The sequence below is a fragment of the Catellatospora sp. NPDC049133 genome, from assembly GCF_040648455.1.
GTDB lineage: Bacteria > Actinomycetota > Actinomycetes > Mycobacteriales > Micromonosporaceae > Catellatospora > Catellatospora aurea.
On record NZ_JBEZDT010000009.1, the window covers coordinates 56,320 to 171,662 of the forward strand.

A 115,343-nucleotide genomic window follows, 5' to 3' on the forward strand; every position below is an offset into this window, starting at 1 on the left:
CGCCTATGCCGACGATGGCCTTGCGTGACCGCTCGTTGCGCGCATCGGTGCGCAGGCGGACGCGGTGCAGCCGCCACCTGTCGAAGGCGACCTCGAGCATCAGCAGCTTGGCCGCACGATTGATGCCGGTACGCTGTGCGTGCAGCGCGAGCCAGGACCCGCCTAGCTCGCACGCGTCCGGCATTCCGGCAGGTCGGCGGCGATACCCCTCCTGCCAGCGCCAGTGTTCGAAGTTGCAGAATCGGGTGGAGCCCACCACTCGGTCGTCCCGCAGATCGACGACGGCGAAAGCCACGATGCTGCCGTCCGCCTGGCCCTCGACAGCACGCTTGATGTAGTGGTGTGCCTCGTCTTCGTCGCCGGGCACGCCGGTGAGCGCGTACCGTTCCCGTCCGGCCTGCGCGGCGGCGACCAGCCCGGGGACGTGGTGATAGTTCAGCGGTTCGAGCCGGGCGATCTGCCCGGCCAACGGGCCGACGGCAAAGAAGTCGTCCATGTCACTCGTTTCCTTTCGGACTGCTGCCCGAGCGGAATCATATTCAATCGGGTACGACGGGTGCCCCGCGCGCCACAGGCTCGGCAAAGCCGTGATGCGACAGTCGCGAGTGCTCGGTGACCCCGCGGCGCTGGACGCGCCGCTCCTCAGGCACTGGCCGACGCCGGTCACACCGCGGCGAGCACCGCCGGGATCTCGTCGGCAATCTCCCGGGCGAGGAAGCCGATTCGGCCGAACCGGGGAGCCAGCCGCTGGGCGCTGCCGGCGTGGGCGTACGCCGCCCAGCACGCCGCCTGTGCGGGTTGCGCGCCGCGGCACAGCAGTCCCGTGACGACCCCTGCGCGGACGTCGCCGCTGCCGGAGGTGCCCAGTCCGCTGCCGCCGGTCTGCTCCCACCAGGTCCGCCCGTCCGGGTCGGCGATGCGCCCGAACAGCGACACCACGGCGCGGTAGCGCTCGGCGATGCGTACCGCGGCGTCCATGAGGTCTTCGCCGAGTTCGCCGCCGAGCAGGTACCGGGCTTCGTCGACGTTGGGGGTGAGCACGTAGGAGCCGGGCCGGTCGGCGGTGAGCGACGGGTCTTTGCTGAGCGCGCCGAGGGCGTAGGCGTCCAGTACCACGGTGGTCTCCGGTCGGGTGGCCGCGAGCACGTGGCGCAGCAGGGCTGCGGCGTGGTCGATGTCGCCGAGGCCGGGTCCGACGGCGACGGCCGACGCCTGCCCGGCCAGCTCGGCGAGCCGGTCGGGCAGGGTACGGTCGGCGTCGGGTTCGGGCAGGTCGAGTACGAGCGCTTCGGGCACCTGGATGCTGAGCGCGGTGGCGGTGGACTCCTCGACGGCGAGCTGGAGCACGCCCGCTCCGGCGCGCAGTGCGGCGACTCCGGCGAGCAGCACCGCGCCGGGCGTGTGCCGGGAGCCGCCGACGATCAGGGCGGTGCCGCGGCTGTCCTTGGCTCCGGCGACCTCGGGCAGCGGCCAGTCGCGCAGCAGTTGGACGGTGACGATGGCGGGTTCAGACGGGTTCGGCACGCAGGCCCTCCTCGCGGGTCGGGGTGGTGTCGCGGGCGCGCAGGTGGGCGACGTCGTTGAACAGCTGCGGGCTGAGGCGGCCGTCGCCGTCGCGGGCCCAGACGCTGACGGAGGTGTTGACGATGGCCTCGGCGCGGCTGAGGTCGAGCAGGCGCTGCTCGTCGAGGTCTTCGACGAGGTAGCGGATGATCTGCACGACGACGTCGTGGGTGACCAGCAGGACGCGGCGGCCGTCGTGGTCGCGGCGCAGGTCGGCCAGCAGCGCCCGGATGCGCAGTGCGACGTCGGCCCAGGATTCGCCGCCGGGCGGGCGGTAGTAGAACTTGCCGAGGCGCTGGCGGCGCTCGGCCTCGGTGGGGTGCAGTTCCTGTACGCCGCGGGCGGTGAGCAGGTCGAGGATGCCCAGTTCCCGGTCGCGCAGCCGCTCGTCGCAGGACAGGCTCAGGTCGAGGCCGTCGGTCATGGCCTTGGCCGTGTCGCGGGTGCGCAGGTAGGGCGAGACGAGCACCAGGTCGGGTTTCGGCTGGCCGGCCAGCCAGCCGCGGGTGGCGGCGGCCTGTTCGCGGCCCAGGTCCGACAGGGGCACGTCGGGGTCGCGCGGGGCGAGGTCCAGTCGCTGCGCCCCGGAGCCTTCGGCGAGCACGGCGGCGACGTTGCCGATGCTCTCGGCGTGGCGTACGGCGCCCAGCCACTGCAGCTCGCCCATGTCTCCCCTTGTCCGCGGATGAGGTCATTGAGGTACCCGCCCGGTCGCCGCCGACACCTCCTCCCAGGAAGTGATCATGAAGTTGTGCCGGGGACACGCCGTCGAGCCGTGCCATAGGTTCATGATCAGCGCGGAGGGGGGTCAGGGGAGGATGGCGTCGACGTAGCCGCCGTCTACGCGCAGGGCGCCGCCGGTGGTGGCGGAGGCCTGGTCGGAGCACAGATAGGTGACCATGTTGGCGATCTCTTCGGGTTCGATGAGGCGCTGGAGCAGCGATTGGGGGCGGTGCTCGCGCATGAACTGCCGCTGCGCCTGGTCCCAGGGCAGGTCTGAGCCGACGAGTTCGGCGACGAAGGTCTCCACGCCAGCGGTGTGGGTGGGTCCGGCGATGACGGAGTTGACGGTGACGCCGGTGCCGGCGGCCGCCTTGGCGTAGCCACGGGTGACGGCGAGCAGCGCGGTCTTGGTCATGCCGTAGTGGACCATCTCGATCGGGGTGACGACGGCGGAGTCGCTGGCGATGGACTGGACCCGGCCCCAGCCGCGTTCCATCATGCCCGGCAGGTACATCCGGATGAGGCGTACCGCCGAGAGCACGTTGACCTCGAAGAAGCGCCGCCAGTCGTCGTCGTCGATCTCCAGCACCGGTTTGGCTTCGAAGATGCCGAGGTTGTTGACGAGGATGTCGAGCTGCGGCATCGCGTCGAGCATGACCGCCGCCCCCTCGGCGGTGGCCAGGTCTGCGGCCACGGCGGTCACGGTCGCGTCGGGCACGGCTTCGCGCAGTCTGGCCGCCGCCTCGTCGGTGGACGCGCCGCGGCCGTTGACGACGACGTGCGCGCCGCAGCGGGCCAGCGCTTCGGCGATGGCGTAGCCGATGCCCTGGGTGGAGCCGGAGACGAGCGCGGTGCGCCCGGACAGGTCGATCATCACCGGTTCATCATCGCAGCGAAGCGGCCCGGTCCGGGCTCATCCGGGCACAGCGGCTCAGGCGTCGGCGGCGCCGCGCTGCTCGGCCGGTGACAGCCCGACGCCGGGGCAGGGGCGCTCCAGGCGCTGCTGCTCGCGCAGGTGTTCGGGGGCCAGCCAGCGGGCGAGGTGGTATCCGGCGATGGTGACGATGGTGCCCAGCGCGATGCCGCTGAGCTGGAACGTCGGGCTGAACACGAGCGAGGTGTCGCCGATCGCGATGATGATGCCCGCGGCCAGCGGGACGAGGTTGATCGGGTTGCCGAAGTCGACCCCGTTCTCCTTCCAGATCTTCGCGCCGAGCAGGCCGATCATGCCGTACAGGACGACGGTGATGCCGCCGAGCACGCCGCCCGGGGTGGCCGAGATGATCGCGCCGAACTTCGGCGAGAAGCCGAACAGGATCGCCACGATCGCCGCGATGAAGTACGCGGCCGTGGAGTAGATCCGCGTCGCCGCCATCACCCCGATGTTCTCCGCGTACGTGGTGGTCGGCGAGCCGCCGACGGAGCTGGCCAGCATCGTCGCGACGCCGTCGGCGCCGATGGCCTTGCCCATGACCGGGTTGAGGTCGCGGCCGGTCATCTCGGCGACCGCCTTGACGTGCCCGGCGTTCTCGGCGATCAGCGCGACGACCGCAGGCAGCACCAGCAGGATGAACGCGAACGAGAACGCGGGGGCGTGCCAGCCGGCGACCTCGTTGCCGTCGGCGCCGGTGGTGGTGTGCGGCGGGAAGCCGACCCAGGGCGCGGCGGCGACCCCCGACCAGTCGACCCGGTCGTGGGTGGTCGGGCCACTCGCGCCGGGCAGCACCGAGGTGATCGGACCGGCGACGCGGTCGAGCAGCCAGGACAGCAGGTAACCGAAGATCAGGCCGAGGAAGATGGCGATGCGCCCGACGAAGCCGCGGGCGGCGACCGCGACCACGATGACGAACACCATGGTCACCAGGGCCACCCACTGGTCCTGCGGCCAGTACACCGACGCCACGACCGGGGCGAGGTTGAAGCCGATCAGCATGACCACCGCGCCGGTGACCACGGGGGGCAGCACGGCGTGCAGCACCCGGAAGCCGAGCAGGTGGATGAGCAGGCCGCACAGCGCCAGCACCAGACCGGCGACCAGGATCGCGCCGGTGACCTGCGCGGAGTCGCCGCCCTGGGCTCGGATCGCCGCGACGGCGCTGACGAACGACGCCGAGGTGCCCAGGTAGCTGGGCACGATGCCCTTGACGATGAGCAGGAAGCAGATGGTCGCGACACCGCTCATCATGATCGCCAGTTGCGGATTGAGGCCCATGACGATCGGGAAGACGAACGTCGCCCCGAACATGGCCACCACGTGCTGCGCGCCGAGGCCGACCATGCGCGGCCAGGACAGCCGCTCGTCGGGCGCGACGACCCGGCCGGGCGGCGGGGTCCTGCCCCCGTAGACCTCACGCCAACCGAACACCGGCCACCTCACGCCCCGCTCGCGCCCACCGAACCACCCGCCGGCCGACTACCCCGCGCGATGGACTGCTCACAGAATGCACTGCGCGACGGCCGGCGCCGGCCGGGCCACGCCGTGGCGGTCGCTGAACGCCCAGGATCACGGTCCGTCCCCGGCGGAGGTGGCCGAGTCCGCCGGGCTACATCTTTTTTGATGTGGCCACATCAAAAAAGATGTAGCCGCACGCCGACACACCCCGCCGAACGGGCAGCTCTCAGGCGCGCCCGCGCGCCGTGTGCCGAAGTCCGGCGGTCTCCCCGGACAGCAGCTTGATCAGCGACGCCAGCGGCATCGGGTGGGCGAGATGGTAGCCCTGGGCGTTGACGACGCCGAGCCGGGCCAGTTCGGACAGCTGCGCGGCGTTCTCGACACCCTCGGCGGTCACCCGCAGCCCGAGGCCGTGGGCGAGGTCGGTGAGCAGCTTGACGACCGCGTGGTCGCGCGGGTTGTGCATCATCCCGGCGACGAACGCCCGATCGATCTTGATGCCGTGGATGGCCAGGGTCGACAGGTAGCGCAGGTTCGTCGAACCCGCGCCCATGTCGTCCAGGGTCAGCCAGACGCCGAGGGCGATCAGCCGCTCCAGGCGCGGACCGGCGTCGGCGAGGGTCTGCAGGTCCGCCTCCTCGGGCAGTTCCAGGCGCAGCCGGGAGGCGGGCAGGCCGGTCTCGGCCAGCGTCTGCACGACCATGTCGTCGAACGGGCCCGCCAGGGTCGGCGTGGACAGGTTCACGTTGACCCAGCTCGGCGACCGCTCCCCCAGCTCCGCGTCCATCTCGACCAGGTCCGCGCACGCGCGGCGCAGCACCCAGCGGTCGAGTGCGGGCAGGTGACCGGCGCGGCGCGCCCCGGGCAGGAAACGGCCCGGCGGTAGCAGACCCAAGGTGGGGTGCTGCCAGCGCACCAGCGCCTCCACCGAGGCCACCGAGCGGTCGCTGACCCGTACGATCGGCTGGTAGAACAACCGCAGCTCGCCGTGCTCGACGGCCTGCGCGACGGTCCGGTCGACGAGTTCGACGTCGCCGGACAGCCCGGCCTCCACGCCGATGGCCAGCTCGACCTGGTTGCCCCCGGCCTGCTTGGCCCGGTACATGGCCATGTCCGCCTCGCTGGCCAGGGTCTGCGGGTCGGAGCGGTTGCCGGACACGGCCACCCCGATGCTGGCGTACGGGTGCAGTGCCGGGTCGTGGCGGCCGTCGCGGGCAGCGATCGCCAGCAGGCAGCGCCGGCCGAGTTCCAGCGCCGCCTCCTCGGCCGAGACGTCCCGGCGCACCCGCGCCAGCACCGCGAACTCGTCGCCGCCGAGCCGGGCGGCGATCTCGCCGGGCCGCATGGTGTCGCGCAGCTGGTGGGCGACGAGGGTCAGCACGCCGTCGCCGGCCTGGTGGCCGTACGAGTCGTTGATGCGCTTCATGCCGTCGATGTCGACGAACGCCACGGCGACCCGGTCGCCGTCGCCGCCGGCGTCCGCGCACGCCGCGGCGAGCAGGTCGAGGAAGTGCGAGCGGTTGGCCAGCCCGGTGAGGTCGTCGCGGACGGCCCGGTCGGCGAACTGGGTGGCGAGCGCGTCGAACAGGTGCGCGGCGGACACGGTGCCGACCCGGTGCGCGTCGAGGTCGACGACCAGGTCGTCGTAGCGGTGCTCGGCGGGCCGGGTGCGCAGCAGGTGCGAGGCGGCGGCGACGGTCGTGGCGCCGGCCAGGCGCAGGGGCTTCCAGTCCGCGACGGCCGAAACCGGGCGTTGCCGCCACAACAGCCGTCCGTAGCCGAAAGGCCCCGACATGGCCTGGTCGAACCGTCCGCGCATGATCAGGCCGAGCCGGTCGCCGTCGGCGACGACGACGGCCATGAGGTCGCTGCGCGAGCGGAATGTCGCTTCCAGCGACTCGCAGGGCGTGTCCGGGTCCACGACCAGCGCAGGGCGTGCCAACGTCCCGATGTCCCCCGCGACCGTCACCCGTCACCTCCCTGTGTCCGGACAGCCCCTCCCGAAGGTAGTCACGACCTGGCCGAACATCCAGGTCCATCGGTGCTGTTCCCGCGCCGCCCCGGCCGGGGGGGTGCCGTGGGTCACGGCCGCGGCCCGGACGCCGGAAGGCCGACCCGGCACAGCGGCCGGGTCGGCCTTCGATCAGTCACCTAGCTGTCGACCACCCGGGTCACGGGAAGTTGGTGACGGTGCTCGGCACGGTGGCCGTGCCCTGCGCGGGTCCGCCGGTGGTGTTGATGACGTTGTCGATCACACCGTTGCCGCCGAGCGACACCGTGGACACACTGTGGAACTTGACGTTGGCGTTGACCGGCGTCTCGATGCCTCTCGCGGCGTGGATCGTCGGATCCACGTTGAAGTAGCAGTAGACGCCCAGACCCCACGCCTCATGGCTGGTCACCGTGTCGGCCACCTTGTACGCGGCGTAGCCTCTGGTGGACCCGTTCATGTAGGCCGCCTGGTTCGGCGGGTCGTAGGGCAGCTCGTTCTGGAAGAAGATGGTCCGGCCGCCCTGGCCGTTCCAGACCACGTTGTACTTCTGGTAGTGCTCGACGAACAGGCCTGTCGCCAGCACGTTGTTGCCGTTGACGATGACGCCGTAGTCGGCCGTGTTGACGGTCCAGCCGATGCCCGCGCCATGGTCGCCGCGCCACGCCCAGATGTGGTCGATGATGACGTTGTTGCTGTTGACCAGCAGGCTGGTGGTGGCCTTGCCGGCGTGCGCGCCGCCGATCCGGAAGAACACGTCCGAGATCGACGTCGGGTTGGCCGCGTGGCTGGCCGACGAGCCCGACGGGCCGAGCTGCAGCAGCACCGGCGAGTTGGTCGCGCCGGCGTCGAACAGCACACCGGCGATCTTGACGCCGTCGACGTCGGCGACCGACATCGGGATGACCCCGTTGTCCGGGATGATCGTCGCGTAGCCCAGGCCGAGCACGACGGTGTCGGCGCGGTTGACGTTGATCGTGCCGTTGACGTGGTAGATGCCCGGCGTGAACAGCAGGTGCAGGCCCTGGGCCAGCGCCTGGTTGATGCGCGCCGCGGTGTCGCCCGGCTTGGCCACGTAGAACGAGGTCAGCGGGAGCGAGGTGCCCGGGGTGGAGCCGCCGGCCCAGGTGGTGCCGCTGGCGTTGGTGCGCAGCGACGGGACGAAGACCCGGTAGTTGCCGCCGCTGTCGAGGTACAGGTACGGCTTCTCCCGGCTCTGCGGGGTGGTGGCCAGCGTCGTGTAGACGGGGTTCGGGAAGCCGGTCGGCGGCGCGCCGATGACGCCCGAGAACACCATGTTCCACACGCCGTTGACCCAGCTGCCGATCTGGCTGTCGCGGGTGTACCACTGCTGCTGCGAGTACGGCCCGACCGCGCCGGACACGCGGCTGTCGGCGATGTAGCCGCCGGAGGCCCAGCCGTAGCCGTTCGGGGCGAGGTTCAGGTCGCCGTGGATGTCCATCCGCCGGAACGGCGCGGCCTGCGAGACGGCCCACCGGGTGAACCCGGCCGACGGGTAGATGGACAGGTTCTCCGCCGAGCGCCAGAAGTTCTGCGTGGCGTTGCCCTGGAACCAGCCCGCGTCCACGGTCACGTCGCCGTTGATGCGCACGTCACCGGGGTTCTGGCCGAGACCCATGATCGAGGTGTAGAAGCCGATCTGGGCGTTGAATCCGCTGTAGGTGCCCGGCTTGAACGCCAGCGCGTAGCGCTGCAGGCCGAACTGGTTCGACTCCATCTCGTTGAAGACGGCGTCGACCTGCGACTGGATCGTCGCCCCGGACATGGACGGGTCGAAGACCTTCACGTTCGGGCCGAGCGAGCCGCCGCCCTGGATAGGGTCGCCGCTGGGGCTGGGCGACGGCGACGCGCTGGGGCTGGGCGACGTCGGGGTGCCGGAGCGCACGGCGACCTCCCACAGCGAGTAGCCCCAGCCGGTGGCGCGGGCGGTCATGTAGACGCGCACGTAACGCGCCGAGGCCGACGCGCTGATGGTGGCCGTGCCGCCGGTGCCGGTGGTGGTGCTCCAGACCGTGGTCCAGCTGGTCGCGTTGTTGGACACCTGGATCTGGTACGCCGTGGCGTAGGCGCCCTCCCAGGTCAGGATGATCTGGCAGATCGGGGTGGTCGCGCCGAGGTCGATCTGCAGCCACTGCGGGTCGGCGAACGCGCTGGACCAGCGGGTGGTGCCGCTGCCGTCGACGGCGTTGGAGGCCGGCGTGCCGGCGTTCTCGACCGAGGACGCGGTGGCGGTCTTGCCCTGGGCCACGTTCGCGGTGCCGCAGCCGGTGCTGCCGCCGATCTCGCCGTAGACCTGGAACTCCCACAGCGAGTAGCCGTAGCCGGTGGCGCGTGCGGTGCCGTAGACCCGCACGTAGCGGCCGGAGCCGGTCACGTTGATCGTCTGCACGCCGCCGGTGCCGGTGGTCGTGCTGTAGATCGTGGTCCAGCTCGTGCCGTTGGCCGAGGACTGGATCTGGAACGCGGTGGCGTACGCCGCCTCCCAGCGCAGGATGACCTGGCTGAGGGTGGCGGTGTCACCGAGGTCAACCTGGATCCACTGCGGGTCGCTGGCCGCGCTGGACCAGCGGGTGCCGTTGTTGCCGTCGACCGCGGCCGTCGCGGGCGTGCCCGCGTTCTCCACCGACGACGCCGTGACGGGCTTGCCCTGCGAGAGCAGGGTCACCGCGGCGTTCGCCGTGCTGCTGCCGATCACGACCAGGTAGGCCATGAGGAGTACGCCCACGGTTGCGAGCACGAGGGCGTACAGGGGTCTGCCGCGGGATACGGCCAGACGGGGGACGGATTGCATCTCTTCTCCCTGCTAGGGGCCTGGAGGACGGGTCCGGCCGGCCTGTGCGATCAGGACGGTCGGTGGACGGTAGAGAGCGCTCTCTGAAACAGAGAGTTGTCGTTTGTTCAATGACTGTCAAGGGCGTGTTTCCACGATGTGTCATGGAGATCCGCTCAGAAGGTGCCCTGGCAGCGCTTTTGTTGCCGGGTACAGCATTCCGGCCGACGAGTTGGCACGGCCCGCTTTCGTCGATCATGGGAGAGCGATTGCCCACGATCGTCCGCGGCGCGCCGGGCCGCCGCGACAGGTCGTCCGGCGGCCGCGGGCAGCCTCCACGGGCACCTGCCGTAACCTGCTCGGCTGGCGTACACAGCGGGAATGGCCGATCATGTTGCGGAAGATGTGGCGTCTGTGACAGAACGGGCACGCCGCCCTGGTTAGGCGCGGTTGCCGCTGGGTACTGGCGGCTTGCCAGCCGCGCCGAGGAAAGGATCCCCATGGCGGATGCGGTAACCGTTGACGAGATCAACCCGGGTGATCACGCGTGTCTGACGTTCACCGACCCGGATGAGCGGCTGGACCTCGTCGCCGAGTTCGTCGCGGACGGCCTGCACCGCGGACAGCGGGTGATCTGCTTCACCGACGCCCTGACCCCGGACGAGCTGGCCCAGGAGCTGGCCATGCGCGAGGTCGCCGCCGCGGCGGCCATCGGCCGCGGCCAGCTCACCCTGTACGCCAGCCAGGACGCCCCGGCCGTGGACGGCGGGGCGACCGCCGAGCGGATGGTCGCCCTGATCGCGCAGGAGCGCCACCAGGCAGCCCGGCGCGGCATCCCGGGCCTGCGGGTCAGCGCCGACATGTGCTGGGCGGGCAGCCCGATCGCCATCGACCAGCTGGTCGCCTTCGAGCAGCAGGCGGCGAGCCTGTTCACCGACGGGCGGCTCACCGCGATCTGCCAGTACGACCGCGAGACCTTCGACTCGGTGACGCTGGCCTTCGCCACCGACGCCCACCACAAGACGGTCGCGGCGCTGGCCTACCACGACACGCCGCTGCTGCGGATCTGCCGCCAGCACCGCCCGCCCGGCGTGCGCATCGCCGGCGAGATGGACTACACCCACCTGCAGCCCCTGCAGCAGGCGCTCACCGAGGCGCTGCGGCTGGACGACAACATCCACCTCAACCTGAGCAGGCTGCGGTTCATCGACGTCACGGCGGCCACCGCCATCGTCAAGGCCGCCGCGGCCCTGCCAGCCGGACGGCGCATGATCGTTTCCTGCCCGTCCGCGGTGGCCGTGGTGCTCGACGCCGTCGCGGCCGAACACGTTCCGCAGCTCGCGCTGCAGAGGCAGTCATGACGGGCGCCGACCAGTTCCAGGACCCTTCGCCCGCGGTGGCGGAGCCGACCGGGCTGGACACCGTCTTCGTCGCCGACGACCTGTACACGCTGCGCGCGGCCGTCGCCGCGCACGCCGGCGAACTCGGGCTGGCCGAACCGGGGCTGGGCAGGCTGCTGGTGGTGGCCACGGAACTGGCCACCAACGCCATCCGGCACGGCGGCGGCAAGGGCCGGTTGCGCCTGTGGCGCCACGACGGCTCGATCGTCTGCCAGGTCAGCGACGACGGTCCGGGCATCGCCGACACGGCCGGCGCGGGCATGAGCCAGGTGCCGCTGAGCACCGAGGGCGGACGCGGGCTGTGGGTGGTCCGCCAGTTCACCGACGAGATGACGATCGCGGTCCAGGACCCCGGCACCAGCATCACCGTCAAGATCCGGCTCTGATCCGGGTCACCGCTCCGGCCCCGTGTCGTGGGCCAGCAGCGCGACCTGCACCCGGTTGTTCAGCTCCAGCTTCGCCAGCAGGCGCGACACGTACGCCTTGACCGTGGCGACACTCATGTGCAGGCGTACGCCGATCTCCGCGTTCGACAGGCCCTGCCCGATCGCGACCGCGACCTCCCGCTCCCGCTCGGTCAACCGGCTCAGCAGCTGCTGCGCGTGCGCCGCGCGGGCGGCTCCGGGACCCGCGGTCACCTGGTCGATCAGCCGGCGGGTCACCGACGGCGACAGCATCGGCTCACCGGCGGCGACCCGGCGCAGGGCGCGTACCAGCTCTGCGGGCGGGGTGTCCTTGAGCAGAAAGCCGCTGGCCCCGGCCCGCAACGCCCGCAGCACCTGCTCGTCGGCGTCGAACGTGGTCAGCACGACCACTTCCGGCGCACCCGGCCGACGCCGCAGCAGCTCGGTCGCGGCCAGACCGTCCAGGCGCGGCATGCGGATGTCCATCAGCACGATGTCGGGCGAATACGCGGCCACCGCCGCGGACACCTCGGTGCCGTCCGCGGCCTCCCCGACGACCCGCAGGTCGTCCAGCCCGGCCAGCATCATCGACAGGCCCGCGCGCACCAGCGGATCGTCGTCGACGATCAGCAGCCGGATCACGCCGGCCACGGCTGCCACGTCCACAACCGGAAATCGCCCGCCGGGGTGCGCCCGTGCTCGATCCGCCCACCGGCCAGCGACACCCGCTCGGCGAGCCCGACCAGACCCGTGCCGGTCCCCGGGATCCCCCGCTCCGGCAGCACCCCGACCGGCGCGCGGCTGAGCACCTCGACCGTGACGCCCTGCTCCGGCCCGCCCTCGACGGCGACCTGCACCGCGGCACCGGGCGCGTGCTTGCGGGCGTTGGTCAGCCCCTCCTGGACCACCCGGTACGCGGTGCGCGCCACGTGCGCGGGCAGCTCCACCGGGTCCGGCAGCCGCTGGGTCAGCTGCACCCGCATCCCGGCCGACTCCGACTCGGCGACCAGCTCCGGCAGGTCCGACAGGGTGGGCTGGGGGCGTTCGGGCTCGCCGTCGGGCTCGCCGGGCGCGCGGAGCACCCCGATGACCGCACGCAGATCCTGCAGGGCCTGGTGGGCGCTGTCCCGGATCACCCCCGCCGCGCGGGCGACCTCCTCGGCGGGCGCGTCCGGCCGGAACTCCAGCGCGCCCGCGTGCAGGCTGAGCAGCGAGATCCGGTGCGCGAGCACATCGTGCATCTCCCGGGCGATGCGGGTGCGCTCCAGCTGGCGGGCCTGCGCGACGCGCAGCTCCTGCTCGGCCTCGGCGCGCACCGCCCGCTCCCGCAGCGTGTGCACCAGTTGCCGGCGTGCGCCGACCGCCAGCGCCCAGCCGGTGATCACGGCGAGGACCAGCCAGGTCCAGGCCACCGACGGCCAGTAGGACATTTCCGGGTCGGGGTACAGGCGCAGATACTGCAGCGACAGCAGCGCGTGGCCAGCGCCGACCGCCAGCACCGCGCCCAGCCTGCCCCGTGCGCCGAGCGTGAGCAGCGCGATGATCGCCGCCCCACCGGACAGCGGCGAGAACGCCCCCGCGACCGCCGTCGCCACGGCCAGCGCCAGCGGGAAGCGCCGCCGCCAGAACAGCGCCACGCACAGCACCACCCCGGCGACGAGGTCGGCGAGCTGGACCAGCTCCGGCACCGGCCGCCCGGCGGCTTCCAGGTCGTACACGCTCAGCCCGATGACCACCGCGGCGAAGAACAGGGCAACGTCGACCGCCCAGTCCCGGGCGGTGCGCCGCCACGCCCCGTCCGGCTGCAGGTCGCCGGGCAGCAGCTGGCGCAGCAGTCGCGGCTGGTGGGCGGGGGCGGCGGTGCTCGTCATGATGGCTCCCAGGGTACGGGCGGCCTGATCGGGCGGGTACCGACTTTGGTCTACGCCTGCCGCTGACCTTGGTCGGCGAACGTCGCCCTGTGGCCGCTGCGCGGCGGGGGCCGTGCCCGCGACGCTGGTACGCATGATCGAAGTCGCGCATCTCACCAAGCGCTACGGCGCGCAGACGGCCGTCGACGACGTGTCGTTCCACTGCACGCCCGGCACCGTCACCGGCTTCCTCGGCCCGAACGGGGCCGGCAAGTCCACCACCATGCGGATGATCTGCGGGCTCACCCCGCCGACCGGCGGCCACGCCACCGTCGCCGGCCGCCCCTACCGGCAGCTGCCGAACCCCGGCCGCGAAGTCGGCATCCTGCTCGACGCCTCCGCCCAGCACCCCGGCCGCACCGGCCGCGAGACGCTCGCCCTGGCCGCGCACCTGCTGCGGGTGCCCACCAGCCGGGTCGCCGAACTGCTGGCGCGGGTCGACCTTCCCGCCGCTGCGGCCCGCAAACGCGTCGGCGACTACTCCCTCGGCATGCGCCAGCGCCTCGGCCTGGCCCAGGCCCTGCTCGGCGAGCCGCGGGCGCTGATCCTCGACGAGCCCGCCAACGGCCTGGACCCCGAGGGCATCTACTGGATGCGCGGCCTGCTGCGCGACTTCGCCGACCGCGGCGGCACCGTGCTGCTCTCCTCGCACCTGCTGCGCGAGGTCGAAGCGGTCGCCGACCGGCTCGTCATGATCGGCAACGGGCGGGTAGTCGCCCAGGGCGCCAAGGACGAACTGCTGTCCGGCACCGGAATGCGGGTACGCGCCCTGGACCCCGCCGCGCTGCACAGCGCCCTCACGGCGGCCGGGCTGACCGGCTCCCCCGCCGACGGCGGCGCGCTGCTCGTCGACGCCACCGCCGAAGCCGTGGGCCGGGCCGCCGCGATCGCGGGCGTGGTGCTGCTGGAACTGCAGCCCGGCCGCGCCCGGGGCCTGGAGGAGATGTTCCTCAGCCTCACCAACGGCACCACGACCTCCGAAGGGACCGCCCGATGACCGTCCTCGCCGCCGCCCGCGACACCCCCGCCGTCGCCGCCCCGTCCCACTCCCCCGTGCCGCTGTGGCGGCTGACCGCCGTCGAACTGCGCAAGATGGCCGACACCCGGTCCGGCGCGTGGCTGCCGGCCGTCGTCGGCCTGCTCGCCGCCGCCGTCGTCACCGTGCTGTCGCTGACCCCCGGCGCCCCCGAGTTCGACTTCGGCGGCCTGCTCGGCCCGACCGTGCTGCCCGCGGCCGTGCTGCTGCCGGTGCTCGGCGTGCTGTCGGTCACCAGCGAATGGTCCCAGCGCACCACGCTCACCACATACGCGCTGGTGCCGCGGCGGATGCGGGTCGCCGCCGCGAAGGTGCTCGCGGCACTCGCGCTGGCCGTGCTCGCGTACGCGGCATGCCTGGCCGCGACCGCCGCGGCGCTGCCGTTCGCGGGCGGCCCCGACCCGTGGCACCTGTCCGCCGCCGCACTCGGCAAAGCGGGCCTGTACCTGGTCGTCAACGTGCTGCTCGGCGTCGCGTTCGGCATGCTGCTGCTCAACTCGGCCCTGGCGATCGTGCTGTACTTCGTGCTGCCGATCGCGTGGAGCATCCTCGGTGAGATGGTGGTCCCGTTGCACCGGCCCGCCGAGTGGCTGGACCTGTCGGTCACCTCGGGCCTGCTCCTGGAGCCGGTGATGACCGGCCGGGACTGGGCCCGGCTGGGTACCTCGGTCGCGGTCTGGATCGTGGTCCCGCTGGTGCTGGGCCTGATCCGGGTGCACCGGCGCGAGGTCAAGTAGTCCCGCGCACCCGCCGAGACGTGCCGCGCCGCGTCGCCGCGCGGCTCGTCTCGACGTCGCGGCGACGGGAGACGGCCCAAGGTCGACTGCCGCCAGCCTTTGGACACCAGGCGTCCGCCTGCCGTCCACTCTCGTGTGGACGGCGCTGGCTACCTTCGCCGCATGGCCCACTCCCCTACGGACCTGACCGCTGAACGCCCGGCCATGGCCGCCCTGCTGGTACAGCCGTCGCGCCGGGTCGCGGACGCCGGAGCGTACGCGACGATGCTCGACCTCGTCGCCCGGGGCGTCCTGGTGGTGGACGCGACGGCCGGGACGGTCCAGGCACCACAGCCCGGTCCCACCGGGCTGGCCCCGTTCGAGCACCACGTCTTCGACGCGGTCGTCGCCCGGGTTCCCGGCGGCGCCGGGCCGATCCCGCTCGGCGCGATCGACCTCGGCTCCCCCGAGCAGCACCAGCAGTGGCACCAGCGGTTCACCGACCTGCTCGCCGAAGCCGCGACCGCGCGCGGGCTGGCCCGCCCACGGGCTCCGCTGGGCGTGCGGGCCGTGCTCTGGATCGTGTTCACGGTCCTGTGGGTCGGCGCGGTCGCCGCGGTGTGGCAGGCGGGCCGCCCCCAGCTCGCCATCGGCGTGGTGCTCGCCGCGAGCCTGGTCTCGCTGGCACTGCGGACGCTGAAGCGGCTGGTCCCGCACGGCCGGGGAACCGAGCTCGCGGCCCGGTACGCGCGGCTGCGCACCGAACCCGGTATCGGACCCGGGGACCCGCGGCTCCCGTACGCCGTGGCCGCCGGGACGCGCCCGCCCTGGCTGGGCGCGTCGCCTTTCGCCTACGGCAAGCAGGCGTTCGCGTGGTCGCGGCGCGGCGGCACGTGGCGGCGGGTCGCGGTCGTCGACGGGCGTGGTCTCACGTTCGGCTGGTCGCCGTGGGCGGCCCTGCTGTCGCTGATCCCGTCCGCCGTGTTCTTCGGGATCTGGCTGTACCTGCTGGGCATGTTCTCAACCGACCTCGACATCGGCGAGGCGGCCGACCTCTGGCAGGTGCTGCTGCTCGCGGCAGGCTGGGTGCTGTGGATCCTCGCCGTCGCCGGACTCGCCCTGACCGGCTGCCGCGGCCTGTACGACGTCGTCCGCCCGGCCCGGGTCGTCGCCGGACCGGTGATCTGGCTGGAGTCGGACAAAGCCGAGGAGAACACGACCTACCGGGTGGCGGTCGACGACGGCGCCGATGTCGCCGTGCGCTACGAGATCGGCGCTCCGCTCTACCACCAGTTGCGCAAGGACCAGTGGCTGCGGCTGGAGGTCACCCCGAAGCTCAGCCACGTACGCCGGGCGGAGATCGTCGAGGGCCAGGACCGCTGACAAGGCTGTCGTCTGCTCCGGTGCTCCAGGCGGGAGTCGAACCCGCTACCGTCCGCTTTAGAGGCGGCCGCTCTGCCGTTGAGCTACTGGAGCGTGTGCGCACGGGGGCGGGCGTGCGCCCGTCCCCGTGGACCGCACGGGACGCTGACCCCCGTCGAATCCGTCAGCGTACCGAAATGATCTCCGTTCAGGCGACCGGGTCTTCGATCCGGTTCCGCAACTGCTCGTCCGCGATCGTCGCCCTGGCGGCCCGCAACTCTTCAGCCGTCAGCGATCGGCCGAGCCCGTCCAGCGTGCGCAGCACGAACCGCTGCGTCGCGACGCGACGGTTGAGCACGTCCAGAGCACGTGCCTGCCGCCACACCTTGCGCTGCAGCCACCGCGTGACCTGCGGCAGGCCCTGCCGTTCGAGCTGCGAGCGCAGCGCGTCGCGCTCCTCGGCCGCCTCGGCGTAGCGGGCGTAGAGGTCCTTACCCGTGGTTTCAGTCATCTCCATTCACCTCCTCTCGCGTGCGTAGAGCGAGAGGGAGGCGGGAGACGTGCCGCCAGGCGGCCGGCTCCAGCGCGACGGCGGTCAGGCCGCCGTCGAGATCGGGTTCGCGGAAGGCGACGGCACGCAGGCCGTCGGTGGCGACACGGTCGGCCAGTCGGTGCAGCGAAGGTTCGTCGGGCACGGCGAGCAGCACGAGCACGTTGGACGAATGGTGCCAGCCTGCGACGACGTCAGGATGGGCCAGCGCGAAGTCGAGCGCGGCATGGGTCGCCTGGCAGGCCTGGGTGCCGACGGGAAGGTCGGACCGGGTGACCACGTAGAGGCGGGAAACCTAGCGGTGCGGCATGGCACGAAAGATAGCCCATGCCGGCCACTGCCGCCACCCCGTGGCCGGACCCGACCGTTCGGACGGGATCCGACCACGACGGTCACGCCACCGGCCACCACGAGCGGGCTTCGCCGGCAGCGGAGGTTCCGGCACAGCCCGCTCTGCGCTGCGCAGATCTCCACGGGCCGTACACGCCGCAAGAACCAGGTTCATGCTCCGCGAGACAGGACCGAGGCCGCGACGGGAGTCACGCTGCCCTGCGGCGCAGCAGCCCTGCGAGGCGGTCGCGCAGTCCCGGGGTCGGGTCGGCGCCTTGCCGGTCGATCAGTTTGCGGATCGTGTCGAAGGTGACGACGGTCGGGTTGCGGTCGCCGTCGGCGATCAGGCCGATGCACAGCATCGCGAACTCGCGCCCGGCACGGTGCTGCGCGATGAATACCGGTGCGCCGGTGAACCCGTCCGGCAGCGCACCCGCCCAGCGTACGACCCGGTCCGGGTCACGGGTGACACCCGACGTCGCGATGGCCAGCGGCCGCGGCTCCCCCGGTGTCCCCGGCTCCGTGGTGACGTGACCCAGGGCGTACGCCGTGTGTGGCTCGCCGCCCAGGCCCCGCAGGTGCTCGGAGCGGGCGGCGACACCGTCGGTCACCTGCTGCGTGGACCAACTCCAGCCCTTGCGCTCGGCGTGCTCATGAAGGAGCGTCGAGCGCATCAACGCCACCTTCGCGGCCCGTGACCAGCCCTGCTCGAACTCGAGCACGGCCAGGTGGTCGGCGGCGGCCCCGGCGGGCTGGATCAGTTCGGGCCGCAGCCGGACCTCGCCGACCTCGCTGCGCGTCAGCACGTCCGCGGTCAGCAGCCATTCGCGGACCCGGTCCTCGTCCGGGGTCGACTCCACGAGTTCGTTGTAGAGGAATGCGGTTCCGCCGCGGCCGCCCAACGGCCCGACGGGCAGCGTGCAGCCACCCCACGTCTCCACGATCAGGTCAGCGATGGGATCTTCCTCGGTCACGGCGGCCATCATGCCGTCTCCGGCCCGGCTCGTGATCACCGGGATGCGGGCAGTCGCGCACGATCCCGACGCGGTACAGCCGACGGGCGTCCTGCGATCCAGCGGAGCAAGCCTTAAGCTGCCCGCTGTGTTCCCACGGGAGATGCCGGCACTGCTGGCCGCTGCGCTCAAGGCGCCCTTCGCCAATGACCATGAGGGCCATGACTTTCAGGCGCTCGACGAGTTCGCATCGTCGGAGGAGGTCGCGGACTGGTGGACGGCCTGGACCGGCAACGAGGACGCCGGCGTGCCGCCTTTCCGTTTCTTCGGCCAGGACGGCTCGGGCGGTCAGGCGGGCATCTGGCTGCGCGACCCGGAGGCGGCGATCGAGACCCAGCCGGTGGTGTTCCTCGGCTCCGAAGGCGAGCTGGCCGTGATCGCCAGGGACCTCCACGACTACCTGTGGCTGCTGGCCAACGGGGTCGGCCCCCTGGAGGCGGTCGACGACCTGGACCGTACGCCGGAGCCGATCCCCGAGCTCATCGCGCTCGCCCACGGCGAGCCGCGCTCGGTCGAGGCCATCCTCTCCGAAACCGGGCCCATACTGGCCGCCCTGGAAGAACTCGTCGAGGAAACCGTGAACGGCCCCTTCTTCGAGGACGGCGAACCGCTGGACTGACCAGCGGGCCGCCGGCTCGCGTGGCATGTCAGGGCAGGCTGTGCTTGACGAAGTAGTCGGCGATCAGGGTGCTGGCGTCCACGGGGTGCTCGCGGGCGTTCGGCCATTCGTGGGCCATGGTCGGCAGCGCGTACACCACGTGCTCGCCGCCGTTGGCGCAGGTGGACACACGGCGCTCGGCGCGCCCGCGAGCGTTGGCGATCGGGGTGACGACCGGCGCGGCGCAGCCCGCCGCTTCCCGCCAGGACTGGTTGGTGCTGCTCCAGGCGGGTGAGAGCATGTCCTGTCCACCTTGGAACGTCACCACCGACACCGGGTTGGCGGTGCCGAGCGGCGTGGTCCAGGCGGCGACGGTGTCCATCCGGCCGCTGACCGGCGCGATCGCGGCGAAGCGCCCCGGCAGTTCCCGAGCCAGCCGGTAGCTGAACGCCGCCCCGGCGGAGAACCCCGCGACGTAGGTGCGCTTGCGGTCCGCGCCCCAGGTGGACGCGAGATGGTCCACGAGGGCGGCGACGAATCCGACGTCACCGCTGGCCGGATCGCCCGCGGTGCCGGAGTCCCACCGGCCGCCCTGGCCCTGCGGGTAGGCGACCAGGAAGCCGCCCTTGTCCGCGAGCGGGTTCATGCCGCTCTGCCCGGCCGCGCCCGCGCTGTTGCCGGGCTGGCCGTGCAGCACCAGTACCAGCGGTGACGGCGTGCCCGGCCGGTAGCCGGGTGGCGCGTGCAGGGTGTAGTCGCGCTTCACGCCGCCGTGCACGATCGCGAGCGAGTGATCGCCGGGGCCGGGCTGGTCCGGCGGCAGGCTGATGACCGGGCTCGGGCTCGCCGCCGGTGGCGTCGGCGCGGGAGAGCTGCAGGCAGTGAGTACGGTGGCGATGCCGAGCAGGGCGAAGACGCGTTTCACGAGTACCCCCTATGTCAGAGTTGACATGTCAGAAGTTACATAGTGAGACCGCATGGCGGGCGCAGACGGTGACGATTCGGCATCGATGGCCGGCTCGACGCTGGGCTATGCGCTGCTGTCCCTGCTCACCCGCGGCCCGGCCACCGGCTACCAGCTGACGCAGCAGGTCAAAGCCCCGATCGGGCACTTCTGGACCGCCCGGCACAGCCAGATCTACCCCGAACTGGCCCGCCTGTCCGCGGCAGGCTGGGTCGCATCCGTCGAGCAGGCCGGACCGGGCCCCCGGGCCAAGAAGACCTACGCCATCACCCCGTCCGGGCTGGCCGCGCTGCGCGCCTGGCTCGTCATCCCGCCGACGGCCCAGCCGCGCAGCGAGACAACCCTGAAGGCGTACGCCGCCACCAGCGCCGACCCCGCCGCCATGGCCGCCCTCTACACCGACCTCGCCGAGCGCTCCACCCGCCTGCTCGCCGAGTACGAGCAGGACGCCGAACGTATGCGCGCCGCGGGCCAGGACGATCCGGCCCATCCCCGGTTCGGCAACTACGCCGTGCTGCTGATGGGCATCGAGTCGCAACGCGCCGTGCACCGCTGGGCCCGCTGGCTGGCCGCCTGTCTGCGTACCGGCCGCCCCGCCGCCTACGGCGAGCCCGAGGGTTGATCCGCACCGGTAGCCTGCGAGGCCGTGAGCGGACCTGAGCTTTTCGCGGCGTGCCTGCCGTTCGTGCTGGCCTTCGTCTACCTGGCGATGACCGCCGCGGCGTGGCGTGCCCTACGCCGCTGGGGCACGCTCTGGGCACTGCTGTTGTTGCTGCCCGCAGCGCTGGTGTGCTCGGTGATGGGGTCGGGCGTCGCCGATGAACTGATGGCTTCGCGGCGCGCCGAGCAAGGCGACGGCGGGATTGCGGGCACGTTCGTCGCCACGCAGGTGAAGGTGGACGGCAAGAAGCAGACCTGGACGGGGACGTTCAGCTCCGACGAGCAATTCCGCGAGGGCGTACGCCTGGACAACCCGCCGGCCGACATGCGGCCGGGCACCGACGTGCCGGCCCGTGACACCGGCGCCGCGTTCGTCGTCTACGGCTACGGCCCGGCCGGCGCCTACCAGAGCCGGCTGGTCGACGCGACCTTCTACGCGGTGGTGTGGCTCGCTCCGGGCGTCTGGCTCGCGATCACCCTGCTGCGCAGAGGACGGGCCGAGCCGGCGCCGCAGGGCGGCGACGACGATGACGACGAGGACTGGGCCGAGCCCGACCTGGATCTCCCCGATCTCGATGACGACGATGAATGACGGCTCCGGCTGCCCGTACGGCCTGCTTGTCGTGCCGGTAGCGGGCACCGGCCGACCCGCGCGACACTGATATTGAGTGGCCAGACGGCACGACGCTCGGCACACTCCTCAGTCGGCACCGACGACGGGGGAAGACCGAACATGCCATTCCAGACCATCAGTGACACCGCTGCGCCGCTGCGGCTGTGGGCCGATCCCGCGACCGTGGACGAGCGCGCCATGGACCAGCTCCGCAACGTCGCGGCCCTGCCGTGGACGCACGCCGTCGCGGTCATGCCCGACGTGCACGTCGGGATCGGCGCGACGGTCGGCTCGGTCATCGCCATGCGCGGCGCGGTGGCCCCGGCCGCCGTCGGCGTGGACATCGGCTGCGGCATGACCGCCCAGCTGACGTCGCTGCGCGGCCGTGACCTGCCCGACGACCTGGGCAAGCTGCGGTCGGCGATCGAGAAGGCCGTGCCGGTCGGCATGGGCCTGCACCAGCACTCGGTCGACGTGGACCACCTCAACACCGGCCTGCGCGGCTGGCACCGGTTCTGGACCGACTTCGACGACCTGTCGGCCCCGCACGTGCTGCGGCGCAAGGGCCGGGCGATGCAGCAACTGGGCACCCTCGGCGGCGGCAACCACTTCATCGAGGTGTGCCTCGACGGCGAGGACCGGGTCTGGCTGATGCTGCACTCGGGCTCGCGCGGCGTGGGCAACGAGCTGGCGCAGTACCACATCGCCAAGGCCAAGGACCTGCCGCACAACGCCGACCTGCCCGACCCCGACCTGGCGGTGTTCGTCACCGGCGAGCCGACGATGGAGGCCTACCGGCGGGACCTGTTCTGGGCGCAGGACTACGCCCGGCGCAACCGGGCGGTGATGATGGCGCTGCTGCGCGACGTGGTGCGCAAGCAGTTCAAGAAGGTCGCGTTCGAGCCGGAGATCTCCTGCCACCACAACTATGTCGCTGAGGAGTTCCACGACGGGCAGGAGCTGCTGGTCACCCGCAAGGGCGCGATCCGCGCCGGGGCGGGCGACTTCGGCATCATCCCCGGTTCGATGGGCGCTTCGTCGTTCATCGTGCAGGGCCTGGGTTCGGCCGCGGCGCTGCAGTCGGCGTCGCACGGCGCGGGGCGCAAGATGAGCCGCAACGAGGCGCGCCGCCGCTTCAACACCCGGGACCTGGCCGAGCAGACCAAGGGTGTCGAGTGCCGCAAGGACAACGGCGTGGTCGACGAGATCCCGGCCGCCTACAAGGACATCGACGAGGTCATGGCCCAGCAGTCCGACCTGGTCACCGTGGTGGCACGCCTCAAGCAGGTCGTCTGCGTGAAGGGCTGATCGAAGGAACGGCACCTTCACATCGCCATACGGGGTAGACCCGCGTTCGCGCGTTGTGCGGACGCGGGTCTACCGATGCGGTGTCCTTGTCGAAGGCACGGCCTGATCGCGCGGTTCATGTCGGCGCGGTCTGTGGGGCAGCGCCGGGCGAATGCCCGGTCAGGGAACGTGCGTGTGCAGCACCTGTCGGCCACGCCTTGCTGCCGTAGGAGGTTTAGGCCAGTTCAGTCTCCCGGCCGAGGTCGATGACGTAGAAGATGAGAGGTCCGCGGTCGTCGTGGTCGATTCGCTCGGCGCGCATCCCGAGCCGCTCAGCGATGCGGCGAGATGGCGCGTTGTGCGGGCGGATGCTGGCCCACGCCCGTCTGATGCCGGCCGCTCGACATTCGTCGATGACAGCTGTCGCTGCCTCAAACGCGTACCCGTGGCCCTGGTGAGTCTTGCCGATTAGGTAGCCGATCTCGGGCTCCGTGTAGGTCGTTCGTCCCTTCAGCATGCCGCAGTTGCCGATCAGCGCGTTGGTCTCTCGCTCACGCAATGCGTACATGCACAACCCGTGTTCCTGCATGGCCGTGACGCGGTTGAGGATCCACTGCTGCGTCTGGGATATCGAAGTGAATGGTCCCGATCCGATGGTGTGCGTCAGTGGGTCGGAGAACAGTCCGTGCAGCTCCTCGGTATCGGCGAGGCTGAAGGGGCTCAGTTGGAGTCGCGGCGTGGTCAAGGAGATTCGCATCGGCAGCTCCGCAGTCACTGGACGTGGGTCGTGATCGTCGGGCATATGTTGTGGAGCGTGAACAGCCTTCGGATAGGAACGGCCGGGAAAAGGGCATGTTCGCTGGGACGGAACAACAGTTCAGGCTCAGATAAGTTGATCGTTAAGCGGTTCAGAATCGGACCCGCTCAATGCGCGGCTTACCCGCTCGGCCCGCCTAGGTGACCGAGGCCGCCTGAAGCAGGGGAAAGACCTCGGACAGCGAGGCATTGATCGGCCCCGGCCAGCACGGATCAGTGTCGTTGTGCTCCGTCGTACGAAACACCGTCATTCCTAGCGCGGCCGCACCCGCGAGTTCGCCATCTGCGCCGTCGCCGATGTAGACGCACTGCTCGGCCGGCGCGCCCAGGCCCTGCGTGGCAGCCAGGTAGATTTCGCGGTCGGGTTTGGCCACACCGAGGTCGCAGGAGAACACCGCGACGTCGAAGCGGCGTGCCAGCGCCGACCCCGGCCATGCCTGCGCCGTCTCTGAGGTGGCATTGCTGACCAGGCCGAGGCGCCAGCCCTGTGAGCGCAATGTGTCGAGCACGTTCAGGGTCGTCGGCGACACCGCCGCCAATACTCGGCCGGCCAGCTCCAAACGCAACGCGACCGCCTGCTCGACCTGCGCCGGTGACGGAGAGCCGCCCAGCCGCCGCGACAGGATCCGAACCGTCCGCGCGGCGTCCCATCGCACCAGGCGGTCGCGCCACGTGTCGTGATAGGCCTGTACCAGGGCGGCCGGCTCGACGCCAACCAGTTCACCCATGCGCGCCACTACTCGGTCCCGTTCGTCGTCGGCGCCGTGCAGCAGCGTGTGGAAGAGGTCGAAAGTGATGCTCCCCGCCATCGACTTAGGCTACCAGCCAAGGGATCTTGACTTGGGTCCTCCCGGTGCCGGGAGAGCGATAGGCATCTTCCTTCGGCGCGGTTCGGCGGAACCGGGTGGTGGCACGGTGGCGTGTGGTCCGCGCCCCAGTGAACGCGGCTCGAACTCCACGTGCACATGATCGACAGGCCTTGCCATCGCATGCATGACAGTCCATTATGTACCGCATCCATTGAGAAACATGAGATCCTACGCCACGAGCGCGGGGTCTCGGATGCGAAGGAGACGTCATGCGCCTGTCGCGCCTGCGCCATCTCGGCCTACCCGCCTGCATCGCCCTGGCCGCCGTGCTCGCCGCGGCACCCGCCACCGCCCAGGTCCCGCAGCAGACCGCTCCCCTGACCGCCGCACCGGCCGGGGTAGCGACGGCTCTGGACACCCTCGCGAAGCAGGTCGCCGCCTCCCTGAGCGACCCGGCCGCGCGCCGCGCTCTGGTCTCCGCGCTGAAGGCCGGCTCTGTCGACCTGTCCACCCTGCGGACCGGCACCGTCCTGCCGAGCCGGGTGCGCACCGCCGACCACGCCGTACGCGCCGCCAAGGGTCTGCCCGAGTCCACCGGATCGCTCGTCCGGGCCCGCCTGGCCGACGACTCCATGGCCGCCGCCCTCGCCGCGGGCGCGGTCCCCCTGGTCGCCGCCGCCCCCGGAGACGACGAGACGGCCGTGATCGTCTCCTACGAGCCCGACGGCAGCCGCGTGCTGCTCGACCCCGTCCGCGTCCCCGCCCGCCCGGTGGTCGTCGTCGAGGTCGACGTCGCCAAGGCGCTGCCCGCCGGCCTGGACGTGGTGCGCCAGGTGCTCGCCCAGCGCGGTGTCACCGGCGCGGTCGCACCCGCGGCTCGGGCGAGCGGCGGCTACTGGGCCACCAAGCTGAACGCGGTCCGGCTGTCCAACGACCAGGAGCCCTGGATCAAGGGCGCGGCCGAGATCTACAGCATCGTCGGCGGGTTCGGCCTCGACGGCACGCCCAAGGTCGACATCGTGCAGCAGCCGTACCTGGACAACGACGGCACCACCTACTACCCGAACCAGTTGCTGGTCCACTTCTCCGCCTACAAGTACAACCTCGCCGACGTGGTCATGATGGAGGACGACGGCGACACCAACTACCAGCAGCTCGCCCAGGCGATCGCCGCGGTGCTGCTGACGATCGCCGACGCCGGGGCGTACATCCCGCTGGTGGACGCGATCCTGTCGGCCATCCCGTCCTCCTGGTGGACCGACGACCCCGACTACGTCGACTCCTGGTACACCCTGTCCACGGCGAGCAGCGGCCGGCTCAACGGCGCGGCCGCCAACGGGTGGATCGAGGTCAGCCCGTACTGGGTTTCCGAACTCTGAGCCCCGTGCGGCGCGGGTCCGACCCGCGCCGCACGCACCCGGCGATGAGCTGCGAGGACGCAATAGGATGGAGATGGCGCAGCCGCTGCGGATCGGCCACAGGTTCCGAAACCGCCGGAGGTGACCCATGAATGCCGCCCCGATCGTCGTCGGCGTCGACGGCTCCCCCTCAGCCGACCTGGCACTGCGCTGGGCGGCCGACGAGGCCCGCCTGCGCCACATTCCGCTCAAACTCGTCTACGTCGTCGACTCCCCCGGTCCGCGCGGCGCGTACGGGTACCTCACCGACGAGGTGACCTGCTTCGGCGAGGACCTGCTGAACCGGGCCAAGGAACTCATCGCCGACCGGCAGGTGCCGGCCACGGCGGCGATCGTGTGCGACGACGCCGCGCACGGGCTGATCCGCGAGGCCACCGGTGCCGCGATGCTGGTGGTGGGCAGCCGCGGGCACGGCGGCTTCCACGACCTGCTCCTGGGTTCGACGAGCCTGCAGACCGCGATGCACGCCCCCTGCCCGGTCACCGTGGTACGCCCGCGCGGCGACGGCGAACCCGGGCAGGTCGTGCTCGGCACCGACGGCTCGCCCCGTTCGGCCGCCGCGGCACGGGTCGCGTTCGAGGAGGCGCGGCTGCGCCGGACCGGGGTGACCGTCGTGCACGCCTGGCGCGGCTCGCTGTCCGAGGCCACCGCCGGGCTGCCCGAACAGGACGCGAGCGAGGTCAAGGCGTGGATGGTGCTCAACGACGCGCTCGCGCCGTGGCTGTCGCGCTACCCCGACGTGCCGGTGCGCAAGGTGCTGCGCAAGGACGCGGCGGCCCGCGCGCTGATCGAGGAGTCGGCCGGGGCCGAGCTGGTGGTCGTCGGCCGGCGCGGCCGTGGCGGCTTCGCCAGCCTGGTGCTGGGCTCGGCCGGGCACGCGCTGCTGCACCACGCGGCCTGTCCGGTGGCGGTCGTGTCCGGTTGACGTGCCCGGATCAGCGCAGGGTCGGCACCGAGCCGTTGTCGGCCACGGTGACGTCCACCCCGGGCAGGTCGGCGGCCCACCGCTCGACGGCGGCGGTCAGCGCCGGGTCGGCCACGGCCCGGCCGAGGCCGACGGCGTAACGCGTCACCGGTCCGGTCACGAACGGCCGCGGCCAGGCGTGCGCCTGCGGGGCTCCGGCCTCGTCGAGCGCGCTGAGCAGCGCACGCATCCGACCACGGACCCGGCCGAGCGTGTCGTCGGTGTCGCCGCGAACGGCGACCACGGCCCAGGACGCGTGGCGGCGGTGCAGTGGCGGCGGCCCGGCCAGCAGCGGCCACGGGTCGCCGCCGGTCTTTGACGCCTCCTCCATGACCTCCCACGCCTGGTAGAGCTCCTGGGCGAGTAGGTCCCACCCGCCGGGTGCGAGCTGGTCGGCGCAGCTGCGCACGGGCGCGGTCGGGGTGAGCACGACACCCTGGGGGTGTACGCCGTCGATCTCGCCGGTCAGCGACACCGGCTGCCGCCAGTCCCAGGCCGCCCAGTCCTCGAAGAAACGATGCAGCAGCGTCGCGGCGGTGGCGTCGGCGGGTGCGCCGAGCACGGTCCGCGCGGCGAGCACCGACCAGGCCAGGCCGGGCAGCCCGCCGAACGGGGCCGAGTCCAGGCCCTTCGCCCGCGCCCAGCCCTTGACCTGCCCGGCGAGCCGCGCGAACGCGCCGTGGCGGGAGCCGACCGCTTCGCGTACCGCGTCGGCGTCGCTGACCGCGCTCAGCGCGACGGCCGCCTCCTCGCCCAGCTCGGCGCGCCGGGCGACCGCCTCGTGCGGCGCGAGCCCGCCCGTGCCGACGACCACGAGGTCGACGGCGAGGTCCCGGACCGACAGTCCCAGCCGGGGCACCCGCGCACCGGGCACCTGCCGTAGGGACATCGCGTCGGGCAGGGCACGGGCCACCCGTGCCACCACCGCGGCGGGGTCGACCTGGCCGGGCAATGCCGCCACCAGGTCCAGATCGGCTTCCGGCAGCGCACAGCCCATCCGCCGCGACCCGGTGACGTGCACGGCGCCCTCCGCGAACTCCGTGGCCAGGCGTTCGACCACCGCCGATGCCGGGTCGGCCGACGCGGGCGAGACGTCCGGGGTCGGGTCGGGCAGCCAGCGCAATTCGCCGGTGCCGAGGGTCAGCACGGCTCGCGGGACCATCGGCTCGTCGCCGCGCCGGGACAGCAGCACCAGCTCGCCGACCTGCGCCCGGGACTCGCCGAGCCGGGCGGCGCAGAGGGCGGCGACGCGCTGCGGGTCGCGGCTGCGGCCCAGGGTCAGGTGCGGCGTGAAGCCCTCGGCCCGGCCCCGGCAGCGCGGAAAACGCTGCCGCAGTGCCTGCCACAGCCGGTTCCAGGGCGCGTCGCCGTCGGCGGCGGGGTCGAGCCAGATCGTCGCGTCGTCGCGGTGGCCGAACGTGTGCACCCCGTCCAGCCGTACAGCGAACGGCGCGATCTCGGCGGCCGCGGCGGCCAGCAGCGGCGCGGCCTGCTCGAAGTCTGACTCGGGCACGAACCCGAACAGCACGTTCACGTGCGGCGGCCAGCGGTGGACCTGCGGATCGTGGGCCTGTCGCAGCTCCTGGATCGCTGGCCACAGCCGCCCGGGCGGCAGCCATGCCAGCGCGGTCCGGGCGGTCGGCGCGACGTCGAGCACGTCGCGGTCCCCCGCACCGGCGAAGGTCAGGTCCACCGCGACGCCGTAGTGGTCCGACGGGAACAGCCCGTCGGGCTCCGGCCGGTCGCCGACCAGCGCCGCGGCGGTGACGGCGGCGCGGCCGCGCAGCAGGACCCGGTCCAGGCGGCGCGGCACACCGGACAGCGACGACACGGCCGCGAGCGGGTTGCCGACCGGGTCGAAGGTCGGGGTGCTGTCGGCGGGGCCGTGCGCCTGGGTCCACGCGTCGTCCATGCCGAGCATCGCGGTGGGCGCGGTGCCGTCGTCGTTGAAGTCGCCGAGCAGGACCAGGTTGGCGGCGATGTCGGCGAGGCCTTCGGCGAGCCGGGTCAGTTCGTCCTGCCGCCGCCCCGCGCCGTCGGTGGAGTGGTCGCTGCTCAGGTGGGTCGCCGCGATCGCGAGCGGCCCGGCGGCGGTGTCGACCACGATCGCGACGGCGGCCTTGTGCGGGGCGAGCCGGTGGCTGCCGGCCTCGCGTACCGGCAGGCGGCTCAGCAGGACAAGGCCGCCGTGGGCGGCGGTGTCCGGGGCGGCGTTGAGGGTGTAGGCGGCGCGGACCCACGGCGCGTCGCGCAGCAGCGCGAGCAGTTCAGGCTCGACCTCCTGCAGCGCGATGACGTCGGCGTCGGCGGCCTGGAGCGCGGCCAGCAGCAGGGGCCGGCGGCGGGCGGTGTCGATGCGGTCGGCGTCGTACCGGTCCCACAGCGTGTTCCAGGTGAGCAGCCGCAGGCGGCCGGGTGCGGCCGGCACGGCGGCCGGCGTGGCACGCCAGCCGTGGCCGGGTTGCCAGGAGTGCGGGGTGCTCGGGGTGAAGAACGGTGCGGGCAGCAGCCCATGGTGGCGGACCAGGCCGGCGCCGGAGGTGTCGACGCGGTCGACGCCGGTGGCGCGGTCCCAGACGAGTTCGCCGTCGGCCTCGATGAACAGCACCCGGTGCCAGGGGATGTCGCCGCCGGGTTTGAACGCGGGCAGCGGCACACGTTTGGGCGCGGCGTCGCGCTGGCGTACGCCGAACACGAAACGCTCGGGGTCGAATCGCGGATCCCAGCGCACCCGGTGGTAGATCTGCTCGCTGGTACGCATTTCCCCCGCCTGTCCCGATGATCGATCCCAGTATCGCGGCCCGGCCCGCCGCGGCCCACCAGATTTCGTCTCCGCGAACGCGTTAATGGGCGCTGAGCTGGGAAAATGGAGGTGAAGTGCGGATACCTCACTGGGGGTGACCACGATGTCGGGCAACAAGACCGTCGTCTATCAGGGCCCCGGGCATGTCAGCGTCGAAGACCTCGACTACCCGAAGCTGGAACTGGCGGAACAACACCGCAAGATCAACCATGGCGTGATCCTCAAGGTCGTCGCCACCAACATCTGCGGCAGCGACCAGCACATGGTCCGCGGCCGCACCACCGCCCCGGAGGGGCAGACGCTAGGCCACGAGATCACCGGTGAGGTGGTCGAAGCCGGGCCGGACGTCGAGTTCATCAAGGTCGGCGACCTGTGCTCGGTCCCGTTCAACATCGCCTGCGGCCGGTGCCGCATGTGCATGGAGGGCCACACGGGCGTATGCCTCAACGTCAACCCGGCGCGGGCGGGCGCGGCGTACGGCTACGTGGACATGGGCGGCTGGCTCGGCGGCCAGGCACAGTACGTGCTGGTGCCGTACGCCGACTGGAACCTGCTGAAGTTCCCCGACAAGGACCGGGCCATGGACAAGATCCTGGACCTGGCCATGCTGAGCGACATCTTCCCGACCGGCTACCACGGCTGCTACACAGCGGGCGTGACCACCGGCTCCACGGTCTACATCGCCGGGGCCGGGCCCGTCGGGCTGGCGGCGGCCACGTCGGCGCTGCTGCTGGGCGCGGCGGTCGTCATCGTCGGCGACCTCAACGAGCAGCGGCTCGCGCAGGCCCGCAGCTTCGGCTGCGAGACCGTCGACCTGACCTCGGACGCGCCCCTGGCCGACATGATCGAGCAGATCATCGGGGAGCCGGAGGTCGACGCCGCCGTCGACGCGGTCGGCTTCGAGGCGCGCGGGCACGGCGCGGACGCCGGGGAGGAGCCCGCCACGGTGCTCAACGACATCATGTCGATCGCCCGGCCGGCGGCTCGGCTGGGTGTGCCGGGGCTGTACGTGACCGGTGACCCCGGCGGCAAGGACGAGGAGGCGAAGGTAGGCAGCCTACGGGTGCGGATCGGGCTGGGCTGGGCGAAGTCGCACAGCTTCACCACCGGTCAATGCCCGGTCAAGCAGTACAACCGGCAGCTGATGATGGCGATCCTGCACGACCGCACGCACATCGCCAAGAACGTGCACGCCACGGTGCTGCCGCTCGACGACGCCCCGAAGGGATACACCGACTTCGACCACGGTGCGGCGAGCAAGTATGTGCTCGACCCGAACCGTGAGCTGGTCGGCGCGGGCGTCTGAGCTACATGGCCACGGCCGTGCCGACGCCGTGGGCGCGGGCCCAGTCGTGCACGACCGCGGCGGCGGCCACGTCGAGAGCGCCGTGGCCGGTCGACTTGAACACCGTCAGCCCATCCCGGCCGCGGCGGCCGGGATGGGCCCCGTCGAGCACCGCACCGAGCAGCGTGACCCGGGCCGGGTCGATGCCCTGCAGCTCGTACGCCCCGGCGGGCGGCGGCGCGGTGACCGCCCCAGGCCACTCGGCGAACAGGGTGCCGTCGGCGAGCACGGCCGGGTCGAGTTCGGGCCCGTGCGAGCCGCCGACGGAGCTGACGTGCGCGTCCTGGCGCAGCCAGGCCCGGGGGAAGACCGGTGCGGTCGCGCCGGTGCAGCAGAACACGACGTCGGCGTCGCGTACCGCGTCTTCGATGCCCGCCGCCTCGGCTTTGGGGTGCCGCGCTGCCAGCTCCGCCGCGCGGGCGGTGTCCCGGCCGCCGACGACGACGGGGATGGTGGCGTCGACGCCCGCGAGCATGGCGAGCTGCGCGGCGGCTTGCACGCCGGTGCCGATGACCGCGACCCGGGACGGCGACGGCCGAAGGACCCGCATGCTCTGGGTCGCGGACGCGGCGGTGCGTACGGCGGTGAGCGGTTCGGCGTCGAGCAGCGCCCGGACCCGGCCGTCGTGCTCGTCGAACAGGGCGACCAGGCCGCGGTGCGAGCTGCGCCCGACCTGGCCGGGAGTGGCGAAGACGGAGACCAGTTTGGCGGCCAGGCCGATGCCGGGCACGTAGGCGGGCATCGCGCCGAGCAGCCCGCCGGGGGCCTGCGCGGCGATGCGCGGCGGCGCGGAGACCTCGCCGCGGCTCAGGGCGGTGAGCGCGACCGCGACGGCGTCGAGCACCCGCAGCGGGTCGAGCCCGGCCCTGGTCTGCTCCTTGTCGAGCACGAGCACGTCGTTCACGGTCGGGTTCTCCCTGGATCGGTGGCCGCGGGCGCGGTGAGGGTGGCGGCCAGCGTGGTGGTGGCGTCGGCGAGGGCCTGGGCGAGCGCGGACAGGCGCGGCTCGGCGAACTCGGCGTCGGGTCCGACGAGGGTGACCGCGCACAGCGGCGTGCCGCCGGGTGCGATCACCGCGCGGCTCATCGAGCCGATGACCTTGTCGTTGCGGCCGTGTTCGAGGGCGAGGCCGGTGTCGCGGACCCGGGCTAGGTCGGCGAGCAGCCCGTCGAGGGGGTGCCCGGCGGCCTGCGCGACGGCGAGGTACGGCGCGCGGGCCCGCTCGTCGAGCTGCGCGACCAGGGCCAGCGGTCCGGCGAAGCGGTGCACGGGCAGGGCCTCGTCGCGCAGGTCGCTGATCATCTCCAGCCGGGGCGGGCGCACCACGTCGATGACGCGGGACCGGTCGGCTTCGAGAACCTGCAGGTTGACCATCATCGCGGTGCGCTCTGCAAGGTCTTCGAGGACGGGACGGCACAGCGCCGCGAGGGACCGGCTCGCCGCGGCCCGGGACACCTGCAGGGCCACCGCGCCGGGCAGGTAGTGCTCGCCGGCGCGCTGGACCCAGCCGCGGGCGACCAGGTCGAGCAGCACCCGGTAGGCGGTGGCCCGGTGCAGGCCGACGGCCTGGGCCAGCTCGCCGAGCCGGAGCGGGCGGTCGGCGCGGGCGACGGCCTCGATGAGGTCGAGCGCCTTGTCGACCGCCGAGCTGGCGGATCTCGGCACGGGTCGCCTCCTGGGGTACAGTGCCACTGACGTTTCAAGTAACGATACAGACGTTACATCTGCTGTAACAAGGGAGCACCGATGGCCCACGTGGACGAGCCCGCGCCGACCCCGTACGCCCCGCCCGAGGCCGGCACGGTCACCGCGTACCGCAACGCGACGCTCATCGACGGCACCGGCGGCCCCGCCCGGCCCGGGACGACGATCGTCGTCGACGGCGATGTGATCATCGAGGTCATCCCGGACGGCGACGCCACGATTCCCGACGGCGTGGCCGCGGTCGACGTCGGCGGCGCGTACGTCATCCCCGGCCTCATCGACTCCCACCAGCACCTGGCCACCCCGCCCAACCGGCCCGTCGCCGAGGCGGCGCTGCGCCGGCAGGTCTACGGCGGCGTCACCGCGATCCGCGACATGGCCGACGACCTGCGCCAGATCGCCGACCTGACGCGCGCCACCCGCATCGGTGAGATCCCCGGCCCCGACATCCACTACGCGTCCCTGATGGCCGGGCCGAGCTTCTTCGACGACCCGCGCACCTGGCAGGTCTCCCAGGGCGGCACCCCCGGCCACGTGCCCTGGATGCAGGCGATCGACGACGACACCGACCTGCCGCTCGCGGTCGCGATGGCCCGCGGCACGCACGCCACCGCCATCAAGGTCTACGCGGAGCTGCCCGGCACGACCGTCGCCGCGATCACCGCCGAGGCCAAGCGCCAGGGCATCGGCGTATGGGCGCACGCCGCGGTCTTCCCGGCCACCCCCGCCCAGGTCGTCGCCTCCGGCGTGGACGCCGTCTCGCACGTCACCCTGCTCGCCCAGGAGACCGCCGACGAGCCGCTCACCTCGTACAAGACCAAGGCCCCGATCGACGTCGAACGCCTGGTCGACAAGGGTGACCCGCGCCTGGACGCCCTCTACGCGCTGATGCGCCAGCGGGGCACGGTGCTCGACGCGACCGGCAGCATGTGGACGTGGATGGCCGAGAAGGCCGACGACGCCGACGGCAAGGCCCGCGCCCTGGCCAACGACGCGCTGTCGGCGAAGCTGACCGGCGACGCGTACCGCGCGGGCGTGCTCGTCTCGGCCGGCACCGACTACGAGACCGACCCGGCGCACCCGTTCCCGTCGCTGCACGCCGAGATGCTCTTCCTGGCCGAGCGCTGCGGCATCCCCGCCGAGCAGGTCATTCGCTGCGCGACCCAGGTCGGCGCGATGAGCATGGGCGCCCAGGACGTCATGGGCACCGTCGAGGCCGGCAAGCTCGCCAACTTCGTCGTGCTGGCCCGCGACCCGCGCGCGGACATGGCCAACCTGGACAGCATCGAGTACACCGTCAAGCGCGGCCGCCGCTTCGACCGCGGCGACTTCCGGAAGGACGAGCAGTGAGCACCGACTACATGATCATCAACGCGCTGGGCATCCTCGACAACCCCAACGCCGCGCACTCCCTCGCGGCAGCGCACAAGCTCGTCCAGGACAGCGACGACCTCACCGTCGACGCGCGCACCATCGCCGACGCGCACGCCTCCGGCCTGACCGCCGTCAACATCACCCTCGGCTACACCATGGGCGACGCCGAGCCGTACGCCCACACCCTGCGCGAGATCGACGTCTGGGACCGCCTCGTCGCCGACCACCCCGCCGACCTGGTCAAGGTGCTCACCGCCGACGACATCCGCGCCGCCCACCGCGACCGCAGGATCGGCATCATCTACGGCTTCCAGAACGCCGTCGCCGTCGGCGACGACCCCACCCGCGTGGCCCAGTTCCACCACCTGGGCGTACGCGTCATCCAGCTCACCTACAACCAGGCCAACCACATCGGCGACGGCTCCATGGCCCCCGACAACCGCGGCCTCACGCCGTTCGGGCACGAGGTCGTCGAAGCGCTGTGCGACAGCCGCATCATGGTCGACCTGTCGCACAGCGGCGAGAACACCTGCCTGGAAGCCACCCGGGTCGCGAAACTGCCCGTGTCGATCAACCACACCGGCTGCCGCGCCCTGGTCGACCTGCCCCGCAACAAGACCGACGAGGAACTGCGCCTGGTCGCCGAACGCGGCGGCTTCGTCGGCATCTACTTCATGCCGTTCGTCAACGCCACCGGCCACGCCCGCGCCGAAGACGTCGTCGACCACATCGCCCACGCCGTGAACGTGTGCGGCGAGGACTTCGTCGGCATCGGCACCGACGGCACCGTCACCTCGATCGACGACCTCGACGGCTACCGCGCGCAGCTCGCCGAGCACGTAGCCCACCGGCAGGCCGCGGGCGTCGGCGCGGCCGGCGAACGCGCCGACACGTTCCCGTTCGTCGAGGACCTGCGCGGCGTGGACCAGTTCCACCAGCTGATCCGGCTGCTGGAGCAGCGCGGCTTCAGCTCCACCCGGATCGAGAAGATCATGGGCCGCAACTTCCTCGACTACGCCGACCGCGTCTGGGCCTGACCTGATCCACACGGGGGACGTCTTCGGGCGTCCCCCGCCTGTCACACGAGCAGCGCCTCGAGCTCCGGAAGCCGGCCGAACAGGTCGGGCAGGCCACGCACGCCGTCGCGCGCGGACTCCGGCGACAGCGCGAGGTCAGGGCCGGTGCCCGCCTCGACACCGGCGAGGCACCGCAGGATGTCAGCCTTTTGCTTTGCGGACGTCCGTTCCCTGCTCGGCGAACGCCTTGAAGTCCTGCATGTGCCGCAGGGACTGCTTGCGAAAGGCGCCGGGCATCAGAAGCCCCACCAGCCGCATCATCAGGCCGCTGAACCGGTACTCGTTCTCGCTCACCCACAGCGTCGTCGACGGACCGGCTTCGGTCAGCCGCTCGCGCCCGGCGCTCCACATGCCGTCGCCGACGATCTCGCGCTCGAAGCGAACGACGTCGCCTTCGGGAAGGTCACGCAGGTCTGCCGGTTCCAGGCGCGTGATGGTCTCGATGGCCTCGACCTTCTGCTGACCCATCTGCAGCACGACCCGTGACTTGGTGCCGACCTGCCCGTGCACCCCGCTCAGCGGCTCGTGCAGCACCAGGCCCCGCAGCCACATCGGCAGGTGTGCCGGGTCGGCGAGCAGCTGGACGACCTTCTCCCGCGGCAGGGCGATCTCGATCGAGACGGTGTACTTCATCGCGGTGTGCTCCAGGTTCGGCCGGTGGACGGGCGTACGCTAACACCTCGCCTCGTACGCGGCGGTCGATGCGCGGCTGAGCCGCGACCATGATGCGCACACCAGCGCCCCGCCGGAGGGCTCGCGCTAATGGCCGTTCGGCTGATCTGCCGCAATTCAAGATCGCATAGCATCGCCCAGGCTACAACCTGGGAGGAATGGCGATGCGGGGACGCCTCAAGGCCGGTATTGCGCTGGCTGCGCTGCTGACGAGTCTTGCACTGGCGGGCTGCTCGCCCGGGCTGCCGAGCGAGGCCGACGGCGATCTTGTCGACGACTGGAAGCCGATGGCGGCGCTCACCGGCTGGGAGCCGAAGGTCGGTGAGTGCATGGGCGGCGCGCCCGTCGCGGTGGCGATGCGCTCCGCGCCGGTCGTGGACTGCGCCCAGCTGCACCACGGCGAGGTCGTGCACGTCGGGAAGTTCAAGACCGACAAGTACCCCGGTCCGACGGACAAGGCGGCGGCGCTGGTCGAGTGCGACGCCAAGGCCAAGGCATACCTGGGCCGCGCGTGGGGTGACGCGCGGCTGGAGCTGCGGGTCGCGACGCCGCGTACGGACACCTGGGAGAGCGGTGCCCGCTGGTTCCGCTGCGAGGTCAGCGAGATCAGGACCTTCGACAAGGACAACAGCTTCACCACCCGCACGGGCAGCCTGAAGGGCGCCGTTCCGGCCGCGCTGCTGTCGGGCTGCGTGCTGGTCCACGAGCAGGGCGACGACATCGCGCAGATGGAGGACGTGCCCTGCAACAAGCCGCACAACGCGGAGTACGTGGGTGTCTTCCGCGCCTCGGCCACCACGCCGTACCCGACCTCGGAGCGGCAGTGGAACGCGATCCACAGCCAGTGCCAGGTGCTCAAGGGCAAGTTCCTGGGCGTGAGCGCGGGCCAGGCCGAGTACTTCGGCGGCATCGCTTCGGCCCGCAGCAAGTCGGACTGGGATGACGGCGACCACATCGTGCGCTGCGCCGTCTCGTGGACCAAGAAGATCACGAAGTCGGTCCGGGGCGGCAAGGGCAAGGGCATCCCGAACTGAGACCGTCCACCGGTGAGACGTGTCCTTGTCGACACGTCTCACTGGTTCGGTCGCTCGCAGCGCGCCCCCGGCTGAACGACCACATTCGCTAAGATCCGGCCCGTGACTGACGGATTCGGCAAGGACGAGGGCTGGTGGGCTGTGGGGGCCCACGTCTTCACGATCATCTTCTCGACACTCGCGGTATGGCTGTTGGTGGAGTACCTGTTCAGCGCCCTGCCCGAGGACACCCTGATCGTGGGCGTGAGCTGCGCGATCGGCGTCCCCGTCGGGCATCGGGTGTTCCACCGCATACGTCGTCGGTACCTGCAGCAGCGTCGCCGCGCCGAACCCTGATCGTCGTTCGCCCACGGGGTGCCTATCGGCTCGCCCGCGCGGCTTTGGCAGGAATGCGCCTTTGCCTTTCATGGAACGGGGACACTGTGACAGCAACCGATTACGACGACTTTGCGGCCGCCTATGCGGCGGCGAACGAGTCCGGTCTCTTCAACGCCTATTACGCGACACCCGCGATGCTCAGCCTCGCGGGCGAAGTCTCGGGCCGCCGAATTCTCGATGCCGGCTGCGGTTCCGGCCCGTTGTCAGCGGCGCTGCGCGACAAGGGAGCCGCGGTCACCGGATTCGACCTGAGTGCGGCCATGGTCGCGCTGGCCCGCCGGCGGCTGGGCGAAGACGCCGACCTGCACGTCGCGGACCTGAGCAAACCGCTGCCGTTCGCCGACGCCGAGTTCGACGACGTCGTGGCGTCCCTGGTGCTGCACTATCTGGAGGACTGGTCCGGCCCCCTCGCCGAGCTGCGTCGGGTGCTGAAGCCAGGCGGTCGCGTGATCCTGTCGACGATGCACCCCACCGGCTATGCGATGGAGTACCCCGAGGCCGACTACTTCGCCGTCACGAAGTACACCGAGGACTACATCATGGACGGCCAGACCGTGTGGCTGACCATGTGGCACAGGCCGCTGCACGCCATGTCGGATGCTTTCGCCGCCGCCGGGTTCCGCATCGTGACGATCAGCGAGCCGCCCCCTGCTCCGAACACTCCCGCGGAGTTGCTTCCACCCGACAAGGGCTCCGGGCGCTTCATGTGTTTCCTGTTCTTCGTCCTCGAATCCGCGTAAGAGCTGCGGCGCCAGGGATGGATTCTCGTGGACAGGCCCTGAGTCGCCCGCGTCTGGATCGGACACGCTGTGAGCGAACGGGGACAGCCTCCGGGCGGTCCCCTGCCTAACCTCGATCGTATGGGGACGGAAACGACAGCCGCGTACGACGCGCATGCCGACTGGTACAACGACTTCATGTCACCCACCGCGGGCGACTACCTGCGCCGGGTGCACGCCACGATCGCCGACCTGCTCGGCCCCGGCGACGGCCTCTGCCTCGACGTGTGCTGCGGCACCGGCGCCCACGCCCCTGCCGTGGCCGACCTCGGCTGGACCCCGATCGGTGTCGACCTGTCCGCCGGGCAGCTACGCCACGCGATGCGCCGGCTGCCCGTCGTGGTAGCCGACGCCGCGGCACTGCCGTTCGCCGACGCGTCGCTACCGGCCGCGGTATGTGTGCTGTCCAGCACCGACGTGCCCGACTACGCCGCAGTGGTCCGCGACATCGGGCGGGTGTTGCGGCCCGGCGGCCGGTTCGTGCATCTGGGCGTGCACCCGTGCTTCATCGGCGCGTTCGCCGACTGGAGCGGCAAGCCGCGCGTCGTCGTCGACGAACGCTACGCCGAGCGCGAGCACACGTTCCAGACCTGGAACCCGCACGGCGTACGGGCTCGCGTCGGCGGCTGGCACATCCCGCTCGCCGACCTGCTCAACGCAGCCATGGCGGCCGGCCTGCGCCTGGAACGTGTCACCGAAACCGGCGGCGGACCCGTCCCCGACCTGTTCGGCTTCGTCGCTGGCAAACCGGCTCCGCGCAGCCGCTGAGGCCGGTGCCGACGGTCAGCGGCGCACCCGCCAGCTCAGGTGTAGCACCCGGTTGCCCTGGATCACCACGTCCGGGTCCTCCAGCAGGTGCTGCGCGTGGACCGACCCGAAGAAGCGCTTGCCGGACCCGAACACGACGGGCACGACGTCCATGCGCACCTCGTCGACCAGGCCCGCGGCGAGCATCTGGCCGCCGACGTCGCCGGCGGCGACCTCGACTATCCGGTCACCCGCGAGCTTCTGCGCCTTGGCCATCGCCGCCTCGACGCCGTCGACGAAGTGAAACGGCGCCTCGGGATCCCAACCTTCGGGCGCGGGCCGGTGCGTCACGACGACCACGTGTTCGATGCCGCTCGGCGGCTTGCCGTCCCAGCCGGCGGTCATGTCGAAGACGTGCCGGCCGGCAACGGTCACCCCGATCTGGTCCCAGTACGGCCGGGTGTAGTCGTAGGACGTCTGCGACACCTTCAGGAAGCCGCTTTCGTCCAACGGGACGTCACCGCTGGACAGCCATTCGAACAGCGGTCCGGGCTGGTCGTCGTCGTCGGCGATGAAGCCGTCCACCGACACCGAGCTGTACATGACCACCTTGCCCACGGGGCTCTCCTCTGCACTGGGTTGCCCCGAAAGTTACCGTGTCGCGAGCCGGCGCTCTTGTAAGAAATCAATCGGCGGGCAGCGGCCAGCCGTCCAGCGCGTGGCCGGGATGTTCGCGCAGGAACCGCCGCCGGACTTCGACGTACCGGGTCGGTGTGAGGCCGGTGAACTCCCGGAACTCGTGGCCGAAATGGGCCTGGTCGAAGTAGCCCGCACCACCGGCGAGGTCGCCCCAGTCGACCGGCCCGGCCGGGTCGATCGCGAACACGGCGGCGGTGAAGCGGTAGGCGCGAGCCAGCCGCTTCGGCGTGACGCCGATGAGTTCCTTGAACCGCTGAGCCAGATGAGTGCTGCTGACACCGGCTGCCACGCTCAGGTCGCCGATCGCCACCGCTCCGCCGGCCGCCGCGATGACCCTGCTCGTATGGCGGACCAGCCCCAGGCCGGTGGTCTCGCACAGCCGTCGCATCAGCTCCTGCTCCAGCAGCGTCAGCATCTCGTGCGGTCCGTCCGCGGTGGCCAGCCGGTCTCGCAACTCGGCGACGGCGGATCGGCCCCAGACCTGTTCCATCGTCACCGGCCGGTCACACAGTTCGGTCGCGGGCATCGGCAGGAACGGCGCCAGCCCCCACGGCTTCACGTGCACGCCGACCGACCGGGTCCGGGGCGGGTAGCCGAACTCGAACGCGCGGGTGGGCGTGGTGATAACGCACCCGTCGGCGTACTCCGCCGTCTCGGTGTCAGTGCCGGCGCGGATGCGGAACGGCGCCCCGAGGTTGACGATGAGCAGCGCCCCGGGCATCGGCGGCAGCATCAGCCGGGCGTACGGCGGCGCGCCCGCCAGGTAGTAGAGGTCGTCGATCAGCCCGTCCAGCGGCGGTCGCGGCACTCTGGACACGTACTCCATGCCCACAGCATCGCCGACGCCTGTCGGCACCGCGCGCCCGGCCGCGGGCGTCAGCGGTGCCCGGCCGGACCCATCAGTGCCAGCCCGGCGACGATCGCGCACGCCAGCAGCAACAAGGTGAGCACGAATTCGATCATCGTCGGCGCCTCCCTCGCAAACGCCTGCCTTCCTCCACGATCACCGGTTCGCCCGGCCCCGGCAACCACATCAGCCTCACCTGTCACCCTCAGCGAATTCACAGGTCGAGGCGGTATCGTGACCTCTCGAGGGGAGTACCTCGACAGACCGCTCCGGTCATTACGGCCGGCCGCCCGGCCCCGGACGGTCGCCCGCGTCTTGCGCGGGTGAGGGAGACCTCAGACGCACACGTCTGGAGTCTCGTCATGCCCGTCGACACCTCTGCCGCTCCCCTGGCCACCATCGGCACGCCATGGCTGTGGGCGGCGACCGTCCTGATCCTGCTGGGCCTGCTCGCCGTCGACTTCGTGATAACCCGCAGACCGCACGCGGTGAAGATGCGCGAGGCGGTCGGCTGGACCGTGTTCTACCTCGCGCTGCCGGTCGCGTTCGGCTTCTTCGTATGGTGGCGCTTCGGCGGCACACCGGCCGTGGAGTTCTTCACCGGATACGTGGTCGAGAAGTCCCTGTCGGTCGACAACCTGTTCGTGTTCATGCTGCTGCTGGCCGCGTTCGCGGTTCCCGCGCAGCTCGCGCAGCGGGTGCTGCTGTACGGCATCGTCGGCGCGCTCGTCCTGCGGGCGATCTTCATCGCCGCCGGCGCGGCCGTGCTGCAGACCGGCACCTGGGCGTTCCTGCTGTTCGGCGGCGTATTGCTGATCACCGCGGCGAAGGTGCTGCGTGACGCGCTGCGCGGCGGCCAGCACGCCATCGACATCGACAAGATGCGCAGCGTACGGCTGCTGCGCCGGTTCATGCCGGTCACCGACGAGTACCACGGCTCGCGTCTGACGGTGCGCCGCGACGGCGTGCGCGCCCTGACGCCGATGGCGCTGGTCGTCGCTGCGGTGTTCATGACCGACGTGGTGTTCGCCGTCGACTCGGTGCCCGCCGTGTACGGCGTCACCGAGGACCCGTACCTCGTCTTCGCGACCAACGCGTTCGCGCTGCTGGGCCTGCGTGCCCTGTACTTCGTGCTGCACAACGCGCTGAGCAGCCTGCGCTACCTCAACCACGGCCTGGCGCTGATCCTCGCGTTCATCGGCGTCAAGCTGGTGCTGCACTGGGCGCACGGGGTCTGGCCGGCGCTGCCCGAGGTGCCGACGCTGCTGTCGCTGGCCGTCATCATCGGCGTGCTGCTCACCGTCACCCTCGCCAGCCTGGCGGCCAACCGCCGCGACGCACGCGCCCTCGCCGCGGCCGCTCAGGACGACGTCGGCTCGTCCACGCAGGCCCCGGCCCTGCGAGGGTGATCCCGCGCCCGCTTGCGCCGCGGTCACAACACGCTGCGGCGCAGGCGGGCAGTTCCCCGGTGCGGCGAGCGCCGCGCGGCAGGATTCATGGTGTGAACACGACAGACGGCGACGTCGCAGCGGTGCCGGCACGCGGCCAGCCACGGAATGCGGCAGCCGCGGACAAGCTGGCGGAGTACGACCGCCGCGCCCGGATTCCGATCATCCTGTCCGCGGTGCTGCCGCTGATCATCGTTCCCGAGCAGGGCAACTGGGTCGCGGTCGTGGTCGGTGTCGCCTCGTGGATCGTGTTCGTCGTCGACTTCTTCGTCCACCAGCGGCTGCTGGTCGACTACCTCGGCACCCGCCTGGGCAAGTTCGACCTCGCGATCGTGCTGCTGACCGCGCCGTGGTTCCTGGTGTCCGGGGCGCATGGCGCCGGCTTCGTGGTGGTCCTCCGCCTGGCCAGGCTCGGCCGGCTCCTGATCGCCACGAAAGGCGTCCGGCGGCTGTTCGCCCGGCTGGGCAGGGTCGCGCTCGTCGCCGGAGCGGTCCTGTTCGTGGGCGCGGCCATGGCCTACTACGCCGAGCGGCCGACGAACCCGGAGTTCGCCACGTTCGGCGACGCGCTCTGGTGGGCGATCGTCACCCTGACCACGGTCGGATACGGCGACATCGTGCCCATCACCACCGCGGGCCGGATCGACGGAACGGCCATCATGCTCATGGGTGTGGCGCTGCTCGGCCTGCTCGCCGGTTCGCTGGCCAGCTTCTTCGGCCTACAGCCTCAGCAGACGAACAACGGCGACACCACCGCGAACGACGCGGTGCTGGCCGAACTGGCTCACCTACGCGCCGAGGTGAAGGAGCTGACCGGGCTGCGGGAGCAACTCGCCGTGCTCACCCGTCACCTCACCACGAAACCGGAGGCCCCACCGGGCGCCGAGCCCGACTGATCCTCTCAGCTCGTCGGCGTGCCTGGCTGAACAGGACGAGGTTGTCCCTGGACCACTGCACGCGGGACGCCAGCTCGTCGCAGAACCCTTCGGCCGCCCGGGTGCGCTGCGGCTCCAGCCCCTTCCCGGCGAGCACCCGCAGTCCGGCCTCGGGCACCGCCCGCGCCCACCTGGCCGCCCCGGATTCGCCGGGGATGAGGCCGAGAACCTCCTCGCCGTCGACCACCCCGTAGGGCTGCGGCACACAGGTGAACCCGACACTGTGCAGATGCTCCAGCAGCGCATGCACCGTCGGTGTCCACCACCCGGAAGGACGGTGGACCCGGTCGCCGACGAGTCTGATCCGCTGCTGCGCCACGGCTCGACTCTAGAGCTCCCTAGCGCTGCCGCCGGTCCGCGCGGCCGAGGATCAGGTCGGCGACCAGGGCAGTCCAGCCGGTCTGGTGGGATGCGCCGAGCCCGGCGCCGTTGTCGCCGTGGAAGTACTCCGGGTAGATGAGGCGGTCGCGCCAGTCCGGGTGGGTCTGCAGCAGTTCGGTGCCGCCGTACAGCGGCCGCCGGCCGTCCGCGCCGCGCAGGAAGATGCCGATGATCCGCTCCGACAGGTCGGCGGCGATCTCGTTGAGGTCGCGGCGCACCCCCGAACCGGTCGGGTACTCGAAGGTGGCCGAGTCCTCCAGGAAGTCGCCGAACTGGTGCAGCGCCCCGATCAGCAGGTAGTTCACGGGCATCCAGACCGGGCCACGCCAGTTGGAGTTGCCCCCGAACGCGCCGGTCGTGGACTCGGCCGGTTCGTAGCCGACGCTGAAGCGCCGCCCGTCGAGGTCGACGACGAACGGTTCCGCGGCGTGCACGCGGGAGATGCTGCGCAGGCCGTACGGGCTGAGGAACTCGGCCTCGTCCAGCATCCGCGACATGATCGGCGCGAGCTGGTCCATGGTCACCATCGACAGCAGCCGGTGCCGGTCACCGGTGCGGCTGATCCGATTCTCGCCGACGACCGCGGCGTACTCCGGCTTGTGCCGCAGGAACCAGTTGAACCGTTCGACGAGGTCCCGCTGGTGGCCGAAGATCCCCTCGCGCCAGGTCACGGTCGCCAGGAGCGGGACCAGTCCGACGATCGAGAACACCCGCAGCGGGATCGGCTCGCCGCCGCCGACCCGGATCGTGTCGCAGTGGAAGCGGTCCTTGTCGCTCCACAGCGACTGCGCCGACGCGCTGATGTACGCGAAGTGCTCGAAGAACTTGGTCGCCACGTCCTGGTACACGGGATGGCGGGCGGCGAGGCGGGCGGCGATCTCCAACAGGTTGGCCGCGTACATCGCCATCCAGCCGGTGCCGTCGGACTGTTCGAGGCGGCCGTCGACGGGCAGCGGCGCGGACCGGTCGAAGGGGCCGATGTTGTCCAGGCCGAGGAACCCGCCCTCGAAGACGTTGCTGCCGTCGGCGTCCTTGCGGTTGACCCACCAGGTGAAGTTGAGCATCAGCTTGTGGAAGACGCGTTCGAGGAAGTCGAAGTCCGCGCCGCCGTCGAGGTCGAACACGCGCAGCGCCGCCCACCCGTGCACCGGCGGATTGACGTCGCCGAACGCCCACTCGTACGCCGGGATCCGGCCGTCGGGATGCATGTACCACTCGCGCGTGAGCAGGAGCAGCTGCTGCTTGGCGAACGCCGGGTCGACGCGGGCGATCGCGACGCAGTGGAAGGCGAGGTCCCAGGCCGCGAACCACGGGTACTCCCACGGATCGGGCATCGAGATCACGTCGGCGGCGGCCAGCTGCCACCACGAGCGGTTGCGTCCGGTCAGCCGCTCGTCCGGCGGGGCGGGGGTGGTGCGGTCGCCGCTGAGCCACTGCCCGACGTCGTAGCGGTAGAACTGCTTGCCCCACATCAGACCGGCGATCGCGCCGCGTACGACCCGGGCCTCTTCCTCGGTCGTGCCGGACGGGACCAGGTCGGCGAAGAAGGCGTCGGCCTCGGCCCGCCGGTCGTCCATGACCTTGGTGAAGCCGGTGCCGAGGTCCGTGGACGCTTCGGCGGGCTGCGCCAGCCGCAGCCTGATCTGCCGGGACTGGCCCGCCGGGACGTCGAGCACGTAGTGCAGCGCAGCCTTCGTGCCGGTCATCGCCGGGTTGACCGTGGCCGCGCCGTGCACGACGTGGTCGTTGATGCCGTCCTTCGGGTACGCCGAGCGGCCCGGCACGTTCCACAGGCGCTGCGTGTTGGTCTCGTTGTCGCAGAACAGCGCCGTCGGCGCACCGTCGCCGATCAGCTCGACGGTGCCGAGTCGGGCGTGCTCGGCGGTGAGGCGCCCGCCGCGGCCGGTGATCGTGGGAACGTCGTCGTGGTCGGGGCGGCCCCAGGCCCAGGTGTTGCGGAACCACAGTGTGGGCAGGACGTGGATGGTCGCGGCGTCGGGTCCCCGGTTGGCAACGGTCACCAGGATGCACATGTCGGTCGGGGACGCCTTGGCGTAGTCGGCGGTGACCGACCAGTACCGGTCGTCGGCGAAGGCGCCGGTGTCGAGCAGCTCGAACTCCGGCTCGTGCCGGCCGCGTCGCGCGTTGACCTCGACGAGATCCGCATACGGGAACGCCGTCTGCGGGTAGTGGTAGCGCCAGCTCATGCGGGAGTGGGTGGGGGTGGAGTCCTCGTACCACCAGTACTCCTTGACGTCCTCGCCGTGGTTGCCCTCGGGGCCGGTGAGGCCGAACATGCGCTCCTTGAGGATCGGGTCCTGGCCGTTCCAGAGCGCGAGCGCGAAGCAGAAGTGCTGCCCGTCGTCGCAGATGCCGGCCATGCCGTCTTCGTTCCAGCGGTAGGTCCGCGACCGGGCGTGGTCGTGCGGGAAGTACGTCCAGGCTTCGCCGGTCGCGCTGTAGTCCTCGCGCACCGTGCCCCAGGCGCGTTCGGACAGGTACGGTCCCCAGGCGCGCCAGGGCAGCTCCCCGGAGTCGGCCTGCGCGAGCCTTCGCTTTTCCGAGGGTACGTCAGATTCAGACACCATCTGCCCATCATCGGGATCGACGGGGCGTGGGCAGACTGGTTTCGCTCTTTGCGTAAGTCGAACGGCGAGCGCCTCTGGACGATCGGGATGTGGAGCGGGCGGTGAAGTTCAGGGCCAGTTCCAGAGCGACGTCCGCGGGCGAGCTCAGCCGGCACCGCGGTCTCCTTCCGGTACGGCGGCGTCGGAGGCGAAGATGCTGAGTCCGAGCGCCCTGGACAGGTAGGCGGTGGCGAGCTGCCCGCGCACGCTGTTGCCGGCCGGGTCCAGGCGCGGGGCGAACGTGCCGATGCCGGCCTTGCCGGGCGAGACGGCCATGATGCCGCCGGCGACGCCGGACTTGCCGGGCAGGCCGATGTCGAACAGCCACTCGCCGGAGCGTTCGTAGAGGCCGTTGGTGGCGAGCACGGCGAGGGTGTCTCGGCATACGGTGGCGGAGACGACGCGGCGGCCCGTGACGGGGTTGACGCCGCCGTCAGCGAGGGTCGCCGCCATCACGGCGAGGTCCTTGGCGGTGACCAGCAGCGAGCATTGCCTGGTGTAGACGTCGACCACTTCGAGGGGGTCGACGTCGACGCGGTGGTAGCTTTCCAGCAGCCGGGCGATGGCGCGGTTGCGCTGGTTGGTTGCCGCCTCGGAGCGGTAGACGTCGTCGTCGAGATCCAGGGGGCGGCCGGCGAACGCCGACAGGCCGGTCTTGATCGCTTCCCACTGCTCCCCCGCCGTGCCGCCGGGTATCAGCGCGGTGGTGGCGATGGCGCCCGCGTTGACCATGGGGTTCATCGGGTGGCCGTCGTTGAGTTCGATCGCGATGACCGAGTTGAACGCCAGGCCGGTGTTGTTGACGCCGATGCGGGCCATGACCTGTTCGTGGCCGAGGTTGTCGCAGACCAGGGCGTACACGAACGCCTTGGAGATCGATTGGATGGAGAACGGGACGTCGGTGTCGCCGACGGCGTGCAGCCCGCCGTCGACCTCGGCGACGGCGACCCCGAACAGCTCCGGGTCGGCCTTGGCCAGTGCCGGGATGTAGTCGGCGACCTCGCCGCCGCTGCCGCGCAGCGCGAACCGGTAGGCGTCGTCGACCAGCACGTCGACCTGGTCCCTGCCGGGCAGCGCGCCCGTCGAGGCACGTTGGCCGATCTCCTCCAGCCCGACGATCACCGGATGCCCCTGAGCCTGGTTGAAGCGGCGATGGCGTCCAGAGCCTAATCCCGCCCAAAGGACTATTCACCCCAAACAGTCAAGGTGGGCAGCAGAATTCGCACGTTCGCTCGGCGGCGGCGGCAGCCCCGCTCAGAGGATGGGTTTTCCGCCGGTCACCGGGATCATCGCGCCCGAGATGTAGCTCGCCTCATCCGAGGCCAGCAGCACGAACACCGGGGCGACCTCCTTGGGTTCGCCGGGGCGGCCCAGCGGGGTGTTCTTGCCGAACTCCGCGACGTGCTCCGGCGGCATGGTCGATGGGATCAGCGGCGTCCAGATCGGGCCGGGAGCGACGCTGTTGACCCGGATCTTCCGGTCGCCGAGCAGCTGCGCCAGGCCTGCGGTGAAGTTCGCGATGGCGCCCTTGGTCGTCGCGTAGGGCAGCAGGGTCGGGCGGGGCATGTCGGAGTTGACCGAGGCCGTGTTGATGATCGACGCGCCCTCCCCCAAATGCGGCATCGCGGCCTTGACCAGCCGGAACATCGCGGTGATGTTCAGGTCGAAGGTGTGCTGCCACTCCTCGTCGGCGATCTCCTCGACGGTCTCGTGCGTCATCTGGTACGCGGCGTTGTTGACCAGGACGTCCAGCCCGCCGAGCTCGCGTACCGCGGTGTCGATGAGGGCCTCGCACTCCTCACGCCGGGACAGGTCCCCCGGAACGAGCACGGCCTTGCGTCCGGCCTCCTCGACCAGCTTGGCGGTGTCGCGCGCGTCGTCGTGCTCGTTCAGGTAGCCGATGACCACGTCGGCGCCCTCGCGGGCGAACGCGATCGCGGTGGCCCGCCCGATCCCGCTGTCGGCACCGGTGATCACCGTACGTTTGCCCGGCAGACGGCCGCAGCCACGGTAGCTGTCCTCGCCGTGGTCGGGTTTGCGGCGCATCGCCTCAAGAGTGCCGGGAGGCTGCTGCTGTGGCTCGGACATGGTGACCACCTCGATCCCGTTGCTGTCTCCAGGCGATACGTGCCCGGCCCCAGCCCGGCCGAAACTCCCGACGCGTGACCGGATCCGACGGCGTGCACCACCCGGCCGAAGCCGCGCCACGGGATGGCCCATCACGGCCAAATGCGGCCGATCGTCGTTCCGGGCCCGGACAATCGCAGCATGCGCCGCTGGCTGTTCGCCGATCAGCTGGGACCGCATTTCCTCGACGACGCCGACCAGCCGGTGCTGCTCATCGAGTCCAAGGCGGTGTTCCGCCGCCGCGCCTTCCACCGTCAGAAGGCGCATCTGATCCTGTCCGCACTGCGCCACCGCGCCGCCGAACTCGGCGAGCAGGCGCGGCACCTGCGCACGGAGACCTACCGCGAGGCGCTGGCCAAGGTGCGCGAACCACTCGACGCCTGCCATCCCACGTCGCGTGCCGCCCGGCGGCTGCTGCGCTCGACCGGGGTCACCGTGCACGGGCCGCGGGGCTTCGTCACCAGCCCGACCGAGTTCACGGCCTGGGCCGACGGCCGGCACCGCCTGCGGCTGGAGGACTTCTACCGCCACGCCCGGGTCCTGCACGACGTCCTCATGGACGGCGACGAACCTGCCAGCGGCCGGTGGAACCTCGACGCCGACAACCGCGAGCCGCCCCCGGCCGGCGGCCGCCTCGACGTGCCGCCTCCGCCGCTGCCGGTCGAGGACGACATCGACGCGCAGGTGCGCGCCGACCTGGACCGCTGGCAGGCGGAAGGCATCGTGTTCACGGGCCGCGACGGGCCGCGGCTGTTCCCCGTCACCCACGCCGAGGCCACCGTCCGGCTGCGCCACTTCGTCGAGCACCGGCTGGCGGCTTTCGGCCCGTACGAGGACGCGATGCTCGCCGGCGACCCGTGGCTCGCGCACAGCGCGCTGTCCGCGCCGCTCAACCTGGGCCTGCTCGACCCGCTCGACGCCGTCCACCGCGCCGAGGCCGCTTATCGTGCCGGACGGGTCCCGCTGGCCAGCGCGGAAGGTTTCATCCGCCAACTGATCGGCTGGCGTGACTACATCTGGCACCTGTACTGGCGGCTCGGCGAGCAGTACCGCGCCACCAACAAGCTCGCCGCCCGCCGCGCCCTGCCGCGCTGGTTCGCCGACCTCGACGCCGACGCCGTGCAGGCGCGCTGCCTGTCGGACGTGCTCGCCGGGGTGCGCGACCGCGGCTGGGTGCACCACATTCCGCGGCTGATGGTGCTGGGCAACTACGCCCTGCAGCGCGGCTGGCAGCCCGCGGAGCTGGCCGGGTGGTTCCACCGCAACTTCGTGGACGGCTACGAGTGGGTGATGACCGCCAACGTCGTCGGCATGAGCCAGTACGCCGACGCGGGCGCCATCACCACCAAGCCGTACGCGGCCGGCGGCGCCTACCTCAACCGGATGAGCGACTACTGCGGCGGCTGCCCGTACGACCCGCGCCGGCGGCTGGGCGACGACGCCTGCCCCTTCACCGCCGGATACTGGGCGTTCCTGGACCGCAACCGGCAACGCCTGCACGGCAACGTGCGGCTGGCCCAGCCGCTGCGCCAACTCGACCGGCTGGCCGACCTGGACGCCGTCGTCGAGCAGGAGCGCCGGCGCGGCTCCCGCGCGCCCTGACCTCGGCCGTCACCCACCGGGGCCGGGCGGCACCCGCCCACGCAGGCCCAACTGCACGAAGGCGCTGGCGGCGAGCATGAAAAGCATCAGCACACCGGCGTACGCGATGCCCGCGACCACCGCCACGACGAGCGCGACCGCGAGCCCGGCCAGGACCGCGAGCGACCACCACAGCAGCGGGCGCCGAGCGCCCGGCTCGTCCGGTGGTGGCCCGTGGTCGCTCATCGACGTCGCGAAGTCCGGGTCGTCGCGGGCGAGTTGCTGCTCCATCTCCCGCAGCCGCCGGCGCTCGTTCGGAGTGAGTGCCACGGCCACCTCCCGCAGTGCCGAGGGCCGCCGGCAGGGATGTCGACCGTCTGTGCGCAGGGACTGAGACGTTTCCACCGCCGACTTCGATCAAACCTGCCGCGCCCGGCCGCTCGCCGCCGCTACGCCGGGGTGACCGTGAATCCGAGCCCGGTGTGCCCGAGGGTGTACGGCAGCGGCAGGTCGGCGGCGATCTTGGTGCGGGCGTGCAGCCGGAGGTCGTGCCCGCGCAGCAAGGCGGCCAGCGCGGCCGTCACCGTCTGCAGGACGAGGTTGCGCCCCGGGCAGGCGGCGGGACCGGCGGAGAACGGGATCAAGGTCGTGCCGGTAGCGGCTTCGCCGTCGAGCCACCGGTCGGGCTGGAACCGGTCGGCATCGGGCAGGTGCTCGCCGTCGCGGTTCAGCAGCGCCGAGAAGATCACGAAGGAGGTGCCGCGCGGCAGGGAGGTCTGGTCCCACACGGTCACCGCGGTGCTCTCCCTCAGCACGGCCAGCGTGGTCGGCCACAGCCGCACCGTCTCCAGCACGCACGCGCTCAGGTAGGGCAGCATCGGCGGCCCGGCCGGGTCCCAGGCGGCGAGCTCCTCACGTACCTGCCGGCGCTGGGGTGCGTGGGTGGACAGCAGCGCCAGGGTCCGGAACGCGGTCGCGCCCGCGGCGTCGAACGCGAACAGCCAGTGCGGCACCTGGCCGTACGGGTCCACGTCGGGCGCGACGTCCTGCTGGGCCAGCAGCCAGGCCAGGCTGCCGGGCTCGGCCAGGTCCAGGTGCGTGGCCAGCCGGAGCCGGAACCGGTGGAACAGCACGTGGCGACGGGGGCGCAGGTAGGCCCAGTTCGCGTCGCGGCGCAGCGCGTCGAGCAGGGCGATGAGTGCGACGTCGTCGCGGGCGTCGTCGCCGAGCACGATCCGGCGGACCAGCCGCCAGTACGCGGCGGCGAAGTCCCGCCACTCGATCCGGCCGGGTCGGCTCAGCAGCGGCGTCATCTCCTGCTGTGCGACGGTCGTGATGACCGCGGCGAGGCGGTGCACGGGCAGGTCGGTATCCAGGACGGCCTCGTTGAGGGCACGGCGGCGGGCGCGCAGCGGCCCGTCGGAGATCAGTACGCCGGTGGGCTGGAAGTGCGACAGCGCCGCCCGCTTCTCCACCGTCGCCGGGCTGTAGGGCACCGGCGTGCCGTCGAGGACCCGGTCTGCCGCCTGCGCCGACAGCAGCATCACGACGTCGCGGCCGGGGGTCCGCAGGGCGAGCGCGTCGGTGTCGTAGCGTTCGCGCAGGCGCTGCAGCAGCCGTACGGCTCGCCGGTCGCCGTCCAGTGCGGCGACGGCGGCCACCGCGGCGGGCCGGCGCAGCACCGCGCCCTGGGCGAGCGCCGGCACGCCCACCATGGCGAGCACGCGCGCGGTGTCGAGTGCCGACGCCGCTGCCAGTCCGGTGCGCACCCTGGCCCCGGCCGGGCCCAGCACGCCGTCCTGCGCGGGCGGCTGTGCCGACAGGCTGCTCCTGCGGCGCCGGCGGCGTTCGGGTTCGGTCTGGTACGGCATCGGCCACCTCCGGTGGATTCGACGTCGTTCACCATCCTGGCCGAATCCGGTACGCCACGCGCCGAAACCGCGAAGTGCCGACCCGCCCACCGCCCCGGCCGAGGTGTGCCAGGGGTGGCTGTGGCCATGACCTACTCGCCGGTCTGCCGGTGCGGGGCGGTGACGGCCTTGGACTCCGGCGAGCCGTGCTGCCGCAGGAAGATGCTGAGCACGATGAGGGCGCCGACGGCCAGGAACTCGCTCTGCCAGTTCTGCATCGACTGGAACCAGAAGTCCGAGCTGCGAAGAAACTCCAGGGTGCCGACGGGCGGCCGGCCGCGCAGCGCCTGCTGCTCGTTGTATTCGGCGGCGCCGCCGACCGCGTGGCTCAGGAACGACAGGGCGAAGAAGCCGAGCAGCACGATCGCCAGGCTGTTGCGGTAGAGCAGCTGGGTGAGCCCATGCCCGCGCGACGGTCGCGGCGACTCGTCCGTGGCCCTCGAGGGGTCGTCCTCGGGGCGGTCCTTCTGGTCGGGCTTCTTGGACTCCGCCGAGCCGCGCTGCACCAAGTATGCCGTGAACAGGACGTAGGCGCCCATCTGGAGGAACTCCGACTCCCAGTTCTCGAACACCGCTTCGGCGAAGTGCCCGGTGCTCAGGTAGTTCCAGTACGAGTCGGCGGCTCGGCCGTACTCGGCCAGCTCCTCGTTGCGCACCTGCCAGCCGAAGACACTCTGCAGGACGATGAAGAGGATGAACGCCCCGAACATGGCCACCGACAGCGCGTTGTCGGCCAGCCATCGGCCGCGTCCGCCACCGGTGGGCCCCTGTCCGGCGTGGGCCGATCCGGTTGGCTCGGTCGTCATGGGGATCCCTCCCACCCCGCGTCAGCGCCGCTGCCTGCACTGGTCCGGCGAGGTAGTACCCCCGTACGGCGGAACAATGCCGAGCCGGTGTCCGTCAGCTAGGTGTTCCGCCCGAGAAAGGCGACCGTGTCCGCTTGCGGCCGGGACCGTGTCGCGTTTGAGCGGTGCCGAACGGGGAAAGGCCAGGGCTGCGCCGAACGCCGCGTCCGTGGACGCGGATCCGCCCTCGGGAGGCCGAGATGTCGCATGTGACGCTGCTTCAGGTAGTTCGCGAAATCGGGTGGCCGCTGCTGCGGTGCCAGTCCGCTGACACCTTGCCCGACGCTGAGCTGCGGCGGGAACTGGCCAACACGCACGCGCTCTGTGACCTGGTCAGCAAACAGGGTTTGCCGCGTGACCGCGAGATGTTGAAGTTGCGCCTGGCCGAGCTGGATGCCGAGTATCTGCGCCGCTTCCCTGCCGCCCGCGTGTCCTGGCCGTGGCCGCGCGACAACTGATCAGCGCACTCGCCGGGCAGCGCAAATCAGCAAATTGAGGTTTTGTCGGATCTTCCAGTGGGTAGCTTGACTTCTGACATTTCTTCCGGTTTTGCCTTCTTGAACCCGCTTAGCCGACGGCCTACGACCGCTCACGGTCGAGGTGGACGGAGCACCGCACATGAGAACAGCCCAGCAAGACGTGATCGACACCCTGCTCGGACAGCATCAACAGGTGAAGATGCTGTTCGCTCAGGTCGAGGCCGCGGACGGTGATCATCGACAGGAGCTGTTCACCGAACTGGTCGGCACGCTGGCGCTGCACGAGAGCATCGAGCAGCTGCTGGTCCACCCGCTGGCCCGACAGGATCTGCCCGACGGACGGCAGGTGGTGCCGCCGCGCCTGGCCGAGGAAGAGGACGCCAAGCAGGCGCTGTCGGAACTGTACGAACTCGGTGTGACCCATCCGGACTTCGACCGCAAACTCGCCGCGCTCCGCGACGACGTCACGGCCCACGCCGAGGCCGAGGAGGAGCTGGAGTTCAACCGTCTGCGCAAGGTGACCGAGCCCGACGAGCTGGCCCGGATGGCAGCGGTGGTCACGCACGCGCAAGCGCTGCTGGTGGACTCCGAGCAGGGGCGCGGTGCCCTGGCCGCCCCTCCCGACCAGGTCTTCGACCGGGTCAGGGACCTGTTGGGCAAAGCCGACGGCAGCGAGGTTCAGCGATGAGCGAGCAGGGCAGGCGAGCAGCCAAGAAGGCGGCGAAGACCCCCGCGGCCAAGACTCCCGCGGCCAAGGCCGCCAAGTCGGCCAAGGCGACCGCGGCGAAGAAAGCCCCGGCGAAGAAGGCTCCGGCGAAGAAGGCGGGGTCGCGTTCGGCGCCGGCAGCCGTGGCCGAAGCGAAATCGCGAGCCGACCGTGCCGCCGCGGCCGCGGCCGCTCCCGGTGGCGACGCCAAGGTGGCGCAACTGGACCCGCACCGCATCATCAAGGTGGACACCGAGCTGACCACCGACCAGGGCATCGGGGTCGAGGACACCGACAACACGCTGCGCGCCGGCCCGCGAGGGCCGAGCCTGCTGGAAGACTTCCACTTCCGCGAGAAGATCATGCGCTTCGACCACGAGCGCATTCCCGAGCGGGTCGTGCACGCCCGCGGCTCCGGCGCGCACGGCTACTTCCAGCCATACGACGCTGGCCTGGCCGAGTACACCGCGGCGCGGTTCCTCACCAACCCCGGCACGCGCACGCCGGTCTTCGTGCGGTTCTCGACCGTACAGGGCTCGCGGGGCTCGACCGACACGCCGCGCGACGTACGCGGGTTCGCCGTGAAGTTCTACACCGACCAGGGCAACTTCGACCTCGTCGGCAACAACATGCCGGTCTTCTTCATCCAGGACGGCATCAAGTTCCCTGACATCATCCACGCGGTCAAACCCGAAGCACACCATGAGATGCCGCAGGCCGCCTCGGCCCACGACACGTTCTGGGACTTCGTCACCCTGCAGCCCGAGACCATGCACCACGTGATCTGGCTGATGTCGGACCGGGCCATCCCGCGCAGCTTCCGCACGATGCAGGGCTTCGGCGTGCACACGTTCCGGCTGGTGGCCGCCGACGGCACCCGCACCTTCGTCAAGTTCCACTGGACGCCGATCGCGGGCGTGCACTCGCTCGTCTGGGACGAGGCGCAGAAGATCTCCGGCAAGGACCCGGACTTCAACCGCCGCGACCTGTGGGAGTCGATCGAGGCCGGCCTCTACCCGGAGTACGAGCTCGGCGTGCAGATCATCGCCGAGCGCGACGAGTTCGCCTTCGACGACATCGACCTGCTCGACTCGACCAAACTCGTACCCGAAGAGGTTGTGCCGGTGATCCCGGTCGGGCGGATGGTCCTCGACCGCAACCCCGACAACTTCTTCGCCGAGACCGAACAGGTCGCGTTCTGCGTGCAGAACATCGTGCCGGGTATCGACTTCACCGACGACCCGCTGCTGCAGGCGCGGCTGTTCTCCTACCTCGACACCCAGCTGACGCGCCTGGGCGGGCCGAACTTCGCCCAGATCCCGATCAACCGGCCGCTGGCCCCGGTGCGCAACCACCAGCAGGACGGCTTCCACCAGGACGACATCCCGCTCGGGCAAGCCAACTACCACCCGAACTCACTCGGCGGCGGCTGCCCGGTGGTGCCCGGCGCGGGCGGCGGCGGGTTCGTACACACACCCGAACACGTCGACGGGATCAAGGAACGCAAGCGGTCCGAGACGTTCTCCGACCACTACAGCCAGGCCACCCTGTTCTGGAACAGCATGGCCGCCTGGGAGAAGGAGCACATCATCGCGGCGTACCGCTTCGAACTGGGCAAGGTCGAGCACCGGCACATCCGCGAACGGATGGTCGAACACCTCAACAACATCGACCACCAGCTCGCGGTCGCCGTCGCGGCGGGCATCGGCGTCCCGGCCCCGAAACCGGGCCGGCCCAACCACGGCAAGATGTCACCGGCGCTGAGCCAGGCCGCCATGCCCGGCAGCACCGGCGTCGTCGGGCGCAAGGTCGCGGTGCTCGTCGCCGACGGCGTCGAAGGCGCCTCGGTCGAGTCGATCCAGGCGGCCCTGACCGAGGACGGCGCGGTCGTCGAACTGCTGGGCCTGGTCGACGGGGCGGTCACCACCGCGGCAGGCGACGCGCTGCCGGTCACTCGGGCGATGAACACCGTTGCATCGGTGCTGTACGACGCGGTCGTCGTCGCCGACGGCGAGGCGGCGGTGGATCAGCTGGTCAACGACGGCTACGCGGTCCACTTCGTCGCCGAGGCGTACAAGCACGCCAAGCCGCTGGCCGTGCTGGGAGTCGGGGACCGGCTGGTGCAGGCGGCGCGGCTGCCCGTGTTCGAGGCGTCCGACCGCATCGCCGGACCCGCGAGCAAACCGTCCGCGGGCGCGCTCGACGGTGTGGTGTTCCTGGCCGCCGGCGCCGACGCCGACGACACGTTCCTGACCGACCTGACGACCGCGATCGCCGCGCACCGCCACTACGACCGCCCGGTCGACGGCATCGCCGCCTGACGCACCTGCGAGACAGCGGCCGCTCGGGCTGCCGCCTCGAAGGTGCGACAAGTCGGCACTCACGCGAACAAGTCACCGGTGTGGCCCGTTGCGGCGCTTGCCACCGGGGCGGGCTGCCGCAGCGCGAGCGCGGCCCGGTACGCCTGCAGGTAGCCCAGCGCGGTCTGCTCGTCGCTGAAGTTGCGCACCACGTGCCTGCGGCAGCCGGCCGGGTCGAGTCGGGTCGCCGCACGCATCGCGTCCGGCAGCTGCCCGGGGTCGTCGCAGACGAACCCCGTGACGCCGTCGGCGACGACCTCGGGCACCGCGCCCGCGCGAAGCGCGACCACGGGCGTCCCGCAGACCATCGCCTCGATCATCACCATGCCGAACGGTTCCTCCCACTGCACGGGGAACAGCAGGCAGCTGGCGTTTGCCAGCAGTTCGCGCTTGAGGGTGGCGTCGGCGACACCGATCATCCGGTCGTTCGGCCCGAGCAGCGGCTCCACCTGCTCGGTGTAGTACTTCTGCTCGGCCGGTTCGGCGCACTTGCCGGCCAGGATCAGCGGCAGTCGGGCCTCGTGGGCGGCGAGTACGGCGGTGTGCGCGCCCTTGTCGGGGCAGAACCTGCCCAGGAACAACGCGTAGTCCTGTTTGGCGCGCTGGAACGGCCAGTCCCGGGGTCGCAGGCCGTTGTAGACGGTGCCGATCCAGTTGAGCTCCGGGGCGAGGGAGCGCTGCCTGCGGCTGATCGCCACGAGGGACAGGTCGAGGCCCAGCGTCCGGTAGAAGCCGCGCAGTTCGGAGTCGACCGGGCCGTGCACGGTGGCGACCGTGGGCAGCCCGAGCGCGTGGTACGCGGGGGCGTTGAGGGGACCCGCGAAGGTGTGGTCGTGGACCACGTCGACCTCACCGGCGGCGGCGAGGCTCTCCACCACGCGTCGGGTGAGCGACGCGTAGATGATCTCGGGTCCGGGTTCGCCCAGCCGTTCGGGGACGGCCTGGTCCCATACCTGCCGGAAGGTCGCCTGGGTGCCGTCGCGTCCGGCGCCGATCAGGGTCACGGTGTGCCCGAGTTCGACCAGCGCGTTGGACAGGTCGGCCAGGACGGCTTCGATGCCCCCGTACGCGGCGGGTGGGATGTCGAAGTAGGGCGGCGCCACCATTGCGATCTTCAGTGGATCGGTGGAGTCTGCTGCCGGGATGCTCTGCGGCTGCGGGAGTGATGCGGGCGATTTATCGCCCTCCACGAGTGTGTCTGTCACGCAGCGGCTGTATCCCGAATCCCGTGGATCATACTTTTTGCCCTGATATTTCACCCAGTCGTGTGGTTTGCCAGCCGACCAAGGCGGAATTCCTCGATCAGCTTTCGGGCGTGCGAATGGCCCTGACCGGCCAGCTCGTTCAACTCCGAGACCGCCGCGTCGGTGTCACCGGCTTCGGCGAGCAGCCGGGCAAGACTCCACAACGCCTGGCGGTCCCCACCGGCGGCCCGTTCACGTAGTCCGTCCACATCGTGCCGTTCCACCAGCCACGAATTGACCTGGCGGCCGGCGGCCCGGTCGCCGGCGTCCGCCATCGCGCGCAGTTCGTCCACGCGACCTGCCTGCCTGAGCACCGACACGATCTGCGACCGGGCGCCATGTTCGTGATCGGCCAGGCGGCTGAGGTCACGCAGGACGTCGAGCGCCTCGTCCACCGCGCCCTGGCGGACCAGGAGCGCCGCCAGCCAGTAACCCGCGGCGGGAAACTCCACCGACTCGGCCCTCAGCCGCGCCTGGTCGCCGCGCCTGACCAGCAGCTCCATCAAGGTCGCGAACGCCCGCCCGTCGCCGTCCCGGGCGAGATCACGCATGTCATCGAACCGCTCCCCGTCGACCAGGATGCCGATCAACCTGACGAAGGCGCACAGGTTGCCGTCGGCGACCTCCGCACGGAGCTCTCCCTCCCGTCCGGGCTCGGCCAACCCGGCCAGCGTCTGCTCGCAAGCAGCCGCCTGCTCGACCGAATCGTGCACGTAGTACCTGCGGTAATACGACCAACCCGCCCATGCGTCAGCGCGTTCCTGGTCATCGACATGCAGGGAGAGGACCGCCACCGGCACAGTGTCCCCCACCACGCCGGCCGACGATGTCCCCTACTGTCTGGCCATGACCCCGCCTGCACCGATGAACATCTGCGTCTTCCTGTCCGCCGGCGACCTCGACGAGCGCTACACCCGGGCGGCTCGCGAGTTCGGCGAGCTGCTCGGCCGTGCCGGTCACACCCTGGTCTGGGGCGGTTCCGACGCCGGCATGATGAAGGTCCTCGCCGACGCGGTGCACGCCACAGGCGGGCAGCTGGTCGGGGTGTCCGTGGAGTTCCTGCGCGCTTCTGCCCGGCCCGGCGTCGAGCGGATGACGTTCGCCAAGGACCTGTCCGAGCGCAAGGCGCTGCTGCTGGGCGCGGCCGACGCCGTGGTGGTGATGGTCGGCGGAATGGGCACGCTCGACGAGGCGACCGAGGTCCTGGAGCTGCGCAAGCACGGCCGCTACGACAAGCCCGTGGTGCTGCTGAACACCGACGGGTTCTACGACGGGCTGATCGTCCAGCTGCGGCGCATGGAGGCCGAGAACTTCCTGCCGCTGCTGCTGACCGAGCTGCTCCACGTCGCAGACACGCCCGCCGACGCCCTCGCCCATCTGGAGAAGACCGCGTCGGCGCACCGCTGAGCAGCCGACCGCCGGGCAGGCGGCCGCCCGGACGGATCCGGGCGGCCGCGTGTTCACGCCGGGTACGGGGCGGCGTCTCGGGCCGTACGCAGCGCACCCGCCCACCACACCAGCTTGTCCAGCATCGTCTTGGCGTGTCCGGCCGACTCCTGCGACACCGGGCGGTCGTCCTGCCAACCGGTGAAGTAGTTCGCGAAGGCCAGCCCGCCGACCGTGACGGCGTTGAGCTCGCTGAGCACGTTCTCCAGGTGCTGGGCCGCGTGGCGGCCACCGGCCCCGCCGCCGTAGCTGACCAACGCCACCGGCTTGGCCGTCCACTGCGTGAAATGCCAGTCGACGGCCGCCTTCAGCGACGCCGGATAGCTGTGGTTGTACTCCGGCGTGACCACGACGAACGCGTCCGCGCGGTCCAGCGCCGCGGTCAGCGGCGCCATGCCGGCCGGGCGGGGGTAGCCGTCGCCGGCGAACTTCGGCGGCATCGCGGGCAGTTCCAGGGGCAGCTCGACGTCGGCGAGGTCGACGACCTCCACTTCGAACCCGCCGTGCGAGCGCGCCTGCTCGGCGACCCACGACGCCACCACGGGGCCGAAGCGGCCCTCCCGGACACTGCCGACGATCACGACTAGCCTGTGCTTGCTTGCGTTATCCATGACCACCACCTTCGACCGGCGGCTCAGCGGCAGCCAGACCGTGCTCAGGCTGGCCCTGGCAGGGCCAGGCTGTCCCGGGCGACCCGGCCTAGACTTCCGATCATGGGGACACCTCTGGGCGATTTCATCCGCGCCAGGCGCGACAGCATCCAGCCCGAGCAACTCGGGCTCGCCGACCACGGCCGCCGCCGCTCGCCGGGACTGCGCCGCTCGGACCTCGCCGGACGGGCCGGCATCAGTGTGGAGTACCTGACCCGCATCGAGCAGGGCCGCGACCGCAATCCGTCGCTGTCGGTGGTGAACGCGATCGCCGACGCGCTCAGCCTGAGCATCGCCGACCGCACCCACCTGCAGCACCTCGCGAAGATCACCGGTGGCGCGTGCGCGGGCCGGACCCGCCCGGGTCCGGCGGCCCGGGTGGTGCGGCCCGGTGCCGCCGCGACGCTACAGCTGATGGAGCCGGGGATGGCGATCCTGACCAACGGGCTCGGCGACATCCTCGCCCACACCAGCGGGTTCGAGCTGGTCACCGCCGGTACTGGGCTGCTCGACGACGATGCGCCGAACCTGACCCGCTACGTGTTCACCGATCCGCGGGCGCGCACGCTGTTCCCCGACTGGAACACCGTCGCCGACGAGCTAGCCTTCGACCTGTGGAGCGGGCCGTCCCGCGACGCCGTCGAATGGTTCTCCGCCGACCTGGCACCCCTGGCCGGCCCGGAGTTCACCCGCCGGCTCAACCTGCACACGCCGCCGCCACGCGGCAGCCTGCGCGTCGACCACCGTTCCGGCCATCGGCTGCGGCTGGACCGCGAGACCCTGGAACTGGTCACCGACGCCCAGCGGGTGGTGGTGTTCCTGCCCGCCGACGCCGCCACGGCCGAGACCCTCGACCGGCTGCGCTCCGATCAGGGCCGGCACCGCCCCGGCGGTCTGCGGCTCGTCGCCTAGGAACTCGCCGCCAGCAGCGCAGGTCCATCGCTCTCGGCGGCCGCTACGACGCAACCCCGGGCGTAGCGGGTGCGCCCTCGCGGCGCACCCGGCCGGGGATCAGGGTTTCGAGCAGGGTCGCCGCCGCGTCGGCACCGCCGGCGGCGGTCAACTTCGCGCCCAGTTCACGGGCACGCGCGGCCGTCTCGGGCCGGGCCAGGATCTGCCGGACCGCGCGGCGGACCCGGCCCGCGCCGGGTCTGCCCGTGCGCAGGTTGATCCCGACGCCGGACCAGGCGACCCGGCGGGCCACCTCCGGTTTGTCGAGGGACGCGCCCGCGACCACAAGCGGCACCCCGGCCCGCACCGCCGCCAGGACACCGCCCCAGCCGCCGTTGGTGACCATCACATCGGTCAGCGGCAGCAGCCGGTCGTGCGGCAGGAACGGGGCCGCGCGGACGTTGTCCGGCAGCGGCCCGAGCGAGCTGACCGGCGCCCCGCCGGTCGTGCACACCACGAGCACACGCTCGCGGGCGAGCCCGGCGATCGCGGGTTTGAGCAGGTCGGTGAAGTCGACGTCGAGCGTGCCCTGGGTGACGTGCACGACGGGCAGGCCCTTGGCGCGGGCGTCGGCGACGTCGGGCCACCACGGCGGCAGGTCCTGCCGGGTCGGCTCGACGGCGAGCCTGCCGATGTAGTGCACGAAGTCGGGCAGGTCGCCGCGCGGGTAGTCCAGCCCTGGCACGCCTTGGGCCAGGATCAGTTGGCGGGAGAGCAGGCCGTCCATGCCGCCGGTGGCCGGGGGCAGCCCGGCGGCGGCCCGCATACGGTTCACCATCGGGTCGACGACGCGGCCGGCGACGGCGTGCACCACCGACCGCAGTGCCCGGTCGCGGGCCCTGCCGAGCGGGCCCTTGGCGGGCAGCGCCGGGAAACCGGGCGGCGGCAGCTCACGGCTCTCCAGCGGCAGCGGCGTGACCGCCACCGACGCCCACGGCAGGCCGAGGGTTTCACCGGCCAGCGCCACACCGAACGCCAGGTGGTCGGTCACGAGCAGGTCGACCGGTGTACGCGCCGCCTCCGCCAGCAGGTCGGCGGCCTGGCCGGCCCCGGTGCCGAGGAGCACGTGCTCGACGTTGGCCATGCCGCCGCGAAGGCCCTTGCCGTCGCCGACCGGCGGGAAGGTCGCCGCGAGGTCGCTGTCGTCGTAGTCGGTGGCCTGCTGCCACGGCAGCCATCGCGCCCCGGCCGCGCGGAAGCGCTGCTCGTACTTCGCGCCGGTGTAGGCCAGCACGTCATGTCCGCGGGCTGTCAGCGCGGCGGCCACCGCGGTCATCGGACCGACGTGTCCGGCGAAGGGCATGGACGCCACGATTATCCGAGCCATGGCGACACAGTAGTGGTGTCCCGCGCAGCAGCCGCAGGGTGCGCCCGCGGGCCGAGGTCACCAGGGAATCGGGCCGTCGGCGTTGAAGAAACCGCCGGTGGGCCCATCGGCGCGCAGCGTCGCGAACCGCAGCACCACCGCGGCCGCCTCGGCGGCGGTCCGGGTCGCGCCGGGCGACATGCCGGTCCGGGTGTACCCGGGATCGACCGCGTTCACCTTCACGGCGGTGCCGCGCAGCTCCGTGGCGAACTGGACGGTCAGCGCGTTGACCGCGGACTTCGACGACGGGTATGCGGCCGCGTTCCACTCCGCCGGCCAGTTCGCCGAGCTGGTCAGGTTCAGCGACGCGGACCCCGACGACAGGTTGACGATCCGGCCGGCGCGCGCCGCCCGCAGCAGCGGCAGCATCGCCGTCGTCACGGCGAACACCCCGATCACGTTCGTCTCGAACGTGCGCCGGAACGCGTCGACCGGCAGGCGGCTCGGCGGCACGTCGTCGACCGCGATGGCCGCGTTGTTGACCAGCACGTCCAGGTGTCCGTACCGTCTGCGGATCCATTCGGCGGCCGCATGGATCGCCAGCTCGTCGGTGACGTCCAGCTCGACGTACTCGGCGGCCACGCCGTCGGCGGCGAGCCGCTCCACCGCCGCCACGCCCTGGCCACGATCTCTAGAGCCGATGATCGGCACATGTCCCGATCGGCCGAGCTGCCGGGCGACCTCCAAGCCGATGCCCCGATTCGCCCCGGTCACCAACGCCACCGAATTCTGCGCACCACTCACCTCGGTGATCTTAGTGGAATGTCCAACATGGATCAGCGGGAGTTCTTCCGCGTACTCCATTGCCGGGATGGGGTCACGGCGTGCCCGTGGGTCAGAGGACGAGGTCGTCGAGGCTGACGGTGGCGGCCATGGCTTCGGCGCCGGCGTCGTTGAGGTGCATCCCGTCGCCGCTGTCCCACGCGGGACGGATGAAGTCGGGCGCGGCCGGGTCGGCGACGGCCGCGGCGGAGTCGAACACCCCGTCGAACACGTCGGTCGTACGGATCCAGTCGTTGACCTGGCGTCGCACGGCGAGCCCATCCGGTGTGCCGATCTCGGCGGCCCCGAAGGGCCCGATGGTGGCGGCGAGGATGTTCAGTCCGGAGTCGTGGGCACGTGCGGCCAGCGCGGTGAAGCCGTCGATCAGGGCGTCGGCGGCGGGCATCGGCTCGTTCAGTACACCGGGAAGGACGAGGTCGTTGATGCCGAAGTGGATCAGGACGTGGGTCAGCGCGGGGATCGACAGGGCGTCGCGGTCGAAGCGTGCCGGCGCGTGCTCGCCGACCTCGTCGCGGAGTAGGCGATTGCCTGCGATCCCCTGGTTGACGATCCACCCTTGGCTGACGCGTCGGTTGAGGAAGTCGACGGAGCGGTGGTTGGCGCCGATCGTGGTGCCGACTCCTTCGAACCAGGAGTCGCCGAAGGCGACGGCGACCTTGGTGCCGTCCGGGGCCAGGACGTCGACGCCCGAGAGGTAGTACCGGGACTCCACCTCCACCGCGTCGGCAAGCGTGGCGGCCGTGACCTGGTTGCCGGCGGCGATCCGCGCGGCTTCGGCGGACTTGTGGGAGTAGGTGGCCGGCTGTCACATCCAGGCAGGCTGCCTGGTCTTCAGTTGCATGACGCATTCATCCGCGCCTCCGGTGAGGCTGTGCCGCAGACCTGCCTGTCCGGGTGCGCGGGGAACCACGCGGTCTCAGTCGGTGTCGAGCACCTGCTCGGACATCTGCTGGACGGTGGCCACCTGTTGTGGGGTGAGCCGGTCGAAGAACAGGCGGCGGACCGTGTCGACGTGGCCGGGGGCGGCGGCGGTGATCGCACTGCGGCCGGCGTCGGTGAGCACCACGAACGCGCCGCGGCCGTCGTCGGCGCACTCTTCGCGGTCGATCAGGCCGCGGCGCTGCATGCGGGTGAGGTGGTGCGACAGGCGGCTCTGCTCCCACTGCAGCTCGGTCTGCAGTGCGAAGGGCCGCAGCCGGCCCTCGGGGGTGTCGGTGAGCTGGACGAGCACGTCGTAGTCGGCCAGTGAAAGGCCGGAGTCGGCCTGGAGCTGGCGGTTGAGCTGCCCGATCAGCTGCCGCTGCAGGCGCAGGAAGCCCCGCCAGGTGCGCTGCTCGTCGTCGTCGAGCCATCTGGTGTCGGTCACGCCGCAACCCTATCCGTGATGGATGACACATCATGTACTAGCCTGGAAATGAATGATACGTCATGTAGGTTTTGACCCTGTGTGGATGACACGTCATCTACACCGTGACCGAGACTGACACCCCGGAGGAATCCCATGAGCACGACCACCACCGACCTGACCGCCCTGACCGGCACCTACACCATCGACCCCGCGCACACCCGCATCGGGTTCGTCGCCCGGCACGCGATGGTGACCAAGGTCCGCGGCGCGTTCAACGAGTTCGAAGGCGGCGCGTACCTCGACGGCGCGAACCCCGCCAACTCGTCGGCGAAGGTGACCATCAAGGCCGCCAGCATCGACACCCGCAACGCCCAGCGCGACGAGCACCTGCGCAGCAACGACTTCCTGGCCATGGAGCAGTTCCCGGAGATCACCTTCGCGTCCACCGGCGTCCGCCAGACCTCCGGCACCGACTTCGAGGTGACCGGCGACCTGACCATCAAGGGCGTCACCAACTCGATCACGATCCCCTTCACGTACGAGGGCGCGGCGACCGACCCGTTCGGCGCGGTGCGGGTCGGCTTCGAGGGCTCCGTGGCGATCAACCGCAAGGACTACGGCGTGACCTGGAACGCCGCCCTGGAGACCGGCGGTGTCCTGGTCAGCGACAAGATCGTGCTCGAGTTCGAGGTGTCGGCGGTCAAGAACAGCTGACGCCCCAGGCCGCAGACGTGCCCCGCACCGTCCGAGCCGCGCACGGCGCGACACCGGACGCTGCGGGGCGCGGGCGGCCGATCGACACCTCACTGGAGAAGGGACACCGATGACCACCGGACCCGGCGAGCCCCGGGTGCTCATCGACAAGCAGCACCCCCAGGTGTATCGCGCACAACGCGACCTCGCGGCAGCGGTCCGGCAGGCCACCCGCGACGCCGGACTCGACCGCGTCCTCGTCGAGCTGGTCAACATCCGCGTCTCCCAGCTCAACCGCTGCGCCTACTGCCTGAACATCCACGTCCGCGACACCCTGGCCGGCGGTGAGAGCCCCCAGCGCATCGCCGTCCTGCCCGCCTGGCACGACACGACCCTGTTCACCGACAAGGAGCGGGCCGCGCTGACACTGGCGGAGTCGCTCACCACGCTGCCCGGCGACGGGGCGCAGGAGCGCCACTACGCCTTCGCCAGACAGCACCTGACCGACGACGAGATCTCGGCACTGAGCTGGGTGGCGATCGCGATGAACGCCTTCAACCGGATCTCGATCATCAGCCGACACCCCGTCAGCCCGCAGGCGCCGGCCGACCCCTCCCGCGACGGAGGCAACCGGCCGCCCGGAGAGGACCCACAGTGATCACCGTCCGCGACAACCCCGCCGAGAACCGCTACGAGATCCACGACGGCGACCAGCTGGCCGGGTTCTCGACCTACAGGCTGTCCGAAGGCGTCATCGCCTTCACCCACACCGAGGTCGATCCCGCGTTCAGCGGCCGCGGCCTGGCCAGGCAGCTCGTGATCGCCGAACTCGACGACGCCCGCCGGCGCGGGCTCGCCGTCCGGCCGTTCTGCCCGTACGTCCGGGAGATCATCCTGCGGCTCGCCGACACCTACCTGGACCTGGTCCCGCAGGAGGAGCGGGAGCGGTTCGGGCTGGTTCCCGACGTCGTCTGACGGCAACGGCGGCGCGATGTCCGGTCGGGCAGCCGGCGAGGTTGTGCTGCTTGCGCGTCCCCACCACAATGCCGACGTGCGCGTGACCTTGCTGATCCTTCTGAGCACGTTCTTCGTCCTGACTTGGGCGGGCGTGGCCGATACCGACGCGGCGTTCTGGGCGCCCACGGCAGCGGCGGTGGCTGCCGTGGCGCTGCTCCGGCGTGCCGCACGCAACAGCCCGGCACCGCTGTCGGAGCCGGTGGGCCGATGGAGGCTGGCAGGCCGTGTGCTGGCGCTGGCCGTGCTGACCTATCTGAGCACGTCGCTGGTCGCCGGAATCGTCGGCGGCTTCACGCCCGTGGAGCCGCCGGGCGGATCACCTGACAACGCCATCGCCGTCAGCCTGCGACTGGGCACCACCGTGCAGTTGCCCATCACCCTGATCCTCACTTTCGCCGTGGGACTGCGGTCGGCGACCTGGTTGACCGTCAAGAGGCCGTTGCGATGGCTCGCGATGATCGCCGTCACCCCGGCGCTGATCACGTTGGCGCTGCGTCCCGTGGCCATCGCGTGGGCCCGCGACAACGGCAGCACACCACCGCGTGACCTGGCGGAACTGGCTCCACGGATGGTCGCGGTCACGGTCCTGATCTTCTGCGCCCTGGCACTGGGCAACCTGTACCGGCGGAGATCACCGATTCAGTCAGGGGCGCGGCACGCGAGCACCGGCGAGATCGCCACGTCGGATCGAATCGTCGCCTGAGCCGACCGGCCGGACCGGCTCGGTCAGTCGCCCGTCTTCGGCATCGGGGCGGGCTGCGCGACCAGTTCGGTTGCCGCGAGCCGGAGGTCGAAGCGCTCCCGCTGATCTAGGTTGACCCGGTGGCTTCGAAACCCGTGACAACCGTCCTGTTCGACTTCGCCTGGACCCTGTTCGCCAGAGACCCGGACCGCTGGGTCGCCAGCGCCGCGGCATTGATCGGCCGGGAGGTGGCCGCCGGTGACGCTCAGCGCATCGCCGCGGATTTCGCCGAGTTGATGCGGACAACGGCCACGGACCCGGCTCATATTGCCCGCGACTTGGACCCGCAGGTGTGGGACCGGGCGATTCCGGCTGTCCTGCGGCAGATCCGTGGGGTGGACCTGCCGTTTGCGCGAGCCCTGCACGAAACGCACGCCGAAGCACTCGAGCCGTACGCGGACACGTCATCCACTCTCGCCGCCCTGAGCGCCCGCGACATTCGCCTTGGCGTGGTGAGCAACACTGGCTGGGATATTCGCACATGCTTTGCCCGGCACGGGCTTGACCGCTACATCGACGCGTTCGTACTTTCCTACGAGGTCGGCTTCCTCAAACCCGATGTGCGGATCTGGCGCGCCGCACACGATGCCCTGGAGGCACGGCCAGATCGGACGCTGATGGTCGGCGACCATCCCAGCGGCGACGGTGGTTCCGTGGCCGCCGGCATACCGGCCCTGGTATTACCGATGACGAGTTCGCCGGCCCAGCCTCGCGGATTCGATCACGTGCTGACGTTGGCCGGAATTTGAAGCTGGTTCGGTTCTTGGTTTCAGGGCTCATCCCGTCCGGCGACCCGAACAACGACACGGTGGGGGCTAACGCGCACGCCGCGACCCGACCAGGGGTCGGTCCGCGCATTCCACGCCTGGCGGTTAGGGTGGATCGGTGGCGTCGATCAAGAAGTTCCAGGTCACCTTCGACTGCGCGGAGCCCATGCGGGTCGCCCGTTTCTGGCGAGAGGCGCTCGGCTACGTCGCACCGCCGGCGCCCGAGGGCTACGACAGCTGGGAAGACTTCGATCGCACGCTGCCGCCGGAGCAGCAGGACGCGTGGGCCGTCGCCCAGGATCCCACGGGCGAGGGCCCGCGGATGTACTTCCAGCGCGTTCCCGAAGGCAAGGTCGTCAAGAACCGGCTGCACCTCGACGTGCGGGTCGGTACCGGCCTCGTGGGCCAGGAGCGCCTGGACGCGCTCGAAGCCGAATGCGTACGCCTCGAAGCGCTCGGCGCTGTGCGCGGGCAGCTGCTGCTGGCCGACGAGGAGAACGAGTCGTGCCAGAACATGCAGGACGTCGAAGGCAACGAGTTCTGCCTCGACTGATCGGCTGCCGGCTCATCAGGGCAGTCGGCTGAGGTGGTCGCCGTAGAACAGGCCAAGCGCGGCGGCCACCCCGGCTCCGGCGATGATCCAGAACCGGGTCACGATCGTGACCTCGTGCCAGCCCACCAGCTCGAAGTGGTGGTGCAGGGGCGACATCCGGAACACCCGCTTACCGGTCGTCTTGAACGACGTGTACTGGATGATCCGCGACATCGTGATGGTCACGAACAGCGCGGCCAGGATCGGCAGCAGCAGCACGGTTCGGGTGGCGACCGCCTGCCCGGCGATGAGCCCGCCCAGCGCCATGGAACCGGTGTCGCCCATGATGATCCGGGCCGGTGACGTGTTCCACCACAGGAAACCGAGCAGCGCTCCGGCGGCGGCACCGGCGATCAGCGCCGTCTCCAGCGGATCCCTGGTGTCGAAGCACAGCGCCGCCTGCGCCGCCGGGTCGGCGCACCAGTGCCGGTACTGCCAGAACGAGATCAGCCCGTACGCGCCCAGCACGATGATCGACGTGCCGGTGGCCAGACCGTCGAGTCCGTCGGTGAGGTTGACGGCGTTCGTGGACGCCATGACGACCGCGATGAAGACGACCACCGCGCCGACCTGGCCCACCTCCAGCCAGCTGATCTCACGGACGAAAGACAACCGTGTGCTGGACACCGACAGCCCGGCCGTGCTCGGAAAGCCCAGCGCCACCACGCCGAATCCCGTGCCGATGACGAGCTGCAGCGCCAGTTTCCAGCGCCCGCTCAGACCGGCGGTGTTCTTCTTCGTGACCTTCAGGAAGTCGTCGACGAACCCGATGCCGCCGCAGAACACCATCAACCCGAGCAGGACGAACCCGGTCATCGTCGGACCCGGCGGAACGATCTGCTCCGCCGGGAGCACGTTCATCACCAGGTGGCCGACCATGTAGGCCAGCACGGTGCCGACGATGAAGACCAGCCCGCCCATCGTCGGGGTGCCTCGTTTTACCTGGTGCGCGGCCGGATTGATGTCGCGGATCGGTTGACCGGCCCGCAGCCGGGCCAGCGCGCGGATGGCAAGTGGCGTGCAGAGCAGAGCGAACACGAACGCCACGGCGGCAGCGACGACCGAGGAAATCATCGGGCAGTTACCTCCTGAGGGGACCAGGCAAGATCACTGAGCCGCCCAGTGTACGGATGAGCGCTCGCCGAGGTTGCCCCGGCGAACGCCGCACACGGAAAGCCGGCCCGGCTGATCTTGCCCCCACAACGTCGCCCACCACGCTTAGACTCCCGCGACGTGACGTCATCTACCTCCCCGATCGAGGCGGCCTTCGCCCTGCTGCAGCAGGGCCATCTGGCCCAAGCCGAAGAACTCATGGCGCGCGAACTGCAGGCGGTCACGGCGGAGCACGGCCACGGCAGCCAGGCCTGGGCATCGGCCCAGTGCGACCTCGGCAACGTGTTGCTGAACGCCGACCAGGTCGGCCGCGCGATCGAGTGCTACCGCCAGGCGACCACCGCGTCCGCCGACGACCCGCGGTTGCGCAAGGACCACCTGACGTACCGGCTCAACCTGGGCCTGGCGCTGCGAATGGCCGGCCGGCTCGACGAGTCCGAGGACGAGCTGCGCCGCGGCGCGCAGGACCGCATGGCTTTCTACGGCCGGGAGCACCCCGGGTACGCCTTCGGTCTGGAACCGCTGGCCGAGCTGCTGCTCCAGCGCGGGGACCTGCAGCGGGCGCGCCAGGTCAGCGAGGAGACCGTGGACAACTTCTGGCGCAACGGCCATCCCCATGTGACGTCGGCGCTGGCGCTGCGCGCCGAGATCGTGGCGGCCGAAGCCACCGGGGAGCCGCTGTTCCCGCCGCTGGACCAGTTGCCTGACCAGCTCATCGAGCAGGTGGCGCAGTCGGTGCTGAGCAGGCACGGCCAGGGCGACCCGGAGATCTTCGCGGCAGTGCTCAAGGTCCTGGTCCGTACGCTGGAGGCCCGGCTCGGCGAGGATCACCAGGCGACCCTCAACGTGCTGTCCATGCTCGCCAACAGTGGCCGCGACCGCGGCGACCAGGCCGGGCGGGTCGACGCGATCCAGCGGGTCCTGGCGTCCTACGACCGGCAGGGCCTGGCCGACCAGGCGCTGATGGCGGCGCTCGGGCTGGCGATGGCGCAGAGCGAGGTGGGTGACGAGGACGGGGCGCTGCGGACCTACGCGTCGGCGTACGCCCGGGCGGAGCGCATCGGCAGCCCGGAGCTGGCCAGCCAGGTGCTGCGCAACTGGGGCCTGGCGCTGCGGGAGGCCGGGCAGACGCACCTGGCCGAGCAGCGCCTCGGTGAAGCGGTGGCACAGGCGCGTCGCGGCCGCGACGGTGAGACCCTCGGCCGGGCCGATGTCGCCTTCGGCCTGTTCCTGCAGCATGAGGGTCGCCTGGAGCAGGCGCGGGCCGTCCTGGAGGAAGGACTGTCCGCTCTGGACCCGGTGCACCCGGACTCGATGATCGGCCGCAGCCACCTCGGTGCGGTCATGGACGGGCGCAGTTGCGGCTGTGGCGACATGGAGACCACGATCACGGACGCGTTCCGCGACTTCGTCGCCGGCAGGATGCCGGCCGACCTGCTCGCCCGCCTGGATGTCGCGATCGTCGACGGCGACTTCAAGATCGATGTCGAGCTGCGCCGCGAACCGACCCAGGACGAAATCGAACGCCTCAACGTCGTCGTCCAATCCGCCCACGCGGAATTCCGCCGCCGCCTGACGAAGCCGCAATACGCAGGCTGACCGGGGCCCGACAGTTCGGGGAGACTGCCGATATTCGCGTGTTCATCGGCAGTTTCTCCGAAATGCGGGTCGTGCCGCCGCCCTCGACCCTCGGCAGTCAACCTGGCGAGGCCGCCACCGCACGACCGGATCCGCCATCGGCGGGATGTTCACGGCTGGGCCGGATCACCGGTGGCCGCCAGCAGGTCATGGTCCATTCCCGTGGCCGGATCAGCCGCTGCGGCAGCTGCCTGTTGCACTGCGGGCCGGGCAGGATCGTGAGCCGGTGCAACGTACTCGGCAAGCAGCTCATTGATCGCCTCCACTGCCTCCGCGGCGGTCCGGGGATGACGGGCATGAAGCCGATGGTCGATGAACTGCCCGAGCTCGGTGCCGTCTGGTCGGTGCGGTGCAGCTCCGACAGCGCGCGCATACCTGCGGATGGCGATGTCGAGCTCGGACTCCGACACTATGTTGGCCGTCGGCGCCAGGTACTCCAAGCGCAGGAACGAGGCAGGCATACGGCCGATGCAGCGGTAAAGAAGCGCAAGCTTCGGCAGCCGGTACCGGTATAGGCGTCTGGCGCGCTCGGTGAACAGCAGCGCGTCGATGCTCCAGCTGCCGACCTGCGCATACAGCTCGGCGATGTCAGCTCCGACAAGATCGGGTCGGCGAGCAGGGGTGTACACATCGGCCGACGCCCGTTCCACAGCCGGATAGTGGGACCCACGAGGGCCGTCCCACAGGGCGCTGAGGTCCTCGACCAGCCGCTGGTCGAGGCTTCGCCAGAATTCCAGCGGCTGCGCGTCACGCGAGTGGCCCTCGAGCGCGTCGGTGCACGAGTTCTTCATGAACCGCCACAGACCGTCGCTGCGCGCGTGACGGCGAAACCACCCCGCACCACGTCGGCGGGTGCCGTCGTAGCGGGCCCGGAACCCGCGGTCGCCGAGCCGCCCCAGCCTCGTCATCCAGACACCGAAGACCAGCGCCGTGAGGAGCACGATGCCGCCCGACGTCCAGGCCAGCACCGAAAGCCACGTGCCCTGCTCACCGCTGCGCTCAGGCTGGGTCGCGGCGACGATGCTGACGATGGAGTCGAACGCCAGGCTCAGCGCCAGGATCACCCCCGCCTTCTGGATGGCGTCACCCTCACGCACACGCCGTTCGTCGAACGCGTCCTTCACCGCGTCGATGACGTCCTGGTAGCGCTCCGCGACCCGGCCGGCATGGTCCACCAGGCTCGCCGCGGCACCGGCGAGCTGGGCGAACACACCGGTCTGGCTCAACGCCACCCGCAGGCCCGGGTTGCCGTCGAGGTGACGCTGCAGGACCAGGTCGTCGAAGCGGTCGCTGAGAGCATCACGGGCCCGATTGACCCGGGCGCGGCACTCCCGGGCGAGTGTGTCCAGGTCGTTGAGGTCCGCGATGCCCTGCAGCAGCGTCTGGTGCAGCAGCTCCACGGCATGGTGCACCTTGGCCAGCTGCCGCATTCGCCGGATCGGCAGGTGAGTCGCGAGCGCGTCCCACAGGCGCCCGCCGGCCGCCGCGGTCGTCTCGTACACCTTCAGGTGGTTCTCCCAGACCTGCATGTCGTTGTGCACGTCATAGAGCGTGAACGCCGCGTAGGTCTCCATGTCGGTCAGAGCGTCGACAAGATCTCGCACGCAGAACTCCTGCCGGGCGACATACTCGTACCGACGACACCGGTGGTGGTGCGCGCACTGCCCGCCTGCCGGTCCCTCGATCGGCGCGTATCGGTCGTCGACGTGGAACCCGCGCGTGGGCGAGAACCAGGGCGCTTCGCCGACGATGATCAGATAAAGCGGGTGGCGGGTGAACTGGAAGCGGTGGTCGAGTTGGCGCTCGACGTCGATACCGGCGGCCATCTGCCGCAGCACCAGGTAGTCGCCGTTGAGGACACTGGCGGACAGCGTGTCGTCCAACGCCGAGTCGACCCGCAGCATCGTCCGGATGATCTCCGCCCCCGGCTTGTCGGCGGCTGTGAGGTACCGGTCCGGTGCAGTGCGCTCGCTCGGCACGGCGATCCAGAAGTCGGGCTGCATGTACCGGCGGCCGGAGATGGTCAGCCGGCTGTGCTCGTAGCCGCGGCCCTCCAGCCAGTTCTCTGCGTGTCGGGCCGCCGCCTCGAACAAGTCGCGGTAGTGCCGCGGCCGTCGGCACAGCACTGCCTCGTCAGCCTCACGGATGCGCCATGGATACCGGTCGTCCAGCGGCGGGCGGTGCTCCACTCCGAACGGAAGCTCGCTCCAGACGGCGATGCTCAGGTGCCAGCGCTGATAGTGCTCGGCGCCGCGGACGAACCTGAAGTCCAGGGTGACGAAGTAGTCCAGGTCTGTCGGCTCCGGCGCGACGAAAGACGTCACCGACTCGAACCGCCGCCGATCCATGATGATCCGATGGCGTAACACGAACGGCTCCTCGTGGATCCACCCTCCGGCCGGGACGCGAAGATGACGCTCCAACCGGCCGAGCACGCTGTCGACGACCGCGTCGGCGTCCGGGGCTGCGGCGAACTCGCGCCCTGGCGGCGGATCGGTCCGAGCCTGCATCGCATACCGCGGTCGGGGATCACTGGCCCGGCTGGCGAAAGCCAGGCCCGGCCTATCCGGCCGGAGGAACTCGTGCAGCAGAGCTCCATGGCGATCGACCGCGACGGCCACCTGGTGCGGCGTCCGCCCGTCGCGCGTGGGCCTGCTTCCGGTCGGCGTGGCCGCACCGGTCTCTTCCCCCGGGTGCACGCAGGCGGCGCATCGGTGCGCACTGGCCTGAGGCCGAGGATCGTCCACTGGCCGCTGTGGCGCATAGGGCAGCACCCAGGCCGACGTCGCGACGAGCACCAGCCGATCCCAGTCCGGTTCCCCCATCGACCAAGGTTCCACGTCTGCCGAGGTCGGTGTCAAGGACGTCGATGGCTGGCGCACCTGCGGCTGTGGCGACATGGAGAAACACCGTCACGGAACCGCTCCGCGACGTCGTCGCCCACAGACCGCGGCCGGCTGTTCAGGCAGGGTCGACGCAGCCACGACAGAACGGGCCCTTACCATCAATGGTCGTGCTGTTCATGGTGGTGGAGCGGTTTCGCGGCGGAGACGCCCGGCCGGTGTACGAGCGAGCACGTGATCGTGGACGCCTGCTGCCCGACGGACTGCGGTACGTCGACAGTTGGGTCGAAGCCAACCTCGGCCGCTGCTTTCAGCTCATGGAGTGCGACGATCTCACGTTGCTGACGGAGTGGATCGCGCAGTGGACCGACCTGGTCGAGTTCGAGGTGATCCCGGTGGTCACCAGCAGTCAGGCGTCTGCTGTGGTCAATGCAGGTCAGCCGATGCCCGGGTCCGCGTGACGAATGCGGTGCCGGCTCGAGCCGGTCTCGCCCCGACCGCCGGGTTCAGGCCGAGTGGCGCCAGACGACAGGCGAGGGCAGCACGACGCTGCGCGGCACGTCGGTGTCCCCGCTGATCTGGCGGTGGACGAGTTCGGCGGCGTGCCGGCCGATCTCGCGGGCGGGCTGGTGGATGGTGGACAGCGGCGGCTGGGTGCGTGCTGCCCACGCGCTGTCGTCGAAGCCGACGACGCCGACGTCGCCGGGCACGTCCCGGCCCGCTTCGCGCAGCACCTGCATCGCCCCGGCCGCCACCGCGTCGGAGGCGGCGAACACGCCGTCGATGCCGGGTTCGCGTTCCAGTAGTTCGCGCATGCCGTTGACGCCGCCGAGGTAGTCGTAGTGCGGGACCTCGGCGACCAGGGCGGGGTCGAACCGGTCGCCCAGCGCCTGGCGGAACCCGTCGAGGCGGTCCCCGCCGGAGTCGCGGTTGAGGGCGCAGGCGATCATGCCGATCCGGCGCCGGCCGGTGGCGATCAGCCGTGAGGTGATCTCCCGGGCGGAGCCGACGTTGTCGATCCCGACGAACGGGATGGTATTGGCCAGGTCGGGCGGGTGGCCGATGAACACCGCGGGCATGGCGATCTGCCCGATGAGCCTGGTGATCGGGTCGTAGGCGCGGGCGGAGACGATGATCGCCCCGTCGACGAAGCCGCCGGACAGGTAGCGGGCGACCCGCTCGGTGTCGCGGTCGGAGTCGATGACCAGGCTGACCATCTGGTAGCCGGCCAGCGACAGCACCGCGTTGGCGCCGAGCATGATCGCGCCGATGTTGGGGTCTTCCAGCAGGACCGCGTGCGGTTCCAGGGCCAGGAAGCCGACGGCTTCGGATCGGCGGCGTTTGAGGTTGCGGGCGGCGGTGTTGGGCACGTAGCCGACCTCGGCGATGGCCGCCTCGATCGCGGTGCGGGCCTCCGGGGAGACGTATCCGCCGTTGAGCACCCGGTTCACCGTGCCGCGGGACACCCCCGCGGCTGCGGCGATGTCCTTCACCGTCGATCGCCGGGGCGCTCCGGAGGCTGTCACGACCGCCACTGTAAACGACGCTATTGACGCCACCCACCGCTATGGCTAGCGTGTGTGCTCGTTCACACATCGGTAACCCGGTGGGCACCCCGCCGTGATGTGTGCACGAGCACACACTGCTTGAACAGGTAAAACGAGAACACGTAAGGAAGGCTCATGCCGGACCGGGCACGATCACGCCCCGCACCGATGCCGTTCGCCGGCCTCGGCCTGGGCTGTGACTACAACTTCGAGCAATGGCCCGAAGAGGTCTGGCACGAAGACATGCGCCTCATGCGCGCCGCGGGCATCGACCTGGTCGCCGTCAACATCTTCGGCTGGTCGAACCTCGAACCGCAGCCCGGCCGGTACGACTTCACCGCCCTCGACACCATCATCGACCTGCTCCACGCCAACGGCATCGCCGTCAACCTCGGCACCGGCACCGCCTCTCCCCCGCCCTGGCTGACCCACCGCCACCCCGAGGTCCTGCCCGTCACCGCCGATGGCACCACCCGGTTCCCCGGCGGCAGGCAGGCCTTCTGCCCCAGCTCGCCGGTCTTCCGCGACCACGCGCTCGCCCTGGTCGAGCAGGTCGCGCAGCGTTACGGCGACCACCCGGCCCTGGCGATGTGGCACGTGTCCAACGAACTCGGCTGCCACAACGCCCTGTGCTACGACGAGGCCAGCGCGCAGGCCTTCCGCGAGTGGCTCGTGCGCCGCTACGGCGACCTCGACAGCCTCAACCGGGCCTGGGGCACCGCGTTCTGGAGCCAGCGCTACGGCGACTGGGCCGAGATCGCCCCGCCCCGGCTGACGCTGTCCACCCGCAACCCCGCCCAGCTCGTCGACTTCCACCGGTTCAGCTCGGACGCGCTGCTGGAGTGCTACCTGGCCGAGGCTGACATCCTGCGCGGGCACTCCAGCGCACCGATCACCACGAACTTCATGGTCACCGCGCACATCCGCAACCTCGACTACTGGAAATGGGCCCCGGCGATGGACGTCATCGCCAACGACCACTACCTCGACCACCGGCTGGCCGACCCCGCCGCCGAGCTGTCGTTCGCCGCCGACCTGACCCGGGGCCTGGCCGGCGGGCGGCCGTGGATGCTCATGGAGCAGTCCACCGGCGCGGTCAACTGGCAGCCCCACAACCTGCCCAAGGCCCCGGGCCAGCTGCTGCGCAACTCGCTGACCCACGTCGCGCGGGGCGCGGACGCGCTGTGCTTCTTCCAGTGGCGTGCCTCCGCGCAGGGCGCGGAGAAGTTCCACTCCGCGATGGTGCCCCACGCGGGCACCGACACGCAGCTGTGGCGCGAAGTCCTCGACTTGTCGGCGACCCTCGACCGGCTCACCGAAGTGGCTGGCAGCACCGTCGCTGCCGACACCGCGCTGCTGTTCGACTGGGAGTCCTGGTGGTCCGCCGACACCGAGGCCCGGCCGTCGCAGGCGATGCGCTACCTGGACCAGGTCCACGCGGCCCACCGGGCGCTGCGCGAACTCGGCGTCACCACCGACGTCGTGGCTCCCGGAGCGGACCTGAGCCGGTACCGCGCGGTGGTGGTGCCCTGCCTGCACATGGTCTCCGACGACGAGGCGGCCGAGCTGACCGCGTTCGTGCAGGCCGGCGGGCACGCCGTGGTGACGTTCTACAGCGGGATCGTCGACCGGCACGACCGCGTACGGCTCGGCGGCTACCCGGGGGCGTTCCGCGACCTGCTCGGCGTGGTGGTCGAGGAGTTCGTGCCGCTGTTGCCCGGCGACGAGGTCGGCCTGGACAGCGGGGCGCGTGCCGCCGTCTGGACCGAACTGCTGCGCACCACCACCGCCGACACCGTCGACCGGTACGCCGACGGGCCTCTACCCGGGGTCCCGGCGGTGACCCGCAACCGCCACGGAGCGGGCCAGGCCTGGTACGTGGCCACCGCCCTGGAGCCGGCGGACCTGCGCGACGTGCTGCGCCGCGCCCTGCGCGAGGCGGCCGTCACCGCCGCCGGTCCGGAAAGCGACGGCACCGTCGAGGTCGTGCGCCGGCACAGCGACAGCCACCGCTACACCTTCGTGATCAACCACGGCGCCAAGGACATCGAGCACCCCGCCACCGGCCGCGAGCTGGTCACCGGCGAGCACGTCGGCGCGGTGCTGCGGGTCCCGGCCGGTACGGTCCGCGTGCTCAGACAGGAGATCATCGCATGACCCAGGTCGCCACCCACCCGCCGCAGGCCGAACCGGCGGTTCCGGTCGAACGCGCCGGTCCCGCCAGACGCGGCAGGCACCGCTACGCCCGCGCCGTCGCCGTGTTCGTGGCGCCGTTCGCGATCCTGTTCCTGCTGTTCTACGTCGTCCCGATCGGCTACGCGGTCGTCCAGTCGCTGTACGTCGTGCAGCGCACCGGAACGTACGGCCCCGCCCAGGAGGTCTTCGGCGGACTGGCGCAGTACCGGCTGGTGTTCAGCGACGGCCCGTTCTGGGCTTCCGTCGGGCGGATGCTCGCCTTCGGCGCGGTCCAGGTCCCGATCATGCTCGGGATCGCCCTGGCGCTGGCCCTGCTGCTGGATTCGGGGCTGGTCACCGGGCGGCGGTTCTTCCGGCTGGCGTTCTTCGTCCCGTACGCCGTGCCCGGTGTCGTCGCCGCGATCATGTGGGGCTTCCTCTACTCGCCGAACCTGTCGCCGCTCAAACCGATCACCAGCGCCGTCGACCTGCTGTCGGCCGACACCGTGCTGTGGTCCATCGCCAACGTCGTCACCTGGGTGTACGTCGGCTACAACATGTTGATCATCTACTCGGCGCTGATGTCGATCCCCACCGAGATGTACGAAGCCGCCCGCCTCGACGGAGCCGGCCGGCTGCGCATCGCCTGGTCGATCAAGATCCCCCTGGTGATGCCCGCGATCGTGCTCACCACCGTCTTCTCCATCATCGGCACCCTGCAGCTGCTGTCCGAACCGCAGGTGTTCCGCAGTTTCAGCTCCGCCGTGTCCAGCACCTACACCCCGAACATGACCGTCTTCTCCATGTCTGCCATCCCCAACTTCAACCTGGCCGCGGCCTTCTCCGTGGTACTGGCCCTGACCACCTTCGTCCTGTCCTTCGCCTTCCTCAAGGCCACCCAGCGCAAGGGCATCCAGTGACCACCCACCCGACCACCCCCGCCGAGACCGTCCGCCACCGCGGCCACAGCACCGTCCCCCGCTCCGCGGCGATGCTCATCATGGGCGTCTGCACCGTCTACTTCCTGCTGCCGCTGTGGTGGCTGTTCGTCGGTGCCACCAAGAACCGCGAGCAGTTCACCGGGACCAGCCCGCTGTGGTTCGCCGACTTCCACCTGGCCGACAACATCCGCGAGCTGATCGCCTACCGCGACGGGGTCTTCCTGCGGTGGACGCTCAACAGCGTCGTGTACACCGGCGGCGCCGCGCTGCTGGGCACCCTGCTGGCCGCCATGTGCGGCTACGCCCTGGCCAAGTACCGGTTCCCCGGCCGCGAGCTGATCTTCAACGTGGTGCTCAGCGGCGTGCTCGTGCCCGCCACGGCGCTCGCGCTGCCGCTGTTTCTCATCTTCAGCCAGGTCCAGGCCACCAACACGTTCTGGGCGGTGTTCCTGCCCAGCCTCGTCAACCCGTTCGGCGTGTACCTGGCCAGGGTCTACGCCACCGCTGGTGTGCCCGACGGGCTGCTGGAGGCCGCCCGCATCGACGGCTCCGGCGAGATCCGCACGTTCTTCACCATCTCCGCCCGGCTGATGTCCCCGGCGCTGGTGACGATCTTCCTGTTCCACTTCGTGGCCGTCTGGAACAACTTCCTGCTCCCGCTGATCATGCTCAGCGACGAGCGGCTGTTCCCGGTCACCCTCGGCCTCTACTCCTGGAACACCCAGATCGCCCAGGTGCCCGAGCTGCGAGGCATGGTCATCGTCGGCTCGCTGATCTCCATCGCCCCCCTCGCCGTGGCGTTCCTGCTGCTCCAGCGGTTCTGGCGCACCGGAATCAGCACCGGCGCGGTCAAGTAACACCCCTCTCCCCCGCAAGTGATCCTCACCGAAAGGTTGCCCTGATGAGCGCGTTGCTGCGCACCATAGGCGTGCTGCTGACCTCAGCTGTCGCCGTCACCGCCTGCTCCACCCCCGACGCCGCCCCGGGCGGCACCGCGTCGGCGTGCGCCCCGTCCGGCGGCGGGCCGGTCACGTTGACGTTCACCTCCTGGATTCCCGGCGTCGAGCAGGTCGTGCAGGCCTGGAACGCCAAGAACCCCGACATCCAGGTCAAGGTGCAGACCGGCCCGAACGGCAACGGCGGCACGTACCAGAACTTCTTCAACCAGCTCAAGGCCGGCAACGCCCCGGACCTCGGGCAGATCGAGTACGACGCCCTGCCGGGCTTCCGGGTCCAGGACGGACTGTTCGACCTCGCCGCCTGCGACATCGTCGCCCAGGCCAAGGACCAGTTCGTGCCGTGGACGTGGGACCAGGTCAGCCTCGGCGACGCCAAGGCCGCGTACGGGGTGCCGCAGGACACCGGGCCGATGGCGCTGTTCTACCGCGCCGACCTGTTCGAGAAGAACGGCATCGCCATCCCGGCGACCTGGCAGGAGTACGCGGCGGCGGCGGAGAAGGTCAAGGCCGCCGGCGGCTACATCACCAACTTCTCGCAGAGCGACGTGAACCAGTTCGCCGGGCTGGCGTGGCAGGCCGGGGGCCGCTGGTTCGGCAACGACGGGCAGAAGTGGACCGTCAGCCTGGCCGACGAGAAGACCACGAAGGTCGCGCAGTACTGGCAGGACCTGATCGATCGCAAGCTGGTGTCGTCGGTGCCGCCGTGGACGACCGAGTGGGACAACGCCTACAACACCGACCAGGCCTGGACGTGGGTGTCGGCGGTGTGGGGGGCCAACTCGATCGCGTCCGGCGCGCCCAAGACGGCGGGCAAGTGGCGGGTCGCGCCGATGCCGCAGTGGAGCAGCGGCGAGGCGGTCGCGGGCAACTGGGGCGGGTCGTCCACGGCCGTGTTCAAGGGCTCGAAGCACCCGTACGAGGCGGCCAAGTTCGCGCTCTGGCTCAACACGAGCGAGGAAGCGCTCACCCTGCTCAACCAGAAGGCCAACCTGTACCCGGCCACCAAGGCCGGCGCGAACCTGCCCGCCCTGGCCACCGGGGTCGCCTTCTACGGCGACCAGAAGATCTACGAGATCTTCGCCAAGGCGTCCGCGCAGGTCCCGGCCGGGTTCACCTGGGGGCCGGCGATGACCGCGACCTATGCCAACGCCTCCGACGGGTTCAAGGCCGCCGTGTCCGGCAAGGGCACTCTCGTCGACGCCCTGACCGGCGCGCAGACGTTCACCGTCCAGACCCTCAAGAACCAGGCGATCCCCGTCGCCTGATCCTGCTTCACCGCATAGCGGGCCGGCCACCTCAGTGGCCGGCCCGCCTTTCGTACCGGCCGAAATCCGCGGTCAGGCACGGATGACGGTCACCTGTCCCAGGTCAGGCCGAGCACAGGGCGCTGACGGCGCTGGCGTCGGAGAACCCCGACCACCCGTCGCTGATCAAGGTGTAGACCTTGCCCTTGTAGTCGGTGCCCGGCGCGGCGAGCTTCTTGGTCCACGCGTCCAGCCGGGCCACGTCCGCCGTCAGCGCCTCGGCGAGCTTCGCGTCCGTGGTGCCCTTGAGGGCCGTCGCCAGGTAGGTCCGGTAGCCGGCGACCGCGGTCCTCAACTCCCCGAGCACCTTCTTCATCGCCGGGGCACCGCCCTGGTAGTTGCCGTTGCGGAAGCCCGCGTACATCGCCACCGACGTGAAGACCTCCATCAGCGGCTGCTTGCGACCCTCGCAGAACGCCGTGTAGTCCGCGCCGGCCGGCGACGGACTCGGCGACGGCGCGGCCGAGGTCGCGGCAGGGCTGGGCGACGGGGCCGGGGCGGCGGTGTCGGGCGCAGACCCGGCACATGCGGCTGCGCCGGCCAGGACGGCCGTGAGCAGCAAAGGCAGAACGATACGGCGCATGGTGTGGCGTACTCCAAGTCATGATCGGGTCGAACGCCTCAGCTTCGCGCACCTCGCCCGGCGGGCGCAGAGCCGTTGCGCCACATTTCGATCACGAACGGGGCTCTTTCAAGCCTGGGCTGCCTCGGGAAGTTCGAAATCCCAGACGATGACCGCGGGTACCGCCCATGCGGCCCGTACCGCCTCGGGCAGCAGCGCGATGAGCGACCAGGGCCAACCGGCCCAGTCGCCGGGTTGCGCCTGCGCCAGGGGCACCGGCGGTGGTGGCGGCGGCTGGTCACCGCCCGAGCCGCGCGGCTCCTCGCACGCCCGGATCCGCAGCCCGGCGGCGAGCGCGGCGCGCACGAAGTCGCCTGCGGTGTGCCGGTACGTGGCGACGAGGCCCGGTTCGCCGGACGGGCCGAGCGCGTGCGGGATCGAGCCGCGAAAGCCGATCTCGCAGTGCGCGTCGGAGATCACCGCACGGCCGCCGGGACGCAGCACGCGGGCGAACTCGGCCAGCACCGGCTCCAGCGAGGGCGAATGGGACAGCGCCAGGCCGGAGACGACGAGGTCGACGCTGCCGTCGGGCAGCGGCAGCGCGCGCAGATCGCCCAGGCGGAAGTCACCGGACGGCACCCGGGTTCGGGCCCGCTCCAGCATCTCCGGTGAGCTGTCCACACCGATCACCGTGAACCCCTGCCCGGCGAGGTATTCGGCGTGCCTTCCCGTGCCGCACGCCGCGTCGAGGGCGTCGCCGACCGGCAGCGCCTCGATGAGCCGGTGCATGACCGGCTCATCGATGTCGAACAGGCTGTTGCGCGGCTCGTCGTAGGTCGCCGCCCACTGCCCGTACCCGGTGAGGGTGTCGCCCCGCCCGACCTGCACCCCCTCGTGCCCGGTGAGCGCCGGGTTGGCCAGCAGCGCCCGTACCTCGGCCAACCGCCGGTGCGTGAACTCCTCGTCGTACTCCCCGCCCCAGCCGTGCAGGAGCGCGAGGCCCTCGATCCCGAGCAGGTACGCCAACGGATGCTGGTAGATCATGCGGCGACCGTAACCCGCCAAACGACATCGATCCACGTATTTTGAAGGCGCCCTCGGTGCGGGTGCCTGTCGTGCTCGGATGCCCACGCGGGTCGTGCGCTGTCCCCAGTGGACGGGTCTGCTGAGGCTGTGGCACCTACACTTGCGTTCCGCATGATCGGCCGGGGATGCCGGCGCGAGAATCACAGGGGGACAAGTTGGCTCTGCTGATCAGCGGCAAGACACCGTGCGCCGTGTGCGGCGAAGTCATCCACGCGCAGGATGAGGTGGTGATGTTCCCGCCGGGTCTGTTCGACCCGCGATCCGGGCTTCACCGGTTCAACGACGCATCTGCGCACCATCGTTGTCTGGCCGGGGTGGAGACCGGGCGGCAGGCACTGCAGGAGCTCGAGGAGTTCATCACCGACCCGGTGGCGTACGTCCGAAGCAGAAGCGAGAGGTGAGGACCCTTGCTCCCCCGCTCACGCGATCGGCTGTCGGCGAAGGGCGCGATGCCACGATGTGCTACTTCGGCAGCTTGCGGTCGTGTGAATCTCCGGGCCCATGGCCATGAGCACCATAGTGTTCGACCTTGGCGGCGTCGTCTGTCGCTACCGGCCGGAACTGCGGCTCCAGGAACTCGCACGGATCTACGGCCGGACGCCTGAGGACGTGCCGCCGCACTGAAGCGGTACGGGCTGCTCGACGCCTGATCCCGATCCACGGTCACGCGGGTCCATGGGATGGGGCGCAGACGGCCCTAGATCGAACGCGATCACTGGCTGATCTGAGTATGGGCCGGTCCTGAGTCGTAACGGTCGAGAAACGCGTCGGCCGGGAGGTCGAGTGCATGCAGCACGGAGAACACCTCCGTACCCGCGCCGATCTCCTCGTCGCCATCGGAGATCCGGTATGCCTGCACCATGTTGAGGACTTCGAAGTCTTGGTCCCCGGCGTACTCGGCGGACTCCCGCTCGGCCAGTTCGATGGCCTCGTCGAGAGACGATGCCCGGAACAGCACGACACGCTCCTCGAAGGGACGGTTCTCCCAGGTCACCCATCTGTAGAAGGTTCTGGCGCTGTACCACGCCTTCGCCTCATTCCTCATCGCCTGGCCCCATCCCCTCACACCAAACCGCGATCATCGCACTGTTTCACGATCTGGCACACTGCAGCGATGCCTACGTTTGATCGACTCTTTGCCGAGCATGTCGCCACCGGGCTGGCCCGTCAGCTGGCGCTGGGCGACCTGATCGGCGAGCGGGGCTGGCAGCTCGACCTGGCCGGCGGCACCGTGGTGTTCGGCGACGATCTGCGGTATCGCGTCCAGCTGCTCGGCACGGAGAACCACGACGACGGCAGCTGGCTGTGGGCGTGGGCGAACGAGGCGAGCAACCTTCCGCCCGCGCTGCTGCACCTGTGCGGCTGGCTGCGCGAGTACGGTCACCGCCAGGGAGTCGCCGAGCTCACCGAGCCCACGTTCGCGCTCGGACGCGCCGACGGGCACCGCCTGGCCCTGCTGGCCTCGGGCCTGACCGGCCGGTGCTACTACCGCGGGCCGTACGCCGGTGGAGCGGTCTTCTTCCACCTGGACGACGCCCCGCCGCAGCTCACCGCGCCGGTCCGGCCCGAACGCGCGCTGAGTGTATTGGGCCAGGTCATCCAGAGCTTCCCGGTCGACCACCGGACCGTCGTCGAGTCGTTCCTGCGCCAGCAGTCGTGGCGCCTGGACCCTGCGCCCACGTCGGTGACCGCCCATCACACCGACGGCTCGACCCTGCGCGTCGACTTCGACAACCTGGGTCGCGTCAGCAACATGTCCGGTTCGGTGAACCCCTAGGACCAGGCACGGGCAGTCAGGCTTGACGGTCGGCGCATGCGGTCCATGCTGGTTCCCATGGGAACCTGGCCGGCGCTGACCGAGGAGCAGTACGCGGTGATCGTCACGGCGTACGAAGAGGCCGCGATCGGGCACATCTTGGATGAGTTCCGCGCTCGGCAGCGGTGGGCCGAGACCGGCACCACGACCACGCCGTCCGACCTCGACCTCGACGCGAAGCGGGCACTGGTCCCGCACTTCGCTCGGGTCCTGGCCGACATGGTCTCCCGCGGCTGGGTCGACCTCTTCCGGGGCTATCCGACCAAGGGCAGCGTCGAGCTCACCGCCGCCGAGGTTGCCGCCGTCGTCAACGAGCCGACGAGTTGGATCAGCGAACTCGACGACTGGGAGGTCATCGGTCTGGCCACCGGCGACGAATGGGATCGGCTCACCGGCGCGTGGGATCGACTTGGCGGCTGAGCAGACAGCACACCCCCAGGGTGCCGCGTGCCGTCGGCGTTCACGCTGACGTCACTGCTGGTGCGGGCGTTGCTGACCAGGCGTCCGTCCTTCACCGGTGGGTGAGCCCAGCTCGGCGAGCGCGGTGGCTTCACCCGGCGGCAGGGTCGCCAGCGCGTCGACCGCCGGGCCGATCTGGTCGCAGTCGGTCTGGCAGGACGGGCAGTGCAGCAGGTGCCCCTCGTATGACCGGGTCTGCTCGACAGGCAGCGCGCCGATCAGGTACAGCCCGGCCAGGGACGAGCCGTCGCCGGGCGTGCACGCGGAGCCGCCCGGCTCCGGCGCCCGGGCTAGCAGGCGGCGGGACTGGCCCCGGCCCGGTTCGGCGCGTCGCGAAACCCTTCGGCTTTCCACAAACCCTCCTCACGCTCGACTGCCCGGCGTACCCGCCAGTAATGTATGACGTCCCGCCGGGTCCGCCGGTTCAGCCGATCCGTTGGTTCTCTAGACCGCGGGTGTCAATCGGGTCTGCGGTTGCCGGGCCGCCGGTTCGCCGGCGGCCGGCACCGCCGCGGGTGCCAGCTGGAACCAGTAGCTGGCGTAGCCGGGCAGCGCGAGCACGTAGGGGTCCTCGTCGACCTGCGGGAAGCGGGTGCCGCCGGTCAGTTCGGTCGGGACCCAGCCGCTGAAGCGGTCGCCGAGCGACAGCCGTACCGGCTGCGGGAACCGGGACAGGTTGTGCACGCACAGCACCGCCTCGTCGGTGTCGCTTTCGCGCAGGCGGCGCAGGAACGCCAGCACCGCAGGGTTGGCGGCGTCGACGTCCTCGTAGGTGCCCAGCGCGAGCGCAGGGTGCTGTTTGCGCAGGGCGATCATCCGGCGGGTCCATTGCAGCAGCGAGGCGGGCTGCTCCATCTGCTGCTCGACGTTGATGGCCTGGTAGCCGTAGACGGGGCCCATGTTGGCCGGCAGGTACAGCCGGCCCGGGTCGGTCGTGGAGAAGCCGCCGTTGCGGTCGGCGGTCCACTGCATGGGGGTGCGTACGCTGTCGCGGTCGCCGAGCCAGATGTTGTCGCCCATGCCGATCTCGTCGCCGTAGTACACGACCGGGGAGCCGGGCAGTGACAGCAGCAGCGAGGTGAACAGCTCGATCTGGTTGCGGTCGTTGTCGACCATCGGCGCGAGCCGGCGGCGGATGCCCGCGTTGAGCCGCATCCGGGGGTCCTTGGCGTATTCGGCGTAGAGGTAGTCGCGCTCCTCGTCGGTGACCATCTCCAGGGTCAGCTCGTCGTGGTTGCGCAGGAACGTGCCCCACTGGCAGCCCGAGGGCAGCACCGGGGTCTGGGCGAGGATCTCCGAGATCGGGTGGCGTGACTCGCGGCGCACGGCCATGAAGATGCGCGGCATGAGCGGGAAGTGGAACGCCATGTGGCACTCGTCGCCGCCGACCGCCGGGTCGCCGAAGTAGTCGATCAGGTCTTCGGGCCACAGGTTGGCTTCGGCGAGCAGGATCCGGCCCGGGTACTCCTCGTCGATCATGGTGCGGATCGCTTTGAGGTAGGCGTGGGTCTCGGGCAGGTTCGCGCAGTCGGTGCCTTCGCGCTCGAACAGGTAGGTGGCGGCGTCGAGCCGGAAGCCGTCGACGCCCAGTTCGAGCCAGAACCGTACGACGGCGAGCATCGCCTCGCGTACGGCCGGGTTGTCGTAGTTGAGGTCGGGCTGGTGGGAGAAGAAGCGGTGCCAGTAGAACTGCTTGCGGACGTGGTCGAAGGTCCAGTTCGAGGTCTCGGTGTCGCTGAAGATGATGCGCACGTCGGCGTACTCGGTGTCGGTGTCGCGCCAGACGTAGAAGTCGCCGTAGGGGCCGTCGGGGTCCTGCCGGGACCGCTGGAACCAGTCGTGGGTGTCGGAGGTGTGGTTGAGCACGAGGTCGGTGACGACGCGGATGCCGCGGCGGTGGGCCTCGTCGACGAAGGTCACGAAGTCGTCGAGGGTGCCGTACTCGGGCAGGATGCGGCAGTAGTCGCGCACGTCGTAGCCGCCGTCGCGCTGGGGTGAGTCGTAGAACGGGGGCAGCCATACGCAGTCGACTCCCAGCCACTGCAGGTAGTCCAGTTTGCGGGTGAGGCCGGGCAGGTCGCCGCGGCCGTCGCCGTCGGCGTCGAGGCCGGCCTGCACCAGCATCTCGTAGAAGACCGCGTGTTTGAACCAGTCGCGTTCGACCGGCATTTCGCGGGGCAGCCGGGGCGGCAGTGGCGGGGTGGCGTCGTTTCTCATGGCGTTCCAGGTGGTGAGGGCGGTGACCCGCGGGTTGTTCGAGCACCCGCCCGGCGGGGCGGCCGGGCGGGCATCACGTCATACGGCTGGGGCGGCGTTTCGGATCGGCCCGGCCGGGCCCAATCCGTGGGCCGGAGGGCCCATCTTCGCCCTGGTCGGGACGGCCGCGATGGGCGATGCGGGGCAGGGCTGGCACCGTCCCTGCCCCGCATCGCGGTGGACACGCCTCGGACCGTCCACCCCGGGGGGAAGTGGTGAACTGCGGGCGCGTCGGCTGTGGGGCGCCGTGTCAGTCGGTGGCGCCGACGACCGCGCTCAATGCCCGCAGGGCGTAGTAGACGCGGGATTTGACGGTGCCTTCGGGGATGCCGAGCCGTAGCGCGGCTTCGCGGGTGGAGTGCTGGCGCAGGTAGAGTTCGACGACCACCGAGCGGTGCTCGGGTATCAGCCGCGGCAGCGCGTCGCGGATGACCTGCGCCGCCACGACCCGGTCGAACATGTCCGCCGCCACCGGCTCGCGACCGTGCTCGGGGAAGGCGATCTCGGCCGGGCGCACCTGCCTGGCCCGTGCCGCGTCGATCGCGACGCGGCGGGCGACGGTGTAGAGCCACGGACCCAGCGACTCGATGTCGTCGGGCAGGTTGTCGATGTGCCGCCATGCCCGCATCAGGGTCTCCTGGAGCAGGTCTTCCGCCAGGTGCTGGCGGCCCGGGTTCAGCCGCTGGAGGAACCGCAGCAGGGGGTCCGCGTAGGCGCGCCAGATCGCCTGCATCCGTATGTCCGCCGGCACGGACCGGTCCGGTGCCGCACCGTCGGCGCACTCCGCCGGCCGTTCGTTCGTCAAGGCAGGCACCACGTACCCCTCCCTACTGACCTCATGAACCTGCTGCTGGACGGGCGTGAGGCCGTGGGCGGCCGGTCCGGTCCCGGCCGGACGCCCACGGCACGCCGTGTCACTTGACCGAGCCGGCCAGGACACCCTGGACGAAGTACCGCTGGAAGGCGAAGAACACCACCAGGGGCACCACCATCGACAGGAACGCTCCCGGGCCGATCACGTCGACGTTGGACGAGAAGGCACGCATCTGTTCGCGCAGGGTGTACGTGATGGGGGCGTTGTCCGACGTCGCGAAGACCAGCGCGACCAGCAGGTCGTTCCAGACCCAGAGGAACTGGAAGATCGCCAGTGACGCGATCGCCGGCCAGCCGATCGGCAGCACCACGCGGCGGAAGATGGTGAAGTCCCGCCCGCCGTCCATCCGGGCGGCCTCCAGCAGGTCCTTCGGGATGGCGAGGAAGAAGTTGCGCAGCAGGAAGATCGCGAACGGCAGCCCGAACGCCACGTGGAACGCGATCACCGCGGCGATGCTGCCGTAGATTCCCAGCGAGCCGAACAGTTTGGCGTCGGGGATGATGGCCACCTGCACGGGCACCACGATCAGCGCCACGATCAGCACGAACAGCCAGTCCCGGCCGGGGAATTCGAGCCAGGCCAGGGCGTACGCGGCCAGTGCGCCGAGCACCACCACCAGCACCGTGGACGGCACCGTGATGAGGACCGTGTTCCACAGCGAGTGCAGGACGCTCTCGTTGCGCATGAGCCCGGCGTAGTTCTCCAGGGTCAGCCGGGAGGGTTCGGTCAGCACGGTCCACCAGCCGGTGGAGCTGTTGTCGGCGGTGGTGCGCAGGCTGGCCACGGCGAGCCCGACGACCGGCGCGAGCCAGAACAGTCCCAGCACGGCGACCACGACGTTGACCGCCGTGCTGCCGAGCCGGCCGATCAGCCGCGAGAGCAGGCTGCGCCGCGGTGGGCCGCTCGGGGTCACCCCAGCCGGTACGAGATCGGGGACCTGCGTGTCGATGTCGACGCTCACCTCTGCTCCCTCCGCATGCGCCGGATGTTGAACAACATCGCCGGCAGGACCAGCAGGAACAGCAGCACGCCCAGGGCGCTGCCGAGCCCGAAGTCCAGTCCCCCGCCGAACGACACCCGGTACATCTGCAGGGCGATCACGTTCGCGTCGTCCTGCGACGACTCGGGTGCCAGCACCATCACCAGGTCGAAGATCTTCAGCACGTTGATGGTCAGGGTCACCAGCACCACGACCAGCACGGGACGCACCAGCGGCACGGTCACCCGCCGGAACACCTGCCATTCGGTGGCCCCGTCGACCCGGGCCGCTTCGAGGGCGTCGCGAGGGATCGCCGACAGGCCCGCGGTGATCAACACCATCGCGAAGCCCGCCCAGATCCAGATGTAGGCCAGGATGATCGACGGAGTGACCAGCGACGGTCCGAGCCAGGTCACCCCGTTGAACGGGGCGGTGAAGTTGTCGGGGCTCAGCCGCACCGTGTAGGCGCCGGACGCGAGCCCGTCGAAGGCGAACCGCCCGTCGGCCGCGGTCTTCGTGGTGGCGACCACGGCACCGTCGCGCAGCGCCTGCACCGTCATCGCCGGCAGGCCGCGCTCGACCGGGTCGATGGCCCCGGCGGTGCCGCCGCCACCGGGGGTGAAGTCGAGCCACACCACCCCGGCCAGGCCGGACCCGGTGGGGGCCGCCGCCGCGACGGCGTCGGCGGGCACCCGGTCCTGCGGCAGTCCCACCAGCGGCATCAGCACGGTCGTGCCGGTGGTCGCGGTGGTCTCGAAGCCGCCTGCGGCCTCGGTCAGCGGCGCGCCGTCGCGCGGGCGGGCGCCGAAGTACTGCGACGGCGGGCTGAAGGCGTCGTGCACGGTGACCACGGCCGCGTTGAGCAGGCCGCGGTCGGGGCTCTCGTCGTAGACCATGCGGAAGGTGACCCCGGCGGCCAGGAACGAGATCGCCATCGGCATGAAGACCACCGCCTTGAACACCGAGGCCAGCCGCACCCGTTCGATCAGCACGGCGAAGACCAGGCCCATCGCGGTCACCAGGGAGGGCGCGACCACGACCCAGACGATGTTGTTGACGATCGCGCGCCGGGTCTCCGGCGCGGTGAACATCCGTACGTAGTTGTCCACGCCGACGAAGGAGGCCCCGTCGGAGCTGTGCAGGCTGAGCCAGACCGTGTAGACGATCGGGTACGCCACCAGGGTCAGCAGGACGATCACGGCCGGGGCGAGGAACCAGACGCTGGTCAGCTTCTCCCACCAGCGCTGCCCCTCCCGGCGCGCGGACCGCGCGCCGGGCGCGCCCGGCCGGCCGGCGTCGGGCGCCGCCGTCGGGGTCTGGCCGTCGACCGGTGCCTCGGGGTCGGCCACAGCGGTTGCTGTGACGACCTCGCCGACCGGCTCGGACGCGCGTGTCATCACTTACCTCCGAAGTCCTTCTTGGCGGCTGCCTCGAGCTTGGCGGCGGTGCCGGCCGGGTCGGCCGGGTTGGTCAGGAAGTCCTGCAGCAGGCGCCACATCGAGGCGCCCGTGCCGCCGCCGAAGGTCTGCGGGGTGAGGTCGGACAGGTCGAAGCGCAGCAGGTCGGCCTTGACCACCGATTCCGCGAGCGCGACCGTGGTCGGGTCGGGGTAGGCGGAGGTCTCCAGGTTCTTGTTCGCCGACAGGAACCCGCCCTTGGCTGCCATGATCTTCGCGGCCTCCGGGGAGGCCAGGAAGGCGATCAGCTGCTGGGCCGCCGGGCTGTCCTTGAACGCCACGGCCTGGTCGCCCGCGGTCACCACGGCCGGCTTGGAGCCGTTGACGGCCGGCCAGTCGAAGAACCGGGCGCCCTCGCCGACCTTGACCTTGCCCAGCTTGTTGATCTCCGCGGCCACGAAGTCGCCCTCGAACAGCATCGCCGACTGCGGCTTCTCACCGAAGACGTCCGCGATGGACTGGGTGAACTTCAGCTGCACCGCGCCCTTCGCGCCGCCCTGCACCGCCTTGGCGTCGCCCCAGTACTGCCCGAGCAGCTGCAGGGTCTGCACCACGGTGGGGTCGGTCCAGGGGATCTCGTGGCGGGAGAGTTTGTCGTAGTTCTCCGGGCCGCCGACCCGCAGGTAGACGTTCTCGAACCAGTCGGTCAGCGTCCAGCCGTCGCCGCCGGGCACCGCCATCGGCGAGATGCCCGCGTCGGCGAGCGTCTTGGTGACCTTGACGAAGTCGTCCCAGGTCGCCGGGGCCTGCACGCCGGCCTCGGTGAACTTGTCGGTGCGGTACCAGACCACGGACTTGTTGGCGACCTTGAAGTAGACGCCGTAGAGCTTGCCGTCGACCGTGCCGAGCTGCTGCCAGGCCGGGGAGTAGTTGGCCGCGACCGCGGTGGCGGCCTCGCCCGTCAGCTCCTTGATCGCGCCCTTGCGGGCGAACTCGTTGACGACGCCGGGCTGCGGGATCAGCGCGACGTCGGGCGGCGAGCCGCCGGCCAGCCGGCTGTTGATCAGCGCGGCGAGGTCGTCGCCGCCGGAGGTGTACTTGACCGTCGCGCCGGTCTTCTTGGCGAAGGCGTCCAGCACCTGCTGGAAGCTGGCCTGCTCGGTGCCGGACCAGGTGCCGGCGACCTCCACGCTCTGACCGGCCAGGGGGCCGGTGCCCGGGGTGGTGGGGTCGGCGGTGCCGCTGCACCCGGCGGCGGCCAGGACGGCGACCGCGGCCAGCGCGCCTGCGCGCAGACTGTTTCTCATCTAACATTCCCTTCTGGAGAAGATGCGGTACCTCTGTCCGACTGGTTTCGGGGGGTAGGAGCCCCGGCAGCCGGAAGTCGATTCAGTGGATGCTGCGACCGGTGTCGGCGTCGAACACGTGCAGTCGCGCGGTGTCGACGGCGACGGCGATCCGGTCACCGGCCCGGGCCGTGGAGCGCGGGCTGAACCGGGCCACCATGGCGGTCCGGTCGGCCCGGTCGCGCTGCGGCTCGGCGCCGGCGTCGCGGGCCAGCTCCCGGGTGTCCTCGCTGACCACGGCCGGCACCGGCAGGCTGAAGTGCACGTACAGGTCCGAGCCCAGTGCTTCGGTCAGTTCGGCGTCGGCGAGCAGGGTCTGGTCCTCATCGGCCCGGTCGAGTGCGGCGTCGCGCAGGTCCTCGGCGCGTACGCCGACGACGACGCGCCGATCCAGGTAGGCGCGCAGGCCCGGCTTCGTGTGCAGCAGGGCGTCGTCGACCCGCAGGCTTCGTTCGCCCAGCGCGAGCCGCAGCCCGCCGCCGTCGGCGGTGAACACGCCCTCGACGAGGTTCATCGGCGGGGAGCCGATGAAGCCCGCGACGAACATGTTCACCGGGTTGTCGTAGAGCTCCTGCGGCGCGGCGACCTGCTGCAGCAGGCCCTTGCGCATGACCGCCACGCGGTCGCCCAGGGTCATCGCCTCGGTCTGGTCGTGGGTGACGTAGATCGTGGTCACGCCGGTGCGCCGGGTGATCTTGCCGATCTCGGCGCGCATCTGCACCCGCAGTTTCGCGTCGAGGTTGGACAGCGGCTCGTCCATCAGGTAGACGGCGGGCTCGCGCACCATGGCGCGGCCCATCGCGACCCGCTGGCGCTGGCCGCCCGACAGCGACGCCGGACGCCGGCGCAGGTGCTCGGTGAGGCCCAGGGTCTCGGCGACCGCGTTGACCCGGGGTGCGATGTCCTTGTCCCGCATGCCCCGCAGCCGCAGCCCGAAGCCGATGTTGTCATATACGTCCAGGTGCGGGTAGAGCGCGTAGCTCTGGAAAACCATCGCGACGTCCCTGTCGCGCGCCGGCACCCGGTTGACCACCCGGTCACCGATGCGCAGGGTGCCCTCGCTGATGTCCTCGAGTCCGGCGACCATGCGCAGCGCGGTGCTCTTGCCGCAGCCCGACGGGCCGACCAGGACGAGGAACTCGCCATCGGCGACCTGCAGGCTCAGATTCTCGACCGCCCTGGTGCCGTCTGCGTACCGCTTGCCTATCTCGGCGAGCGCGACCTCAGCCACACGCCTCTCCCGACATGTCAGTGGTGGACCCGCACCGCCGATCGCTGTCCGCGGTGGGAGTCGTTGTCGCCAGTCAGTGTTCGGGTGGCGGTTCGGTTACGGAACACCTCCGCGCGACATGAAACGTAACCGCTTTGTTGCTCACCAGGTGGGTTGCCGGACACCGTCCATTCCCGAGAAACACCCCGAACCGGGTGGGTAAAACGGGACAGATGCTGCTATTTGCTGCTCCCGGCATGTTCCAGTCGGTGAACGTGCTGAAACATGCCGGAAACAATCCGGTGCGACGGGCCCGTTGCGAAAAAACGGTGGGGCGGCCAATCCGAGCCGCCGTGCCACGCGTATTAAGGAGTGTCGCCAACCCGCCGGAAGGGTCCCGTTGCCACCACGCGCCAGACAACGCCCGCCAGAGCCGCCGTCCGTCGGCGCCCTGGCGGGTTTCGCCGTGGCCGTGATCAGCGACCTGCGACGGCATCCCCTGGCTGCCGACCTGGCGGCCGAGGGCGCCCGGGTGGTCAGCGTCCAATCCGTGCGCACGCTCGCCCAGCCGGTGGAGGAGACCCTCCAGCGGGCCACCATGGCCTGCCTGACTAGCCCCATCGACCACCTCGTGGTCACTGCCGCGGTCGAGTTCAACTACTGGATGGCCGCCGCCCGCAGCTGGCGGCTGGACGTGCCGCTGCTGGCCAGGTTCGGCCACGCCAGGCTGCTGGCCAGTAACCCCCGCTGCGCCGACGCGCTGCGGGCCCTGGGCTTCACCGACATCTCGTCCGCGGTGGACAACACCACCGAGGGCCTGGTCATGCACCTGCGCCACCGGCTCCCCCCGGGCCAGACGATCGCGTTGCAGCTGTACACCCCGGCCATGCACGAGCTGGCCCACATGCTCTCCGAAGCCGGACACGAGGTGGTGGCCGTCCCGACCTTCCAGGTCCTGCCCTCCATCAACCCGGAGACCATGCGCCGCCTGGTCAACCAGATCGTCCGCCGGCACGTCGACGCGATCACCCTGACCAGCGCCGAGGCCACCCGGGCCCTGCTGTGGCACGCCCGCACCTGCGACCAGTTCGACGAGCTGCGCCAGGCGCTGGCCTCCGACGTGGCCGCGGTGTGCCTCGGCCCGCTGACCGCCGCGCCGCTGCGGGAGCTGAACATCCCCGTCCAGCTCGCCGCGGCCCCCTACCCGGAGCAGCTCACCGCCGCCGTACGCGACGCGCTGGTCCGGCGGGCGCACCACCTGGAAGCCGACCGGCACACCTTCGAGATCCGCGGTGAGGCCGTCCTGCTCGACGGCAAGCTGATCACGTTGCAGCAGGGGCCGATGGCCGTGCTGCGGGTGCTGGCCCGTCACCCCGACCGTGTGCTGTCCCCCGCCGAGGTACGCGGGCAGTTGCCGTTCTGGGCCGGCGCCGACGACCACGCCATCGAGATGGCGGTGTCGCGGCTGCGCCGCGCGCTGCAGGGCGCCGACCTGGTCCAGACCGTGATGAAGCGCGGGTACCGGCTGGTCGAGCACAGCCCGGCGGGCCACGACGAGGACGAGTTCCCCTCGGCGCGGCCGCGGCCGAGCTGAGCCCCGGCGGCGCACCGTTTGGGCCCCTGTTGGGCCTCCCCGGCGACCACCCGCCGGGGGGAGGATGTCGGCCGAGGAGGCCCCTGCGATGAGCGAGTTGACGGCCCGTTGGTACGGGCACACGCTGGTGATCGGCGTGGACGAGCGGCTTCCGAGAAACCTGGTCGAGGCCCTGCCGTCCGAACGCGACCGCCACACGGTGCTGCTCGCCGGGGACGCCACGCTGGCCCCGGAGCCGGTTGCCCGCCTGATCGGCGAGGAGCTGCCGAAAGCGGGCTCGATCCGGCTCGCCTGCTCCGCGCCGGGCGCGGGACGGATCGCCCAGCAGCTGGCCGACCGGCTCAGCGTCGACGTCGTGGCACCGCTGGGACCGACCATGCTCGTCGGTCCGGGCTCGCTGTTCGTCGTCCGGCGGCCCCGGGCCCACTCCTGGCGGCTGCACCGGCCGGGCGACCGGCCCCGCGACATCGACTCGCCCCGCCACCCGGCCCCGCAATGGCAGGTCCCGCTGCCCAGGCAGCCGTTCGGTCGGCTGCACGGCCTGGTCGCGCAGGAGCTGCCCGCGGGCTTCTGGCTGCACCGCCCGCAGCGGCGGCCGCTGCCCGCCGACGATCCGGCGTATGCGATCGAGGTCGACGGGGAGCACGTGGTGGTCCTGGTCGGGCAGCCCGACCGCGAGCCGCCGTCACCGCGCCGGGTGTACCGCTGGCTCAGCCGCCTGCCGCTGACCGCGCTCGGCCGGCTCGTGCTGATGCCGTACGGCCCCTGGGGGCCGCTGCTCGACACGGTCGCCGGACGGTTGAGCACGGACCTGCACGTCACGGTCGGGCGCACCGCCGGGCTGCCGGTGCGGTCGCGGGGCACGACCTACCACGTGCCCGTGGACGGCGCCGGGCGCGCCGGTCCCCGGCCCGCCGCACAGACGATGTCCTACCTGACCAACGACCCGGTGCCCCGGATCGAGACCTGGATCAGCCCCACCTCCGGTCGGCTGGCCACGGGCCGCCCGGTCGAGGACGTGACCGACCGCTGGCTCGTCGAGGTCGTGCGCGCCGGCTACTGGCTGCGCGAAGCCGACGCCGCGGGCAGCGACGACGTACGCCTGCGCCCGGCCGGCAGCGGCGACACCTTCCTCGTCGACGTGACCGGCGCGGAGGCCCACGACCTGGCCCGCCTGCTGGCCGCGCGGCTGCCCGCCGACATCCGCGGCAGCCTTCGCTTCGAACAGCGCGCCGAGCCCGCCGTCGAGCAGGTCGACGAACCGGCCCGGCAGCACGATCGCGGCCTCGCCGACCAGGACACGGTCGCGCCCGCCGCGGCCACGCCGGTGAGTTCCGCGATACCCGCCACGCTGACCGCGCCCGCCGCCCCGACCGTGCCGCCGATCCTGTCCGCACCCCAGGTGCGCCCGGCCCCGCAGACACCGCCGGCCACGGCCGCCGTCCCCGCGCCCGCGACCCTGTCCGCCGCGGCCGCCGCAGTGCCCCGTTCGCCTGTGTCCGCACCCCCGCAGCAGGCCCAACCCGCACAGCCCGCAGCGGTGGCCGAGGCGGCGACGCCCGCGCCGCTGCGGCACCGGACGACCGAACCCGCGCCGACCTCGCCTACCCCGCCGAGCACCGATCGCAGTTCCGCCGCCGTCCCCGCGACCCGCGGCGCGACCGCGTCGGCGACGTCGGCATCCGGCCCTGCGTCGGCCGCGTTGCCGCCCATGCCGCCGCTGCGCCGCCAGCCGGGCGCGGTGCCCGCACCCGCGCCCCGCCGCAGCAACGTCCACGAGCAGCGGCGCGTCCGCGAGCACCTCGGCGCGCAGTACGACGTGCACGCCCGCGACGTCACTCAGTTGCTGGTGCGGCTGCCGGGCATCCGGCCGGGCGTGGACGAGTCCACCGACGCCGTCATGGCCGACCTCGTAGCCGTCGCGGCGACGCTGCGACCGGGCCGGACCGGCACCGAACCGGCGCTGCGCGCCTGCCTGCTCAGCGGCCTGAACCGGCTGCCGACCGCGCTGGGCCCGGTGCGCGGCTGGGCCCCCGCCGACCCGGTCCCGCACCGGACCGGCGACGTCCTGATCAGCCCCGGCCTGCTGCGCGCCGGCGGGCAGGCTCCGTCCGACGAGCGCCACGACGAGTACACCGTCTACTCGCTCACCGGCCGGCGTCCCGGGGTGCTGTCCGACCGCGACGAGGTGCTGTTCGCGCCGGGCACCGTGTTCGAGGTGCTCGACACCGCCACCGGACCCGACGGCGTACGCCGGGTGCTGCTCAGCGAAGTCGCCGGACCCGAGACGGGCGCCCCGTCCCACGAGCAGGTCCTGGAGAGCCTGCGCGCCGACGCGTCCCGCCGCCGCTGAGCGCGCCGGACCCCATCCACCGAGCCTGAGGACGACCCGTGACCCAGCACGAACACGCCGACGACGCCCTCGACCTGCCGGACGGCGCACCGCGTCCGTACCTGCTGGCCGGGTTGGACGACGACCCCGCGGACCGCAGGGCCGGCGCCTGGAATCCCAAGCTCGCCCTCGCCGCCGGCCTCGGCGTGGTCGTCGTCACCGCGGCCGCCGTGGTGGCGGCGACCGGAACCGGCAACGGGCCTGTCCTGGCCGACCCCGTGCCGACCCGCGCCGCCGCCGGCAACGGACTCGACCTGCCCGGCCTGCCGCTGCCGGACGGCACCCCGAGCCCCACCGCCTCGCCCGACGCCGGTTCACCCGGTAGCTCGCCAGATCCCTCCCTGCCGGGACAGCCGACGCCCACCGGCGACCCGACCGCAGGACAGCCCCGCCCGACCGGCGCGGGGACGCGGCCGACCAGCGGCGCGGTGGTCCCGAAGCCCACCGCGTCGGCCAAGCCGGTGACGCAGCCGTCCCCGCCGCCGCCCGCGCCGAGCGGCCGGCCGATCGTCAGCCACGACTCCGGCAAGTGCCTGCAGGCAGCCGCGCGCGACGGCGCTCCGGTGCAGCTGTGGAGCTGCAACGGCTCCAGCCAGCAGCAGTGGACGGTCAAGTCGGACGGCACCATCCGCACCGGCGGCTTCTGCCTGGACGCAGCGTGGGCCTCGACCGCCAACGGCACGGTCATCCAGGTGGCCCGCTGCAACGGCGGCAGCGCCCAGCGGTTCACCCTGAACACGGCCCACGACCTGGTCGGGCGGCAGGCCGACAAGTGCGTGGACGTCCGTGACCACGGCACCGCCAACGGCACCGGCACCCAGCTGTGGACCTGCACGGGAGCCGACAATCAGAAGTGGACGATGCGCTGACCGGGCCGGGTCCGCGCCGCTCACCGGTCGCTGGCGGGTCCCTGCTGGATGAGTTCGATCCGCGAGCGCATCTGCAGCTTGCTCAGCACCCTCGACACGTGGGTCTGCACTGTGTTGCGGGAGACGAACAGCTCCGCGGCGATGTCCGGGTTGGACATGCCCTTGGCGACGAGCCGGGCGACGTGGCGCTCGGTGGGGGTCAGCGCGTCCCAGCCGTGGGCGGGGCGGCGGCGGATGGTGCGGGGGCCGCGGCGCACTCCGAAGGGGCGCAGCCGGGCCTCGACGCGCCGGGCCTCCCAGGTCGCCCCGAGATCGAGCCAGGTGCCCAGCGCCTCGGTGAAGGGGGCGCGGGCCCCGGCCTGGTCTGCCCTGCGGGCCAGCAGTACGGCCGCCTCCTCCAGCGCGAACGCGCGGTGGGGCGGCCAGCCCCAGCGCTCGTACTCGTCCGCCACGGCGAGCAGTTCCGCGGCGTCTCCGGCGAGCATGGCGCGGCAGCAGCGGATCGCCAGCAGGCGGTCGGGGGCGGGGTCGGGATCGGCTTGGACGGCGGCGGCGGCCGCGGCGGCGATCGCCGTCTCGCCGCGTGCCAGCGCCGCGCGGACCAGCTGGGTCGCCTCGTCGCTGCGGGACGCGCGGGCCGGGCCCGGTGGCAGGTCGAGGTAGGAGGTGCGCAGCGCCAGACCCGCGGCCGGGTCGCCGCCGGTCTCGGCGTGCATGGCCACGGCCTCGGCGACGACGCCGAAGGCGCTCACCCATCGGGGCTGCGCGTCCGGGTCGAGGAAACCCGCGGCGTGCAGCCTGGCGGTGGCGGTCGCATGGTCCTCGCGGTGCATCGCGATGAGCGCCACGATGGCGTGCAGGTAGGACAGCGCGGGTGTGGCCAGCAGTTCCTGGTCGGGCCGGTCGGCGTACATCACGGCGTCGTCCCAGCGGCCGTACATGTAGCAGGCGCCGGCCGCCTGGGCGAACATGATCCCCGCGCGGATGCTGCCCACCTGCTCGGCGCGCACCAGCGCCTCGGCGAGCGAGTCCTCGAGTTCGGCCCGCCGTCCGTTGGCCAGCAGCCGGTGCAAGCGGTTGCCGGTCAGCAACATCTTCAGGTCGGTGGCCTCCACGTCGTCGCCGAGGGCCGCGATCGCCGCGTCGATGTGGCAGAGCTGGTCGGGCGCGGGGGCGAGGTAGGCCAGGGTGTTGTGCGCGTATCCGACGCCCAGCGAGTCGCCGCAGGCCAGTGCGCTGTCCAGGGCTTCATTCGCCTCCGCCGCCGCCTCGTCGAGCCGGTCCACGAACGCCAGGATCATCGCCCGCCACGCCTGCAGCCGCGCCCGCCACTGCGGCGGCAGGTCGGTGGCGGGCCGGGTCAGCGCCAGGGCCTGCTCGAACCGGCGCATCCGTCCGGCGGCGCGGATCGCCAGGATGCGCAGCCGCGTCTGGCGTGCCGGGTCGGTGGTGCGGTGCAGCACCTGCTCTGCCACCTGGCAGGCCTGCTCGTCGCGGCCGAGCCAGAACAGGGCCAGTGCCAGCCGCGCCAGCAGGGCCTCGTGCAGTTCGTCGGCGGGCACGGGCGGTGCGGTCGCCCGGACCAGCAGCTCGACGGCGACGTCGGGGGCGGCGTACAGCATGGCTTCGGGCAGGCCGGCCAGCCAGGCCGGCGCCCAGCCGTCGACCGGCCCAGAGGTCGCCAGCAGGTGCGGCGACACCTCGTCCACCCCGGCCCCGACCTGCGCCAGGGCGCGGGCGGCATGGCGGTGCAGGCCGTGCCGGACCGCCATGGGCAGCTGGTCGGCCAGTACCTGGCGGATCACGTCGTGGCGGAACGTCAACCGCTCCCCCGCCGCGGCGAGCACGCCCGCGCCGACGGCCTCCTCGGTGGCCGCGGCGAGTTCGGTCATCGGCCGCCCGCTGACCTCGCTCCAGTGACCCGCGTCGAATTCGCGGCGCAGCAGGGCTGCCAGGCGCAGCGCGCCGACCGTCGCCTCGCTCAGCGAGTCCAGCCGCCGGGTGATCACCGCGACCAGCGAGGGCGCGGTGGTGGTGACGTCCAGGCGCAGTTCGCGAACCGGCCCGTCGGTCACCAGTGCCTCGTCGCGTACCAGCGCCTCGACCATCTCCCGCAGGTAGAGCGGGTTTCCTCCGGCGCGGGCCAGTTCTGCCCGCAGCCTGGGGCCGGGCGGGCCACCGGCGAGGCGGGCGACCAGTGCGGCCGTGTCGGCCTCGGTCAGCGGTTCCAGGTCGAGGTGCACGCCCGGTCGTTCCCGCACCAGCCCGCGCAGCCGGGCGGCGGTCGTACGCGGGGCGGTCGGCCGGCTGGTCAGCACCAGCAGCAGCGGGATCTGGTCGACCGCGCGGCCGAGCCGGTGGCACAGCAGCAGACTCGGCTCGTCGGCCCAGTGCACGTCCTCCAGCACCAGCAGCACCGGCTGCTCGGCGCAGAGCCGGTCCACCAGCGCCAGCATGCGCTCGCCGGCGGCGAGCACCGGGTCGAGCGTGCCGGACTCGACCGGTTCGCCGCGCAGCAGCCGCGCGATGTGCTGCCGTCCGGGATCGGCCGAACCGGCGCTGACGTCGAGGGCGTCGGCCATCATGCGCAGTGGGAACGCGCGCATCAGCTCGTCGCCGCTGGCCCGCAGCACCCGGCAGCCGACCGCCTCGGCGTCCCGTGCCATCGCGTCCACCAGCGCCGACTTGCCGATGCCCGGCTCGCCTTCGAGCCACGCGACACCGCCGTGGCCGCCCGCGAGCTTCGCCACGACATCGCGAAGCTGCGCCGCCTCCAGGTCCCGTCCGACGATCATCGTCACAAGTTGTCGCATCCCTAGGTCGGCCGAAAGAACTGGCCTCGCCCACCGGCCGTTACCGGTGGGCGAATGTCACTGATATCAACGATGTCTCGGACACGGCCCGGCAACGAAGGTGTGAAGCTCCGATAACGAGGGGGTGACCACCGTGACGCTGTACTCCGTCCCGAAAGCGCCTGATCTGCCGGACCGCGGCCCGTTGCGGGTCCGGGTGTTCGTCGCCGACGACAACCTGGTGATGCGGCTCGGCCTGCGCTCCATTCTGGAGACCCACGCCCGGGTCGCGGTCGTCGGCGAGGCCGGGGCCGACCCGGACTCGCTGCACCGGGGACGGCGGCTGAGCCCTGACGTGGTCGTCGTCGGCGTGGGCCCGCACCAGCGCAGGCTGGAACAGAGCCTGTCCGGCCTGGCCGCCTCGGCCGCGGTGCTGGTCGTCGCCGACACCGACGAGTCGCACCAGGTCCAGCAGGCGCTGCGGCTGGGCGTGACGAGTTACCTGGTGCACGGGCAGTTCACCGCCGACGACCTGGTCGACGCGGTGCTCTCCACCGCACGCCGCCAGCCGTACCTGTCACCGGGGGTGCTCAGCGGCATCGTCGGCACGTTCCGCGACTCGGCGCTGCCGCCACCGGCGCCCGGCGCGCCGCCCGCCGACCACCGGCTGTCGCGGCGCGAGGCCGAGCTGATGGAGCTCATCGTGCTGGGCCGGACCAACCGGGAGATCGCCCAGACCCTGTACATCAGCGAGAAGACGGTCAAGAACCACGTCAACCACATCTACGCCAAGCTGTCCGCCCGCAACCGGGCCGAGGTCATCGCGGTGTGGCTGGGGCTGCGCGCCGCGCCGGACCGCTTCGCGGCGTGAGCCGCGCCGGCCCCGGCCCGCGGGCCGGGGCCGGGTGATTCACTCCTGGTCGAGCGACGCGGCCTGGGTGACCAGGTCGTCCAGCCTGGCCTCGATCTCGCCGATGGTGTGCGCGGCTCCGCCGCCCCCGTGCGTGATCAGCCGGGTCGCGTCGTCGAGCAGCGTGGCGATCTCGATGCCGAGTGCCCGCTCCAGCACCGGCGGGTCGGCCCCGCCGTGAGCCCGCACCGACGCGGCGAGTTCGTTCAGGACCTGCCGGACCGCGTTGACGCGCACCCGCAGCAGCGAGTTCGGCCCCATCCGGACGGCGATGTCGGCGGGGCCGACCTGGTCACCCGACAGGTACGCCGACCACCGTACGGACGTCTGGCCGTTCCCGGCGACCAGCACGCCGCGGTCGACGCTCCACGGTCCCGCCGCCACCACGAAGATCGTCTCCGGCTGGCGGTCGGACAGCTCCTGGATCTGCTCGCGCAGGTCGCCGGTGGTCTGATCGGCCGCGACGAGCACGACCCGGGGTTCGCCGCCCGCCGGGTTCACCACCGCGTCGGTGGCCGCCGCGATCAGCACGGCCGGATCGAGCCCGGGCACGCCGAGCACGACCGTCGTGTCGGCGAGCGGAGCCAGCGCGGCGGCCTGCGCGGCCAAGTCGGCGGGTACGGCTGGAGTGTCCTGCGGGGGCAGCACCGCAAGCACCGACGGCTGTGCCGCCGCATGCCAGGTGTGCCCGGTGCGGCCTTGGCCGTCCGGCTCGCCCAGCGGCCGGAAGGCGCCGACCGCGGGCGGGGCGGGCACGGTCAGCAGGATCGTCGGGATCAGCGGCGTGGTGGCCGAGCCGGACGACGTGGCCGGAACGGCCGGGGAGTCCTCGCCGAGCAGCGTGCCCACCGGCGGGGCCGGCAGAGTCGGCGCAGCGCTCGGGGGCAGCAGCGTGCTCGGCGACGCGTCGACCGACGGCGGCACGCTCGGCGACACCAGCGCGCTCAGCGGCAGCAGCCTGCTCGGCGACGCGTCGAGGGACGGCGTCACGCTCGGGGACAGCAGGGTGCTGGGTGTCGGTGACGGCACCGAGGTGAGCGACGGGCTCGGCGTCAGTGACAGGGTCGGGACCAGCGGACCGGTCCGCGACGGCCCAAGTGCCGAGGGTGCGGCCGGGCTGAGCGGCGACGTCTCGATCAGGGTGTCGGCCGAGGTCACCGTGATCAGCGGCACCGCGGCGAGCGACGCGGTCGTCGACGGCACGCCCGGCGGTGCCGGGACCGCCGGGCGCGATGCGCCGGACCGGGTGAACTTCAGCGGCGGCCGCGGGGCCGCGAGCGGCGGAGGCGGGGGCGCCACCGGGATGGGCGGGCCGGCCGACGTGGACCCCTGGTCGGCAGGCTGCGTACGCCGGGGGTCCGGTGGCAGCGGGGCGAGGTTGAGGTTGAGTCCGCGCCCGATCACGGCCGCCGTGTGGATCGCGGCAGCCCGGCCGTGGTCGGCGAGCGCCTCCATGACGTCGATGAGCGGGGCGGGGTCGTTCAGCGCCTGCATGACCTGATCCCACAGGGGCGCGCTCGGGTCGACGTGGCCGAACCTGGTGGTGATGGCGTCGGTGGGGGTCAGCCCGAGGGTCCACCACCGCACGATCTCCGCGGCCCGGTCGGCGAGCGCCTGGACTCTGTCGTCGCCGTGTGTGTCCTCCAGCTCGGCCATCCGCCGCTGCGCGTCGCGGACGTGGGCGTTGTGGCGCAGCCGCTCGCGTACCGCCTGCTCGAACGTCTGCCGCAGGGTCCAGGAGTCGCGGTACAGCTCGGCCAGTTCGTCGGCCGGCAGCGGGTTCGCCGCCAGGTCGCGTTGCACCGCCTCGGGCAGGCGGGTGGCGGCGACGGCGGCCGTCTCCGGGCGGCCGTCGGCGTCGGTGCGGTACACCCGGCCGGTCGGGTCGCTTCGGTGCCGGATCACCTCGCCGTCGGCTGCGGTGTGCTCGACCAGGATGTCCCGCCCTAGTTCGCGGGCCAGCTGGCGGGTGGTGTGCACCGGGTTGAGCGCGAGCACCGAGACCCGCGGCGGGAGCGCGGTCGGCCCGACGGCGGTGCGGCCCTCGGGCACCGGCCGGGTGGCGTTGACCCAGTTGATGACCTCGGTGGTGCGGGTTCGCCACTCCGCTACCAGGGCGGTGTTGTTGGCGCTCGGGTCGACGGGGAAGGCGGGCGCGTCGAGCCACTGCCGGTAGGACTCCAGGCGGGCCGCCAGCCGGTCGGCTTCGGCCTGCCGGGTGGGGTCGGCGCGCAGCTCGTCGAGGGCGGTCTGCATACGCTGGGCGAGCGTGTGCTGCCGGGACCAGTCCAGCACCGCGCGGTAGGTCTCGTGGGCGATGTGGGCCGCGCTGCTGGTGAGCACGACGGGCCTGGTGTCGCGGGGCCGGTCGGCGCCGAGGTTCGGCTGGCGCGCCAGGTCGGCCAGGTTGCGGGCGTCGCGGCCGAGCTGGTCGCGCAGCACACCAGCGACGTTGCCGGGGGCCTGGTCGGCGGGCATCCCGCGGTCGGCCGCGGCGGCCAGCTGCTGGTCGAGGTTGACCCGGGGGGCCCAGGGCGGCAGCGGGGTCCACGTCACCGGGTCGTCGGCGGGCGCGGCCGCCGCTCTGCGCTCGTCGAGCCGCCGCTGCAGTTCGATCATCTCGTCGACGAACAGTTCCATGTAGACGTCGCCGGTCACCGGGTCGCTGTGGAACGTGCCGGCCGGCATCGCGGGGCCGAACAGCTTCTGGTGCGTGCGGTGGGCGGTGAACGTGGCCAGGGCCCGCATGCGCACCAGGTAGACCGGGCCTTGCTGCTTGAGGTGCTGCTCGCGCCGGTAGTTGCCGGTGCCGGCGGCGTTCTGGCCCCGGGGGGCCATGCGGGCGGCGCCGGTGCCCTCGTTGGCCATGTTCTTGCCCCAGGCCTCGTCGGCGTGCGCGGGATCGTTGACGCTGACGAGTTCCTTCTGGCCGATGCCGCCGTCGAGGGTGGCCGCCCACGCGTCGCTGGACATGCCGGCGGTCGTGCCGGTCTGGTGCTTGGCATAGCGGCCCGTGCCGGTGGCGTCGACGATCTCGGAGATGATCTCCATGTCGAACACTTCGGCGTGCATGTCCAGGGCGACCTGGTCGCTGGAGTGGCCGGGCACGAACAGGCCCTCGGCGACGCGGTAGCCCTCCGGCCGCAGCGCCTCGGGCAGGTGGTTGGTCAGGTGCGAGCGCGACAGCAGCACCGGCAGCGCGATGCTGCCCCGGTAGCGGGCGCTGTCGGCGCCGCTGCCCAGGGCACGGGCCAGCAGCTGCCGGGCCACGGGCAGGGCGTCGTCGAGCAGCACGGCGGTCAGGTAGGCGTCGCCGGGCAGCGGGGGCACCGGTGTCAGGTCGGGCAGCTGCGCCGGCCCGGCGATCGGCGGGGTCTCGGCCAGTCCGCGCGGCACCTTCAGCTCGACGGTGCCGGTCCGTTCGGCGGTGACCGGGGTGCGGTGCCCGGCCATGAGGCGGTACGCGCGCATCGCGATCGTGTTGAGGATGCGGCCGACCATGTCGAGGCGGACCACGTCGACCCTGAGCGTGTACGGGAACCGCACCCGGTAGTGGCCGCTCCAGTCGTACACGGTCTGCTCGGTCGTGCCGACGGTCGCGATGCCGGTGCGGCGGCTGTTGCCCTCGGCCAGGCCGATCGACGGGCCGCCCGAGGTGCCGTGGTCGCCGCTGAAGCCGACCTTGCCCACCGTGTACGACCGCGAGCCGGAGCGGCTGGCGCCGCTGCTGTGCTGGACGTAGCCGTGCCCGTAGTTCTCCACCCCGGACTCGGCGATGAACGAGCGCACCTGCGGCGGGCCGTCGATCTCGAAGCGCAGGTTGACCGCCACCACGTCGGCGGTGGCCCAGCCCACCGGGTTGACCAGGTAGAGCCACACCCCCTCGGTGTGCATCATGTCCTCGTAGAGGGCGTGATCACGGCCGCCGGCGAGCATGCCCTGCAGGGCGTCGATGCCGCCCTGCAGCCGGCCGATGTTGCGCCCGTTGTCGGTCCACACCTCGGGACGCCGGCCGAGCAGACCCGGGGCGGCGCGTTCGATGGCCTCGAACACGGTGGTGAAGACGTCGGTCTGGCGGCCGTCGGGAGTGGGGTCGAGGGTCGCGTCGGCGACCGCGGCATGGCCGAGGGCGCGCGGGCCGGGGCGGGTCAGGTACTCGGGCACCCCGACGTTGGCGAACGCGTCGGCCGGGTCACGCAGTTGCAGGTTCACGTCCGCGGTGAGGTCGAAGCGGGTGGCGAACGCGTCGCGCACGTCCTGGTCGACGACGGGGGTCTGCAGCGTGTTGTGCCGGGTCCGCAGGTCCAGCGCGAACGCGCGGCGGCGCACGTCACCGGGGGCCGGGACCGCGGGCGCAGGGGCCGGGGCGGCGGCAGGGGCGACGGGGGCCGCGGCCGGGGCGGGCTGGGCCGCGGCGGTGCTCTCGCGCTGCCAGCGGGTCAGCACGGCGGCCACGGTGTCGCCGGGCAGCACCAGCTGGCCCCGCTGCCACCGGGTCATCGCGTCGAGCAGCTGGGCGTCGTTGAGCGGCACCCGGTTCTCGCCGTAGCGGGCCAGCGCCTCGGGCTCGGACAACAGGTAGATCATCCGACGGTGGTTGACGTTCCTGGTGTCGGTGTTGGCCCTGGCGCCGATGACGGGAACGTTGCCGCCCGCCACGAAAACGATCTTTCCCTGGCGCTCGTACGAGGCGCGCACGGTGAGGTCGACCCAGGTCTCGAAGGCGTACGCGCGGTGGAAGTCGAGGTCGAGGAACTCCTTGGCACCCGTGCGTCCGTGGTTCTCCGACTTCGTCCAGCCCCAGCTCTGACTTGCCGCGAACTCCGGCCCGACGTTGGTGAGCCCGTCGGCCTTGGGGTCGCCGCCGACGCCGAACGCGATCTTCTCCACGTTGACGGAGTGGCTGCTGCTCGCACTCGTGGAGGCCTCGGACAGCTGCAGCTTGATCAGGCCCAGCACGTACTTGTCGGCGGTGGCGCCGACGAAGGTGCTGTCGCCCATGGTGCCGGACACGGCCAGGCCGCCGTGCTCGTCGGCGACCAGGTGGGCCTTGAACAGCGTGTCGGTCGTGTACAGGTGCTGCATGATCTCCTTGGCGTGCGCGCCCAGGCTGATGGTGCCGCCGAAGTTGGACACCTCCTCGTCGGTGGCCTGACCGGGGCCGGTCAGCCGGGGCTGCAGCTCGCGCATCGCCGGCAGCACCCCGGTGGTGTCGAAGTAGGAGATCACGGCCTGGTCCAGCACGCCCGCGTCGGTGGGCTGGGCCGCCCCGAGGGCCATGGTCGGCGAGTTGAACGCGGGCGGCAGGTGCACCGTCGCCAAGTGGTCCCGGCGCGGGGTCGGCGTGAACTCCGGGGTGCCGTCGTCGTACTCCACGGTGACCCGGAAGCGGCTGGGCAGCCGGAACTCGTCCAGCTGCCCGGGGTATTCCAGCAGCTCGGGGCGGTTGGACAGCAGGCCCGTGCGGGTCCAGAACTCCTTGCCGACCTTGCCTTCGACCCCGCCGCGCAGGAACTGGCCGAGCGGGATGTCCTTGATACCGCCGCTGACCTTGGCGCCGATCACGAAGTCGCGGCCGCCGCCCACGCCCTGGCCGGCGTTGTCCATACCCATGCCGAGGTTGACCATGTGGTACTCGTCGGTGCGGCGGATGAAATGGACCGACGTCCCGTCGGGTTTCGTCGCCCCCGCGTACTGCTGGGCGCTCAGGGTGACCCGCGCGCTGCGCACGTGGCCGCGCTTGTCGCGGTGGCGCAGGGTGAAGGTGACCCCGTCCTGGTGCAGGCTGTTGTAGTGCGAGTCCAGGCCGTTGCCGGAGACCATCTTGTCCACCAGTTCGAGGTTGTCGAGCTGGCTGTCCAGTCCGGCCTTGCGGGTCCACTCGACGTTCTGGTCGCCGGTGTGGAACGGGCGGGCGGCGTCCGGCGGCAGGAAGCCGCGCTCACGCAGCTCCGGCAGCAGGAAGCCGCGCAGCTCGTCGACGGCTGACGGGTCGACCCGGACGAGCCCCTGCCCGATGCCGTGCCCGTCGAGCACGTGCCGCGGCAGCGCCACCGCGCGGGGCGCGTTCGGCATGTGGCCGGTGTTGCGCAGCAGCCCCGGCTGCATCGGCACACTGGGCACCGCGGGCACGGCCGGCCCGGTGCCGGCGGCAGCGGCCGCGGCGGCGGCCGTCAGCTGGTCCTGAAGCGCCTGCGGCAACGCCGCCTGATCGACCGTGAAGCCGTGCGTGAACGCGTCGGGCTCGGGGATACGCAGCAGCGCGCTGCCGGGCACCCACGGCGTCGGCACCGCCACGGCGTCGGGGTTGGCGCGCACCGCGACCCTGGCCCGGAACTGGAATCCTACGTGGTATCCGCCGGTGAAGCCGGTGTAGCGCGCCACGTGCACCCACAGCCCGGCCCGGCCCGCGCTCGCGCTGTCGAAGTTGTGCCAGTTGAAGCCCGCGTACAGGCCCGGGCCCAGGGACAGCCACGGCAGCGGCACCAGGTCGACGTCGAAGGTGCCCTTGATGCTGCTGGAGTTGCGCATGGACTGGCCGCCGCTGTTGCCCGCGATAGCCGTGGCGATCTTCTCGACGTGGGCCTTGTCGCTGGTGCTGCCGACCCGCACCGTGCCGTCGGCCAGCCGCTGGGCATGCACGGCGACGTCGGCCACCACCCGCCCGCGCTCGTGCAGCGTGAAGTGGTAGCCGTCGGGGTCGTTGACCGCGGTGTCCAGGTGGGCGTCGAGGTTGGACAGCTTCTGCAGCAGCTCCTTGCGGGTGTCACCGCCGATCTCCATGGCCAGGCCGCCGGCGCGCAGGTCGCTGATGATGGTGTCGGCGAGTTCCGGCAGGCCGGTGATGCCGGAGGCGAAGTATGTGGCCGGAATCCGCGTGAGGTTCCGGTCGAACTCCGCCCGCTGCGGGCTGCCCACCGGCGGCGGGGCCGCCTGCACCTGCGGGCCCGCGGTCGCCAGGTTGTGGTCGGCGACGGCGAGGATCAGCTGCTCGGCCGACGTGCTGGCGACGTTGTGGACACCGGTCTGCCCCCATGCCTGCGCGGGGTCGGTGCGTACCTGGAAGCTCCACCCGGGTTCGAGGGCGAGCAGCGTGGAGTCGGCCCGGGTGTCCTCGACATGGCCGCCCTCGGCGTCCTTGATGTACCCGGTGCTGCGCGTGGTGATGTTGGCCGCACCCGAGATCGAGAAGCCCAGCTTGGCCACCTGCAGCACGACCGGGTCCAGCCCGAGGGCGAAGCCCGCGGCCAGCGTCAGCCGCAACGCCCCGGCCTGCCCGGACTGCCCCTGCGAGTGGGCGCCGGTCTGGAACACGCCGTTGGTGGCCTGGTTGGCGTGGTAGCGGCCCTTGTCCGGGGCCCGGTCGGCCAGGGTGTCGGTGGAGGTGCCCTGAGCGGGCCGGTCGTAGGAGCCGGCCGGGTTACCCAGCCGGCTCGCCTGGCCCAGTGTCAGCCTGACCAGCACCTCGGCCCCGCCGAGCACCACCGGGTACCCGCTCGGGCTGACCACGTAGCGGTAGTTGGACAGCAGCAGCTGCGGCAGTGCGGTCCACTGCGCGGCGGGGACCTCGACGCCGGCCCGCGCCATCGTCTCCTGCAGTGACCGGACCAGGTCGGCCATCAGCGGCAGGCCCGCGCGGGGGATGCCGATCGGGTGCGTCAGCGGGTCCACCGCGACCGGGGTGACCGTCAGCGGCGGCGCGGTGACCACCGGGTCCGGGGCCGGCGGCGGCGGGAGGGTCTCGGGCTGTTTTCCCTTCAGGTCCGACGTCGAGGCGATCTTGTCGTCGGGGGTCAGCCCGTCCGGACCCGACGCGGGCGGCACCTGCGGAACCGGCGGCGGGACCGGAGTCAGCGGATCCGGGACGGTCGAGTCCGGCTCCAGGACCGGCAGCGGCACGTCGAGGTCAGGCAGCGACGCCGGAAACGGCACCGGCGACGGCGGCGGGGAAGGCGCCTGGAACGGAAGGTGCGGCGGCAGCGACGGCGCGCGGAACGGGACCGGCGGCGGTGTGGACGGCACGCGGTACGGGGGCGGCGTCGGAATCCGCGGCGGTGTGGGCGGCAGAGGCGGCGTAGGAGGCAACTGCGGGGAGGGCGGCAATTGCGGCGAGGTCAGCTGTGGCGTGGGCGGCAGCGGCACCGCTGCGCTCGCTGTGGTCTCGTCGGTGTCCGGAACCGGCGGAACCAGTGGAACCAGTGGAACCAGTGGAACCACCGGAACCACCGGAACCGGCGCGACCGTGGCCGGGTCCGGCGAAGTCGGCTCGACCTTGGCGGGGGCCGGTCGAACTACCTTGCCCGACAGGTCCGGGGACACCGGCACCGTCGCCATGGTGTGACCGCTCGCGGTCACGACCAGGTGCACGGTGGGCAGCGACGCGGGGTCCGTCCCGGTGGGGACGAACTCCTGCACGGCGGCGGGCTGCACCAGCACCACGCGCACGCCGAACAGCTCGGCGAGGCTGTTGACCAGGCCCTCGGCGACCAGCGGCGGCGGGGCCTGGCCGACCGTGCCCAGCTGCTCCACCCAGGACACCAGCAGGTCGATCCGCTCACGCAGCCCGGACGGATCGGCGTTCATCAGCGGCCAGGCGTTACCGCTGGTGGCGAGGTCGGCCAGCAGCAGCCCGGCGAACGCCGACCGCAGCCGGTCCGGGTCGACCCGCACGAGCCCCGCCAGCCGGCCGTCACCGTACGCGCCCTGTTGTCGCAGCGCCTCGAAGAACGACGACGGTCCCGCCTGGTTCGCCACGGCGGCGAGCCCCAGGTCGGCCAGCGCCTGCTGCTGCCGGTCCGACAGGGCGTCCGGGCTGGTCGGGTCCGCCGTCGGCGGGGCGGGCGTCCACTGCGGCGGCGCGACGGCCGGGTCGCGCACCGGTGGCGGCAGTTGCATGACCACGTCGCGCACGGTCTGCAGCATCGGTGCCATACCCGGGCCGATCGCGGCCTGCCGACCGGGCAGCAGCACGTCGCGCAACCGGTCGGACAGCTGCGTGGACGGCGGCAGCAGCGGATCCGGCCGGCCGGCGAGGTCACGCAGCACGTGGTCGAGGTCGGTGAACGCCAGCTCGTCGGCGAACAGGCCACCGGGCACGCCCGGTTCGAGCAGCCGGGAGCCGCCGTTGGCGGCGAACACGGCCGGTGCCGCGTCGAACGGCACCGTGGCCAGCAGGTCGCCGCCGCGGTCCTCGACGACCACGACGGGCCGGGTGCCGTCCGCGGCCGGCGGCCCGAACGGGGTCCGGCCACCGTCGGCCCCGACGAGTTCGACGGGCCTGCCGAGCAGGTGGCCCATCAGGTCCAGCACGATGTGGTCCCGGGGGCGGCCGGACAGCGCGGCGGGCATCCGCTGCAGCGGCAGTCCGTCGGCGAGCCACGCCACGACCTCACCCAGGACCACCTCGTCGGGGTCGGTCAGGCCCAGCGTGGGTATCGCGCCGCCGTTGCGCGCGGCGTCGGCGAGCACCATGCCCGTGATCGCCTGGATCCAGTCGCCGGGCGGGCGGCCGAGCACCGGCAGCAGTCCGGTGGCTCCGTGGAACGCGGCCGCGTTGGCCACGACGGCGAACGGGTGCTCGGCGGTCAGCGGGATCGCGGCGTGCAGGCCGAGCTCGCCGAGCTGCGCGTGGGCCTGCGGGGTGAGCACCTCGTGGCCCGGCCGCGCCTGCCAGAGCAGGCTCGTGGTGACCGGCGGCAGGCCGATGTCGCCGGCCGGGTGCGCGGACGGCGGGTTCAGCGGTCCCGGGGTGGTGGCGGTCCCTTCGGTCTGCGGCGCGGGTGCGGTCAGCTGCTGCCATACCCGCTGCGTGCTGGGCAGCGAGGTCGCCGGGACACCGCGCAGGGCGTACAGGAACTCGTGGAAGGCGTCGACGGCCGCGAAGCCCGCCGACGGTGCGAGCATCCCGCCGAGCGGCGGGGGCGGCGTCGGGACGGGGTCGGCGGTCGGCAGGTCCGCGGTCCTGCGCTCCAGTTCGGCCATCCGGCCGAGGCGGGTGGCGACCTCGGCGCCCGCGGCGTCGCGGTGCTGCTCGGCGGTCAGCGGCAGGCTGCCCGGCAGGCTGGGGTCGTTGATGGCGGCGTGCACCGCGGCGGTCTCCTGCGCGGTCAGTTCGGCCGCGGCGTCGCCGGCGAGCCGCTGTTGCAGGTCGACGAGCAGCGCCACCCTGGCCTGCCCGGCGGTGGCCGCGGCGGTCAGCTGCTCGGGGGTGAGGGTCACCGGTGCGAGTCCGCGGCGGCGCAGCGCCGAGTTCACCGCGGCCTGCGTCCCGGTAGCGGTGAGCCGCCCCTGCACACCTGCGGCGATGGTCTCGGTGAGGGCCAGCTCGACCTGCTCGCGCGGCGACAGGTTCGCCGCGGGCGGGGCGGTCAGCGTCGTGGTCAACGCGCCGTCCACGGCGGCCTGCCGTTCGGCCCTGCTGAGCGCCGAGCCGGGCCGCAGCCGGGCCTGCTGCCGGAGCTGGGCCAGCTCCCGGGCCTCGGTGCGGGCCCAGACCCGCTGGTTGCGGATCATGTTGACACGCTGTGCCACCGGTGTCCGGGTGTCCCCGACGATCCGCTGCTCGCCAGGGGTCAGCGGGCCGAGGTCGTCGAGCGCCGCGTCGTCCCTGCGTTCGCGGGTGTCGTCGCGCGGCAGCGTCACGGGCGGCGGATGCTGCTCGCGCGTCAGGACGGTGTCGCGCTGCACCTGGGTCCGCGAGCCGTCGTTCGGCCGGGCGGCGGTCTGGTTCGCGCCGCCGGGCCGGGTGCCCCCGGGGCGGCCACCGCCGGGCCGCCCGCCGGATGACCCACCCGAGCCGCCGTCGGTCAGCGTCTCACGCATGATGAGCTGCCCGGTCTGCGGGTCGTGGGTGAGCGCGTCGAGGTCGATGCGCTGCGGGGTGGTCAGGTGCGTCCCGTCCTCGGTGAGGGCGAGCTGCTCCTCACGTTCAGTGACGGGCGCGAACGTGGCGACCCGCACGTTGCCGTCGCCGAGGTCCACCTCCACGACGTCCAGGTGGTCACCGCGCACCGGCAGCGCCGACAGGGACGGTCCGGCACCGGTCGTGTCGGGGTCGGCGTCGGCCGGGCGGCCGGGGTCGAAACGGAAGTAGGAAACCTGCGACGGCGGCTGCGGGTCAGGCCGGGTCACCACGGGTTGCGGCGCCGCGCCTGGCGCCTTGACGGTGAATGCCGGCATGGTGGACGGGTCGGGGCTCTTGGCGGGGACGACCCGGTAGAGGCCGGTGTCGGTGTCGTGGGCGAGCACCGCGGTGCGGATGCCGTCACCGCCGAGCGGCTGCACCGTGACGTCGCCGACCGGGCTGCCTTCATGCCAGGTGGAGCCGTCCTCGTCGACCCGGCGGTAGGTGTTGCCGTCCGGTTCGGCGCTGAACTCGGGCGCGTGGGTGAACGTCACCAGGGCGACGCCGCCTTGGGCATCGCGGCGCAGCAGCTGCCGGCCCGGACCGGCGTCCGTCGTGGGCAGCGGCAGCCCGGAGTCCCGATCGACGGTGATCACGGTCCAGCGGCCGGTCGCTCCGTCGTGGACGAGCACCCGTTCGCCGACGGAGGCACGGCCGGTGTCCGGGCCCGAGGCCGGCCGCGTGGCGTGCACGACCTCGACCGGGTCGAGGTGGACCTGGGTGGCCTCCAGGGTGACCGGGTCGAGTTCGAAGTAGGTGAAGCGGTCGGGCGGGCGCGGCCCGGTGTCCTGCGGCGTGGTCGGGGTGGCGGACCCCGTGGTGCCCGGTGCCGCCGGAGCGGTGCCGGTGAGGTCCTGCCCGGTCGTCGTGACCGGACCGCCGCCGAGGCGGTGGCCGGTGCCGGGGAAGGCGGGCGCGCTGCGCGCGGCGAGGGTGACCAGGTTCAGGCGTCCGGTCGAGGTGTCGTACTGGAAGACCTGCCGTCCGGGTTCCGTGCGCGGCGGCCGCGTCACCGGTGGCGGCGGCAGGGCCGGGGAACGAGAGGCGGTCGTGGATGGTGTGGTCGAGGGCACGGGCGATGGCGTGCGCGCGGGCGGGGTGACCGCGAGCCCGGAGCGGGTGTCCTGGTCCTGCTGGAGCAGCTCGACGGAGAGCCGGGACCGCTGGTCGCGGGGCAGCTGCCCGGTGATGGTCGCCAGCTGGTCGGTGACGGCCTGCGGAACGGGCATGCCGGGCACACCGACGGCGAGGCGTACCCCGCCGGGTGCGGCGTAGCGGGTGGTGACGTCGGTGGCGGGCGCGCCGATGAGGTCGGCGGGGCGGGCCCACAGGCCGCCGGGCAGCACCTGCAGCACCCAGCCGTCGGCGAGGGTGTACGTGTCCGGGTCGCTCGCGGGCGGCAGGTTCCCCGGCACGGTCCGGTTCGGCATCGGCCCGCCGGGCCGGCGGACGTCGAAGTACGCGGCGTACGGCGCGAAGGCGAGCCGTCCGTCGGGCCCGACCGGCACGGTCGTGGAAGGGTCGGGCCGGGTGCCGCCCAGCAGTGCGGCGTCCACCCGCACGGGCACGCCCACGGCCGTGGCCAGCGCCTGCGCGTCGGCGAACGTGTGGCCGGGCCGGGCCACCCGCAGGTCGAGCACGACGTGCTGGCGCACCTGCGGCGGCAGGCCCTGCACGTAATCGGTGAGGGTGTCGGGGTCGGCGAAGGCCGGGTCGGGGATCAGCCGCAGCACGTTGGCGGCCCGGGGCAGCCCGGCCAGTTGCTGCCGCACGTCGGCCACGGCCGGGTCGCCGGTGGCGGTCAGGAACACCCCGCCGGGCACCCGCACCGCGCGGGCGGGACCCGCGGGCTGGACCGTGGTGTCGGTCAGCCACAGCTGCCAGCCGGGCATCCCGTGGGCGAGCACGTCCGGGCGGGCCGCCGGCGGCAGTGCCGCCAGCAGCGTGGTGACCCGCTCGCGGACCGCGTCGGGCACGGTCGTGCCGGGCAGCCCGACGGTCAGCTGCGGCACCCCGCCGGGTGCTCGTTCGGCGGGCAGGCGCGGCCTGGTGATGCCCGGCGGCAGGTGCTCGGGGCGTACCCATACGCCGTCGGTGGTCTGCTCGGCGACCCAGCCGTCGACCAGCCGGTACCGCCACACCCGGTCCCCGGTGCGCATGCCCTGCGGCGGGCGCTGCGTGGGCGGCGGCCGGTCCGCCGGGTAGACGAGGAACTCGGTGGCGAACTCCGCGAACGTGGGCCGCTGCCGGGCGTCGAGCGGCACGACGCGGTCGGTGGCGTCGCGGCGGCCGGGCAGCATCGACGCCGGCAGCACCAGCGGTCCGCGGCGGCCCCCGAGCACGGTCGTGGCCAGCCGTACCGCCTGGTCGGTGGTCATTCCCACGCCGGTGGTGTAGCGGACGACCATCCGGTCGGTGAGCGAGGGCGGCAGCGCGGCAATGGTCCGGGCCACCGCGTCGGGCGTGACGCCCGGCCCGACGACCAGGGTGGTGCGGTTGGGGGCCGCGGGAGCGAATTCGGCGTCCATCCGCGCCGCCCGGGTCTCGTCGGCCCGGTAGAGCGCGATGCCCGCCGCGACCGGGCGCAGCAGGTGGGCTGAGGGCAGGTCGATCGCGTCGAGGTCGACGCCCTGCGGGCCGCGGTCGAGGCGGTACGGCTCCGGCTCGTGCCACGGCGTGGGCACCTGGTGGGTGGTGCCGTCGTCGGTGAGGAAGACCAGCCCGTCCTCGGTGACGCGGGTGAGGATGGCGGTGTCGCCGCGCAGACCGCGCAATTCCGGGTCGAGCGCCGACAGCTGTCCGTCGAGGGCGAGCACGACGCCGTCGACGGCGTGCATGAACACGTCCCCGACCAGCTGCCAGCCCGTCTCGGGGTAGCCCTGCTCGCCCAGGCGTGCCGGACCGCCGGTCCGGGTGTCGGCCGGGGTGGTCGTCGCCGGGTTCGTGCCGAGCTCGGTGGCCAGCTCGACGGCCAGCTCCGCGGCCCGCTCGGGCTGGTTGTGGTGCAGCGCCTGCGCGACCGCGGCGATCGCGGGGCGGTGGCCGTCCAGCGGGGCGGGGGCGGGCAGATACTGCTGGACCAGGTCCTCGGCCCGCCTGATCACCAGTGCGGCGTCGGCGGGTTTGAGTTTGCCGATGGTGACCTCGGGATCGACCCGCACCGGACCGTCCGTGTCCTCGTCGGGATCGGACTCCGGCGTGCCCTGACGGCTCGGCTGGCTGCCGCTGGGCGGGCCGCCGAAACCGCTGGGCGCGGTCATCATGAAGACGAACGGATTCTGGGTGGTCACGGCCGGGTGCAGGAGCTGGCTGTATGGCGACAGCGGGTCGGGCGGCAGCCCGAGCAGCGCCCGCAGCTCGTCCTTCGTGGTCGGCAGGGGCACGTCGCGGGTCGCGTCGAACTTCGGCGTGGTGTCGAACGTCGTCCCGTCGAACTTCGCCCCGGCCTCGGACTTGTCGCCGTCGAGGCTGGTCAGGTCGGTCCGGACGCCGTCGCTGTCGGTGTCGCTGACGGCGCTGCCGTCGAACAATGAGCTCGTTTCGGACGTGGTGGTCGAGAAGCTGCCGGTCGTGTCCGGTGACAGGGGTTCGGCCAGGCCGATGCCGGTGTGGTCGTGTTCGACGACCACCGGCGGCACGGCCGCGCCGGTGGCCGTCTCGTGGGTGACCGCGGGCGGCGTGGCCGGGTCCTGCACGACCGGCGGCGGCGGGACCGTCGGGCCGGTGATGGTCCGCACCTGCGGTGCGACGGGGCCGCCGGCCGGGACGGATCCGGGCCGCTGCGGCGGCGGGGTGGCGGCGGTCGTGGCCGGCCGGGTCTGCGGCGCGGCGCCGGAATCGCCCGGCGGGGTGCTCGTGCTGCCCGGCGCCGGGGTGAACGTGCCGGACAGGTGGAAGTCGCCGTCGAAGCGGCCGCTGCCCTGCACCTCGCCGACGATGACCTGGTCGCGCACCCCGATCGTGGCCTTGTCGAACAGCCCGTCGAAGGTGCCCTGGAAGCCGCCGGTGCCGGTGAACGTGCCGGTGCGGGGCGGCCCGCCGGGCGGGGTGAGGGTGCCGTCGAAGGTGATGGTGCCGATGAACGTCTTCGGGTCGGGGAAGATGCCCTTGAACGTGAAGTCGCCGTCGACGACGGCCGGGCCGTCGAACCCGTGCGGACCGGCGTCGAACTCGATCGGGTTGCCGTCCAGCCCCGGGATGTCGATGTTGCCGACGTCGCCGTCCAGGCCCGCCATGGTGCCGCCGCCCTTGGTCCGGTGGCCGATCCAGTCCAGGACGCCTTCGACCGCGCCCGCCGACGCCGACGCCCACTCGTTCTCCTTCTGCTCGCGGCGTCCGGTCAGGATCAGGTCGGCGATCTGCTCGGTGCTCCACTCGTGCAGCGCGCCGATGCCCGCGAACCCGACGATCGAGGTGACGAACTTCTGCCCGAAGATCTTCCCGAACCCGGCGAACAGGATCGGCCCGAGCACGCCGCCGATCGCCCCGGCCAGCGCCGCGCCGGCGGTGCGCTTGGTGTCCCACTGGGTACGGGTGTGCGTGATGAACAGCTGGGTGAACTGGATCGCGACGTCGAGACCGACCTGCAGCACCACGCCGAACACGATCGACAC

General features: G+C 71.7%; 96 protein-coding genes (2 of these 96 only partly in view). 45 read left to right on the top strand and 51 right to left on the bottom strand.

Going from position 1 to position 115,343, the window contains the following annotated elements; translation table 11 throughout:
• From AB0B35_RS12270 to AB0B35_RS12300, 7 genes are all read right to left on the bottom strand, one after another.
• Nucleotides 1-469, bottom strand: the 5' portion of a protein-coding gene (locus AB0B35_RS12270) for a GNAT family protein (RefSeq protein ID WP_361044060.1). Its footprint begins 134 nt before the window's first position; 469 of the gene's 603 nt are visible here — the first part of the coding sequence; the start codon lies at nt 467-469; its stop codon lies off the left edge, out of view.
• A 194-nt stretch (nt 470-663) separates the two neighbouring features.
• Nucleotides 664-1,524, bottom strand: coding sequence for an NAD(P)H-hydrate dehydratase (locus AB0B35_RS12275; RefSeq protein ID WP_361044063.1), 861 nt, complete (start codon nt 1,522-1,524; stop codon nt 664-666).
• Nucleotides 1,508-2,230 carry a histidine phosphatase family protein gene (locus tag AB0B35_RS12280; RefSeq protein WP_361044066.1) on the bottom strand — a complete coding sequence of 241 codons (723 nt, stop codon included), beginning with the start codon at nt 2,228-2,230 and terminating at the stop codon, nt 1,508-1,510. Before AB0B35_RS12280 ends, AB0B35_RS12275 begins: the two co-directional genes overlap by 17 nt.
• A 141-nt stretch (nt 2,231-2,371) precedes the next feature.
• Nucleotides 2,372-3,160 (bottom strand): SDR family oxidoreductase, encoded by a 789-nt coding sequence (locus AB0B35_RS12285; protein ID WP_361044465.1) that lies wholly within the window; start codon nt 3,158-3,160, stop codon nt 2,372-2,374.
• 57 nt (nt 3,161-3,217) lie between these two features.
• Entirely contained in the window at nt 3,218-4,651 is a 1,434-nt protein-coding gene (locus AB0B35_RS12290) for a solute carrier family 23 protein (protein WP_361044068.1), read from the bottom strand.
• A 253-nt stretch (nt 4,652-4,904) separates the two neighbouring features.
• Nucleotides 4,905-6,647, bottom strand: a complete 1,743-nt coding sequence (locus AB0B35_RS12295; RefSeq protein WP_361044070.1) for an EAL domain-containing protein — start codon at nt 6,645-6,647, stop codon at nt 4,905-4,907.
• 202 nt (nt 6,648-6,849) lie between these two features.
• Nucleotides 6,850-9,480, bottom strand: coding sequence for a discoidin domain-containing protein (locus tag AB0B35_RS12300; RefSeq protein ID WP_361044073.1), 2,631 nt, complete (start codon nt 9,478-9,480; stop codon nt 6,850-6,852).
• A gap of 479 nt (nt 9,481-9,959) precedes the next feature.
• On the opposite strand from AB0B35_RS12300, the gene AB0B35_RS12305 reads away from it, so the two are divergent.
• Together AB0B35_RS12305 and AB0B35_RS12310 are read left to right on the top strand one after the other, a co-directional pair.
• Nucleotides 9,960-10,820, top strand: coding sequence for an MEDS domain-containing protein (locus tag AB0B35_RS12305; RefSeq protein ID WP_361044076.1), 861 nt, complete (start codon nt 9,960-9,962; stop codon nt 10,818-10,820).
• A complete protein-coding gene (locus AB0B35_RS12310; RefSeq protein WP_361044079.1) occupies nt 10,817-11,245 on the top strand; it encodes an ATP-binding protein in 429 nt (142 codons plus the stop codon). Before AB0B35_RS12305 ends, AB0B35_RS12310 begins: the two co-directional genes overlap by 4 nt.
• 6 nt (nt 11,246-11,251) lie before the next feature.
• Here the strand turns inward: AB0B35_RS12310 and AB0B35_RS12315 are convergent, their stop codons facing one another.
• Nucleotides 11,252-11,923, bottom strand: a complete 672-nt coding sequence (locus AB0B35_RS12315; protein ID WP_361044082.1) for a response regulator transcription factor — start codon at nt 11,921-11,923, stop codon at nt 11,252-11,254.
• A complete protein-coding gene (locus AB0B35_RS12320) occupies nt 11,902-13,134 on the bottom strand; it encodes a histidine kinase (protein ID WP_361044085.1) in 1,233 nt (410 codons plus the stop codon). Before AB0B35_RS12320 ends, AB0B35_RS12315 begins: the two co-directional genes overlap by 22 nt.
• Before the next feature lie 133 nt (nt 13,135-13,267).
• On the opposite strand from AB0B35_RS12320, the gene AB0B35_RS12325 reads away from it, so the two are divergent.
• The 3 genes from AB0B35_RS12325 to AB0B35_RS12335 all read left to right on the top strand — a co-directional run bounded on the left by AB0B35_RS12325 (nt 13,268) and on the right by AB0B35_RS12335 (nt 16,308).
• Complete coding sequence (locus AB0B35_RS12325) at nt 13,268-14,170, top strand: ATP-binding cassette domain-containing protein (RefSeq protein ID WP_361044088.1); 903 nt, start codon at nt 13,268-13,270, stop codon at nt 14,168-14,170.
• Complete coding sequence (locus tag AB0B35_RS12330; RefSeq protein WP_361044091.1) at nt 14,167-14,946, top strand: ABC transporter permease; 780 nt, start codon at nt 14,167-14,169, stop codon at nt 14,944-14,946. The genes AB0B35_RS12325 and AB0B35_RS12330 overlap by 4 nt, the downstream gene beginning before the upstream one ends.
• A gap of 162 nt (nt 14,947-15,108) precedes the next feature.
• The gene (locus tag AB0B35_RS12335; protein ID WP_361044094.1) at nt 15,109-16,308 is read left to right on the top strand and encodes a hypothetical protein; all 1,200 of its coding nucleotides are present in this window, start codon (nt 15,109-15,111) and stop codon (nt 16,306-16,308) included.
• A 187-nt stretch (nt 16,309-16,495) separates the two neighbouring features.
• Here the strand turns inward: AB0B35_RS12335 and AB0B35_RS12340 are convergent, their stop codons facing one another.
• From AB0B35_RS12340 to AB0B35_RS12350, 3 genes are all read right to left on the bottom strand, one after another.
• Nucleotides 16,496-16,798, bottom strand: a complete 303-nt coding sequence (locus AB0B35_RS12340) for a hypothetical protein (protein WP_361044097.1) — start codon at nt 16,796-16,798, stop codon at nt 16,496-16,498.
• The gene (locus tag AB0B35_RS12345) at nt 16,791-17,117 is read right to left on the bottom strand and encodes a peptidyl-tRNA hydrolase (RefSeq protein WP_361044100.1); all 327 of its coding nucleotides are present in this window, start codon (nt 17,115-17,117) and stop codon (nt 16,791-16,793) included. The genes AB0B35_RS12340 and AB0B35_RS12345 overlap by 8 nt, the downstream gene beginning before the upstream one ends.
• Nucleotides 17,118-17,376: 259 nt before the next feature.
• Nucleotides 17,377-18,141: a hypothetical protein gene (locus AB0B35_RS12350; protein WP_361044103.1), complete on the bottom strand. Its 765-nt coding sequence runs from the start codon at nt 18,139-18,141 to the stop codon at nt 17,377-17,379.
• A 10-nt stretch (nt 18,142-18,151) separates the two neighbouring features.
• Between AB0B35_RS12350 and AB0B35_RS12355 the strand changes: the two genes are divergently transcribed.
• Complete coding sequence (locus tag AB0B35_RS12355; protein WP_361044106.1) at nt 18,152-18,799, top strand: hypothetical protein; 648 nt, start codon at nt 18,152-18,154, stop codon at nt 18,797-18,799.
• Nucleotides 18,800-18,827: 28 nt separating this feature from the next.
• On the opposite strand, the gene AB0B35_RS12360 is transcribed toward AB0B35_RS12355, so the two are convergent.
• Nucleotides 18,828-19,703 carry a PHB depolymerase family esterase gene (locus tag AB0B35_RS12360; protein ID WP_361044109.1) on the bottom strand — a complete coding sequence of 292 codons (876 nt, stop codon included), beginning with the start codon at nt 19,701-19,703 and terminating at the stop codon, nt 18,828-18,830.
• A 52-nt stretch (nt 19,704-19,755) separates the two neighbouring features.
• Between AB0B35_RS12360 and AB0B35_RS12365 the strand changes: the two genes are divergently transcribed.
• From AB0B35_RS12365 to AB0B35_RS12375, 3 genes are all read left to right on the top strand, one after another.
• Nucleotides 19,756-20,364 carry a PadR family transcriptional regulator gene (locus tag AB0B35_RS12365; protein WP_361044112.1) on the top strand — a complete coding sequence of 203 codons (609 nt, stop codon included), beginning with the start codon at nt 19,756-19,758 and terminating at the stop codon, nt 20,362-20,364.
• A gap of 24 nt (nt 20,365-20,388) precedes the next feature.
• A complete protein-coding gene (locus tag AB0B35_RS12370; protein WP_361044115.1) occupies nt 20,389-20,994 on the top strand; it encodes a hypothetical protein in 606 nt (201 codons plus the stop codon).
• 141 nt (nt 20,995-21,135) lie between these two features.
• A complete protein-coding gene (locus AB0B35_RS12375; protein ID WP_361044118.1) occupies nt 21,136-22,323 on the top strand; it encodes an RtcB family protein in 1,188 nt (395 codons plus the stop codon).
• Nucleotides 22,324-22,537: 214 nt separating this feature from the next.
• On the opposite strand, the gene AB0B35_RS12380 is transcribed toward AB0B35_RS12375, so the two are convergent.
• Both AB0B35_RS12380 and AB0B35_RS12385 read right to left on the bottom strand, forming a co-directional pair.
• On the bottom strand, nt 22,538-23,059 hold the full coding sequence (locus tag AB0B35_RS12380; protein WP_361044120.1) for a GNAT family N-acetyltransferase: 522 nt from the start codon (nt 23,057-23,059) through the stop codon (nt 22,538-22,540).
• Between the two features lie 196 nt (nt 23,060-23,255).
• Nucleotides 23,256-23,927, bottom strand: coding sequence for an HAD-IA family hydrolase (locus AB0B35_RS12385; protein WP_361044123.1), 672 nt, complete (start codon nt 23,925-23,927; stop codon nt 23,256-23,258).
• Between the two features lie 269 nt (nt 23,928-24,196).
• On the opposite strand from AB0B35_RS12385, the gene AB0B35_RS12390 reads away from it, so the two are divergent.
• Together AB0B35_RS12390 and AB0B35_RS12395 are read left to right on the top strand one after the other, a co-directional pair.
• Complete coding sequence (locus tag AB0B35_RS12390; protein WP_361044126.1) at nt 24,197-25,306, top strand: DUF3103 family protein; 1,110 nt, start codon at nt 24,197-24,199, stop codon at nt 25,304-25,306.
• A gap of 127 nt (nt 25,307-25,433) precedes the next feature.
• Nucleotides 25,434-26,270, top strand: coding sequence for a universal stress protein (locus AB0B35_RS12395; RefSeq protein WP_361044129.1), 837 nt, complete (start codon nt 25,434-25,436; stop codon nt 26,268-26,270).
• A gap of 10 nt (nt 26,271-26,280) precedes the next feature.
• On the opposite strand, the gene AB0B35_RS12400 is transcribed toward AB0B35_RS12395, so the two are convergent.
• Nucleotides 26,281-29,070 carry a poly(A) polymerase gene (locus AB0B35_RS12400; protein ID WP_361044132.1) on the bottom strand — a complete coding sequence of 930 codons (2,790 nt, stop codon included), beginning with the start codon at nt 29,068-29,070 and terminating at the stop codon, nt 26,281-26,283.
• Nucleotides 29,071-29,215: 145 nt separating this feature from the next.
• On the opposite strand from AB0B35_RS12400, the gene fdhA reads away from it, so the two are divergent.
• Nucleotides 29,216-30,418 carry a formaldehyde dehydrogenase, glutathione-independent gene (gene fdhA, locus AB0B35_RS12405; protein WP_361044468.1) on the top strand — a complete coding sequence of 401 codons (1,203 nt, stop codon included), beginning with the start codon at nt 29,216-29,218 and terminating at the stop codon, nt 30,416-30,418.
• Between the two features lies 1 nt (nt 30,419).
• On the opposite strand, the gene AB0B35_RS12410 is transcribed toward fdhA, so the two are convergent.
• Together AB0B35_RS12410 and AB0B35_RS12415 are read right to left on the bottom strand one after the other, a co-directional pair.
• Nucleotides 30,420-31,361 (bottom strand): NAD(P)-binding domain-containing protein, encoded by a 942-nt coding sequence (locus tag AB0B35_RS12410; RefSeq protein ID WP_361044135.1) that lies wholly within the window; start codon nt 31,359-31,361, stop codon nt 30,420-30,422.
• Entirely contained in the window at nt 31,358-32,122 is a 765-nt protein-coding gene (locus AB0B35_RS12415) for a helix-turn-helix domain-containing protein (protein WP_361044138.1), read from the bottom strand. Before AB0B35_RS12415 ends, AB0B35_RS12410 begins: the two co-directional genes overlap by 4 nt.
• A gap of 81 nt (nt 32,123-32,203) precedes the next feature.
• Between AB0B35_RS12415 and AB0B35_RS12420 the strand changes: the two genes are divergently transcribed.
• Together AB0B35_RS12420 and AB0B35_RS12425 are read left to right on the top strand one after the other, a co-directional pair.
• Nucleotides 32,204-33,511: an amidohydrolase family protein gene (locus tag AB0B35_RS12420; RefSeq protein ID WP_361044140.1), complete on the top strand. Its 1,308-nt coding sequence runs from the start codon at nt 32,204-32,206 to the stop codon at nt 33,509-33,511.
• Entirely contained in the window at nt 33,508-34,572 is a 1,065-nt protein-coding gene (locus AB0B35_RS12425) for a membrane dipeptidase (protein ID WP_361044143.1), read from the top strand. Before AB0B35_RS12420 ends, AB0B35_RS12425 begins: the two co-directional genes overlap by 4 nt.
• A 180-nt stretch (nt 34,573-34,752) precedes the next feature.
• Here the strand turns inward: AB0B35_RS12425 and AB0B35_RS12430 are convergent, their stop codons facing one another.
• The gene (locus AB0B35_RS12430) at nt 34,753-35,244 is read right to left on the bottom strand and encodes an SRPBCC family protein (protein ID WP_361044146.1); all 492 of its coding nucleotides are present in this window, start codon (nt 35,242-35,244) and stop codon (nt 34,753-34,755) included.
• Between the two features lie 203 nt (nt 35,245-35,447).
• Between AB0B35_RS12430 and AB0B35_RS12435 the strand changes: the two genes are divergently transcribed.
• From AB0B35_RS12435 to AB0B35_RS12450, 4 genes are all read left to right on the top strand, one after another.
• Nucleotides 35,448-36,317, top strand: coding sequence for a septum formation family protein (locus tag AB0B35_RS12435; protein WP_361044149.1), 870 nt, complete (start codon nt 35,448-35,450; stop codon nt 36,315-36,317).
• A gap of 102 nt (nt 36,318-36,419) precedes the next feature.
• Nucleotides 36,420-36,653, top strand: a complete 234-nt coding sequence (locus AB0B35_RS12440) for a hypothetical protein (protein ID WP_361044151.1) — start codon at nt 36,420-36,422, stop codon at nt 36,651-36,653.
• A 53-nt stretch (nt 36,654-36,706) separates the two neighbouring features.
• Nucleotides 36,707-37,435, top strand: coding sequence for a class I SAM-dependent methyltransferase (locus AB0B35_RS12445; protein ID WP_361044471.1), 729 nt, complete (start codon nt 36,707-36,709; stop codon nt 37,433-37,435).
• A gap of 120 nt (nt 37,436-37,555) precedes the next feature.
• On the top strand, nt 37,556-38,242 hold the full coding sequence (locus AB0B35_RS12450; RefSeq protein ID WP_361044154.1) for a methyltransferase domain-containing protein: 687 nt from the start codon (nt 37,556-37,558) through the stop codon (nt 38,240-38,242).
• A 15-nt stretch (nt 38,243-38,257) separates the two neighbouring features.
• Here AB0B35_RS12450 and AB0B35_RS12455 read toward each other — a convergent pair whose 3' ends face one another.
• From AB0B35_RS12455 to AB0B35_RS12465, 3 genes are all read right to left on the bottom strand, one after another.
• Nucleotides 38,258-38,839, bottom strand: a complete 582-nt coding sequence (locus tag AB0B35_RS12455) for a dihydrofolate reductase family protein (RefSeq protein WP_361044157.1) — start codon at nt 38,837-38,839, stop codon at nt 38,258-38,260.
• A gap of 67 nt (nt 38,840-38,906) precedes the next feature.
• Complete coding sequence (locus AB0B35_RS12460) at nt 38,907-39,746, bottom strand: helix-turn-helix domain-containing protein (protein ID WP_361044160.1); 840 nt, start codon at nt 39,744-39,746, stop codon at nt 38,907-38,909.
• A 50-nt stretch (nt 39,747-39,796) separates the two neighbouring features.
• A complete protein-coding gene (locus tag AB0B35_RS12465) occupies nt 39,797-39,985 on the bottom strand; it encodes a hypothetical protein (RefSeq protein WP_361044162.1) in 189 nt (62 codons plus the stop codon).
• Nucleotides 39,986-40,129: 144 nt separating this feature from the next.
• On the opposite strand from AB0B35_RS12465, the gene AB0B35_RS12470 reads away from it, so the two are divergent.
• Entirely contained in the window at nt 40,130-41,176 is a 1,047-nt protein-coding gene (locus tag AB0B35_RS12470) for a TerC/Alx family metal homeostasis membrane protein (protein WP_361044164.1), read from the top strand.
• 92 nt (nt 41,177-41,268) lie between these two features.
• Nucleotides 41,269-42,111 carry a potassium channel family protein gene (locus tag AB0B35_RS12475; protein WP_361044167.1) on the top strand — a complete coding sequence of 281 codons (843 nt, stop codon included), beginning with the start codon at nt 41,269-41,271 and terminating at the stop codon, nt 42,109-42,111.
• Here AB0B35_RS12475 and AB0B35_RS12480 read toward each other — a convergent pair.
• From AB0B35_RS12480 to AB0B35_RS12495, 4 genes are all read right to left on the bottom strand, one after another.
• Nucleotides 42,068-42,469 carry a hypothetical protein gene (locus tag AB0B35_RS12480; protein ID WP_361044169.1) on the bottom strand — a complete coding sequence of 134 codons (402 nt, stop codon included), beginning with the start codon at nt 42,467-42,469 and terminating at the stop codon, nt 42,068-42,070. The two genes, AB0B35_RS12475 and AB0B35_RS12480, sit on opposite strands and share 44 nt — an antisense overlap.
• A 19-nt stretch (nt 42,470-42,488) precedes the next feature.
• Entirely contained in the window at nt 42,489-45,119 is a 2,631-nt protein-coding gene (locus tag AB0B35_RS12485; RefSeq protein ID WP_361044172.1) for a glucosidase, read from the bottom strand.
• A gap of 144 nt (nt 45,120-45,263) precedes the next feature.
• Nucleotides 45,264-46,280: a glutaminase A gene (glsA, locus tag AB0B35_RS12490; RefSeq protein ID WP_361044174.1), complete on the bottom strand. Its 1,017-nt coding sequence runs from the start codon at nt 46,278-46,280 to the stop codon at nt 45,264-45,266.
• Between the two features lie 132 nt (nt 46,281-46,412).
• Nucleotides 46,413-47,246, bottom strand: a complete 834-nt coding sequence (locus AB0B35_RS12495) for an SDR family oxidoreductase (RefSeq protein WP_361044176.1) — start codon at nt 47,244-47,246, stop codon at nt 46,413-46,415.
• 180 nt (nt 47,247-47,426) lie between these two features.
• On the opposite strand from AB0B35_RS12495, the gene AB0B35_RS12500 reads away from it, so the two are divergent.
• Complete coding sequence (locus AB0B35_RS12500; protein ID WP_361044178.1) at nt 47,427-48,887, top strand: cryptochrome/photolyase family protein; 1,461 nt, start codon at nt 47,427-47,429, stop codon at nt 48,885-48,887.
• Between the two features lie 9 nt (nt 48,888-48,896).
• On the opposite strand, the gene AB0B35_RS12505 is transcribed toward AB0B35_RS12500, so the two are convergent.
• The 3 genes from AB0B35_RS12505 to AB0B35_RS12515 all read right to left on the bottom strand — a co-directional run bounded on the left by AB0B35_RS12505 (nt 48,897) and on the right by AB0B35_RS12515 (nt 51,582).
• Nucleotides 48,897-49,196, bottom strand: coding sequence for a DUF3040 domain-containing protein (locus tag AB0B35_RS12505; RefSeq protein ID WP_361044181.1), 300 nt, complete (start codon nt 49,194-49,196; stop codon nt 48,897-48,899).
• Nucleotides 49,197-49,315: 119 nt separating this feature from the next.
• Nucleotides 49,316-50,737: a cytochrome P450 gene (locus AB0B35_RS12510; RefSeq protein WP_361044184.1), complete on the bottom strand. Its 1,422-nt coding sequence runs from the start codon at nt 50,735-50,737 to the stop codon at nt 49,316-49,318.
• Nucleotides 50,738-50,868: 131 nt separating this feature from the next.
• The gene (locus AB0B35_RS12515; protein ID WP_361044187.1) at nt 50,869-51,582 is read right to left on the bottom strand and encodes a DUF6766 family protein; all 714 of its coding nucleotides are present in this window, start codon (nt 51,580-51,582) and stop codon (nt 50,869-50,871) included.
• Between the two features lie 239 nt (nt 51,583-51,821).
• Here AB0B35_RS12515 and AB0B35_RS12520 point away from each other — a divergent pair, with 239 nt between their 5' ends.
• The 3 genes from AB0B35_RS12520 (at nt 51,822) to AB0B35_RS12530 (ending at nt 55,127) form a co-directional block, all read left to right on the top strand.
• Nucleotides 51,822-52,079 carry a hypothetical protein gene (locus tag AB0B35_RS12520; RefSeq protein ID WP_361044189.1) on the top strand — a complete coding sequence of 86 codons (258 nt, stop codon included), beginning with the start codon at nt 51,822-51,824 and terminating at the stop codon, nt 52,077-52,079.
• A gap of 160 nt (nt 52,080-52,239) precedes the next feature.
• The gene (locus tag AB0B35_RS12525; protein WP_361044192.1) at nt 52,240-52,788 is read left to right on the top strand and encodes a hemerythrin domain-containing protein; all 549 of its coding nucleotides are present in this window, start codon (nt 52,240-52,242) and stop codon (nt 52,786-52,788) included.
• The gene (locus AB0B35_RS12530; protein WP_361044195.1) at nt 52,785-55,127 is read left to right on the top strand and encodes a catalase; all 2,343 of its coding nucleotides are present in this window, start codon (nt 52,785-52,787) and stop codon (nt 55,125-55,127) included. Before AB0B35_RS12525 ends, AB0B35_RS12530 begins: the two co-directional genes overlap by 4 nt.
• A gap of 59 nt (nt 55,128-55,186) precedes the next feature.
• Here the strand turns inward: AB0B35_RS12530 and AB0B35_RS12535 are convergent, their stop codons facing one another.
• The gene (locus tag AB0B35_RS12535; protein WP_361044198.1) at nt 55,187-56,272 is read right to left on the bottom strand and encodes a glycosyltransferase family 4 protein; all 1,086 of its coding nucleotides are present in this window, start codon (nt 56,270-56,272) and stop codon (nt 55,187-55,189) included.
• Between the two features lie 149 nt (nt 56,273-56,421).
• A complete protein-coding gene (locus AB0B35_RS12540) occupies nt 56,422-57,204 on the bottom strand; it encodes a hypothetical protein (protein ID WP_361044200.1) in 783 nt (260 codons plus the stop codon).
• 52 nt (nt 57,205-57,256) lie between these two features.
• Between AB0B35_RS12540 and AB0B35_RS12545 the strand changes: the two genes are divergently transcribed.
• Nucleotides 57,257-57,817, top strand: coding sequence for a TIGR00730 family Rossman fold protein (locus tag AB0B35_RS12545; protein WP_361044202.1), 561 nt, complete (start codon nt 57,257-57,259; stop codon nt 57,815-57,817).
• Between the two features lie 53 nt (nt 57,818-57,870).
• Here AB0B35_RS12545 and AB0B35_RS12550 read toward each other — a convergent pair whose 3' ends face one another.
• Nucleotides 57,871-58,467 (bottom strand): NAD(P)H-dependent oxidoreductase, encoded by a 597-nt coding sequence (locus AB0B35_RS12550; RefSeq protein ID WP_361044204.1) that lies wholly within the window; start codon nt 58,465-58,467, stop codon nt 57,871-57,873.
• Between the two features lie 102 nt (nt 58,468-58,569).
• On the opposite strand from AB0B35_RS12550, the gene AB0B35_RS12555 reads away from it, so the two are divergent.
• Entirely contained in the window at nt 58,570-59,418 is an 849-nt protein-coding gene (locus AB0B35_RS12555; protein WP_361044206.1) for a helix-turn-helix domain-containing protein, read from the top strand.
• A gap of 43 nt (nt 59,419-59,461) precedes the next feature.
• Here AB0B35_RS12555 and AB0B35_RS12560 read toward each other — a convergent pair whose 3' ends face one another.
• From AB0B35_RS12560 to AB0B35_RS12575, 4 genes are all read right to left on the bottom strand, one after another.
• Complete coding sequence (locus AB0B35_RS12560) at nt 59,462-60,784, bottom strand: glycosyltransferase (RefSeq protein ID WP_361044209.1); 1,323 nt, start codon at nt 60,782-60,784, stop codon at nt 59,462-59,464.
• 57 nt (nt 60,785-60,841) lie between these two features.
• A complete protein-coding gene (locus AB0B35_RS12565) occupies nt 60,842-61,567 on the bottom strand; it encodes an SDR family oxidoreductase (RefSeq protein WP_361044211.1) in 726 nt (241 codons plus the stop codon).
• Between the two features lie 91 nt (nt 61,568-61,658).
• Nucleotides 61,659-62,324, bottom strand: a complete 666-nt coding sequence (locus tag AB0B35_RS12570; RefSeq protein WP_361044214.1) for a GDSL-type esterase/lipase family protein — start codon at nt 62,322-62,324, stop codon at nt 61,659-61,661.
• 198 nt (nt 62,325-62,522) lie between these two features.
• Complete coding sequence (locus tag AB0B35_RS12575) at nt 62,523-62,972, bottom strand: MarR family transcriptional regulator (RefSeq protein ID WP_361044216.1); 450 nt, start codon at nt 62,970-62,972, stop codon at nt 62,523-62,525.
• 135 nt (nt 62,973-63,107) lie between these two features.
• On the opposite strand from AB0B35_RS12575, the gene AB0B35_RS12580 reads away from it, so the two are divergent.
• The 6 genes from AB0B35_RS12580 (at nt 63,108) to AB0B35_RS12605 (ending at nt 66,726) form a co-directional block, all read left to right on the top strand.
• On the top strand, nt 63,108-63,668 hold the full coding sequence (locus tag AB0B35_RS12580) for a YceI family protein (protein WP_361044218.1): 561 nt from the start codon (nt 63,108-63,110) through the stop codon (nt 63,666-63,668).
• Between the two features lie 109 nt (nt 63,669-63,777).
• Nucleotides 63,778-64,305 carry a carboxymuconolactone decarboxylase family protein gene (locus tag AB0B35_RS12585; RefSeq protein WP_361044221.1) on the top strand — a complete coding sequence of 176 codons (528 nt, stop codon included), beginning with the start codon at nt 63,778-63,780 and terminating at the stop codon, nt 64,303-64,305.
• Nucleotides 64,302-64,622, top strand: a complete 321-nt coding sequence (locus tag AB0B35_RS12590; RefSeq protein WP_361044223.1) for a GNAT family N-acetyltransferase — start codon at nt 64,302-64,304, stop codon at nt 64,620-64,622. The genes AB0B35_RS12585 and AB0B35_RS12590 overlap by 4 nt, the downstream gene beginning before the upstream one ends.
• 76 nt (nt 64,623-64,698) lie before the next feature.
• Complete coding sequence (locus AB0B35_RS12595) at nt 64,699-65,367, top strand: hypothetical protein (protein WP_361044225.1); 669 nt, start codon at nt 64,699-64,701, stop codon at nt 65,365-65,367.
• A 119-nt stretch (nt 65,368-65,486) separates the two neighbouring features.
• Nucleotides 65,487-66,155 carry an HAD family hydrolase gene (locus AB0B35_RS12600; RefSeq protein WP_361044228.1) on the top strand — a complete coding sequence of 223 codons (669 nt, stop codon included), beginning with the start codon at nt 65,487-65,489 and terminating at the stop codon, nt 66,153-66,155.
• Nucleotides 66,156-66,291: 136 nt separating this feature from the next.
• Nucleotides 66,292-66,726: a VOC family protein gene (locus AB0B35_RS12605; RefSeq protein WP_361044230.1), complete on the top strand. Its 435-nt coding sequence runs from the start codon at nt 66,292-66,294 to the stop codon at nt 66,724-66,726.
• 15 nt (nt 66,727-66,741) lie between these two features.
• Here AB0B35_RS12605 and mraY read toward each other — a convergent pair whose 3' ends face one another.
• Entirely contained in the window at nt 66,742-67,839 is a 1,098-nt protein-coding gene (mraY, locus tag AB0B35_RS12610) for a phospho-N-acetylmuramoyl-pentapeptide-transferase (RefSeq protein ID WP_361044232.1), read from the bottom strand.
• A gap of 159 nt (nt 67,840-67,998) precedes the next feature.
• On the opposite strand from mraY, the gene AB0B35_RS12615 reads away from it, so the two are divergent.
• The gene (locus AB0B35_RS12615; protein WP_361044236.1) at nt 67,999-69,477 is read left to right on the top strand and encodes a tetratricopeptide repeat protein; all 1,479 of its coding nucleotides are present in this window, start codon (nt 67,999-68,001) and stop codon (nt 69,475-69,477) included.
• 149 nt (nt 69,478-69,626) lie between these two features.
• Here the strand turns inward: AB0B35_RS12615 and AB0B35_RS12620 are convergent, their stop codons facing one another.
• Nucleotides 69,627-72,341: a hypothetical protein gene (locus AB0B35_RS12620; RefSeq protein WP_361044239.1), complete on the bottom strand. Its 2,715-nt coding sequence runs from the start codon at nt 72,339-72,341 to the stop codon at nt 69,627-69,629.
• A 197-nt stretch (nt 72,342-72,538) separates the two neighbouring features.
• Between AB0B35_RS12620 and AB0B35_RS12625 the strand changes: the two genes are divergently transcribed.
• Nucleotides 72,539-72,820, top strand: coding sequence for a DUF3303 family protein (locus tag AB0B35_RS12625; protein ID WP_361044474.1), 282 nt, complete (start codon nt 72,539-72,541; stop codon nt 72,818-72,820).
• A 45-nt stretch (nt 72,821-72,865) separates the two neighbouring features.
• Here the strand turns inward: AB0B35_RS12625 and AB0B35_RS12630 are convergent, their stop codons facing one another.
• Nucleotides 72,866-73,885: a LacI family DNA-binding transcriptional regulator gene (locus AB0B35_RS12630; RefSeq protein WP_361044242.1), complete on the bottom strand. Its 1,020-nt coding sequence runs from the start codon at nt 73,883-73,885 to the stop codon at nt 72,866-72,868.
• Nucleotides 73,886-74,074: 189 nt separating this feature from the next.
• Between AB0B35_RS12630 and AB0B35_RS12635 the strand changes: the two genes are divergently transcribed.
• From AB0B35_RS12635 to AB0B35_RS12650, 4 genes are read left to right on the top strand one after another with little or no spacing between them, the layout of a single operon-like run.
• On the top strand, nt 74,075-76,063 hold the full coding sequence (locus AB0B35_RS12635; RefSeq protein ID WP_361044245.1) for a beta-galactosidase: 1,989 nt from the start codon (nt 74,075-74,077) through the stop codon (nt 76,061-76,063).
• Entirely contained in the window at nt 76,060-77,001 is a 942-nt protein-coding gene (locus AB0B35_RS12640) for a sugar ABC transporter permease (RefSeq protein WP_361044247.1), read from the top strand. Before AB0B35_RS12635 ends, AB0B35_RS12640 begins: the two co-directional genes overlap by 4 nt.
• Nucleotides 76,998-77,879, top strand: a complete 882-nt coding sequence (locus AB0B35_RS12645; protein WP_361044250.1) for a carbohydrate ABC transporter permease — start codon at nt 76,998-77,000, stop codon at nt 77,877-77,879. The genes AB0B35_RS12640 and AB0B35_RS12645 overlap by 4 nt, the downstream gene beginning before the upstream one ends.
• Nucleotides 77,880-77,923: 44 nt before the next feature.
• Nucleotides 77,924-79,246 (top strand): extracellular solute-binding protein, encoded by a 1,323-nt coding sequence (locus AB0B35_RS12650; RefSeq protein WP_361044252.1) that lies wholly within the window; start codon nt 77,924-77,926, stop codon nt 79,244-79,246.
• Nucleotides 79,247-79,349: 103 nt separating this feature from the next.
• Here the strand turns inward: AB0B35_RS12650 and AB0B35_RS12655 are convergent, their stop codons facing one another.
• Together AB0B35_RS12655 and AB0B35_RS12660 are read right to left on the bottom strand one after the other, a co-directional pair.
• Nucleotides 79,350-79,847, bottom strand: coding sequence for a hypothetical protein (locus AB0B35_RS12655; RefSeq protein ID WP_361044255.1), 498 nt, complete (start codon nt 79,845-79,847; stop codon nt 79,350-79,352).
• Between the two features lie 129 nt (nt 79,848-79,976).
• Complete coding sequence (locus AB0B35_RS12660; protein WP_361044257.1) at nt 79,977-80,891, bottom strand: class I SAM-dependent methyltransferase; 915 nt, start codon at nt 80,889-80,891, stop codon at nt 79,977-79,979.
• A 197-nt stretch (nt 80,892-81,088) separates the two neighbouring features.
• Here AB0B35_RS12660 and AB0B35_RS12665 point away from each other — a divergent pair, with 197 nt between their 5' ends.
• Nucleotides 81,089-81,334 (top strand): hypothetical protein, encoded by a 246-nt coding sequence (locus tag AB0B35_RS12665; protein ID WP_361044259.1) that lies wholly within the window; start codon nt 81,089-81,091, stop codon nt 81,332-81,334.
• A 311-nt stretch (nt 81,335-81,645) separates the two neighbouring features.
• On the opposite strand, the gene AB0B35_RS12670 is transcribed toward AB0B35_RS12665, so the two are convergent.
• On the bottom strand, nt 81,646-81,978 hold the full coding sequence (locus tag AB0B35_RS12670) for a DUF4288 domain-containing protein (RefSeq protein WP_361044261.1): 333 nt from the start codon (nt 81,976-81,978) through the stop codon (nt 81,646-81,648).
• 69 nt (nt 81,979-82,047) lie between these two features.
• Between AB0B35_RS12670 and AB0B35_RS12675 the strand changes: the two genes are divergently transcribed.
• Both AB0B35_RS12675 and AB0B35_RS12680 read left to right on the top strand, forming a co-directional pair.
• Complete coding sequence (locus tag AB0B35_RS12675) at nt 82,048-82,710, top strand: DUF6882 domain-containing protein (RefSeq protein ID WP_361044264.1); 663 nt, start codon at nt 82,048-82,050, stop codon at nt 82,708-82,710.
• A 57-nt stretch (nt 82,711-82,767) separates the two neighbouring features.
• Complete coding sequence (locus tag AB0B35_RS12680; protein WP_361044267.1) at nt 82,768-83,169, top strand: hypothetical protein; 402 nt, start codon at nt 82,768-82,770, stop codon at nt 83,167-83,169.
• Nucleotides 83,170-83,220: 51 nt separating this feature from the next.
• Here the strand turns inward: AB0B35_RS12680 and AB0B35_RS12685 are convergent, their stop codons facing one another.
• The 7 genes from AB0B35_RS12685 to ugpC form a co-directional block, all read right to left on the bottom strand.
• A complete protein-coding gene (locus AB0B35_RS12685) occupies nt 83,221-83,562 on the bottom strand; it encodes a hypothetical protein (RefSeq protein WP_361044269.1) in 342 nt (113 codons plus the stop codon).
• Nucleotides 83,563-83,652: 90 nt separating this feature from the next.
• On the bottom strand, nt 83,653-85,425 hold the full coding sequence (gene treS, locus AB0B35_RS12690) for a maltose alpha-D-glucosyltransferase (protein ID WP_361044271.1): 1,773 nt from the start codon (nt 85,423-85,425) through the stop codon (nt 83,653-83,655).
• A gap of 289 nt (nt 85,426-85,714) precedes the next feature.
• The gene (locus tag AB0B35_RS12695; RefSeq protein WP_360536328.1) at nt 85,715-86,269 is read right to left on the bottom strand and encodes a sigma-70 family RNA polymerase sigma factor; all 555 of its coding nucleotides are present in this window, start codon (nt 86,267-86,269) and stop codon (nt 85,715-85,717) included.
• A gap of 109 nt (nt 86,270-86,378) precedes the next feature.
• On the bottom strand, nt 86,379-87,299 hold the full coding sequence (locus AB0B35_RS12700) for a carbohydrate ABC transporter permease (protein ID WP_361044274.1): 921 nt from the start codon (nt 87,297-87,299) through the stop codon (nt 86,379-86,381).
• Nucleotides 87,296-88,714, bottom strand: a complete 1,419-nt coding sequence (locus AB0B35_RS12705; RefSeq protein WP_361044276.1) for an ABC transporter permease subunit — start codon at nt 88,712-88,714, stop codon at nt 87,296-87,298. The genes AB0B35_RS12700 and AB0B35_RS12705 overlap by 4 nt, the downstream gene beginning before the upstream one ends.
• On the bottom strand, nt 88,714-90,021 hold the full coding sequence (locus tag AB0B35_RS12710) for an ABC transporter substrate-binding protein (protein WP_361044278.1): 1,308 nt from the start codon (nt 90,019-90,021) through the stop codon (nt 88,714-88,716). The genes AB0B35_RS12705 and AB0B35_RS12710 overlap by 1 nt, the downstream gene beginning before the upstream one ends.
• 82 nt (nt 90,022-90,103) lie before the next feature.
• Complete coding sequence (ugpC, locus tag AB0B35_RS12715) at nt 90,104-91,291, bottom strand: sn-glycerol-3-phosphate ABC transporter ATP-binding protein UgpC (RefSeq protein WP_361044281.1); 1,188 nt, start codon at nt 91,289-91,291, stop codon at nt 90,104-90,106.
• A 379-nt stretch (nt 91,292-91,670) separates the two neighbouring features.
• On the opposite strand from ugpC, the gene AB0B35_RS12720 reads away from it, so the two are divergent.
• The 3 genes from AB0B35_RS12720 to AB0B35_RS12730 all read left to right on the top strand — a co-directional run bounded on the left by AB0B35_RS12720 (nt 91,671) and on the right by AB0B35_RS12730 (nt 96,125).
• Nucleotides 91,671-92,864 (top strand): uroporphyrinogen-III synthase, encoded by a 1,194-nt coding sequence (locus AB0B35_RS12720; protein WP_361044283.1) that lies wholly within the window; start codon nt 91,671-91,673, stop codon nt 92,862-92,864.
• A gap of 88 nt (nt 92,865-92,952) precedes the next feature.
• Nucleotides 92,953-95,217, top strand: coding sequence for a hypothetical protein (locus AB0B35_RS12725; protein ID WP_361044286.1), 2,265 nt, complete (start codon nt 92,953-92,955; stop codon nt 95,215-95,217).
• A 38-nt stretch (nt 95,218-95,255) separates the two neighbouring features.
• Complete coding sequence (locus AB0B35_RS12730) at nt 95,256-96,125, top strand: ricin-type beta-trefoil lectin domain protein (RefSeq protein ID WP_361044288.1); 870 nt, start codon at nt 95,256-95,258, stop codon at nt 96,123-96,125.
• 20 nt (nt 96,126-96,145) lie between these two features.
• Here AB0B35_RS12730 and AB0B35_RS12735 read toward each other — a convergent pair whose 3' ends face one another.
• Nucleotides 96,146-98,920, bottom strand: coding sequence for an AAA family ATPase (locus AB0B35_RS12735; protein ID WP_361044291.1), 2,775 nt, complete (start codon nt 98,918-98,920; stop codon nt 96,146-96,148).
• Nucleotides 98,921-99,071: 151 nt separating this feature from the next.
• Between AB0B35_RS12735 and AB0B35_RS12740 the strand changes: the two genes are divergently transcribed.
• Nucleotides 99,072-99,788, top strand: coding sequence for a response regulator transcription factor (locus AB0B35_RS12740; RefSeq protein WP_361044293.1), 717 nt, complete (start codon nt 99,072-99,074; stop codon nt 99,786-99,788).
• Nucleotides 99,789-99,827: 39 nt separating this feature from the next.
• Here the strand turns inward: AB0B35_RS12740 and AB0B35_RS12745 are convergent, their stop codons facing one another.
• A protein-coding gene (locus AB0B35_RS12745) for a hypothetical protein (protein WP_361044296.1) crosses the window boundary here: on the bottom strand, nt 99,828-115,343 show its 3' portion. 483 nt of this gene lie beyond the right edge of the window; only the last 15,516 of its 15,999 coding nucleotides appear in the window; its start codon lies off the right edge, out of view; it ends in the stop codon at nt 99,828-99,830.

Excerpts from the sequence above, each read along its gene's own strand:
- AB0B35_RS12280 (WP_361044066.1), bottom strand. The coding sequence starts at position 2,230 with ATGGGCGAGCTGCAGTGGCTGGGCGCCGTACGCCACGCCGAGAGCATC.
- AB0B35_RS12285 (WP_361044465.1), bottom strand. The coding sequence starts at position 3,160 with ATGATCGACCTGTCCGGGCGCACCGCGCTCGTCTCCGGCTCCACCCAG.
- AB0B35_RS12300 (WP_361044073.1), bottom strand. The coding sequence starts at position 9,480 with ATGCAATCCGTCCCCCGTCTGGCCGTATCCCGCGGCAGACCCCTGTAC.
- AB0B35_RS12305 (WP_361044076.1), top strand. The coding sequence starts at position 9,960 with ATGGCGGATGCGGTAACCGTTGACGAGATCAACCCGGGTGATCACGCG.
- AB0B35_RS12310 (WP_361044079.1), top strand. The coding sequence starts at position 10,817 with ATGACGGGCGCCGACCAGTTCCAGGACCCTTCGCCCGCGGTGGCGGAG.
- AB0B35_RS12320 (WP_361044085.1), bottom strand. The coding sequence starts at position 13,134 with ATGACGAGCACCGCCGCCCCCGCCCACCAGCCGCGACTGCTGCGCCAG.
- AB0B35_RS12325 (WP_361044088.1), top strand. The coding sequence starts at position 13,268 with ATGATCGAAGTCGCGCATCTCACCAAGCGCTACGGCGCGCAGACGGCC.
- AB0B35_RS12330 (WP_361044091.1), top strand. The coding sequence starts at position 14,167 with ATGACCGTCCTCGCCGCCGCCCGCGACACCCCCGCCGTCGCCGCCCCG.
- AB0B35_RS12335 (WP_361044094.1), top strand. The coding sequence starts at position 15,109 with ATGGCCCACTCCCCTACGGACCTGACCGCTGAACGCCCGGCCATGGCC.
- AB0B35_RS12340 (WP_361044097.1), bottom strand. The coding sequence starts at position 16,798 with ATGACTGAAACCACGGGTAAGGACCTCTACGCCCGCTACGCCGAGGCG.
- AB0B35_RS12355 (WP_361044106.1), top strand. The coding sequence starts at position 18,152 with ATGCCGTCTCCGGCCCGGCTCGTGATCACCGGGATGCGGGCAGTCGCG.
- AB0B35_RS12365 (WP_361044112.1), top strand. The coding sequence starts at position 19,756 with ATGGCGGGCGCAGACGGTGACGATTCGGCATCGATGGCCGGCTCGACG.
- AB0B35_RS12375 (WP_361044118.1), top strand. The coding sequence starts at position 21,136 with ATGCCATTCCAGACCATCAGTGACACCGCTGCGCCGCTGCGGCTGTGG.
- AB0B35_RS12380 (WP_361044120.1), bottom strand. The coding sequence starts at position 23,059 with ATGCGAATCTCCTTGACCACGCCGCGACTCCAACTGAGCCCCTTCAGC.
- AB0B35_RS12385 (WP_361044123.1), bottom strand. The coding sequence starts at position 23,927 with ATGGCGGGGAGCATCACTTTCGACCTCTTCCACACGCTGCTGCACGGC.
- AB0B35_RS12390 (WP_361044126.1), top strand. The coding sequence starts at position 24,197 with ATGCGCCTGTCGCGCCTGCGCCATCTCGGCCTACCCGCCTGCATCGCC.
- AB0B35_RS12395 (WP_361044129.1), top strand. The coding sequence starts at position 25,434 with ATGAATGCCGCCCCGATCGTCGTCGGCGTCGACGGCTCCCCCTCAGCC.
- AB0B35_RS12400 (WP_361044132.1), bottom strand. The coding sequence starts at position 29,070 with ATGCGTACCAGCGAGCAGATCTACCACCGGGTGCGCTGGGATCCGCGA.
- fdhA (WP_361044468.1), top strand. The coding sequence starts at position 29,216 with ATGTCGGGCAACAAGACCGTCGTCTATCAGGGCCCCGGGCATGTCAGC.
- AB0B35_RS12420 (WP_361044140.1), top strand. The coding sequence starts at position 32,204 with ATGGCCCACGTGGACGAGCCCGCGCCGACCCCGTACGCCCCGCCCGAG.
- AB0B35_RS12430 (WP_361044146.1), bottom strand. The coding sequence starts at position 35,244 with ATGAAGTACACCGTCTCGATCGAGATCGCCCTGCCGCGGGAGAAGGTC.
- AB0B35_RS12435 (WP_361044149.1), top strand. The coding sequence starts at position 35,448 with ATGCGGGGACGCCTCAAGGCCGGTATTGCGCTGGCTGCGCTGCTGACG.
- AB0B35_RS12445 (WP_361044471.1), top strand. The coding sequence starts at position 36,707 with ATGCGCCTTTGCCTTTCATGGAACGGGGACACTGTGACAGCAACCGAT.
- AB0B35_RS12450 (WP_361044154.1), top strand. The coding sequence starts at position 37,556 with ATGGGGACGGAAACGACAGCCGCGTACGACGCGCATGCCGACTGGTAC.
- AB0B35_RS12460 (WP_361044160.1), bottom strand. The coding sequence starts at position 39,746 with ATGGAGTACGTGTCCAGAGTGCCGCGACCGCCGCTGGACGGGCTGATC.
- AB0B35_RS12470 (WP_361044164.1), top strand. The coding sequence starts at position 40,130 with ATGCCCGTCGACACCTCTGCCGCTCCCCTGGCCACCATCGGCACGCCA.
- AB0B35_RS12485 (WP_361044172.1), bottom strand. The coding sequence starts at position 45,119 with ATGGTGTCTGAATCTGACGTACCCTCGGAAAAGCGAAGGCTCGCGCAG.
- AB0B35_RS12495 (WP_361044176.1), bottom strand. The coding sequence starts at position 47,246 with ATGTCCGAGCCACAGCAGCAGCCTCCCGGCACTCTTGAGGCGATGCGC.
- AB0B35_RS12500 (WP_361044178.1), top strand. The coding sequence starts at position 47,427 with ATGCGCCGCTGGCTGTTCGCCGATCAGCTGGGACCGCATTTCCTCGAC.
- AB0B35_RS12510 (WP_361044184.1), bottom strand. The coding sequence starts at position 50,737 with ATGCCGTACCAGACCGAACCCGAACGCCGCCGGCGCCGCAGGAGCAGC.
- AB0B35_RS12515 (WP_361044187.1), bottom strand. The coding sequence starts at position 51,582 with ATGACGACCGAGCCAACCGGATCGGCCCACGCCGGACAGGGGCCCACC.
- AB0B35_RS12520 (WP_361044189.1), top strand. The coding sequence starts at position 51,822 with ATGTCGCATGTGACGCTGCTTCAGGTAGTTCGCGAAATCGGGTGGCCG.
- AB0B35_RS12525 (WP_361044192.1), top strand. The coding sequence starts at position 52,240 with ATGAGAACAGCCCAGCAAGACGTGATCGACACCCTGCTCGGACAGCAT.
- AB0B35_RS12530 (WP_361044195.1), top strand. The coding sequence starts at position 52,785 with ATGAGCGAGCAGGGCAGGCGAGCAGCCAAGAAGGCGGCGAAGACCCCC.
- AB0B35_RS12535 (WP_361044198.1), bottom strand. The coding sequence starts at position 56,272 with ATGGTGGCGCCGCCCTACTTCGACATCCCACCCGCCGCGTACGGGGGC.
- AB0B35_RS12545 (WP_361044202.1), top strand. The coding sequence starts at position 57,257 with ATGACCCCGCCTGCACCGATGAACATCTGCGTCTTCCTGTCCGCCGGC.
- AB0B35_RS12550 (WP_361044204.1), bottom strand. The coding sequence starts at position 58,467 with ATGGATAACGCAAGCAAGCACAGGCTAGTCGTGATCGTCGGCAGTGTC.
- AB0B35_RS12555 (WP_361044206.1), top strand. The coding sequence starts at position 58,570 with ATGGGGACACCTCTGGGCGATTTCATCCGCGCCAGGCGCGACAGCATC.
- AB0B35_RS12560 (WP_361044209.1), bottom strand. The coding sequence starts at position 60,784 with ATGGCTCGGATAATCGTGGCGTCCATGCCCTTCGCCGGACACGTCGGT.
- AB0B35_RS12580 (WP_361044218.1), top strand. The coding sequence starts at position 63,108 with ATGAGCACGACCACCACCGACCTGACCGCCCTGACCGGCACCTACACC.
- AB0B35_RS12585 (WP_361044221.1), top strand. The coding sequence starts at position 63,778 with ATGACCACCGGACCCGGCGAGCCCCGGGTGCTCATCGACAAGCAGCAC.
- mraY (WP_361044232.1), bottom strand. The coding sequence starts at position 67,839 with ATGATTTCCTCGGTCGTCGCTGCCGCCGTGGCGTTCGTGTTCGCTCTG.
- AB0B35_RS12620 (WP_361044239.1), bottom strand. The coding sequence starts at position 72,341 with ATGGGGGAACCGGACTGGGATCGGCTGGTGCTCGTCGCGACGTCGGCC.
- AB0B35_RS12625 (WP_361044474.1), top strand. The coding sequence starts at position 72,539 with ATGGTGGTGGAGCGGTTTCGCGGCGGAGACGCCCGGCCGGTGTACGAG.
- AB0B35_RS12635 (WP_361044245.1), top strand. The coding sequence starts at position 74,075 with ATGCCGTTCGCCGGCCTCGGCCTGGGCTGTGACTACAACTTCGAGCAA.
- AB0B35_RS12640 (WP_361044247.1), top strand. The coding sequence starts at position 76,060 with ATGACCCAGGTCGCCACCCACCCGCCGCAGGCCGAACCGGCGGTTCCG.
- AB0B35_RS12650 (WP_361044252.1), top strand. The coding sequence starts at position 77,924 with ATGAGCGCGTTGCTGCGCACCATAGGCGTGCTGCTGACCTCAGCTGTC.
- AB0B35_RS12660 (WP_361044257.1), bottom strand. The coding sequence starts at position 80,891 with ATGATCTACCAGCATCCGTTGGCGTACCTGCTCGGGATCGAGGGCCTC.
- AB0B35_RS12670 (WP_361044261.1), bottom strand. The coding sequence starts at position 81,978 with ATGAGGAATGAGGCGAAGGCGTGGTACAGCGCCAGAACCTTCTACAGA.
- AB0B35_RS12675 (WP_361044264.1), top strand. The coding sequence starts at position 82,048 with ATGCCTACGTTTGATCGACTCTTTGCCGAGCATGTCGCCACCGGGCTG.
- AB0B35_RS12680 (WP_361044267.1), top strand. The coding sequence starts at position 82,768 with ATGGGAACCTGGCCGGCGCTGACCGAGGAGCAGTACGCGGTGATCGTC.
- treS (WP_361044271.1), bottom strand. The coding sequence starts at position 85,425 with ATGAGAAACGACGCCACCCCGCCACTGCCGCCCCGGCTGCCCCGCGAA.
- AB0B35_RS12705 (WP_361044276.1), bottom strand. The coding sequence starts at position 88,714 with ATGACACGCGCGTCCGAGCCGGTCGGCGAGGTCGTCACAGCAACCGCT.
- AB0B35_RS12710 (WP_361044278.1), bottom strand. The coding sequence starts at position 90,021 with ATGAGAAACAGTCTGCGCGCAGGCGCGCTGGCCGCGGTCGCCGTCCTG.
- AB0B35_RS12725 (WP_361044286.1), top strand. The coding sequence starts at position 92,953 with ATGAGCGAGTTGACGGCCCGTTGGTACGGGCACACGCTGGTGATCGGC.
- AB0B35_RS12735 (WP_361044291.1), bottom strand. The coding sequence starts at position 98,920 with ATGATCGTCGGACGGGACCTGGAGGCGGCGCAGCTTCGCGATGTCGTG.